This window comes from Streptomyces sp. NPDC040610, assembly GCF_055594065.1.
Map to the genome: position 1 here is coordinate 135,492 of NZ_JBVIXA010000006.1, position 113,177 is coordinate 248,668.

The window sequence follows — 113,177 nt, forward strand, 5'->3', positions numbered from 1 at the left end:
CGGGCCGGTCGCGGACGGCGCGCTGGGGAGCTCCGGCAGGTCCGACTGGAGCGTGCCGCGCCACTTCCAGCCCTCGCGCATCAGCCAGTAGACGAGCGCGATGAAGAGCAGCAGGCCGACGACCCAGCCGATGCGGGCGGCCCAGTCGGTGACCTCCGCCGACTTCTCCTCGGCGGCCAGGTGGGTCAGGTGGGTGCTGGCAAGAACGTGTGTAGCGGTCACTGGAGCTTCCCGTCGACGAGCGTGGCCCGGCCCCGCAGCCACGTGTGCGTGACGCGTCCCGGCAGCTCACGGCCCTCGTAGGGGGTGTTGCGGCTGCGGGAGGCGAATCCCGCGGGGTCCACGGGTCCACGGTATGCCGGATCGACGAGCGTGAGGTTCGCGGGCTCGCCCGCCGAGACGGGGCGGCCGTGGCCGTCGGCCTGCCCGATCCGCGCCGGGGTGTGGGACATGCGGTCGGCGACGCCCGCCCAGGTGAGCAGGCCGGTGTCGACCATCGTGTGCTGGACGACGGACAGGGCGGTCTCCAGGCCGACCATGCCCATGGCGGCCGCACCCCACTCGCAGTCCTTGTCCTCGTGCGGGTGCGGGGCGTGGTCGGTGGCGACGATGTCGATGGTGCCGTCGGCCAGGGCCTCGCGCAGCGCCATGACGTCGCGCTCGGTGCGCAGCGGCGGGTTGACCTTGTAGACCGGGTTGTAGCTGCGCACCAGCTCGTCGGTGAGGAGCAGGTGGTGCGGGGTGACCTCGGCCGTGACGTCGATGCCGCGGGACTTGGCCCAGCGCACGATCTCCACGGAGCCCGCGGTCGACAGGTGGCAGATGTGCACGCGCGAACCGACGTGCTCGGCGAGCAGGACGTCCCGGGCGATGATCGATTCTTCGGCCACCGCGGGCCAGCCGCCGAGCCCGAGCTCCGCGGAGACGACGCCCTCGTTCATCTGGGCGCCCTCGGTGAGCCGGGGCTCCTGCGCGTGCTGGGCGACGACGCCGCCGAAGGCCTTCACGTACTCCAGGGCGCGCCGCATGATCACGGCGTCGTCGACGCACTTGCCGTCGTCGGAGAAGACCGTGACACCGGCCGCCGACTCGTGCATGGCGCCCAGCTCGGCGAGCTTCTTGCCCTCCAGGCCGACGGTGACGGCGCCGATGGGCTGCACGTCGCAGTAGCCGGACTCCTTGCCGAGGCGGTAGACCTGCTCGACGACGCCCGCGGTGTCGGCGACGGGGAAGGTGTTGGCCATCGCGAACACGGAGGTGTAGCCGCCGCTTGCGGCGGCGCGGGTGCCGGTGAGGACGGTCTCGGAGTCCTCGCGGCCGGGCTCGCGCAGGTGGGTGTGCAGGTCGACCAGGCCCGGAAGGAGCACCTTGCCGTCGGCCTCGACGACCGTGGCGCCCTCGGCGCTCAAGCCGGTGCCCACCTCGGCGATGGTGTCGCCGTCGATCAGGACGTCCTGCGGCTCGCCGCCGAGCACCTGCGCGCCACGGATCAGGATCTTGCTCATGGTCTTACTTCTCCTCGTCCGAGAGAACGGTGTGCGCGGGGCGCTCGGTGGCGGGGCGGGTGTGGGTGACGGCGGGCTCGTTGCCGCCGAGGAGCAGGTACAGGACGGCCATGCGGATCGAGACGCCGTTGGCGACCTGCTCGACGACCGTGCAGCGGTCGGAGTCGGCGACCTCGGCGGTGATCTCCATGCCGCGGACCATCGGACCCGGGTGCATCACGACGGCGTGCTCGGGCATCCGCGCCATGCGCTCGCCGTCGAGGCCGTAGCGGCGGGAGTACTCCCGCTCGGTGGGGAAGAACGCGGCGTTCATGCGCTCGCGCTGCACACGCAGCATCATCACGGCGTCCGACTTGGGCAGCACCCGGTCGAGGTCGTACGACACCTCGCACGGCCAGTGCTCGACGCCCACCGGGACCAGGGTGGGCGGCGCGACGAGGGTGACGTCGGCGCCGAGGGTGTGCAGCAGGTCCACGTTCGAGCGGGCGACGCGGCTGTGCAGGATGTCCCCGACGATCGTGACGCGCTTGCCGGCCAGGTCCTGGCCGAGCCCGGCGTCCCGGCCGACCAGGCGGCGGCGCATGGTGAAGGCGTCGAGGAGGGCCTGGGTGGGGTGCTGGTGGGTGCCGTCGCCCGCGTTGATGACGGCCGCGTCGATCCAGCCGGAGTTCGCGAGCGTGTAGGGCGCTCCGGAGGCGCCGTGGCGGATGACGACCGCGTCGACGCCCATGGCCTCCAGGGTCTGGGCGGTGTCCTTCAGGGACTCGCCCTTGGAGACGCTCGACCCCTTGGCGGCGAAGTTGATGACGTCGGCGGAGAGGCGCTTCTCGGCGGCCTCGAAGGAGATCCGGGTCCGGGTCGAGTCCTCGAAGAAGAGGTTGACCACGGTGCGGCCGCGCAGCGCGGGCAGCTTCTTGATCGGCCGGTCGGCGACGCGGGCCATCTCCTCGGCGGTGTCGAGGATGAGAACGGCGTCGTCGCGGGTGAGGTCGGCGGCCGAGATGAGGTGTCGCATCATCTGGTGGGCTCCGTAAGGGAATTCAGGTGTGCGGGTGCCCGGGTGGGGGTGTCCCCCGCGGGGCACGGCGGGCATGCGGGCGCGCGTCAGCTCGCGCACGGACCGGGGGCCACGGGGGCCGGTCGTGCGGGAAGGAGCTAGCGCTCGCCGGCCGGAGCGGTCGGCTTGGCACCGAGCAGCACGGCGTCGCGGCCGTCCTCCTCGGCGAGCTGGACCTTGACCGTCTCCCGCAGCGACGTCGGGAGGTTCTTGCCTACGTAGTCGGCGCGGATGGGCAGTTCTCGGTGGCCTCGGTCGACGAGAACGGCGAGCTGCACCGCGCGCGGGCGGCCGATGTCGTTCAGGGCGTCGAGGGCGGCGCGGATGGTGCGGCCGGAGAAGAGCACGTCGTCCACGAGGACGACGAGGCGGCCGTCGATGCCGTCACCGGGGATGTCGGTGCGGGCGAGGGCGCGCGGCGGGTGCATCCGCAGGTCGTCGCGGTACATCGTGATGTCGAGGGAGCCGACCGGGATCTTGCGGCCGGTGATCTCCTCAAGCTTCGCGGCGAGCCGCTGGGCGAGGAAGACACCCCGAGTGGGAATGCCGAGCAGGACCACGTCCTCCGCGCCCTTGGCGCGCTCGACGATTTCGTGGGCGATACGGGTCAACACCCGTGCGATGTCCGGGCCTTCGAGAACGGGCCTCGCGACATCGGAGTCATGCGTGTCCATGTAAAACGGACCTCCTTCTCCGCCTCACGGGACGGACCTTAAAGGACGTCTAAATTGCGCCAACTGCGTCAGCAGCGTTTCTCACGGTACCAGCAACGGCAACGCGGGCCGTCACCACCCCCACGGAAGGGGCCCTCGGACTCATTCGGCTTGACGCAGCCAAGTAACGCTGCGTAACCTCACAGTGAGTCACCAGCAGCGCGGCGGAGCCGCACGTTGTCACAGCGTCCGGGGAGCTATATGTCCAGCGAATACGCCAAACAGCTCGGGGCCAAGCTCCGCGCCATCCGCACCCAGCAGGGCCTTTCCCTCCACGGAGTCGAGGAGAAGTCCCAGGGTCGCTGGAAGGCGGTCGTGGTCGGGTCGTACGAGCGCGGCGACCGTGCCGTGACCGTGCAGCGCCTTGCCGAGCTGGCGGACTTCTACGGCGTTCCGGTGCAGGAACTCCTCCCGGGCACCCCGCCCGGCGGTGCCGCCGAGCCCCCGCCCAAGCTGGTCCTGGACCTGGAGCGACTGGCCCACGTCCCGGCCGAGAAGGCGGGTCCCCTGCAGCGTTACGCCGCCACGATCCAGTCCCAGCGCGGTGACTACAACGGCAAGGTCCTCTCCATCCGCCAGGACGACCTGCGCACCCTCGCCGTGATCTACGACCAGTCGCCCTCGGTGCTCACCGAGCAGCTGATCAGCTGGGGCGTTCTCGACGCCGACGCGCGCCGCGCCGTGGCCCACGAAGAGGTCTGATTCTCCCAAGGGAGAGTTGAGCAGAAACGTGCCGCCGGGGTGGCCGGAACCGATTGGTTTCCGGCCACCCCGGCGGCCTTTTTGTGCGCCGCCCCGGAAGCGACAGATCCGCCGGAATCGGTCGGCGGACGGAAACCCTCGGCAGTGCGTGCCCGTGCGGAATGAAAAACGCCGTAGGGCCCGCAGCCAAACAGCTGCGGGCCCTACGGCGTCCGAGAAAAGCGGCGGCAGCCTACTCCTCCCGGCGAAGACTCAGCTTCAGCTCCTTGAGACGGCCGAGCAGCCCATTGATGAAGGCCGGCGACTCGTCCGTGGAGAATTCCTTGGCGAGCTGGACGGCCTCGTCCAGAACGACCGCGTCGGGCGTTCCGTCGACCCAGACGAGTTCGTACGCGCCAAGACGCAGGATGTTCCGGTCGACGACGGGCATCCGGTCGAGCGTCCATCCGACGGCGTACTGCGAGATCAGCTCGTCGATGCGGGAAGCGTGGTTCTCGTACCCCTCGACGAGCTCCATCGTGTACTCGCTGACCGGCGGCTGCCGGGTGTCGGAGCGCGCGTGGCGCACCCAGTCCGCGAGGACCGTCAGGACGTCTGCACCGCGCTGGTCGGCCTCGAAGAGGATCTGGAAGGCACGCTTGCGGGCCGTGTTACGGGCGGCCACGGTTAGCTGTTCACCCGGCCGAGGTAGCTGCTGTCGCGGGTGTCGACCTTGATCTTCTCGCCGGTGGTGATGAAGAGCGGCACGTTGATCTGGTGGCCGGTCTCCAGGATGGCGGGCTTGGTGCCACCGGTGGAGCGGTCGCCCTGGACGCCCGGCTCGGTCTCCTGGATGGTGAGCTCGACGGCGGCGGGCAGCTCGACGAAGAGGACCGAGCCCTCGTGCTGCGCGACGGTGGCCGTGAAGCCCTCGATCAGGAAGTTCGCGGCGTCGCCGACGGCCTTCTTGTCGATGTGCAGCTGGTCGTAGGTCTCCATGTCCATGAAGACGAAGTACTCGCCGTCCATGTAGGAGAACTGCATGTCGCGCTTGTCGATCGTGGCCGTGTCGACCTTGACGCCGGCGTTGAACGTCTTGTCGACAACCTTGCCGGAGAGCACGTTCTTGAGCTTGGTGCGCACGAAGGCCGGGCCCTTGCCGGGCTTGACGTGCTGGAACTCGACGACGGACCAGAGCTGGCCGCCTTCGAGCTTGAGCACCAGGCCGTTCTTGAGGTCGTTCGTGGAAGCCACGGTTGCGGAATCTCCTGGACTGACGTGGACGACGCCGGGGCACGCGCCGCGGTGGGTACCGCTAGAGCGCGAGCAGCTCCTTGGTCGTAATGGTGAGTAGCTCGGGTCCGCCGTCCGCTTCGCAGCGGACGACGAGCGTGTCATCGATCCGGACCCCGCCCCGGCCCGGGAGGTGGACCCCCGGTTCGACGGTGACCGGCACGCAAGCGTCCAGTTTACCCATGGCCGCGGGCGCCAACTGCGGGTCCTCGTCGATTTCGAGTCCGACGCCGTGTCCGATGCGCGGAGCGAGCCCGTCCGCGTAGCCCGCGGCATCCAGTACGTGGCGTGCCGCGCGGTCCACGTCACGGCAGGCGGCACCGGGGGTCAGGGCCTCGCGACCGGCCCGCTGAGCGGCGAAGACGAGGTCGTACAGCTCGATCTGCCAGTCCGCGGGTGAGGTGCCGATGACGAAAGTGCGGCCGATCTCGCTGCGGTAGCCGCGGTAGCAGGAGCCCAGACAGACGGAGAGGAAGTCGCCCTCCTCGACGCGCCGGTCGGTGGGCCGGTGCCCGCCGCGGCCCGAGTTCGGCCCGGTGCCGACGGAGGTCGCGAAGGCCGGTCCGTCGGCCCCGTGGTCCACGAGACGGCGCTCAAGCTCCAGCGCGAGGTGCCGCTCGGTGCGCCCCACGAGGATCGACTCGAGCAGTTCCCCCAGCGCCTGGTCGGCGATCTCGGCGGCGATCCGCAGACAGGAGATCTCCTCCTCGTCCTTCACGAGCCGCAGCTGCTCCACGCCCTGCCCGAGGTCCGTCAGGCGCACCCCCGGCGCGACGGAGGCCAGCGCGTGGTGCCGGGCCACGGTGAGGTGGTGCTCCTCCACGGCCAGCGTCTCGGCCCCCTGCGCCGCGGCCTGCCCCGCCCCCACGACGGCCGGATCGCCCCCGGGCGTCGCGAGCACATGCGCCCGCAGCCCCGCGTCGGCCAGCTCCGTCCCCGGCTCCTCCCCCGGCGGCCGCCCACACACCAAGACGTCCTCGGTCCGCCCGAGCAGCAGCACGGCTCCGCTCGGCGCCGCACCCGCGAGATAGCGCACATTGGCGGGCCGCGACACCAGCGCGGCCGCGCTCCCACCCCCCGCACAGCGCTCCCTGAGCCGCTCCCTGCGCGCGGCGTACACCTCTGACATGGGGCGAGCCTATGAGCGCGGAAGCGGTACGGCCGGTTCAGCGCGTCCGGACGGGCGGTGGCGGCTGCGCGCCGGGCGGTGGGGGCGGCGCGGCTGGCGGTGGGGGCGGCGCGGCTGGCGGTGGGGGCGGCGCGACCGGCGCGGGGCGTGCGGGACTTCCGGCGGGCGAGTGGTGGCTCCCTCTCACCCGTGCGACGCGGGCGACGTCCGGGTGCTCAGGTGTCGCAGCCGACCCCGTCGCCGTCGCGGTCGAGGTGGCGGCCGTAGCCCGGCTCGCCGCGATGCACGGGTGCCGCGCCCGCCGCTCGGGCCGCCGCGCAGTTCTCGTAGTGGACGGCCCCGCCGCCGGAACCGCCGCCGGAACCGTCGTCGCCCGAACCACCCGGCTCGTCGTCGCCCGAGCCGCTGCCGGGGGGCCGCACCGTGACGGTCGCCTTCACCGTCTTCGTCGTGCGCACCGTGACGGTGTCCGCCGGTTCGGGCGTGGCCTTCTCCGTCCTGGCCTTTGGGGTCACCGTCGTGGTCGCCGTGACCGTGGGCCGTGCGGCGGCCTCCGTGGACTTCTTGTCGCCCTCGGGCTCATTGCCGCTGGCTCCCGCTCCGATGCCGATCAGGAACGCGACGGCGAGAGCGGGGATCACGAAGCGCTTTCGCGCCCACTTGGGCGCGGTGCGGGGTGTGCCGGGTGGTGTGACGTGCGGAGTGGTCATCTCGTCCCCCGAGGACTGATACCGCTGGGCCCCGACCGTAGCGCCGGTGCGTCCGGCGCGTAGGAGCTTCGGGGGTGGGGGTGACCTACTCGTGACGTGTGAACCGTACGGCTGAGGCCACCGCTACCGTCACGCGCGCTCCGGCGCCCTCACCACTGGGGCGGGCTCGCGATCGCGCGGGCCAGGACGTCGTCCAGGAGGCGGGCCGTCGCCGGGACGTCGAGCTGGGAGTTGTCGATGATCGGCAGCCCCGAGCCGTACCACCCGGCCATGCGGCCGTGGATGCGGGCGACCTCTTCGTCCGTGAGGCGGCGGTTGCCGCTGCGCTGGGCGTTGCGCTCCAGGACGACCTCAAGACCGGGGAGCAGGACGACGGGCAGCAGACCGGGGCCGACGTGCCGCTTCCAGCCGCCGAGGCCGACCACGGGCCGGTCGGGGAAGACGGCGTCGTCGAGGATGCAGGAGATGCCGTTGGCCAGGAAGTTCCGCGCGGCGAAGCCACAGGTGCGGCGGGCCAGGCGGTACTGCGCCTCGGAGTGGTCGTTCCAGCCCGACTGGGGGTCGGCGAAGCCCGAGCGCACCCATTCGCGCACGTCGTCGAGGCTGATGTGGGACGTCGGCACGCGCCGGTGCTCGGCCCAGAACTTCGCGACGCTGGTCTTGCCCGCGCCCGCGGGGCCGATGAGGAGCACGGCGAGCGTGGTGGAGCCCGTGTCGGCCCGGGCCGTGCCGGGCGGCGGGCTCGGCATGGCGACGGGGCCGCCGGGCGGTAGCTGGATGTGGCCGGTGGTGTCACGGGCGGGCGGCGGGGCCGCGGGGGCGTGGTGCGCGGCGGGGCCGGTCTGGGCGTGCCCGGTGGCCGCGGGGTGCGGGGCGTGACCTGGGGCGTGCGGGGCGGGCGCGTGCGATGCCGGACCAGGAGCGTGCGGAGCCTGCGGGGCCGGCCCCGGGGCATGCGGAGCCTGGGGAGCCGGTCCCGGGCCGTGCGGCGCACCCGGCACATGCGGAGCCGGTGCGTGCGGTGCACCCGGTGCGTGCGAGGCGCCCGGCGCCCCGGGCACGTGCGGCGGAGGGGAGCCCGGAGCCGCACCCGGCGGCGGACCGCTCGGGTGGTGTGCGGCCGGGGACCAGCCGGTGGCCGGTCCGTGCCCCGGCTGAGGGGGCGGCGGCAGCGGAGACCCCACTGCGTGCTGCATCCGGTGCCACTCCGTCTCGTACGACTGCTGATGCGGGCGGCAGCCGGGGCCACCCTTACCGAACGGTACCGTCCCCGGCCGACGTTGTGTGAACGGCCGGGGCGGCCGAGAAGTGCCCATGGCTGATTCGGTCCGCCCCGAACAGGGCGGATCGGGCGGTCAGTCGGCGACTTCCCCGTACGCGGCGAGCAGCACCGCCGGGTCCGGGCCCTCCAGGACGGTGGGCTTGGCGAGACCGTCGAGGACGATGAAGCGCAGCAGGTCACCGCGGGACTTCTTGTCGACCTTCATGGTCTCCAGGAGCTTGGGCCACTGGTCGTAGCGGTAGCTCAGCGGCAGCCCGACGGACTCCAGGACGGTGCGGTGACGGTCGGCGGTCGCGTCGTCAAGGCGGCCCGCCAGGCGGCCGAGTTCGGCCGCGAAGTGCATGCCGATGGCGACGGCGGCGCCGTGCCGCCACTTGTAGCGCTCGTTCTTCTCGATGGCGTGCGCCAGCGTGTGACCGTAGTTGAGGATCTCGCGCAGGCCCGACTCCTTCAGGTCACCGGAGACGACCTCCGCCTTGACCTGAATAGAACGTTCGATCAACTCAGCCGTGTGAGGTCCCGCCGGCGTGCGGGCGCCCTCCGGGTCGGCCTCGATGAGGTCGAGGATGGCCGGGTCCGCGATGAAGCCCGCCTTGATGATCTCCGCGAGCCCGGAGACGTAGTCGTGCACCGGCAGCGAGTCGAGCGCCGCCAGGTCGCAGAGCACACCCGCGGGCGGGTGGAAGGAGCCCACCAGGTTCTTGCCCTCGGCGGTGTTGATGCCGGTCTTCCCGCCGACCGCCGCGTCGACCATGGCGAGCACGGTCGTCGGCACAGCGATCCACCGCACCCCGCGCAGCCAGGTCGCGGCCACGAATCCGGCCAGGTCGGTGGTGGCACCGCCGCCGACGCCCACGATCACGTCGGTGCGCGTGAAGCCGGACTGGCCGAGCGCCTTCCAGCAGTACGCGGCGACCTCGGCGGTCTTGGCCTCCTCGGCGTTGGGCACCTGCACGGCCACGGCCTCGTACCCCTGGTCGGCCAGGTCCTGGCGCAGCGCGTCGCCGGTCTCGGCGAGCGACTCGGGGTGAATGACGGCGACCCGCTTGGCGGAGTCGCCGATCAGGGCGCCGAGTTCACCGAGCAGCTGCCGCCCGACGAGCACCTCGTACGGCTCGGTGCCCGCCGTGCCGCCGACGTGGATGCGCGTCACTGCCTCGCTCATGCTTCCTTCAACTCCAGTGCGTCGAGGACCGCTTCCGCGACCTCTTCGGGGGTGCGGTCGTCCGTGGCGACGACGGCGCGGGCGACTTCTTCGTACAGATGGCGGCGCGCGTCCATCAGCTCGCGCCACTGCTTGCGCGGGTTGACCAGGAGCAGCGGGCGGGCGGCGTTGAGCCCGACCCGGCGGACCGCCTCCTCGACGTCCATCGCGAGGTAGACCACGGGCAGGCCGCGCAGCAGCGCGCGCGTGCCCTCGTCGAGGATCGCGCCGCCGCCGAGGGCGAGGACGCCCTTGTGGTCGGCGACGGCGGTCCGCACCGCCGCGCGCTCGCGCTCGCGGAAGTACGGCTCGCCCTCGTCGAGGAAGAGGTCGGCGATCTCACGGCCCTCGGTGGCCACGATGTCGGCGTCGGTGTCCCGGTAGGCCACGCCGAGCCGGTCGGCCAGGAGCGCGCCGACCGTGGACTTGCCCGAGCCCATCGGGCCCACGAGCACGACGCGCGGCCCGGTCCCCGATCCGGTCGCGTCGGCCGTCACCGGATCTGGAGGTTGTCGAGGTACGAACGGACGTTGCGGCGGGTCTCGGGCACGCTGTCGCCGCCGAACTTCTCCGCGACCGCGTCCGCGAGCACCAGCGCCACCATGGCCTCGGCGACGATCCCGGCCGCGGGGACGGCGCAGACGTCGGAGCGCTGGTGGTGCGCCTTGGCCGCCTCGCCGGTGGCCACGTCGATGGTCGCGAGGGCGCGCGGGACGGTCGCGATGGGCTTCATCGCGGCGCGCACCCGCAGCAGCTCACCGGTGGAGAGGCCGCCCTCGGTGCCGCCGGAGCGGCCGGTGGCGCGCTTGACGCCGTCGGCGGTGGCGATGATCTCGTCGTGCGCCTTCGAGCCCGGCACCCGCGCGAGGTCGAAGCCGTCGCCGACCTCGACGCCCTTGATCGCCTGGATGCCCATGAGCGCACCCGCGAGCCGCGCGTCCAGACGCCGGTCCCAGTGCACGTGCGAGCCGAGTCCCACCGGCACGTCGTACGCGAGCACCTCGACCACACCGCCCAGGGTGTCGCCGTCCTTGTGGGCCTGGTCGATCTCCGCGACCATCGCCTTCGACGCGTCGGCGTCGAGGCAGCGCACGGGGTCGGCGTCGAGCTTCTCGACGTCGGCGGGGGTCGGGTACACGCCGTAGGGAGCCTTGGCCGCGGCCAGCTCCACGACGTGGCTGACGATCTCGATCCCGGCCGTCTCCTTCAGGTAGGAGCGGGCGACCGCGCCGAGGGCCACGCGGGCCGCGGTCTCGCGGGCGGAGGCGCGCTCCAGGATCGGCCGGGCCTCGTCGAAGCCGTACTTCTGCATGCCCGCGAGGTCGGCGTGGCCGGGCCGGGGCCGGGTCAGCGGGGCGTTGCGGGCCAGCTCGGCGAGGACGCCGGGCTCGACCGGGTCGGCCGACATGACCTGCTCCCACTTGGGCCACTCGGTGTTGCCCACCATGACCGCGACGGGCGAGCCCATGGTCAGGCCGTGCCGGACGCCGCCGATGAACGTGACCTCGTCGCGCTCGAACTTCATGCGGGCGCCGCGCCCATAGCCGAGGCGCCGCCGGGCGAGGTGGTCCGCCACCATGTCCGTGGTGATCGGGACGCCGGCCGGAAGGCCCTCCAGCGTCGCCACCAGTGCGGGTCCGTGGGACTCCCCCGCGGTCAGCCAGCGCAACCTGCTCAACGGTGCTCCTCATGCTCGCGCCTGGAACTGCTTGTCGGCGCGACCGGGTGCGCGGCCCTGGCCCGCCACCCCCGATCCTCCCACGTCCGGGGGCGTGACCCGGCGCCCGGTCCATCTGACGGACGCCGGGACGGACACCGCGACCCCGCGCACCCCGTGCGGCAGCCGTCAGCGCTCCGCGAGCGCCCGCTCCCCCGCCTTGCGCATCACGTCGAGCGGCCCGGGCGTCCGCCCCGTCATCTGCTCGACCTGCAGCACCGCCTGGTGCACCAGCAGGTCGAGCCCGCTGACGACGGCGCCGCCGTACGCCGACCAGCGCGCCGCGAGCGTCGTGGGCCAGGGGTCGTACAGCACGTCGAAGAGCGTGGTGGGCCGCTCCGGCACGACGTGGGACAGCGCGTCCGTGGTGCCCGCCGGGGTGGTCGCGATGACCAGCGGCGCGTGCAGTCCGCGCTCGGCGTCCGCCCAGTCGGCGGTGCGCACCTCGATGTCGAGCCGTTCGCCCCACTGCCGCATCTCGGCGGCGCGGGCCTCGCTGCGTACGTACGCGACGACCTCGCCGGTACAGATCCGGGCGAGCGCGGCAAGCGCGGAGGAGGCGGTGGCGCCCGCGCCGAGGATCGCGGCGGACTCGACCTGCTCGATGCCGCGCTCCCGCAGGGCGGCGACCATACCGGGGATGTCGGTGTTGTCGCCGGTGAGGCGCCCGTCGTCGGTCCGCACGACCGTGTTGACGGCCTCCACGGACGCGGCGGTGTCGCTGACCGCGTCGAGCAGCGGGATCACGGCGCGCTTCAGCGGCATCGTGAGGGAGAGCCCCGCCCACTCGGGCCCGAGCTGTTCGAAGAACCCGGGCAGCGCCTCCTCGTCGACCTCGAAACGGTCGTACGACCAGTCGGTGAGGCCGAGTTCGGCGTAGGCGGCGCGGTGCAGCACCGGGGAAAGGGAATGAGCGATGGGCGAGCCGAGTACCGCGGCCCGCCGGCCGTTGACGCTCACTGTCCGTTCTGCTCCTTCAGGTATTTCTCGCGGTTCCGGTTCTGCTCCTCGTTCGTCTCCGCGAAGAGCGTCTTGTCGGCGCTGACGGAGACGAAGTAGTACCAGTTGCCCTTGGCCGGGTGCAGCGCGGACTTGATCGCGACTTCGCCGGGGTTGCCGATCGGTCCGGGCGGCAGGCCCTTGATCTTGTAGGTGTTGTACGGGTCCTTCAGCTTGCGGAGTTCGTCGACGGAACCGATGGCCAGCTTGGACTGGCCCTTCAGGTAATTCACCGTCGAGTCGAAGTCCAGCAGGCCGTAGGTCTCGGTATTGCCGGGCTTGAGGCGGTTGTAGACGACCGTCGCGACCTTCTCGAAGTCGTGCTTGTATTTGCCCTCGGCCTGGACGAGGCTCGCCACCGTGACGACCTGGAGCGGGTTCTTCAGGCCCAGTTCCGAGGCCTGTGCCTCGATGCCCATCGCGTCGTACTTCGCGGTGGCCTCGGCCACCATCTTCCGCAGGACTTCCTTGGGCTGCTGGCCCTTGGCGACGGGATAGCTGGAGGGGTAGAGGAATCCCTCCAGGGGGTCCATGACCTCGCTGCCGATGTTCGCCGACGCCCATTTGGGCAGGCCCAGGCTGCGCCATTCCTTCTGCGCGACACCCTTCGTGGTGCCCTTCTTGAGCTTCAGCCGCTCATCGATTTCCGCGTACACACGCACATTTCGCGTGCCTTCCGGGATGATGAGGTTGTTGCGGCTCTTCGGGCTGAGCATCAATTCGACGGCGGACGCGGCCGACATCTGTTTCTTCAGGGTGTAGACGCCCGCCTGGATCTTCTGTCCGTCCGGGTTCTTTCCCTGTGCGGAGACGAATGCGTCGACGCTCTTGACGACCCCTGCGGCCTTGAGTCGATTGCCGATGTCGTAGCCGCCGGATCCCTTTTCGATGGTGACGGTGACATTCGACGCGGTGCCGTCGCCGGAATAGTCCGGGGCCGTGCCGAAACGATCCTGGTAGAACTGATAGCCGAAGTAGCCGATGCCGCCGAGGCCACCGGCGAAGACCACGGTCACGACCAGGCAGGCGCAGCCACTGCGGCGTTTCTTGGGTTTCTTGCCGCCGCGGCCGCGCCGGTCCCCGCGACCGCCGCCGCGGCCGGGCTCGTCGTCGTCCTCGTCGGCGCCGTCCGCGAAGAAGGCGTGCTCGCCCTGGTCGGGCCCGGGGTCCCAGTCCGTCTCGGGGTCCGGCTCGGGTGCGGGGCGCCGACGGCCCGGCGGCTCGGGCGGCGGGTAGGCCTCCGGCGTGCCGTAGTAGTCGGGGCGCTCCTCGGCGTAGGACCCGGGCTGCCCGCCGTAGGGGTCCACCGGGTCACCGCCGTACGGGTCCTGTCGGTGCTGCCCGGTGTCCCAGCCGCCGTCGCCGGGCTGGCCGCCCCCGCCGTACTGGGCCTGGGCGGGCGCGTATCCCTGCTGGTCATAGCCCTGCTGGTCGTAGCCCTGGGAGCCGTAGGCCTGCTGCTGGCCCGAGTTCCAGTCGCCGTAGGGGGCCTGCTGCTGCGGGTGCTGGGGCTGCTGGGCCCCCTGAGGGTGCGACTGCTGCTGCGGGTACTGCCCTTGCTGTGGGTGGGGCTGGTGGTGCGACTGCTGGGGGTGCTGCTGATGGGGCTGGTGCGGCTGCTGGGGGTGGTACTGCTCCTGGCCGCCGTAGGGGGACGAGCCGTCGGCCTGCTGTCCTCCCCATCCGCCGTCCCCGTACAACGGGTCCTCGGGATGCCACGGTTCGGAGCCTGGGCCCCGGCCATACTCAGTCATCGATCCCCTACGAGCCGCGAGGCGGGGGCCGCCGGCTGGATGTCAGGGCAACCGTTCCGCCTCTTGATGCTGTGCGGCAGCTGTTCGAACGCCGCCGCATCGCGCGGAACGTTACCGTATCGCGATCAGATGACCACTTCGACGCCCTCGCCGGGGGCCCTTCCTGACGCCCGTTCGGACTCCAGCGCCTGCTGCAGGATCACCACGGCGGCCGCCTGATCGATGACAGACCTGCCCTTTTTGGACTTCACGCCGGAGGCGCGCAGGCTCTGACTGGCCGTCACTGTGGTCATCCTCTCGTCCACGAGTCTCACCGGAACGGGCGCAATCCCGGCGGCGAGCTCCTGGGCGAAGCCGCGGACCTTCACGGCGGCCGGGCCCTCGCCCCCCTTGAGGGAGCGAGGGAGGCCGACGACGACCTCGATCGGCTCGTACTCCTCGACGAGTTGCTTGAGCCTGCGGTGGGCGGCCGGGACATCACGTCCCGGCACGGTCTCCACCGGTGTGGCGAGGATCCCGTCGGGGTCGCACGAGGCGACCCCGATCCGGGCGTCCCCGACGTCGATCGCGAGCCTGCGCCCGCGACGGATGCCTTCGGTCATCGGGGCGGGCCTCAGGCCGTCTCGGTGACGAGGCGCTCGACGGCGGCGATGGCGTCGCCGATGGCGGCCACGTTCTGGCCGCCGCCCTGGGCGACGTCCGGCTTGCCGCCGCCTCCGCCACCGAGGGTCTTGGCGGCGGTGCGCACCAGGTCACCGGCCTTGAGGCCGCGCTCACGGGCGGCTTCGTTGGTGGCGATGACCGTGAGGGGCTTGCCGTTGGCCGAGGTGAACAGGGCGACGACGGCCGGGCGGTCACTGGGGATGCGGCCGCGCACGTCGAGGACCAGCTTGCGCAGGTCGTCGGCGCCGGTGCCGTCCGGGACCTGGCCGGTGACCAGGGCGAGGCCGTGGATGTCCTTGGCGCCCTGGGCGAGACCGGCGGCGGCCTGGAGGACCTTCTCCGCGCGGAACTTCTCGATCTCCTTCTCGGCGTCCTTGAGCTTGGCGAGCATGCCGGAGATCTTCTCGGGCAGCTCCTCGGGACGGCCCTTGACCAGCTCCTGGAGCTGGGCGACGACCGTGTGCTCCTTGGCCAGGAAGTTGTACGCGTCGACGCCGACGAGGGCCTCGATGCGGCGCACACCCGAGCCGATGGAGGACTCGCCGAGCAGCTTGACCAGGCCGAGCTGGGCGGTGTTGTGCACGTGGGTACCGCCGCACAGTTCCTTGGAGAAGTCGCCGATCGTCACGACGCGCACGCGCTCGCCGTACTTCTCGCCGAACTCGGCGATGGCGCCCTGCTTCTTGGCGTCGTCGATCGACATGACCTCGGCCTGGACGTCCAGCTCGCGCGAGAGCACGTCGTTGATCTTCTGCTCGACGTCCGTCATCACGGTCGTGGGCACGGCCGACGGCGAGCCGAAGTCGAAGCGGAAGCGCCCCGGCTGGTTCTCCGAGCCGGCCTGGGCGGCCGTCGGGCCGAGCGCGTCGCGCAGCGCCTGGTGCGTGAGGTGTGTGGCGGAGTGGGCGCGGGCGATGGCGCGGCGGCGGTGGGAGTCGATCGAGGCCCACACCGGGGCGCCGACGGTGATCTCGCCGACCTGCACGACGCCCTTGTGGACGTGCACGCCAGGCACCGGCTTCTGGACGTCGCGGACCTCGACGACGGCGCCGCTGTCCAGGCGGATGCGGCCGGTGTCGCCGATCTGGCCGCCGCCCTCGGCGTAGAACGGGGTGCGGTCGAGGACGATCTCGACCTCGTCGCCCTCGGTGGCGGCGGGCGAGGAGACGCCGTCGACGAGGAGGCCGACGATGACGGCCTCGTTCTCGGTGGCCGTGTAGCCCGTGAAGTCCGTGGCGCCGGCGTTGTCGGCGATCTCGCGGTAGGCGCCGAGGTCGGCGTGGCCGGTCTTCTTGGCCTGGGCGTCGGCCTTGGCGCGCTCCCGCTGCTCCTTCATCAGGCGCCGGAAGCCGTCCTCGTCCACGGTCAGGCCCTGTTCGGCGGCCATCTCCAGGGTGAGGTCGATCGGGAAGCCCCAGGTGTCGTGGAGCAGGAACGCCTTGTCGCCGGGCAGCACCGTGGAACCGGCGGCCTTGGTGTCGGTGACGGCGGTGTCGAGGATGTTCGTGCCGCCCTTGAGGGCCTTCAGGAAGGCGGCCTCTTCGGCGAGGGCGACGGTCTCGATGCGCTTGCGCTCGGTGAGCAGCTCCGGGTACTGCTCGCCCATGGTCTTGATGACCGTGTCGACCAGCTCGGCGACGACCGGTCCGGAGGCGCCGAGCAGGCGCATGTTGCGGACGGCGCGGCGCATGATGCGGCGCAGGACATAGCCACGCCCCTCGTTGCCGGGCGTGACGCCGTCGCCGATGAGCATCACGGACGTGCGCATGTGGTCGGCGACCACGCGCAGCGAGACGTCCGAGCCGTGCTCGGCGCCGTAGCGGACGCCGGTCAGCTCGGTGGCCTTGTCCATGACGACGCGCAGGGTGTCGGTCTCGTACATGTTCTGTACGCCCTGCAGGATCATGGCGAGGCGTTCCAGGCCGAGGCCCGTGTCGATGTTCTTCGACGGCAGGTCGCCGAGGATCGGGAAGTCCTCCTTGCCCGTGCCCGCGCCGCGCTCGAACTGCATGAAGACCAGGTTCCAGATCTCCACGTAGCGCTCGTCGTTGACGGCCGGGCCGCCCTCCTCGCCGAACTCGGGGCCGCGGTCGTAGTTGATCTCCGAGCACGGGCCGCAGGGGCCGGGGACGCCCATGGACCAGAAGTTGGGGCCCATGCCCAGGCGCTGGATGCGCTCGGCGGGGACGCCGATGACGTCGCGCCAGATGCGCTCGGCCTCGTCGTCCTCCTTGTAGACCGTGATCCAGAGCTTCTCCGGGTCCAGGCCGTAACCGCCCTTGTCCTGGGGCGAGGTGAGCAGCTCCCAGGCGAGCTTGATGGCGCCTTCCTTGAAGTAGTCGCCGAAGGAGAAGTTGCCGCACATCTGGAAGAACGTGCCGTGCCGGGTGGTCTTGCCGACCTCTTCGATGTCGGGCGTGCGCACGCACTTCTGCACGCTGGTGACACGGGGGGCGGGCGGCTTGGCCTCGCCGAGGAAGTAGGGCTTGAAGGGGACCATGCCCGCGGGTACGAGGAGGAGCGTCGGGTCGTCTGCGATCAGCGACGCCGACGGCACGACCTTGTGCCCACGCTCCTCGAAGAAGCTCAGCCAGCGGCGGCGGATTTCAGCCGACTCCATCAGTGGTCCTCATTCCGGTTGTACGAGTACGTCGTGTCCGTCGACTTGGCGAGGGACTTGGGGTGCTTCTTGGTGCCGGGTTCGACGAGCGCGAAGCGACGCTGCGCGGGCAGTTCGGGGTCGACCGGGGCGTTCACACCGAGGGCTTCGCCCAGCTCGGCCTCGCGCTCGGCCATGCCGTCGCGGACGTCGAGCGCGAAGTCCTTGATCCGGTGGCCCGCTTCGAGCGCCTTGTCGGCGGCCCGGGCGGCGAGGCTCTCCGGCGTCAGCTGCTTCAGCTTGCGGTTGACCTTGGTGGTGGCCCAGACGCCGGCGGCCGCGCCCGCGGTGAACCAGAACGTACGTCGGAACATCGCTGCGTCAGTCCTTCTTCCGCTTGCCCCGCCGTGCGGACGGGAGGGTGCGGCCCACGATCACCGTACGACGGGACGGCTTGGCGGGCACTTCCTTACGACTGAGGGCCCGGCGCACTCCGTAGCCGAACGCGGCCACCTTGACCAGCGGGCCGCCGAAGGTGGAGGCCACGGTCGTGGACAGCGCCGACGCGTTCGACGTGACTTCCTGGACATCCGAGGCGATGGCGTCCACGCGGTCGATCTGGGTCTGCGCGGAGCGCACGGCCGTCGAGGCGTCGGCAAGCAGCGGCACGGCCTGCTCGGTCACGTCCGCGACGAGCTTGGTGGTCGCCCTGAGCGTCTGCGCCAGCCTCGCCAGCGCCACGGCCAGGAAGGACACCAGAATCGCCCAGAAGACGGCCACCAGGATCCCGGCCACCTCGCCACCGGACACCGCTCACCGCTCCCTGAGACATCGCCCTGGTTTCCCCGTGGATCCCAAGGTCGTCGAACGTCGAAAAGTCGTCCTCCGACCCTATCGCGCCGGGGCCCCGGCTCCGTACCGCATTACCGCACGCGGTACTTGGGCGCGGCAGTCCGCGCAAGCCCGCGGCGAACTGATTGTACGGAATGCTTACGCCTGAGTACGCTCCGTACCCCATGCGACGCTCCCAGCGCCCCGACGACCGTCGGCACGACTCCGCCCGTTCCCGCGGCTGCCCGCCCGTCGCGGGGAACCTCCCGGCCGAGCTGACCGCCTTCTTCGGGCGCACCGCCGAACTGGCGGCGCTGCCCGCGGCCTTGGCCTCGGCCCGTCTGGTGACCGTGACGGGCGTCGGCGGCGTGGGCAAGTCACGGCTCGCGGCGCGGGTGGCGGCCGCGGTCGGGCCGCGGGACGGGGCCTGGCTGGTGGAGCTCGCGGGGGTGCGTGACCCGCATCTCGTGGAGCACGCCGTGGCCGGCGCCCTGGAGCTGACGGACCACACGAGCCGCTCGCCGCGGCAGGTGCTGCTCGACCGGCTCGCGGGGCGGGAACTGCTTCTCGTCGTCGACGGGTTCGAGCACCTCGTGGACGCGACGGCGTCGCTGGTGCGTGATCTGCTGCTGCGCTGCCCGGGGCTGCGGGTGCTCGCGGCGGGCCGCAGGCCGCTCGGCACGGCCGGTGAGCGGGTGCTGCCGCTCGCGCCGATGCCGGAGCCGGACGCGGCCGCGCTGTTCACCGACCGGGCGGCGGCGTGCCTGCCGGGCTTCGCGCCGGACGGGCGCGACCTCGCCGACGTGCGGGAGCTGTGCCGCCGTCTCGACGGGATCCCGCTCGCCCTGGAGCTGGCGGCGGGGCGGCTGCGGGTGCTTTCCCCGGGGCAGCTCCTGGCCCGCCTCGACGACCGGTTCCGGCTGCTCGCCGGTACGCGACGCGATGTGCCGCCGCGCCATCAGACCCTGCGGACCGCGATCGGCTGGAGCCATGAGCTGTGCACGGCGCGGGAGCGGCTCCTGTGGGCGCGGCTCTCCGTCTTCTCCGGGCCGTTCGACCTGGAGTCGGTCGAGTACGTGTGCAGCGGTGACGGGCTGCACGAGGACGACATCCTGGACGTGCTCGACGAGTTGCTCGCGCAGTCGCTGGTCTCCCGTGAGGAGAGCCCGACGGGGGTGCGCTACCGGATGCTCGACACGGTCCGGGCGTACGGCTCGGAGTGGCTGGAGGCGACCGGCGACGCGGCGCGGATGCGGCGCAGGCACCGCGACTGGTACATGGGGCTCGCCACCTGGTGCGAGCTGGACTGGTTCTCGCCCCGGCAGGCGGAGGTGGCCACGCTCGTCGAGTGCGAGCTGCCCAATCTGCGCACGGCCCTGGAGTTCTGTCTGACCGAGCCGGACGAGACGCACCTGGGGCAGTATCTGGCGGGCACGCTGTGGTTCTGCTGGGTGGGCTGCGGGCGCCTCGCGGAGGGCAGGCACTGGCTGGAGCGGGCCGTAGAGCTGGAGGGCGCGCACGAGGAGTCGCGGCTGAAGGCGCTGTGGGTGCTCGGGTACGTGGCGATCCTCCAGGGCGACACGGTGCCCGCGCTGTGCGCGCTCCAGGAGTGCAAGGACACGGCGGAGCGCACCGGCAGCGCGGTCGCGGAGGCGTACGCGGTGCACCGACTGGGCTGTCTGGCGCTGGTCACGGACGACATGCCGCGCGCGGAGCGGCTGCTGCGCACGGCGCTCGACCAGTACCGGCGGATCGGGGAGCTGAACAGCAACGTCCTGATGGGCCAGGTCGAGCTGGCGATGGCGATGGCCTTCCAGGGGGAGCTCGGGGACGCGGTGGAGCTGTGCGAGGACGCGCGCCAGGTCTGCGAGGACCACGGGGAGCGCTGGGCACTGGCGTACGCCCTGTACGTCCTGGGTTACGCGGCCTGGACGCACGGCGAGCACGGGCGGGCGTGGGACCTGGTCACGCGGTGTCTGGACCTGGACCACGCCTTCCACGACCTGCTCGGCACGGTGCTCGCCGTCGAGCTGCTCGCGCTGTTCACGGTGGCGGAGGGCGACGCGGCGGAGGCGGCGGTGCTGCAGGGTGCCGCGGCGCGGATCTGGCCGTCGGTCGGACTGCCGCTGTTCGGCTCGGAGCACTTCGGCGGGCCGCACGTCCTGTGCGAGGCGCAGGCGCGGGAGCGGCTCGGTGACGAGCGGTACGAGGCGTGTGTGCGGGCGGGCGCCGAGCTGAGCCCCGAGGTGGCGGTCTCGCGGGCGCTGCGCCGGTGCGCGGAGGTGACCGGGACGCGCCGCCCCGGCCGCGGCGAGGGGCCGGTGCCGCCGGGGGCCCCGGAAACGCGCGAACCCGCCGTCTCCCCGACCACGCGGGGCGGGGAGACGGCGGGCTGAAGCAGGTGAGGCTACGTCCGGGTCAGCGGGCGTAGTACTCGACGACGAGCTGCTCGTCGCAGATCACGGGGATCTCCTTGCGGTTCGGCTCGCGGTCCAGGCGGAAGGCCAGGGCCTTCAGGTTCACCTGGAGGTAGCGCGGGGTCTCGCCGTCGGCGGCGAAGCCACCCTCGCGCGCGACCTCGAACAGCGGCTTCTGGCGGCTGCGCTCGCGGACCATGACGACGTCGTCCGGCTTCACGCGGAAGGACGGCTTGTCGACCTTCTGGCCGTTGACCTCGATGTGGCCGTGGACGACCATCTGGCGGGCCTGGTAGATCGTGCGGGCGATGCCCGAACGCAGAACCAGGGCGTCGAGACGACGCTCCAGCTCGATCACCAGGGCCTCACCGGTCTTGCCCTGGGTCTTGGCGGCACGCTCGTAGGCGCGGACGAGCTGACGCTCGGACACGTCGTACTGCGCACGCAGACGCTGCTTCTCGAGCAGACGGACCTTGTAGTCCGAGTTCTGCTTGCGGCCGCGGCCGTGCTCGCCCGGCGGGTAGGGGCGGGCCTCGAAGTACTTGACGGCCTTCGGGGTCAGCGCGATGCCGAGCGCACGCGACTTCTTGACCTTGGGGCGGGACTGGTTCGGCATGAACCAAACACCTCTGTTTTCTGTACGGAATCGGCTTCACCAGGGTTAGGGGAGGTCGCATCCGCAGCCTGGGAAACCAGATGGGTCCGGTCGGTCGGACTCACCTGGCAGCCGTTCCCTGGTCTGGGCACTATGTGCAGCACGCGAGTGGCCCACCGACCGTGTCCCGGGATCCGGGAGGGTGGTGGGCTGCCCGCGACACCTTCGACGGTGCGCGACGCTCCTGGAACTTCCCCGCCCGGGGGCGGGGGCTCCGGCTGGATGTCCCGTTCTGGTGGTGCCGGTACGAGACCGGACACGGGACGCAGCACTTCGAGGGATTCTACAGGGCGGTCGGGACCGCTTGCGACACAGGGCCGTCAGGGGCGCTTGCGGCCCAGGTGCTTCCTGGTCCACTCGACGGCGTCGGCGTACCGGGCCTCGGCGCCGTGCCGGGTGGGGGTGTAGTACTCGCGGTCGCGCAGGGCCTCCGGGGCGTACTCCTGTGCGGCGATGCCCTCGGGCAGGTCGTGCGGATACACATAGCCCTGGGCGTGCCCCAGCTTGGCCGCGCCCTTGTAGTGGCCGTCGCGCAGGTGGGGTGGGACCGGGCCCGCGTGGCCCTTGCGGACGTCGTCGAGGGCGGCGCCTATGGCCGTGGTCGCGGCGTTCGACTTCGGGGCCAGGGCGAGGGCGATGGTGGCATGGCTGAGGGTGAGGGCCGCCTCCGGGAAGCCGATCATGGCGACGGCCTGGGCGGCGGCAACGGCGGTGGGCAGGGCCGTCGGGTCGGCGAGGCCGATGTCCTCGCTGGCCGAGATCATCAGGCGGCGCGCGATGAACCGGGGGTCCTCGCCCGCCTCGATCATGCGGGCCAGATAGTGCAGGGCCGCGTCCACGTCCGAGCCGCGGATGGACTTGATCAGGGCGCTCGCGACGTCGTAGTGCTGGTCTCCGGCGCGGTCGTACTTGACGGCCGCACGGTCGACGGACTCCTCCAGGGTCTGGAGCGTGATCTCCTGCTCGCCCTTGGAGAGGGCCGAGCCCGCGCCCGCTTCGAGGGCGGTGAGCGCGCGGCGGGCGTCGCCGCCCGCGATCCGCAGGAGGTGCTCCTCGGCGTCCTCGGGCAGGGAGACGGCGCCGCCGAGGCCGCGCTCGTCGGTGAGGGCCCGCTTCAGGAGTCCGCGCAGGTCGTCGTCCGTGAGCGGTTCGAGGGTGAGCAGCAGGGAGCGGGACAGGAGCGGGGAGATCACGGAGAAGTACGGGTTCTCCGTCGTCGCGGCGATCAGCGTCACCCAGCGGTTCTCGACGGCGGGCAGCAGGGAGTCCTGCTGGGCCTTGCTGAAGCGGTGGATCTCGTCGAGGAAGAGGACGGTCTCCTTGCCGTGGCCGCCGAGGGCGCGGCGGGCGCCGTCGATGACCGCGCGGACCTCCTTGACGCCCGCGGTGATCGCGGAGAGCTCCACGAAGCGCTTGTTCGTCGCCTTGGAGACGACGTACGCCAGGGTGGTCTTGCCGATGCCGGGCGGGCCCCAGAGGAACACCGACGATGCTCCGGCGGGGCCGCCGCTGCCTTCGACTAGTCGGCGCAGCGGCGATCCGGGCCGGAGCAGATGCTGCTGTCCGACGACTTCGTCGAGGGTACGCGGGCGCATCCGGACGGCCAGGGGACTGCTGGACGGGTCCTTCTCCTGGCGGTCTTCGGCTGCGGCGGTGAACAGGTCGGGCTCCACGTCGAAAACCCTATGCCACCCCACTGACAACCGGCCCCGGCCGCCTCAGACCCAGAGGTCGGAGCCCCAGCGCGTGAGGATCAGCATCGCGATGATCCCGATGTGCACGACCGGCAGGGCCCAGGAGAAGTCCTCGAAGAAGGTCTTCAGCCAGCCCGGCGCGGGCAGGAAGCCCTGGCGGACGTTGAAGGCCGTGACGTACCAGAACATCAGGATCGTGGCGACCCAGGCCAGGCAGCACCACAGGCACAGCGCGTTGATGCGGTACAGCGACTGGAACTGCAACCAGGTGCAGAAGCCGACGCCGAAGAGCGTGCCCGCGTTGAAGGTGAGCCAGTACCAGCGCGGGAAGCGGGCGCGGCCGAGCAGGCTCATGCCGACACCGATCACGACGGCATACGCGGCGAGGCCCAGCATCGGGTTCGGGAAGCCGAACGCCTCCGCCTGGTCGCTCTTCATGATGCTGCCGCAGGCCACGACCGGGTTGATGCTGCAGCCCGGCTGGAAGTTCGGGTCCTTCAGGAGCTCGAACTTGTCGAGCGTGATGACCCAGGAGGCGAGCAGCCCGGCGGCTCCGGTGATCACCAGGAGCAGCGCCAGCGCCCTGCTGCCGCCGACGGCCCCCGGCGCGTCCTCGTGGTCCTGGCCGGCCGCGGCGCCGTCCTTCACTGGCTGCTTCACCGAGGTGGGTTTACTCATCACGCCGTTCCGTCGCTCGTGGTGGCCTGCGGGCAGGGACATTGTGCCGTACGTAGCTGTGTGTCCACCGATCGGTGGACACAAGCAGATACGTATGGGGGTCCCGCCGTGTTCGCTCCGGCGGAAGGCTCGATGTCATGACGACGCAACGCACGAAGTCATGACCGCGGAGAGGGTGACGCCATGACGGCAGGGGCAATGAGGACGGCGCCGGGGACGGCGGCGCCGAGAACGGCGGACACGGGTCAACTCGCTGTTGACGTCAGGGGTCTGCGCAAGAGGTACGGACCCGTGGCGGCCGTGGACGGCATAGACCTGAGGGTGGCGCACGGCGAGGTGTTCGGCGTCCTCGGGCCGAACGGCGCGGGCAAGTCCACGACCGTCGAGATCCTCCAGGGCCACCGCACGCGCGACGAGGGCGAGGTGTCCGTCCTGGGCGCCGACCCCGCGACGGCGGGACGCGCCTGGCGGGCCCGCGTCGGCATCGTCTGGCAGGACGAGTCGGCGCCGGCCGAGCTCACGGTGCGCGAGACGGTGAGCCACTTCGCGCGGTACTACCCACGACCGCGCCGACCGCAGGACGTGCTGGAGCTGGTCGGCCTCCAGGGGAAGGCGGACAGCCGCATCAAGGCGCTCTCGGGCGGACAGCGCCGCCGGCTCGATGTGGCGCTCGGCATCATCGGCGACCCGCGCCTGCTGCTGCTCGACGAGCCGACGACGGGCTTCGACCCGGCCGCCCGCCGCCAGTTCTGGGACGTCATCCGGGCCCTGGCGGACGAGGGCACCACCGTCGTCCTCACCACGCACTACCTCCAGGAGGCCGAGGCTCTCGCCGACCGCCTCGCGGTGATCGCCCGGGGCCGGGTCGTGGCCGAGGGCGAGCCCGCGGCCCTGCGCCGGGAGCACGGCGGCGAGGCCGTCGTCGAGTGGACCGAGCCCGACGGCGGCCCCCGTGACCTCCGCACCACGACCCCGACCCGGACCGTCGCGGAGCTGATGAGCCGCTTCGGCGGCGAGATCCCCGGCCTGCGGATCAGCCGCCCCAGCCTGGAGGACGTGTATCTGCGCCTGATCGGACACGAAGAAGCAGCGACGGCGGCGGAGGACGAGCGATGAGCACGACGACCGAGCGGCTTCCCGGGGCCTGGTGGCTGGGGCTGCACCAGGGCGCGCTGGAGCTGAAGCAGTTCTTCCGCCAGCGCGAACAGGGCGTGTTCACGTTCGCGTTCCCGGTGGTCCTGCTCTTCCTGTTCGCGTCGATCTTCAAGGACGATGTGGAGGGCGCGGGCGTCACGGCGTCGCAGCTGTATGTCGCCGCGATGATCGGCGCGGGGATCATGTCCATCAGCTTCCAGTCGCTCGGCATCGCCATCGCCATGGAGCGGGACGAGCAGGTGCTGCGGCGCCTGCGAGGCACCCCGATGCCACCGGCCTCGTACTTCCTCGGGAAGGTCTGGCTCGTCCTGGTCACCGGCCTCCTGGAGACCGTGGTGCTGCTCGTCGTCGGCGCGACGATGTTCGACCTGGAGCTGCCGACGTCCCCGGGGAAGTGGCTCACCTTCGCCTGGATCTTCGTGCTCGGCCTGACGGGCTGCGCGCTGCTCGGCGTCGCCGTCAGCAGCATCCCGCGGTCCGGGCGCAGCGCCTCGTCCGTGGTCGTACTGCCGTTCCTGGTGCTGCAGTTCATCTCCGGTGTCTATATAGCCATCGACACGGTTCCGGACTGGATGCTCACGCTCGGCGCCCTGTTCCCGCTCAAGTGGATGTGCCAGGGCTTCCGCGGGGTGTTCCTGCCGGAGTCGGCGCAGGTTCTGGAGCAGGCGGGGAGTTGGGAGTACGGGCGCATCGCGCTGGTGCTCACGGCCTGGTGCGTCGGAGGATTGGCGCTGTGTCTGTTGACCTTTCGCTGGAAGAGCCGCCGGGACGGGTGAGCGCGGAGCCCGGTCCCCGGGGCGGTAATCAGTGGGACCGCGGCTTCCTGCTCTGGGACTGCTACTTCGCCGTCGTGTGGGTCGGCACACTGGTCCTGGCGTTCGGCGTCGAGGTGCCCGGTGGCGCCGCCCGCCCGGCGTCGGCCGCGCTGGTCGTGCTGCTCCTCGTCTGGTACGTGGTCAGTGGCCGGGCGGTGCTGCTCACGGAGGGCGCCGACCAGCGTCGGGCGGTGCGCTATCTCGCCGTGGCCACAGTCCTGTTCGTGGCGTCCGGCGTCCTCGTCACCGAGACCCGGCTGCTGACCTTCGCCCTGGTGCCGCAGTGCTTCATCGCGCTGCGGGTCCGCCGCGCGATGATCACCCTCGCCGTGATCAATGTCGTGCCGGTGGCGGGCTGGGCACTGCTGTGGCGGCCGGACGCGCAGGACGTCTTCCTGAACTCGGTGGGTGCCTTGGTGTCCCTGGTGTTCGGCGCGGCGCTCGGCACGTGGATCATCCGCATCATCGCCCAGAGCCAGGAACGCGCGGACCTCATCGCGGAGTTGGAGGCGAGCCGCGGGGAGGTGGCCCGGCTGTCCGCCGAGCGCGGCGCCCTCGCCGAGCGCGAACGCATGTCCCGCGAGATCCACGACACCCTCGCCCAGGGGTTCACCAGCCTGCTGATGCTGGTCCAGGCCGTCGACGCGGAGCTGGACCACGATGCGGCGGCGGCCCGTCGCCATCTGGAGCTGATGCAGGCCACGGCCCGGCAGAACCTCGCGGAGGCCCGGTCCCTCGTGGCCGGGCGGGCGCCGGACGACCTGCGCGGCGGCTCCCTCCCGGACGCCCTGCACCGGGTCGCCGCCCGCCACGGCGCCGCCGTCACGGTCACCGGCACCGTCCGGCCTCTGCCGCCCGGCCTGGAGGTCGTCGCCCTGCGCTCCTGCCAGGAGGCGCTGACCAACGCGGCGAAGCACGCGGGCCCCGACGCCGAGGTGCGGGTCGCCCTCGACTACCGGCCGGGCGCGCTGACGCTGGCGGTCAGCGACACGGGGTGCGGTTTCGACACCGGCGCCCACCACGAGGGGTTCGGGCTGCGCGGGCTGCGGACGCGGGCCGCCGAGGTCAGCGGCACGGCCGAGGTGGTCAGCGCTCCTGGTGGGGGCACGACGGTCACGGTCCGGCTGCCGCTTGCCGAGTCGGACGGAGCCCCGGACTCCCGAGACGCCCGCGGCCGGCCGGAGCCCCCCGACTCCCCCGACCCGTCGGGGCCCGGCGCCGTCCCCGTACCCCGGCGCTCCCCCGCGCCCCAAGAATCCCCCGAGCCCCGAGAAGCCCCCGAAAGGACCGCCCCGTGATCCGTGTCCTGCTCGCCGACGACCACCCCGTCGTCCGCGAAGGCCTGCGCGCCATGCTCAGCGCCGAGCCCGACCTGGACGTCGTCGCCGAGGCGGCCAACGGACCGCAGGCCGAGGCGCTCGCCGCGCGGCTGCGCCCCGACATCGTCCTGATGGACCTGCGGATGCCCGGCGGCGACGGCGCGGACGCGATCGTCCGGATGACGGAGGCGGGCCTGCCGTGCCGGATCATCGTCCTGACCACGTACGAGACGGACCGTGACATCCTGCGCGCCGTCGAGGCGGGCGCGGCGGGCTATCTCCTCAAGGACCTGGCCCGGGGTGAACTCGCCGACGCGGTGCGGGCGGCGGCCCGAGGAGAGACCGTCCTCGCCCCGTCCGTGGCGGCCCGCCTCGTGGACCAGTTGCGCGCCAGACCGGAGCGGCCGCGGCTGTCGGAGCGTGAGACGGCCGTCCTGCGGCTCGTCGCGGAGGGCTGCACCAACGCCGAGATCGGCCGTCGGCTGCACATCGGCGAGTCGACGGTGAAGACACATCTGCTGCGCGTGTTCGGCAAGTTGGAGGTGGCGGACAGAACGGCGGCGGTGACGAGCGCGATGCGGCACGGGCTCCTGGAAAGCTGACCCGGAGGACTCACCTGGGGGACTCACCCGGAGAACGGGCCTGGAAGGCCGACCGGGGCCCCAACCCGCGCGCCCCACGACGTGGCCGGGCCCCGAGCCCGCGCTCCCCGGACATGGCTGGGCCCCGGGCGCGTATCCGCACCCGGGGCCCACCCCACAGCATCAGACCAGCTTGCTCTTCACCACGGCCACGATCTCGTCCACCGCGACCGCCTCCTGCTCGCCGGACTCCATGTCCTTGAGCTGGACGACACCCTCGGCGAGGTCGCGCTCACCGGCGACGACGGTGAAGCGGGCGCCCGACCGGTTGGCGTTCTTCATGGCGCCCTTGAGCCCCTTGCCGCCGTACGAGAAGTCGGCGGCGATCCCGGCCCGGCGCAACTCCGTCACCTTGGCGAACAGAACCCGCCGCGCCTCGTCGCCGAGTGGCACCGCGAACACGCTGGTGGCCGCGGGCAGGTCGAGGGTGATGCCCTCCGCCTCCAGGGCCAGCACCGTGCGGTCCACGCCGAGCGCCCAGCCCACGGACGGCAGCGCGGGGCCGCCGATCATCTCGGACAGGCCGTCGTAGCGCCCGCCGCCGCCGACCGCGGACTGCGAGCCGAGGCCGTCGTGGACGAACTCGAAGGTGGTGCGCGTGTAGTAGTCGAGCCCGCGGACCAGCTTCGGGTCGTCCTCGTAGGCGACGCCCGCCGCGGTCAGGAGCTCCCGCACCTGCTCGTGGTACGCCTTGCAGGCGTCGCACAGGTAGTCGGCCAGCATCGGGGCGCCCACGAGCTGCTTCTGCACGTCGGCGCGCTTGTCGTCCAGGACGCGGAGCGGATTGATGTCGATACGTCGACGGGTCTCCTCGTCCAGGTCGAGGCCGCGCAGGAAGTCCTGGAGGGCGGTGCGGTAGACCGGGCGGCACTCCTTGTCGCCGAGGGAGTTCAGCAGGATGCGGAACTCCTTCAGGCCGAGCGAGCGGTAGGCCTGGTCGGCCAGGATGATCAGCTCGGCGTCGAGCGCCGGGTCCTCCGCGCCGATGGCCTCGGCACCGACCTGGGAGAAGTGGCGGTAGCGCCCCTTCTGCGGGCGTTCGTAGCGGTAGTACGAGCCCGAGTACCAGAGCTTGACCGGGAGGTTGCCCGCCTTGTGCAGGTTGCCCTCGAGGGCGGCGCGCAGCACGGAGGCGGTGCCTTCGGGGCGCAGCGCGAGCTTGTCGCCGCCCTTGGTCTCGAAGGCGTACATCTCCTTGGTGACGATGTCGGTCGACTCGCCGACACCGCGCGCGAACAGCTCGACGTTCTCGAAGCCGGGCGTCTCGACATAGCCGTACCCGGAGTTGCGCAGCGGCGCGGCGATGGCCTCGCGGACGGCGAGGTAGGTCGCGGAGTCCGGCGGCAGCAGGTCGTACGTGCCCTTGGGGGCCTGGAAGGTACTCACGGGTTTTCTCTCGTCACATTCCTCGTCGGGGAGCGTCGGCTCCCAGGCCGGCGGCCACCTGGCGCAGATACGGGTTGGTGGCGCGCTCACGGCCGATGGTCGTGTGCTCGTTGTGGCCGGGCAGGACCACGGTCGAGTCGTCGAGCGGCAGGCACACGCGTGCCAGCGACTCGAGTATGTCGGCGTGCGATCCGCCGGGCAGGTCGGTGCGTCCGATGGAGCCGGCGAACAGCAGGTCGCCCGAGAAGAACACCGAGGGCACCTCGGCGGACTCGGGCAGCTGGAAGGTCACCGACCCCTTCGTATGCCCCGGCGCGTGCGCGACGGAGAAGTCGAGACCGGCGAGCTTCAGCTGCTCGCCGTCGGCCAGCTCCCTGAGGTCGGAGGGCTCCCCCACGGTCAGCTCGCCGAGGAGCTGCGCGCCGAAGGACCGGCCGATGGCCTTCTCCGGGTCGCTCATCATGTACCGGTCGTCGGGGTGGATCCAGGCGGGCACGTCGTGCGCGCCGCAGACCGGGACGACCGACGCCACATGGTCGATGTGGCCATGGGTGAGGATGACGGCGACGGGCTTGAGCCGATGCTTCCGGAGCGCTTCCTCGACTCCTTCGGTGGCCTGATGCCCCGGGTCGATGATCACGCATTCCTCGCCCGCGGCGGGGGCGACCAGGTAGCAGTTGGTCCCCCAGGCCCCGGCGGGAAACCCGGCAATGAGCACGATCGTCCTTCGTTTCGTCGTCCGGCGGAGGTGGCAGCGGAGATTGCGGCAGTTCAGAGCCTACCGGCGCTGCCGATTCCACAGCTAACCCATATACGGTACGGGGCACACGCGGCCGGTCACGCCGCGCGACGACGACCCAGGCGACGTACGACAGACGCGCCGACCGAGACGTACAAGGAGTGCACCCGGTGGTCAGCCAGGAACAGCGGCGCAAGCAGCTCGCGCGGGAGAAGTTCTTGCGGCAGCAGCAGCGGCGGGAGGCCGCGCGACGTCGGCGGCGGATGCGCAACGCGGTGATCGCCGGTGCGGTCGCCTTGGTGGTGGCGGGCGGCGCGGTCTCGTACGCGGCGGGCGCCTTCGACGACGGCGGCTCGACGAAGGACGACGCGGCCCCGACGCCGACGCCCAGCAAGCCGGAGAACCCCTGCGACAAGGCCGCGCCGGGCAAGATCAAGCCGCTCTCCTTCAAGAAGGAGCCCGCGCTCACCGTCGACAAGTCGGCCTCGTACCGGATGAAGCTGGCCACGACGTGCGGCGACATAGACATCGACATGGACGCGGCGAAGGCCCCGCACACCGTGAACTCGTTCAATTTCCTGGCGGGCAAGGGGTACTTGGACCACACCGCGTGCCACCGCCTGACCGCGGGCAACGTCAACGTCCTGCAGTGCGGCGACCCGAAGGGCACCGGCGAGGGCGACCCCGGCTACACCATTCCGGACGAGAATCTCAAGGACAAGCGGCTCAAGGGCGGCGTGTACCCGGCGGGCACGGTCGCCATGGCGAACAAGTACAAGCCGGATACGAAGAAGGGCCGCGACACCGGCGGCAGCCAGTTCTTCCTCGTCTACCAGGACAGCCAGCTGCCGCCCGACTACACACCGTTCGGGACCGTCTCCGAGGCCGGCATGAAGGTCCTCAAGAAGATCGCCGGAGCCGGTGAGAGCAGCGGGCAGGGCGACGGCGCACCGAACGCGACGGTCGTCATCGACAAGGCCACCGTACGTAAATCCTGACCACCGGCGGGCGAATTTCGCTCGCGCTGGATGCGGACAGCCGCCCCGCCGGTCGCCTATGTTGGCGGTGACGAAACTGTGGACGATGCCGGGGGCCCGTGGCCTTGTGCAGGCATCATGTGGAGGAGGCGCTGTGAGCAGCGACCCGTGGGGCCGCGTCGACGAGACGGGGACCGTGTACGTGCGTACGGCCGACGGCGGCGAGCGAGTGGTCGGATCGTGGCAGGCAGGTTCTCCTGAGGAGGCCCTGGCCTATTTCGAGCGCAAGTACGACGGTCTGGTCGTCGAGATCGGACTTCTCGAGCGCCGGGTGAAGACGACCGACCTGTCGGCCAAGGACGCGACGACCGCCATCGACCACCTGCGCCAGCAGGTCGACGAGGCGCACGCCGTCGGCGACCTGGACGCGCTCGGCAAGCGGCTCGACAAGCTGGTCGAGACCGTCGAGGCGCGCCGTGAGGAGCGCAAGGCCCAGAAGGCCAAGCAGTCGGACGAGGCACGGCACTCCAAGGAGGCGCTGGTCGCGGAGGCCGAGGAGCTGGCCCAGAGCGAGCAGTGGCGTGCGGCCGGTGAGCGCCTGCGCGCCCTGGTGGACACCTGGAAGGGGCTGCCCCGCCTCGACCGCAAGTCCGACGACGAGCTGTGGCACCGCTTCTCGCACGCCCGCTCGGCGTTCTCCAAGCGCCGCAAGGCCCACTTCGCGTCCCTGGACGCGCAGCGCGAGGACGCCCGCAAGGCCAAGGAGAAGCTGGTCGCGGAGGCCGAGTCGCTGTCGGGCTCGACGGACTGGGGTCCGACGGCCGCGCGCTACCGCGAGCTGATGGCCGATTGGAAGGCCGCGGGCCGCGCCCAGCGCGAGCACGAGGACGACCTGTGGAACCGCTTCCGCGGCGCCCAGGACGTGTTCTTCGCGGCGCGCAGCGCGGTCTTCGCGGAGCGCGACGCCGAGCAGGGCGAGAACCTGAAGCTCAAGGAGGAGCTGGCGGACGAGGCCGAGAAGCTCGTCCCGGTGACGGATCTGAAGGCGGCCCGCGCGGCCTTCCGGTCCATCAACGAGCGATGGGAGGCCATCGGCCACGTCCCGCGCGACGCCCGGCCGAAGGTCGAGGGCCGGATGCACGCGGTCGAGCGGGCTCTTCAGGAGTCCGAGGAGGCCGAGTGGCGCCGGACGAACCCGGAGGCGCGTGCGCGCGCCGAGGGCCTGACCGGTCAGCTCCAGGCCGCCGTCGACAAGCTCCGGGGCCAGATCGAGGCGGCGCGCACGGCGGGCAACGCCTCCAAGGCCGACAAGCTCCAGAAGGAGCTGGACGGCCGCCAGGCGCTGCTGGACCAGGCGCTGAAGGGTCTGCACGAGTTCGGCGGCTGAGTTTTTCGCCGACTGCGTTGTCTACGTAGAGGGGCTCCCACACAGACCGTGTGGGAGCCCCTCTACGTAGTGCCGCCTCTACGGCCTGCGCGCCGACGTCACCCGGTACACGTCGTACACGCCCTCGACTCCCCTGACCGCCTTGAGCACGTGGCCCAGGTGCTTGGGGTCGCCCATCTCGAAGGTGAAGCGGGAGGTGGCGACCCGGTCGCGGGAGGTCTGCACGGCCGCGGACAGGATGTTGACGTGCTGGTCGGAGAGGATGCGCGTGACGTCCGAGAGCAGCCGGGAGCGGTCCAGGGCCTCCACCTGGATGGCCACCAGGAAGACCGACGACTGCGTGGGCGCCCACTCGACCTCGAGGATGCGCTCCGGCTCACGGGACAGCGAGTCCACGTTCACGCAGTCGCTGCGGTGAACCGATACGCCACTGCCGCGCGTGACGAAGCCGATGATCGGGTCGCCCGGCACCGGCGTGCAGCAGCGGGCCAGCTTGACCCACACGTCGTCGACGCCCTTGACGACGACTCCGGGGTCGGCGTTGGAACGGCGCTTGGAGCGGCTGCGCGAGGGCGGCGCGCTCTCGGCGATGTCCTCGTTGGCGGCCTCCTCGCCGCCGAGCGCCTGGACGAGTTTCTGCACGACGCTCTGCGCGGTGACGTGGCCCTCGCCGATCGCCGCGTACAGCGAGGAGATGTCGGGGTAGCGCATCTCGTGCGCGAGGGTGACCAGGGAGTCGCCGGTGAGGATGCGCTGGATCGGCAGGTTCTGCTTGCGCATGGCACGCGCGATGGCGTCCTTGCCCTGCTCGATGGCCTCCTCGCGGCGCTCCTTGGAGAACCAGGCGCGGATCTTGTTGCGGGCCCGCGGCGACTTGACGAAGCCGAGCCAGTCCCGGGAGGGTCCCGCGCCCGCGGCCTTGGAGGTGAAGACCTCCACCAGGTCGCCGTTGTCCAGGGTCGATTCGAGCGGCACGAGCCGTCCGTTGACCCGGGCGCCTATGGTGCGGTGGCCGACCTCGGTGTGCACCGCGTACGAGAAGTCGACCGGGGTCGCGCCTGCGGGGAGCGCGATGACGTCGCCCTTCGGCGTGAAGACGAAGACCTCGTTGCGCGACAGGTCGAAGCGCAGGGACTCCAGGAACTCGCTGGGGTCCTCGGTCTCCTTCTGCCAGTCCAGGAGCTGGCGCAGCCACGCCATGTCGTTGAGGTGGTCGTCCTTGCCGGTCTTCTTCGGCACGTCGGTGCGCACCTTGGAGGCACCGGCGACGGCCTCCTGCTTGTACTTCCAGTGCGCGGCGATGCCGTACTCGGCGCGGCGGTGCATGTCGAACGTGCGGATCTGCAGCTCGACGGGCTTGCCGTTGGGGCCGATGACCGTCGTGTGCAGCGACTGGTACATGTTGAACTTCGGCATCGCGATGTAGTCCTTGAACCGGCCGGGGACCGGGTTCCATCGCGCGTGGACGGTGCCGAGCGCCGCGTAGCAGTCGCGGACGGTGTCCACGAGGACGCGGATGCCGACCAGGTCGTAGATCTCCGCGAAGTCACGGCCGCGGACGATCATCTTCTGGTAGACGCTGTAGTAGTGCTTGGGCCGCCCGGTGACGGTGGCCTTGATGCGGGCGGCGCGCAGGTCGGCCTGGACCTCGTCGGTCACTATGGCCAGGTACTCGTCGCGCTTGGGGGCGCGCTCGGCCACCAGACGCACGATCTCGTCGTACATCTTGGGGTAGAGGATCGCGAAGGCGAGGTCCTCCAGCTCCCACTTGATGGTGTTCATGCCCAGGCGGTGCGCCAGCGGAGCGTAGATCTCCAGCGTCTCGCGGGCCTTCTTCTCCTGCTTCTCGCGCTTGAGATAGCGCATCGTGCGCATGTTGTGCAGGCGGTCGGCGAGCTTGATGACCAGGACGCGGGGGTCCTTGGCCATGGCGACGACCATCTTGCGCACGGTCTCGGCCTGCGCGGCCTCGCCGAACTTGACCTTGTCGAGCTTGGTGACGCCGTCGACGAGCAGGGCGACCTGGTCGCCGAAGTCGCGGCGCAGGGTGTCCAGACCGTACTCGGTGTCCTCGACGGTGTCGTGCAGGAGGCCCGCCATCAGGGTCGCGGGGTCCATGCCGAGCTCGGCGAGGATGGTGGTGACGGCGAGGGGGTGCGTGATGTACGGGTCGCCGCTCTTGCGCTTCTGGCCGCGGTGCCAGCGCTCGGCGACCTGGTAGGCGCGCTCGATCTGGCGGAGCGTCGCGGTCTCGATCTTCGGGTCGTTGCTCCGCACTATGCGAAGCAGCGGCTCCAGAACCGGGTTGTACGGGTTGGAGCGCTGGACGCCGAGGCGGGCCAGGCGGGCGCGCACGCGGTTGGAGGATCCGGAGCGCTCGGCCTTGCCGCCGGCGGGGGGCTTGCTCGGGGCGGGGGTGCGGCCGGAGGGCGGGCGGACCGGCGGGGCGGCGGGCACCGGCGGGGCGGGCTGGGGCTCGGCCGGCGGCTTGGGGCGGGTCTGCTCGGCCGACCGCGTCTCGGCCGGTCGCGGCGCGCCCTGCTCGCCCTGTGCGGACGTCCCGCCGGGCGCGCTCGGTGCCTTCTTCGCGGGCGCGCCTGCGGGCGCCGCGGCCCGCTCGGCGGCCTTGGCGGACTTGGCGGCGGCAAGTGGCTGGGACTCGTCTGGCAAGAGCGCTCCCTGTGCGCGATCGGGTCCCCCGGTGAGGTCCCGAAGTGCCCATGGTATCGATCCTGGGCCGACGGCTCGCCCTCGGCCGGTGAGACGGCTCTGTACTGGAGAAACACCAGAGGCGGGCGCCGGATTCCGCCGGGCCCGCCTCTGTCGCCGCTTCGTGGTGCTGGAGTGCCCCGCACCGGCCGCCGCGGCCGGGCACTCCCTTCAGGGCCTCTGTCGCCCTCTCCCGGGTCCTCAGACCGTGAGCAGGGCCTCCAGGGGCGCGCCGTCCAGAACGGGATTCAGCCGCTCGCGGCCGTTCAGGAAGCCCAGCTCCATCAGGACCGCCACCCCGGCCACCTCGGCCCCGGCACGGCGGATGAGCCGCAGCGAGGCCTCGGCGGTGCCGCCGGTGGCGAGGACGTCGTCGATGACCATGACGCGGTCGCCCGCGGCCAGGTCCTCGGCGTGCACCTCGATCTCCGCGCTGCCGTACTCCAGGTCGTAGCGCTGGCTGAGGGTCGCCCCGGGGAGCTTGCCCGCCTTGCGTACGGGGATGAAGCCGACCCCGGCCTTCAGCGCGACCGGGGCGCCCAGGATGAACCCGCGCGCCTCCAGACCCACGACCTTGGTGGCCCCGTGCCGCACGCTCAGGTCGGCGAGGGCGCCGGTCAGAGCGGTGAACGCGGCCGGGTCCGCGAGCAGCGGCGTGATGTCCTTGAACAGCACGCCGGGCTCGGGGTAGTCCGGCACGTCACGGATGCGGCTCAGGAGCAGCGCGTTGACGTCGACGAGCTCGGTCATCGGCGCTTCCCCGACGGGCGGCCGCGGCCGCGGTTGCGGGCGGGCTGCGCACGGGGACCCGAGCGCGGGCCGACCACGGCGGGGGCGGAGTCCTCGTCGGGCTCCGCGTCCTGCGGGGTCTCGTCCGCGGAGACCGGGGCCTCGGCGGACTCGCCCTTGGCCGCGGCCGCCCTGCGCTTGGCGAGCACCCGCTTCTTGAGCGCCTTCATCTGCGGCTCGGTCTCCTTGAGATCGGCGACCAGCGGGGTCGCGATGAAGATCGAGGAGTACGCGCCCGCGGCGAGGCCGACGAACAGCGACAGCGAGATGTCGTTCAGCATGCCCGCGCCGAGGAAGCCGCCGCCGATGAACAGCAGGCCGGCGACCGGCAGGAGCGCCACCACCGTGGTGTTGATGGAGCGCACCAGCGTGCTGTTGATCGAGCGGTTGGCGACCTCGCTGTAGGTGAAGCGGGTCTGCTTGGCGAGGTCCTTCGACTGTTCCTTGAGGCTGTCGAAGACCACGACCGTGTCGTACAGCGAATAACCGAGGATGGTCAGCAGACCGATCACCGTGCCCGGTGTGACCTCGAAGCCCACGAGGGCGTACACACCCACGGTGATGGTGATGTCGTGGATGAGCGCGATCAGGGCGGCGAGCGCCATGCGCCACTCGAAGGCGATCGCCAGGTAGATCACGACCAGGACCATGAAGATCGCCAGGCCTTGCCAGGCCTTGTTGGCGATCTGTTCACCCCAACTCGGGCCCACGAGGTCGGCGTTGATGTCGTCGGCCTTCATGTCGAGCTTCTGGGCGAGCTCGGCCTTGACCTGGTCGGACTTGTCGGTGTCCACACCGGCGATCTGGATGCGCAGGGTGTCGTTGCCGAGCTTCTGCACGAGCGCGTCGTGGCCGGAGGCCTCTTCCGCGACCTCTTCCGCCTTGGCGACCGACACGCTGGTCTTCGGCGTGTTGAAGACGGCGCCGCCCTCGAACTCGATGCCCATGTTCAGGCCGCGCACCGCCAGGCCGACGATGGCCGTGATGGTGATCAGGATCGAGATGCCGTACCAGATCTTGCGCTTGCCGACGAAGTCGTAGCCGACCTCGCCGCGGTAGAGCCGGGCGCCGAGATCTCCAAGTTTCGACATCTCACGCCTCCTTCGGGGTCGAGTCGACGGGGGCGGCGGTCGCGGCGGCGCGCGAGCGGCGCAGCGGCGGCTTGGCGCCGAGACGCTTCGGGTCGAGGCCGGACCACTTGCCGCCGCCCGCGAAGAACTTCTTGCGGGCCATGATCGTCATCAGTGGCTTGGTGAAGAAGAACACCACGACGACGTCGAGCAGCGTGGTCAGACCCAGCGTGAACGCGAAGCCCTGGACCTTGCCCACGGTGACCACGAAGAGCACCGCGGCGGCGAGGAAGGACACGAAGTCGGACACCAGGATGGTGCGCCGGGCCCGCGGCCAGGCACGCTCGACGGCGGGCCGCAGCGTGCGGCCCTCGCGGATCTCGTCCCTTATGCGTTCGAAGTAGACGATGAACGAGTCGGCGGTGATACCGATGGCGACGATGGCACCACAGACCGCGGGCAGGTTCAGCGCGAACTTAATCGTCGGGCCGAGCAGCGTCATGATCGTGTACGTCAGTGCCGCGGAGACACCGAGGGACGCGATGGCGATGAAGGCCAGGCCGCGGTAGTACGCCACCAGGTAGATGATGACGAGCGCGAGGCCGATGGCACCGGCGATGAGGCCGGCGCGCAGCTGCTCGCCGCCGAGGGCCGCGCTGACCGTGGTGACGCTCTGCTCCTTGAAGGTCAGCGGGAGCGCGCCGTACGACAGGATGTTGGCCAGGTCCTTGGCCTCGTCCTGGGTGAAGCTGCCGGAGATCTCGGCCTCACCGGAGGTCAGCGCCTGCCGCACGTACGGAGCGGAGACGACCTCGCCGTCCATGACGATGCCGAACTCGTTCTGCGGCGGCTGCTTGCTGGCGAGCTTGCCGGTGATGTCACCGAACTGCTTCGTGCCCTTGCCGGAGAACTTCATCGTGACCTTCCAGCCAGCGGCACCCTGGGTGTCGTAGACGGCCTTCGCGTCATCGACCTCCTTGCCGTTGACCTCAGAGGGTCCGAGGATGAACTTGTCCCAGCCCTTGCCGTCGCCGCTCTTGCCGCAGGCCACGACCGGGTCGGTGGGCTTGACGCCCTCCTTGACCTTCAGACGCGCCGTCTTGTCGGTGCAGTCGAGCTTGGCGAACTGCTCCTGGAGCTTGGCCGTGGGGTCGGCCGGCGGCGTCGGGGCCTTCTTGCCGTCGTCCTTGCCCTTGTCGCCCTGGTCGCCCTTGTCCTTGGCGTCGCCCGTGGGCGTCCCGGACGGGGTGGGCTCGTCCTTCAGGCCGTCGGTGACGGAACGGCCCTGGGTCGTCGGCGTCCCGGTCGGCGTGGTCGCCTTGTCCTGGGGCTTCTCGCTCTCCTTGGACTTGTCGCCCTTGTCGCCGCCCGTGCCCTTGTCGCCCTGGTCGCCCTTGCCGTCCTTGTCGGAGGACGACGGCTTCGGCTTCGGCTTCTCGCCCGGGCCGGTGCTGGGCTGCTGGGCGAGGACGGGCCGGAAGTAGAGCTGAGCGGTCGTGCCGACCTGCTCCCGTGCCTGCTTGGCGTTGGTGCCCTTGGGGATGTTGACGATGATGTTCCGGTCGCCCTGGGTCTGCACCTCGGCTTCGGAGACACCCAGACCGTTGACACGGTTGTTGATGATGTCAACAGCCGTGTTCAGGTTGGTCTGGTTGATCGCGTTCTTCTGGCCCGGCTCGTTCTTCGCCTCGAGCGTGATGCTCGTACCCCCGGCGAGGTCGATGCCCAGGCGGGGGGTGGTGTGCCCGGAGAGGAACATCCCTCCGGTGAGCGCCACCAGGGCGATCATGATCAGGACCAGGGTGCGGCCCGGTTTCCCCTGGGCGGCCTGCCTACGGCCCTTCTTGGGTGCTGCCACCTTCTCGTTCTCCCTGTCCAACCGTCCGGCCTGCGGGGTGCCTCCTCGTCACCTGCGCTGAGCGGAGGCCTGAGCGGAAGGGGCCCCGGGCGGGCGGCCATGAAGTTGTGTCGAGACGCGGCGCGAAATCACCTGGGGCGGGGGCCGCGATGCGCGAGCGGGCGCAGGTCCGGCCCCCGGCCGTGACTACTTCGCGCCGGACTCGCCGTCGGTCTTCTTCGGCTCTGCGTCCGCGGCCTCGGGGGCCTCGTCGACCGTGTCGGCCGTGTCCTTCTTGCCGAGGTCGATGCGCGAGTCGTCCGAAGCGTCCGCGGCCTCGTCGGTCTCGGTGAGGGAGGAGGCGTCGTCGGGCACCACGGGGGCGTCGTCGGACTTCAGGTCGTCCTCGGTGCCGTGAACGATGCGGTTGTACTCGTCGTCGTCGAGGACGGCGCCGATGGAGTTCTTCGCGTACACCGCGTGGACGCCGGGGGCGACCTCGAGGAGGACCGCGTCGTCGTGGACCTCCTTGACGGTGGCGTACATGCCTCCGATCGTGCGGATGCCGGTGCCAGGCGTCATCTCGTTGCGCATCTGGGCGGCCGCCTGCTGCTTCCGCTTGGCGGACCGGGTCATCAGGAACATGGCCCCGATGAGCACGATGAAGGGGAGGAGGGTCACGATATTCACGGGACGGAGTTTCCTTCGCACGACCGCGTTCTTGAGCGGCCTGATGGATGGGGGTGGGCGGCGCCGCCCACAAGGGCGGCATCGGCGGAGTCTAAGCGAGTCCGCACCATACGAACAACGCTCAGCATGGCACCGCAGTTCCGGATGGTGCGACTCTCCGCGCCGCCGCGCGTCAGGTCACGACCCGAACAAGTCCTGTTGTCCAGTTCCCGCTCCCTGCCGGGGCGGTACGAGACCCAGATGGGCCCATGCCGCGGGTGTCCCCACCCGGCCCCTGGGCGTCCTAGCGAGCAGCCCCTCCCGGACGAGGAAGGGCTCGGCCACCTCCTCGACGGTCTCCCGCTCCTCCCCCACCGCGACGGCGAGGGTGGACAGGCCGACGGGGCCGCCGCCGAACAGCTTCAGGAGGGCTTCGAGGACCGCGCGGTCCAGGCGGTCGAGGCCACGGGCGTCGACCTCGTACACGCTCAGGGCCGCGCCCGCGATCTCGCGGTTGATCACGCCGTCGGCCTTGACCTGGGCGTAGTCGCGCACGCGGCGCAGCAGGCGGTTGGCGATGCGGGGGGTGCCGCGGGAGCGGCCCGCGATCTCGGCGGCGCCGTCGGTGTCGATGGCCACGTCGAGCAGGTTCGCGGAGCGGTGGATCACGCGCTCCAGCTCGGCGGGTTCGTAGAACTCCATGTGGGCCGTGAAGCCGAAGCGGTCGCGCAGGGGCGGCGGAAGCAGGCCCGCGCGCGTGGTGGCGCCGACGAGTGTGAAGGGCGGCAGTTCGAGCGGGATGGCCGTGGCGCCGGGGCCCTTGCCGACGATCACGTCGACGCGGAAGTCCTCCATGGCCATGTACAGCATTTCCTCGGCGGGCCGCGACATGCGGTGGATCTCGTCGAGGAAGAGGACCTCGCCCTCCTGGAGGGAGGACAGGATCGCGGCGAGGTCGCCCGCGTGCTGGATGGCCGGGCCGCTGGTGATGCGGATCGGGGCGCCCATCTCGGCGGCGATGATCATCGAGAGGGTGGTCTTGCCGAGGCCGGGGGCGCCGGAGAGCAGCACGTGGTCGGCGGTGGCGCCGCGCGCGCGGGCGGCGCGCAGGACCAGGTCGAGCTGCTCCCTGACCTTCTCCTGGCCGATGAACTCGCCCAGGTCCTTGGGGCGCAGGGCGGCCTCGACGGCCTGGTCCTCGCCGTCGGCGGACGCACCGACCAGTCGCTCGGCCGCACCGGCAGCGTCGTCGGTCGTGTCGTCCCAGTTCATGCGGTGTGCCTCGCGATGCGGTTCGGGGGCTGGTGGGTGCGGAGGTGCGGGTGGCTGGCGGGTGCGGAGGTGCGGGTGGCTGGCAGGTGCGGTGGTGCGGGTGGCTGGCGAGTGCGGAAGTGCTGGTGCCTAGCGGGTGCGGTTCAGGGTCTGGAGCGCGGCCTTCAGGAGCTGGCCCACCTGCGGCGACTCCATGGCCTCCGCCTGCGGGGCGACGGCGGTGACGGCCTCGTCGGCCTCGCGCGTCGCGTACCCGAGGCCGATCAGGGCGGCGTGCAGTTGGTCGCGCCAGCCCTGGGTGACGGGGGCGCCGATGGCGGGGCCGCCGGTGCCGAGCGGCTCGCCGAGGCGGTCCTTCAGCTCGAGGAGCAGCTTCTGGGCGCCCTTCTTGCCGATGCCGGGCACGGCGGTGAGGGACTTCTCGTCGCCCGTGGAGACCGCGCGGCGCAGCGCGTCCGGGTTGTGCACGGCGAGCATCGCCTGCGCGAGCCGGGGGCCGACGCCGCTCGCGGTCTGGAGCAGTTCGAAGGTCTGGCGCTCGTCGTCGTCCGCGAAGCCGTACAGCGTGAGGGAGTCCTCGCGCACGACCAGGGAGGTGGCGAGCTTGGTCTGCTGGCCGACGCGGAGCGTGGAGAGGGTGTTCGGCGTGCACTGGACGGCCATGCCGATGCCCCCCACTTCGACCACGGCGGCGTCCGGGGCGAGGGCGGCGACCGGGCCGCTCACGAAGGCGATCATGGCGTACGGCCTTTCGGTGCTTGCTGGGCTTGCTGTGTCTGCTGGGCGGGGCGGGCCCGCTGGAGCTGCTGGGCGTGCTCGGCCCGCTGGAGCTGCTGGGCGTGCCGGGCGGTCGCCTGCTGGAGGCGGTTCTGGGCCACGGCCTGCTGGAGGCGGTTCTGCGCGGGGGCGCGCCAGATGTGGCAGATGGCGAGGGCGAGGGCGTCGGCCGCGTCGGCGGGCTTGGGCGGTGCGTCCAGCCGAAGCAGGCGCGTCACCATCGCGCCGACCTGGGCCTTGTCCGCGCGTCCGCTGCCGGTGACGGCGGCCTTGACCTCGCTGGGGGTGTGCAGGGCGACGGGGATGCCGCGGCGTGAGGCGCACAGCATGGCGACGGCGCTTGCCTGGGCGGTGCCCATGACCGTACGCACGTTGTGCTGGCTGAACACGCGCTCCACGGCGAGGACTTCGGGCCGGTGCTGGTCGAGCCACTCCTCGATGCCCTGCTCGATGGCGACGAGGCGGAGGCCCAGCTCGGCGTCCGCGGGGGTGCGAACGACGCCGACGCCGCGCATGGTCAACGGGCGGCCCGCGACGCCTTCGACGACACCGACGCCGCACCGGGTGAGCCCGGGGTCCACCCCAAGTACCCGCAACTCCGCCTCCCCCTCTTCGATCGCCTGTTTGTGCAGGCTATCGGGTGCCACTGACAAAGCGACGGGCCGACGGGGTGTGTCCCGTCGGCCCGTTCGCCCGTTGCCGTGGTGTGCGGCTCAGGCGTCGACCTTGGCCATGACGTCGTCGGAGACGTCGAAGTTGGCGAAGACGTTCTGCACGTCGTCGCTGTCCTCCAGGGCGTCGATGAGCTTGAAGATCTTGCGGGCGCCCTCCTCGTCCAGCTCGACCTGCATGGTCGGGACGAAGTTGGCGTCGGCCGAGTCGTAGTCGATGCCGGCCTCCTGGAGCGCGGTGCGCACCGCGACCAGGTCGGTGGCCTCGCTGAGCACCTCGAAGGACTCGCCCAGGTCGTTGACCTCTTCGGCACCGGCGTCCAGCACGGCCGTCAGGACGTCGTCCTCGGTCAGCTCGCCCTTGGGGACGATCACGACACCCTTGCGGTTGAAGAGGTACGACACGGAGCCCGGGTCGGCCATGGAGCCGCCGTTGCGGGTCATCGCGACGCGCACGTCGGAGGCCGCGCGGTTGCGGTTGTCGGTCAGACACTCGATGAGCACCGCGACGCCGTTGGGGCCGTAGCCCTCGTACATGATCGTCTCGTAGTCGGCGCCACCGGCTTCGAGACCGGCGCCGCGCTTGACCGCGGAGTCGATGTTCTTGTTCGGCACCGAGCTCTTCTTGGCCTTCTGGATGGCGTCGAAGAGGGTCGGGTTGCCGGACACGTCGGCGCCGCCCGTGCGGGCCGCGACCTCGATGTTCTTGATCATCTTCGCGAAGAGCTTGCCGCGCTTGGCGTCGATCACGGCCTTCTTGTGCTTCGTCGTAGCCCATTTAGAGTGGCCGGACATCTGCCTGTCTCCTTCGCGTAACCAACCAGTACGAACGCCAGAGATCCTACAAGGACCGCGGCGCCTGCTTCGCCCGCACCATGTCGACGAACAGAGCGTGCACCCTGTGGTCGCCCGTCAGCTCGGGGTGGAAGGACGTGGCGAGCACGTCGCCCTGGCGTACGGCGACGATGTGGCCCTCGTGCTCGGCGAGCACGTCGACGTCGGCGCCGACCGACTCCACCCACGGGGCGCGGATGAAGACGCCCTCCACAGGGTCCCCCGCGACGCCCTTGATGTCGACGGCCGCTTCGAAGGACTCGTTCTGCCGCCCGAAGGCGTTGCGGCGCACGATCATGTCGATGCCGCCGACCGTCTCCTGCCCCGAACGCGGGTCGAGGATCTTGTCGGCGAGCATGATCATGCCCGCGCAGGTGCCGTAGACCGGCATGCCGTCACGCACGCGCGCGCGGAGCGGTTCGAGCAGGCCGAAGAGCGCTGCCAGCTTGGAGATGGTGGTCGACTCGCCGCCGGGGATGACCAGGCCGTCCACCTCGGCGAGTTCTTCGGGGCGCCGCACCGGCCTGGCCACGGCGTCCGCCGTGGCCAGGGCGACAAGGTGCTCCCGTACGTCGCCCTGGAGGGCCAGGACGCCGATCACGGGGGTGTCGTTCATGGGTTACCAGCCGCGGTTGGCGTAGCGCTCGGCCTCGGGCAGGGTGTCGCAGTTGATGCCGACCATGGCCTCGCCGAGGTTGCGGGACGCGTCCGCGACGATCTTCGGGTCGTCGAAGAAGGTGGTGGCCTTCACGATGGCGGCGGCGCGCTTGGCCGGGTCGCCGGACTTGAAGATGCCGGAGCCCACGAAGACGCCCTCGGCGCCGAGCTGGCGCATCAGCGCGGCGTCGGCGGGGGTCGCGACACCACCGGCGGAGAAGAGGACCACCGGCAGCTTGCCCAGCTCGGAGACCTCCTTGACCAGCTCGTACGGGGCGCGCAGCTCCTTGGCCGCGGCGTACAGCTCGTTGTTGTCGAAGCCGCGCAGCTTGGCGATCTCGTTCTTGATCTGGCGCAGGTGGCGGACGGCCTCGACGACGTTGCCGGTGCCGGCCTCGCCCTTGGAGCGGATCATGGCCGCGCCCTCGGCGATGCGGCGCAGGGCCTCGCCGAGGTTGGTGGCGCCGCACACGAAGGGGGTCGTGAACGCGAACTTGTCGCTGTGGTTGACCTCGTCGGCCGGGGTCAGGACCTCGGACTCGTCGATGTAGTCGACGCCGAGGGACTGCAGGACCTGGGCCTCCACGAAGTGGCCGATGCGGGACTTGGCCATCACCGGGATCGACACGGCCTCGATGATGCCCTCGATCATGTCCGGGTCGGACATCCGGGCCACACCGCCGTCCTTGCGGATGTCGGCCGGGACCCGCTCCAGGGCCATGACGGCGACGGCGCCGGCGTCCTCGGCGATCTTCGCCTGCTCCGGCGTCACGACGTCCATGATCACGCCGCCCTTGAGCTGCTCGGCCATGCCGCGCTTCACGCGGGCGGTGCCGGTCGCGGGGGTGGCGGCCTGGTTGGTGCTGGGGAGCGTGCTGGACACGGGTGACCTCACTCGGGAAAGAAGGCTGTGGCTTGGGAAGCCGGGGCTTGAGGGAGCCGGGGCTTCGGGAAGCCGTGGCCCGGGCACGCGGAAGGGTGGCTTCCCGCCTCTTCCGTTCCGGCCCGGTCTGGCTTCCGTCGCGTTTCCGCTGTACCGAGGAAACGTCTCCGGACCAGGCCACAGCAAGGGCCAATGGTGAGGCTGTGGATCGTTTTCGGTGCGTTACCGGGGTGATTCGGTACGTCACGTGCTCGATCCCGGGGCGAGGTGCGGCGGGCGCGGGCGTGCTCGGGCAGCCCTGACGGGGCTGGGTCCGGCCGACCTCGACGGCGCCAGGGCGGCCTGGACGGGCCGTCTGACGCTCCCTTCGCGGCCTGCGCGTCTAGGTGGCCCCGGGCCGGTCCGCCAGAGCCTCAGGGGCCACGTCGTCCATCTCGAAGGCCATGGGGAACGGGGCGTGTCCGGCGAGCCGGAACCAGCGGACCTTGCGGTGGCGGCGCAGGGCGCGGGCGGCGCGTACGGCGTCGTTGTGGAAGCGGCGGGCCATGGGGACCCGGCGGACCGCCTGGGCCAGCTCGATCGCGGCCCCCTCGCCGCCCGGGGCCTCCCGTAGGGCCTCGACCTGGCCCACGTCCTCGAAGACCGCCCGCAGCGCCTGGCTCAGCTCGCTCTCGGCGACCTCCCGATGCTCCTCCTCCGCCTGCCGGGCCGCGTGCGCCGCCTCGTACAGGACGATGGACGCCGCCGGGTCGAGCACGCCGGAGGTGGCCACCTCCTGGGTCACCGAGGCGCGGCGCAGCAGTTGCGCGTCGAGGGCGGCGCGGGCCGCGTCGATGCGCGCGTGCAGCCGGTCGAGGCGTCCCGCGGTCCAGCTCAGGTACAGGCCGATCGCGAAGAGGGCGACGGCGATCCAGATCAACGTGGAGGTCACGGCCGCAAAGGTACCCGGCGGGGGCGCTGGGGACGGCGGGGGCTGGTCGGGCTCCGCCCCGGGTTGGCCCCGGGGTGCCCGTCCGCCGGGGGCGCCGTCGATCGGCCTTCGGCCTCGTCCTCAAGCGCCGGACGGGCTGAATTGTCCCTGTCCGCCGGTGGGGGGTTGTCGGCCTTCGGCCTCGTCCTCAAACGCCGGACGGGCTGAATTGTCCCTGTCCGCCGGTGGGGGGTTGTCGGCCTTCGGCCTCGTCCTCAAGCGCCGGACGGGCTGAAATTGCCTGCCCGGGCCCCTGCCTACAACTTGTCCTTCGCCAAGCCGAAGCGGGCTCTCAGGCCCGTGCGTTCGTCCGTCGCCACCGCTGCCGCTCCGTCCGTCACCGTCTCGTAGACGGAGAGGATGTCGGCGCCGACGGTGGACCAGTCGAAGCGGCGTACGTGCTTGGTGCCGCGTTCGCGGAGTTCTTCGCGGCGGGCGGGGTCGCGCAGGAGGCGGATCGCCGCGTTGGACAAGGAGTAGGCGTCCTCGTTGGCGAAGAGGTCGCCCGCGGCGCCCTGGTCGAGGACCTGGGCGAAGGCGTCGAGGTCGCTGGCCAGGACGGGAGCGCCCGCCGACATCGCCTCGACGAGGATGATGCCGAAGCTCTCGCCGCCGGTGTTCGGGGCGACGTACACGTCGACGCTGCGCAGCAGCCGCGCCTTGTCCTCGTCGCTGACCATGCCGAGGAACTCCACCCGGGAGCGCAGCTCGGCGGGCAGGGAGGCGACGGCCTCCTCCTCGTCGCCGCGGCCGGCCACCAGGAGGCGCGCCTCGGGCCGGGCCGCGAAGATCCGGGGCAGCGCCCGCATCAGCACCGGCAGGCCCTTGCGCGGCTCGTCGATGCGTCCGATGAAGCCGATCGTCTGGCCCTGCCACTCGGGCTTGGGCTCGGCGCGGGCGAAGAAGTCGACGTCGACGCCGTTGGGGATGACCACCGCGTCGCCGCCCAGGTGCTCCACGAGCGTGCGGCGCGCGTACTCGCTGACCGCGATGCGCGCGCTGATCTTCTCCAGGGCGGGCTGGAGGATCGGATACGCGGCGATCATGGCCCGCGAGCGCGGGTTGGAGGTGTGGAACGTGGCGACGATCGGCCCCTGCGCCGCCCAGCACGTGAGCAGCCCGAGCGACGGCGAGGTCGGCTCGTGGATGTGGATCACGTCGAAGGTGCCGTCGTGCAGCCAGCGACGTACGCGCGCGGCCGAGAGGAATCCGAAGTTCAGCCGCGCCACGGAGCCGTTGTACGGAACCGGAACGGCCCGGCCCGCCGACACCACGTACGGCGGCAGCGGGGTCTCGTCATCCGCAGGTGCGAGGACGGAGACCTCGTGTCCCAGGCGGATGAGGTGCTCCGCCAGATCGCGGATGTGGAACTGGACGCCGCCCGGCACGTCCCACGAGTAGGGGCAGACGATGCCGACCTTCACGGCGACCCCTCGGCCGCCGGGCCGTCCGGCGCCTTCGCCGGGTCCAGGTCGGCGAGCCAGAGGCGCTGGAGCATGTGCCAGTCCTCGGGGTGGTCGGCGATGCCCGTGGCGAAGGCGTCGGCGAGGGCCTGCGTCATGGCGGCCGTCTTCTCGCCGCGCGTCCCCGTCTCGGGCACGTCGACCGGCGGGTGGACACGGCCGCGCATGACCGGCGAGTCGTCGTACCAGAGCGTCACCGGGAGCAGCAACGCGCCGGTCTGCTGGGCGAGCGCGGCGGGCCCGGCCGGCATCCGCGCGCTCTCGCCGAAGAACTTCACCTCGACGCCGGACGCCGACAGATCGCGGTCCGCGACCAGGCAGACGAGGCCGCCCGCGCGCAGCCGGCGCGCCAGCGTCCCGAAGGCGGAGCCGCCGGTGTGCGGCAGGACCTCCATGCCGAGGCCGCTGCGGTAGGCGACGAAGCGGTCGTACAGGGACTCGGGCTTCTGCCGCTCCTGCACGGTGGTGAAGGGCGTCTCCAGCTTCGTGGTGACCCAGGCGCCCGCCAGGTCCCAGTTGCCCAGGTGCGGCAGCGCGAGGATCACGCCCCGGCCCGAGGCCAGGCCGTCGGTGAGGTGGTGCAGGTCGTCGGCGACGAAGCCGTTCCTGATGCGGTCCTTGCTCCAGGCCGGCAGCCGGAAGGACTCCATCCAGTACCGCATGTACGACCGCATGCCCGCCCTGGACAGCTCGGCGAGCCGCGCCGGGGACGCGTCGGGCACCACGCGCGCGTAGTTCGCCTCCAGGCGCAGCACGCCCTTGCCACGCCGCTTCCAGGCGAGGTCGGCGATGGTGCGGCCGAGGCGCACGGCGGCGGGCTCGGGAAGCTTCTTGACGGTGCTCCAGCCGAGGCCGTACAGCGCGTCCGTGAGCTTCTCCGTCGTGGGGCTCATGAAGCGGTCTCGCTCTCCTGTGGCGTTTCGCTGGCGGCCTCCTGGTCCGCCTCCTCCGCCTCACGGCGCACGGTCACCACGCGCTGCACCAGCGTCACGAGGCTGCCGACGGCGACGATCCACAGGGCGACGGGAAGCAGCACGTCGATGCCGGGAACCCCGAACTTGTGCAGTCCGGCGAAGCCCGCGGCGACCAGCGAGATCACCAGCCGCTCGGCCCGCTCGACCAGGCCGTTCACGGCGACCGGCAGCCCGATGGCCTCGCCGCGCGCCTTCGTGTACGACACGACCTGGCCGCTGGCCAGGCAGAAGATGGAGACCGCGCACAGCACGTTGTTGTCGCCGGACCCCGCGTACCAGAGCGCGAAGCCGCCGAAGATCGCGCCGTCCGCGACCCGGTCGAGCGTGGAGTCGAGGAACGCCCCCCACCGGCTGGAGCGGCCGAGCTGGCGCGCCATGTTCCCGTCGACCAGGTCCGAGAACACGAACAGCGTGATGACGACCGTGCCCCAGAAGAACTCGCCCCGGGGGTAGAAGACCAGCGCTCCCGCCACGACACCGGCCGTGCCGATGAACGTCACCGTGTCGGGGCTGACCCCGCGGCGGATGAGAAACGCGGCGAACGGTGTGAGGACACGCGTGAAGAATGCACGCGCGTACTTGTTCAGCATGGCCTTCCCGAGGGTCGGTGCCCATGGCGGCCCCGTTGGCCACCGGCTGGCCCATCGTAGTCACGCTCACGACACACCGGCTCGCCCCCTCACGATCGCGTACGACGTATGGACGCACCGTGACGCGAGTGCAAAGCTCGAAAGCACCGCGGGCGTCGCCGGAGCCGCCTCCGCACGCGGGTCCCGTGTGTCCGCGCACAGCCAGCATCCCTGAGGGGGCTGAGCCTCCTCATCCATGCGCGTAACCGGGAGGCCAAGGCATGGGCGACAAGGCGAACGCACACCCCGGAGCCGCCGGCAGGGCAGCGACGGCCGACCATCCCGCGTCCGTACGGAATGTGGTGCTGGTCGGCCACAGCGGATCGGGCAAGACGACTCTGGTGGAAGCCCTCGCGCTGACCGCGGGGGCGGTGAACCGGGCGGGCCGGGTTGAGGACGGCACCTCGGTCTCGGACTACGACGACATAGAGCACCGCCAACAGCGCTCCGTACAGCTGTCCCTCGTCCCCGTCGAATGGGGCGGCTACAAGATCAATATCCTGGACACCCCGGGATACGCCGACTTCGTCGGTGAACTCAGGGCCGGTCTGCGCGCGGCGGACGCGGCCCTTTTCGTCGTCTCGGCGGCCGAGGGCGCCGAGGGCATCACGGGCGCGACCCGCATGGTGTGGGAGGAGTGCGCCGCGGTCGGCATGCCGCGGGCCATCGTGGTCACGCACCTGGAGGCGGCGCGCGCCGACTTCACGGACATCACGCGGTGCTGCGCCGAGGCCTTCGGCGCCGACGACCCCGACGCCGTACTGCCGCTGTACCTGCCGCTCCACGGCGAGCAGGGCCCCGACGGGCACGCGCCCGTCACCGGCCTGGTCGGACTGCTCTCGCAGCGGATCTTCGACTACGCGTCGGGCGAACGCAAGGAGTCCGAACCGGGCGCCGACCAGCTGCCGGTGATCGAGGAGGCGCGCAACAAACTCATCGAGGGGATCATCGCCGAGAGCGAGGACGAGTCCCTGATGGACCGCTATCTCGGCGGCGAGGACATCGACTACGAGACCCTCGTGCAGGACCTGGAGCGAGCCGTCGCGCGCGGCATCTTCCACCCGGTCCTCGCCGCCGCCCCCGCCGCCGAGGGCGCCCGCCAGGGCCTCGGCACCGTCGAACTCCTGGAGCTGATCACCGGCGGCTTCCCGACCCCCCTGGAACACCCCGCCCCGGCCGTCACCACCCCTGCGGGAAAGCCCCGCCCGGCCCTCACCTGCGACCCCGAGGGGCCCCTGGCCGCCGAAGTGGTCAAGACCGCGTCCGACCCCTACGTCGGCCGGATCTCGCTGGTCCGCGTCTTCTCCGGGACCCTGCGGCCCGACGAGACCGTGCACGTGTCAGGTCACGGCCTCGCCGACCGCGGCCACGAGGACCACGACGTCGACGAGCGCGTGGGCGCCCTGTCCTCCCCGTTCGGCAAGCAGCAGCGCACCCTCAGCCAGGCCATCGCGGGCGATCTGGCCTGCGTGGCCAAACTCGGCCGCGCCGAGACCGGCGACACCCTCTCGGCCAAGGACGACCCGCTCCTGATGGAGCCCTGGGACATGCCCGACCCGCTGCTCCCGCTCGCCATCGAGGCGCACAGCAAGGCCGACGAGGACAAGCTCTCCCAGGGCCTGTCCCGGCTCGTCGCCGAGGACCCGACGATGCGGCTCGAACAGAACCAGGACACCCACCAGGTGGTCCTGTGGTGCCTGGGCGAGGCCCACGCGGACGTCGCTCTGGAGCGGCTGCGCCACCGTTACGGCGTGCAGGTCGACCTCGTACCGCACAAGGTGTCCCTGCGGGAGACGTTCGGGGGCAGGGCCGCCGGGCGCGGCCGCCATGTGAAGCAGTCGGGCGGCCACGGGCAGTTCGCGATCTGCGAGATCGAGGTGGAGCCCCTGCCCGGTGGCAGCGGCATCGAGTTCGTCGACAAGGTCGTCGGCGGCGCGGTGCCCCGGCAGTTCATCCCGTCCGTGGAGAAGGGCGTCCGGGCGCAGGCGGCCAAGGGGGTCGCGGCCGGCTATCCGCTCATCGACGTGCGCGTCACCCTGCTCGACGGCAAGGCGCACTCGGTGGACTCCTCCGACGCCGCGTTCCAGACGGCGGGCGCGCTCGCGCTGCGGGAGGCGGCCGCGGACGCCACCATCCACCTGCTCGAACCCGTCGCCGAGGTGCGGGTCCTCGTCGGCGACGAGCACGTGGGCTCGGTCATGAGCGACCTGTCCGGGCGGCGCGGCCGCGTCGTCGGCACCGAACAGGCACCGGGCGGCCGCACCCTGGTCCGGGCCGAGGTGCCCGAGATCGAGATCGGCCGGTACGCGGTGGACCTGCGCTCCCTCTCCCAGGGCACCGCACGCTTCAGCCGGTCCTACGCCCGGCACGAACCGATGCCCGCCCAGCTGTCCCACAAGATCCGCGAACAGGCCGAGCACGGCGTCTAGTTGACGCGTCCCGGCCCGCCGCCGCCCGTCCGGAGCCTCTCCGGCGGGCGGCATTTCGCGGCCCCCTGCCGGATGTCAGTGCGCACCGATACGCTGATGACCTGATCAAAAGCTGTACCGGCCGGGGCAACAGGTGTGCCGGGCAACGCAGTCGGGAATCTCGGGAGACAACACACTCGGGAACCGGCGCGGCCGGGAACAACCCAGTCGGGAAACAACGCAGTCGGGAAGAGTCGCGGCGCCAGGGGCGGTGCGGCGTTGGGGGCGGCAGGTGGCGGACGACGTATTCGACTTCAGGCCAGGGGCCCAGGTCCCGCTGTCGGGCGCCGCAGGGCAGACCGCGGCGACGCATGCCCTGGCGTCGGCGGCGTATCGCGACGGCGAGGTCGACGACATCCTCAAGGCCAACAGCGACTGGCACAAATCCGTGGTGAAGCCCGGACTGTGGTCGCTGTGCAAGCCCAGCCTGGGCGAGGCCTTCTCACGGACCGTGCAGGTGCGGATGCTCGGCGGCGCCCGGCCTGCGCTCATCCAGTCCTTCGGCACCGAACCGCAGGCGGTCGTCGAGCACTGCCTGGCGGCCAACCGCATCCGCAGACAGCGCGACAGCTGGCTCACGGCCGTGATGGCGATCTGCGGGCTGCTCTTCCTGCCCGGCCTGCTGGCCTGGCTCCTGGTGTTCACCGCCCGCCGGTGGATCTCCAAGCAGAAGGACAAGCGCACCCAGGCCATCGCCACGGCCCTCCTCGTCGCCCTCGGCGTCCTCGTCGTCCTGCTCCTGATCAAGCTGCCCTTCGACGGCTTCTGGGCCTGGTATCTGCGGATCTGCCCCATCGTGCCCGTGCTCGGCTGGTTCTGGGCCAAGCATGTCGCCGAGGGCACCGCCAAGGACCTGCGGGACCGCTGGGACAGCCTGCTCGCGGGCGGCGGCATCGGCGCCAAGATCCCCGAAGCGGTTCCCGGCAGCCCCGGCGAGACCGCGGCCGAGCGGCTGCGCCAGGGCCTCGCCCGGCTCTCCGCCGAGCAGCAGTCCAACTCCGTCTTCTACGCCGGGCCCAAGGGGATACTGGGCATGGGCACCCGCTGGGGCAGCTGGCAGCTCGCCGAGGAGCTGACCCCCCGCGAAGCGGGCAAGGAGATCAACCCGTTCCGCAGCTGGGACGTCATACGCGCGGTGCACGACCAGCTCCGCATGCTGGAGCGCGGCCCCCTGCACACCGGCGGCTTCCCCACGCCGTCGATAAAGCACTGGGTCGTCACCCCCATCGGGGAGAACGCGGGATCGGTCTCCCGCCCCTCGGGCACCGACGTCGACGCCTTCCAGATCAAGGGCCACGAGATACAGCGCATCTGCAACGAGCAGCAGTTCGGCAGCGGCGACCGGCACTATCTGGGCGTTCAGTTCACCCTCTGGGACGGCCAGTTGGTGATCACGATGCTGATCACGGTCACCGTGCTGCACGAGACCCTGCGCATCGAGGTCACGGGGCACGCGCTCGGACCCGTGCACTCGCTGTTCACCAGCAAGCCCTCCCCCAAGACCAAGACGGTCAGCAAGACCGTCAAGTTCTGGGAGACCAAGACGCAGCAGCTGCCGCTCGTCGACGCCCAGGAGGTGGTGCGCCTCGCCGTGCGCGCCCCCTTCACCTGGTATCCGCCGATGCTGGACTACCTGGGCGGCAAGCTCGTCCTGCCCGAGCCGTTCGGCCTCCGCCACGCCTGGGCCGACAAGCCGTGGCGGCACCGCTTCATGGCCGACGACGCGCTGCGCGCGGCCACGCCGGTGCTGCGCGTGGTGCACTCGGCGGCCATCAAGGTCCTGGAGGAGAACGGCGTGAACACCGACCGCTTCAGCGGCCGCGCCACGTTCCTCAGCGGGGCGGTGCAGGACCCCATGCCGCGCAACGCGGACGTGTACGGCACCTAGACCCGGCCACGGAAGGAGGGGGCGGCGCGATCGGGTCGCGCCGCCCCCTCCTCCGTTTCTCCGTGCGTTCGGGCGCTACGCCACGGGCCACGCCTCCGCGAGCATCTTGCGGGTGTCGGCGAGCAGTTGGGGCAGCACCTTGGTGTGGCCGACGACCGGCATGAAGTTGGTGTCGCCGCCCCAGCGCGGCACGATGTGCTGGTGCAGATGGGCGGCGATGCCCGCGCCCGCGACCGTGCCCTGGTTCATGCCGATGTTGAAGCCGTGCGCCCCGGAGGCGGTGCGCAGCGCCGTCATCGCCTGCTTGGTCAGCTCGCCGAGCTCGACGGTCTCCGGGCCGGTCAGCTCCGTGTAGTCGGCGACGTGACGGTAGGGCACCACCATCAGGTGGCCGCCGTTGTACGGATAGAGGTTGAGCACCGCGTACACATGCTCGCCGCGGGCGATGATCAGCCCGTCCTCGTCCGATTTCGCCGGGATCGAGCAGAAGGGGCAGCCGTCGTCCGCCCCTGGGCCGGTGGGCTTGTTCTCGCCCTGGATGTACGCCATCCGGTGAGGCGTCCACAGGCGCTGGAACGCGTCCTGCGTCCCCACTCCGATCTGCTGCTCCGGCTCAATCGTCATGCTGTGCAGCATATGACTTCGCCCGTTCGGGGCGTGCCGCCGGGGCGGACCCCGGGCCGCCCCCGGCCAGGCCGGGGCGACAACCGATGGCCGATGACAGCGCCCGTCCGGCGCCCGAGGGCGCGCGGTCCCGCTGGGGAGCGCGGTGGCCCCCGGGGGCGTCCCCGGGGGCCACCTGAAGCGTCCCGCGCGGTGTCAGACCTGCACGCGCTCCTCGACGACCTTCACGATCTTCGCGATGGCCTCGTCGACCGGGATGCCGTTCTCCTGCGAGCCGTCGCGGTAGCGGAAGGACACGGCGCCCTGCTCCATGTCCTCGTCGCCCGCGATGACCATGAAGGGCACCTTGGCCTTCTGCTGGTTGCGGATCTTCTTCTGCATGCGGTCGGAGGAGGCGTCCACCTCGACCCGCAGGCCCTGGGCGCGCGCCTTCTCGGCGAACTCGCGCAGGTAGGGGATGTGGGCGTCGCCGATCGGGATGCCGACCGCCTGCACCGGGGCCAGCCAGGCCGGGAACGCGCCCGCGTAGTGCTCGAGGAGCACGCCGAAGAACCGCTCGATGGAGCCGAACAGGGCGCGGTGCAGCATGACGGGCTGCTGGCGCGAGCCGTCCGCCGCGGTGTACTCAAGGCCGAACCGCTTGGGCTGGTTGAAGTCGACCTGGAGGGTCGACATCTGCCAGGAGCGGCCGATCGCGTCCTTCGCCTGGACGGAGATCTTCGGGCCGTAGTACGCGGCGCCGCCCGGGTCGGGCACCAGCGGCAGCCCCTGCTTCTCGGCGGCCAGGCGCAGCGCCTCGGTGGCCTCCGCCCAGTCCTCGTCGGAGCCGATGAACTTGTCCGACTCGGGGTCGCGCGTGGACAGCTCCAGCTCGAACTCGTTCAGGCCGTAGTCGCGCAGCAGGTCCAGGACGAAGGTGAGGAGCTTGTCCAGCTCGTCCGCCATCTGCTCCTTGGTGCAGTAGATGTGCGAGTCGTCCTGGGTGAAGCCGCGCGAGCGGGTCAGGCCGTGCACGACGCCCGACTTCTCGTAGCGGTACACGGTGCCGAACTCGAAGAGGCGCAGCGGCAGTTCACGGTAGGAGCGCCCGCGCGACTTGAAGATCAGGTTGTGCATGGGGCAGTTCATGGCCTTGAGGCGGTAGTTCTGCCCGTCGAACTCGATGGGCGGGAACATGCCCTCGGCGTAGTGCGGCAGGTGCCCCGAGGTCTCGAAGAGGTGCTCCTTCGAGATGTGCGGGGTGTTCACGAACTCGTAGCCGGTCTCCTCGTGGCGGCGCCGCGAGTAGTCCTCCATCACCTTGCGGACCACGCCGCCCTTGGGGTGGAAGACCGCGAGGCCCGGGCCGAGCTCCTCGGGGAAGGAGAACAGGTCCAGCTCCGCGCCGAGCTTGCGGTGGTCCCGCTTCTCGGCCTCGGCGAGGAACTCCAGGTGCGCCTTCAGCTCGTCCTTGGACGGCCACGCGGTGCCGTAGATGCGCTGGAGCTGGGGGTTCTTCTCGCTGCCCCGCCAGTAGGCGGCGGCGGAGCGCATCAGCTTGAACGCCGGGATGTTCCGGGTGGTGGGCAGGTGCGGACCGCGGCAGAGGTCCTTCCAGCACAGCTCGCCGGTCTTGGCGTCGATGTTGTCGTAGATGGTCAGCTCGCCGGCGCCCACCTCGGCGTCCGCGCCGTCGGCGGCGTTCGCGGCGTTGCCCTTGAGGCCGATGAGCTCCAGCTTGTACGGCTCGTCGGCGAGCTCGACGCGGGCGTCGTCGTCGTTGGTGACGCGGCGCGCGAAGCGCTGGCCGCGCTTCTGGATCTCCTGCATCTTCTTCTCGACGCGCTTGAGGTCCTCCGGGGTGAAGGGCTCGGCGACGTCGAAGTCGTAGTAGAAGCCGTCGCGGATGGGCGGGCCGATGCCGAGCTTGGCCTCCGGGAACAGCTCCTGCACGGCCTGCGCCATCACGTGCGCGGTGGAGTGCCGCAGGATGTTCAGGCCGTCCTCGGAGGAGATCTCGACGGGCTCGACGACCTCGCCGTCGGCGACCGCGTACGCCAGGTCCTTCAGCTCGCCGCCCACGCGGGCCGCGACGACGGTGCGCTCGCCGTCGAACAGGTCGGCGGCCGTGGTGCCCGTGGTCACCACGCGTTCTTCCCGCTCGGAATCGCGTTGGATGATCACACGGACGTCTGACACCGGTTTCTCCTGCCTGAAGGGGGCTGCCCTGCTGGAAGCGGGCCGCGCAGACTCTGCTCCTGCGCGCGCAACGAATCGTACCGAGCCCCCGGGGCCCATCGCGAAACGGATAAGCGCGACGCCGTACCGCCCCGGCCCCGCCGCACCCTCCGCGAAGCTCCCCGCGCGCCCCTTCGGCACCCGCCGAACACCCCCGCGGCACCAGCCGCGCGCCTCCTCAGGACCAGCCGCGCGCCCCCTCAGTCCCCGCTGCACGCCTCCTCGAAGAAGTCCACATTCTCCTGGAGCGACTTCATCAGGCGGTCCCGCTCGGCCTCGTCGACCGGCACCGGCACCACCTCGGCCGCCTCCGTGAGCCTGCGGAAACCGCCCCGGCTCTCCAGCCGCCCCTGCACCCGGATCGGCAGGCCGACCAGATGCGCCTGCCCCGCGATGCGGTAGTCCTCCTCGTCCAGCACCATCCGGACCTGCGGGACCTCCGCGCCCGCGAGCACCCGCACCCGCACCGTCCCGGCCCCGCGCGGCCCCGACCGCCGCATGCGCACCACGGCCCCGGTGAGCCGCACCGGGACCGACGGCTCGGCGCGCAGATAGCGGGCGCTGGCCTCACGCAGCACGGGCAGGTCCCCGGGCGAGAACTCGACGGGCCCTGCGGCCGCGGCGCAGCCCTCGGGCACTCCGGCGGCGGGTGACCAGGACACTTCGACCCGGGCGCCCTCGGTGCCGCGGACGAGGGCGACGACGGCCTCGACCAGTTCGTGGCTGACGCCCGCGGCGACGGCGCCGTCGAAGGCGTCCATGCCGCCGGTGGCCCGCCGGTAGTCGACGGCCTCGCGGGCGGCGTACAGCGCCTGGTGCAGCCGCACGGCTAGCGGCCGCCCGGCGGCGACCGGGACGAACGCGGTCAGTCGCCGTCCGCCGGGGGCGGGTCCGACGAGGATGTCCTCCAGGAGGGCGGTCGCGGGGCGGCGGTGCCGTGCGCCGTAGTACCCGGCGCGGGCCCGCGCGGCGAGCGCCCCGGCGAGCAGCATCTGGCGCGCGGCGGCCCGCAGGCGTTCCTCGACGGTCCAGGTCGCGGTGCCGGCGGGCCCGCTCGGCACATCGCGCCACCAGCGGATCTCGTCGCTGGGCACGGCGAGGGAGACCAGGACGTCACGGGCGGACGGCGAGGAGCTGCGGGCGAGTGCGGTCAGGGCCTCGCCGATCAGGTCCTCGCAGTCGGGGAAGGCGCGGCTCTCCGGTACGAGCAGGCTGGTGCCGCCGTTGCCGGGTCCTGGCGGCGTCCAGCGGGAGTAGCGGCCGGCGGCGCCGCCGCGGCGGTGCCAGCCGTGCCGGTCGAGCAGCGCGCCGAGCACGGCGGGGTCGACCTGGCCGGGTGCGGGCGGATCGGACCAGAGGCCGGGGGTGTGGACGGGGTGGGGCCGGGGGCCGCGTGGCGGCGCGGGCTCGTCGATCGGGCGGTGCATCAGGGTCTCCCTCCCGTCCCGACCCGCGTCATGATCTCGCAGAGCGCGCGGTCGTCGAAGATCCGCGAGGTCGGGACGCGGACGGTGGTCCTTCGCCTGCCTGTCACCGGGTGTCCGGCGAGGTTGGTCCAGTAGCAGCAGTGCCGCAGGTCGAGCCGGTCGTGCCCGGCGCGCAGCCAGTCGTCGCGGGAGCGGGGCACGATCATCACGACGAGGATCTTGTGCACCGACACGGGGGTGCGGGCGAGCTTCTCCAGGTGCGCGTTGTCCAGCGTGAAGGAGAAGGCGGGCCCGGCCGGTCGGGGCGGTATCTGGTACGTGCACTTGAGCTGCACCTTGATGGTGACTTCGTCGTCGACCGTGTGCCCGGGGGCGCTGTGGCTGACGTGCCAGTCGATGCCGTTGTCCGGAAAGGGCTGGGAGAGCGAGCATCCCGCCGCCGCGGCGACGGCGTGCAGATAGCCCACCTGAAGGGTCTCCATGCAGGCGGTGGTGGCGAGTGTGCCGCGCGGCGGTGCGATCCGCTCGGGCAGCAGCCCACCCTGTTCGGGCTGCGCGAGCGCCATGTTCAACAAGCCTTCCGAACCAGACGTTTCCCCGCTCGGGCCGGTCGATGTCCGTGCCCCGTACCTCTGTTGTCTCCGGGCCGGGTTCGGCGCAAACGGCCCGGGTATCACCAGCGTGGGCAGTTACGCAGGTCAACTGCCGGAGCTGAACGAGGAGTTGCGTCAGGATGACGTGCTGGTACGAGGGCCCATTGGCCGCATTCGACACGGAGACCACGGGTGTCGACGTCGAGACCGACCGGATCGTGTCGGCCGCCGTCGTCGTTCAGAACGGCGCGGGGGCCCGGCCCCGTGTCACCCGCTGGCTGGTGAACCCGGGCGTTCCGGTGCCCGCCGCCGCGACCGCGGTGCACGGGCTCACCCAGGAGCATCTGGAGCACAACGGCCGCTGGCCGGCTCCGGTGATGGAGGAGATAGGGCGCGAGCTGGCGGAGCAGGGCGCGGCGGGCCGGCCGCTGGTGGTGATGAACGCGCCGTTCGATCTGACGCTGTTCGACCGGGAGTTGCGCAGGCATCGCGCCTCGTCGCTCGCGCGGTATCTGGAGAGCCGCCCGCTGTGCGTGCTCGATCCGCGGGTCCTGGACCGCCATCTGGACCGCTATCGCAAGGGCCGCCGCACGCTGTCGGACCTGTGCGCGCACTACGAGGTGGAGCTGACGGGCGCGCACGACGCGGCGGCCGACGCGCAGGCCGCGCTGGATGTCGTCCGTGCGGTGGGGCGCCGTTTCTCGGCCCGGCTCGACCGGCTCTCCCCCGCCGAGCTGCACACGCTGCAGGCGGTGTGGCACGCGGCTCAGGCGCGCGGGCTGCAGGCGTGGTTCGCGCGCAGTGGTACGCCGGAGGCGGTCGATCCCGCGTGGCCGCTGCGGCCCGAACTGCCCGCCGCTGCCTGAGCGTCGGGGCGTCGCCCGCCAGGGTGCGGGCATGAAAAAACCGGTCCGTCGGGGACGGACCGGGATTCTCCGGGTGGGCGATACTGGGTTCGAACCAGTGACCTCTTCGGTGTGAACGAAGCGCTCTCCCACTGAGCTAATCGCCCGGGAACGCACTGAACAATACAGGTCCGGGCGCCGTTGGTTCAAACCGCTTCCAGGTACGCGACGAGTCCCCGCCTCCCCGACCGCATCATCAGGGCGTGGTTGACGAGGAACAGGGGCCGGCCGGGTACGGCGAGGCGCCGCATCAGGGCCTTGCGGACGTCGACCTCCTGGTCGTAGCGCGCCCTGGTGCCGCCGTCGGTGGCGGTGAGCGTCCAGCGCGCCCAGCCGTCGAGGTCGCCGGTCATGGTGACCTCCAGGACCCCTTGCCCGGGGTCGCGGCGGCTCTCCTCGGCGGTGACGACGAGGTCGTACGGGAGCAGTGAGCGCAGGCGCGCGGTGCCGGTGCGGTCGTCGAGGGGGGTCACGGCGCGCACCTGTGGCCACCAGCGCGGGTAGTCCTGGGCCCGCTCCAGGACGGCGTACACCGTCTCGGGGGCCGCGGGCAGATTCCATACGCTGCGGAAGCGGTAATGGCACCAGTCCATGGGGCCAGTCTGCGGCCGGGCCGATTTCCGCGCGACCGAACGGACGGATCGTCAACTCGCAGAAATAGGAACGAGTTATTCCGGAAGGCGCGCACGGGGTGTGAATTCCATGAAAGGCCGTCACATACGGCCGCGTATACGACCCGGCATACATCCGGGCATACGACAGTGGCCCGGAGGCTGTTTCCAGCCTCCGGCCCCCAATCCCGGGTGGGCGATACTGGGTTCGAACCAGTGACCTCTTCGGTGTGAACGAAGCGCTCTCCCACTGAGCTAATCGCCCGGGCGCAGAGAGAACATTACCCCATGTCAGAGGGTGCCCCCGACCACCCCGACCGGGGTGACGCACACCCCGACGGGGCCCGCCTCACTGATCGTTGATCTTCCAGGGCATCTGGATGCCGAACTTCCACAGATAGATCCCGCCGAGGGCCGCGACGATCACCAGCGCGATGCTCGTGAGGATGATGTTGCGGCGGCGGACGCGGGGGTCGAGGGCGCGCTGCGCGGCCTCGGTGACCTTCCGCTTCGTCCAGCGGAGCACCAGCTGCGCCCAGACGAACTCGGTCGCCCAGATCGCCATGCCGCCGAAGATCACGACCCAGCCCGGTCCCGGCAGGGGCAGCATGATGATGCCGGCGACGACCACCGCCAGACCCACGATGAAGACGCCGACCTGCCAGCTCAGGTGCAGCGTCCGGCGGGCCTTGATGAACTCAGGCGCCCGGGACCCGAAGGGCTTCTCGGCTTTGACCTGCTCGGCCACGTCGTCGACGGCGTCGGCCACCTTCGACTCGTCACTCCCCGTATTCATGCCGCCAAACCTTACCGGACAGAAACCCGTCACCGGAATGGCCGTACGAACCAATCGGACAGTCCGCCATACGAGCCACCTAAAGACACCCAAAACTCCCAGAGGGGTTTACAACGGCACCGTAGGTGGCATGTCGATTTCGCCGACGTGCGAATCCCCGAGCGCACACTGAGCGAAAGGCCCTGGCGCTTATGAACACCACGGTCAGCTGCGAGCTGCACCTGCGCCTCGTTGTGTCGAGCGAGTCCTCACTGCCTGTACCCGCAGGACTGCGGTATGACACGGCCGATCCCTATGCCGTGCACGCCACCTTCCACACCGGAGCCGAGGAGACCGTCGAATGGGTGTTTGCCCGCGACCTCCTCGCCGAGGGCCTGCACCGGCCCACCGGCACCGGCGACGTCCGCGTCTGGCCGTCCCGTAGCCACGGTCAGGGCGTCGTCTGCATCGCCCTGAGCTCCCCCGAGGGTGAGGCTCTGCTCGAGGCCCCGGCGCGGGCCCTGGAATCGTTTCTGAAGCGTACCGACGCGGCCGTGCCGCCCGGCACCGAACATCGTCACTTCGATCTCGACACGGAGCTCTCGCACATTTTGGCCGAAAGCTAGTCCGGCCACGGTCCGGGAGCGCAGGGCGCCGTCCGACTCGGGGCGACGGCGCGGGTACGACAACGACATATCGGCAGGCAGCAGGCACCGGCGCCGGTGTCGCGGATTTCCGCGGCGCCGGCGCCGTGGCGTGCGCGGCACGAGCCGCTAGCATCGGCCAGCATCGGGCGGGCGCCAGCCCGACCCCCAGGCCAGGGAGCGAATCGTGCTGATCACCCACGACACCCGGTGTGCGCTCGACGCCGTGGTCGATCTGGTGAACTCCGCGCCAGACGACGAGGGCGCCGCGAGCGCCGGGAGCGGCGCGGCCGCCGACGGACTCGCGGACGTCGCGGCTCTGAACGAGTTCGTGAAGCGCAACGCGATCAGCGACGTCGGCGTGCTCACGGAGCGGGACCTGGCGGGTGTGCGCCGCATCCGCGGCCGCTTCGCCGAGGTCTTCGCGGCCACCGCGCCGCATGTGGCGGCGAGCCTGATCAACGAGCTGATCGCGGCCGCGGGCACCACGCCGCGCCTGACCGACCACGACGGCTACGACTGGCACGTGCACTACTTCGCACCGGGCGCCTCCGTCGCCGACCACCTGGCGGCCGACTGCGGGATGGCGCTGGCCTTCTTCGTCGTCGCGGGCGAGCAGGAACGGCTGCGCCGGTGCGAGGCGCCGGACTGCCGCCGCGCCTTCATCGACCTCTCCCGCAACCGTTCGCGCCGCTACTGCGACAGCCGTACCTGTGGGAACCGTCTGCACGTGGCCGCGTACCGGGCCCGTCGCAGGGAGGCCGCGGGTCTGGAGCAGGACGGGCAGGAGCCCCAGGAGGCGTCGCGGCTAGAGCAGCAGCAGATCGTGCAGTGAGGCCATGAGCAGCAGGCCGCCGATCACCGCCAGAAAGATCATCAGCGGTGGCTGGGAGAGCGCGAAGAGGCAGCCTCGCGGTTCGTCGGCGCTCCCGCGCAGCTCGACGGCGGTTTCCCGCTCGTCGAGCGGGGCGGGATCGCTCTGTGTGGTGGTGTCCAGCATCTCGCGGTGATGATGACGCAGCGCGGCGGCCGCCGCTTACCAACACGCGCGGACCAGGGGGGAGTTCGCCGCATTCCGTGACCTTGGCGGGCCCGGCGCGGCGCACCTGCGAACGGTGTCCGTGGATACGCTCGAACGAGGTCCCGGAATGTGGAACGCGGCGCGGAGGGCGCGCCGCGAGCCGTGCCTGTTCAGTGCTCCCCCAGCGCTTCCTGGGCGCCTCAGATGCCGTGCTTCTTCAGGATGGCCTCGATGTCGCTGAAGTCCTCGCCGCCCGCGGCCTTCTTCTGCTTCTGCCTGGCGGCAGGCGCGGCCTGCGGGCGCGCGGACGGGCCCAGGGAGGGGGCGGACGCGGCGGGGGCGACGGCCTCGCGCTGGGCGGCCTTCGCGGCGGCCCTGCGCTCCTTGCGGGTGCCACCGGAGCGGCGCTCCACCGCGCGGGTCGCCAGGAACAGCAGCCAGGCCGCCCCGAGGACGCCGAAGCCCGTCCACGCGACCGGGCTGAAGGCCGTCTCGGCGGCCCACTCCACGGCCCCGGTCATGACCAGACCGATGGGGACCAGGGAGTACGCGGCCAGGCGGGCGGCGGCGAGGAATCGCTTGCGGTAGGCCGTGACGGCCGCGATGCCGAGGCCGGCCGCGGCTACGGCGGAGCAGATGGTCTCGGCAATCATCCCGGTCCTCCAGGCGTGCGGGCGCGGTGCGGTGTCGCTGGTGTCCCCTCCATCCTGCACCTGGTGGGGCGCCGGAAGCCATGGTCACCGAGGACATCAGGGAGATATCCGGGTCACGACTCCTCCCCAGGTGCCGGTGGGCGGCGCCCCGGGTCCCGGTTGGGGCCCGTCCCCACGGGCTGGGACACTGTGCGCATGAGCGACTCCTCCCCCGCGGCCCCCGCCGTCCCCCTCGTCATCGACATCTGGTGCGAACTGCAGTGCCCCGACTGCCGCACCGCCCTGGACGACGTGAGCGCCCTGCGCGCCCGCTACGGCGACCGTGCCGAGCTGCGGCTCCGCCACTTCCCCCTGGAGAAGCACAAGCACTCCTTCGCCGCCGCGCAGGCCGCCGAGGAGGCCCTGGCGCAGGGCAAGGGCTGGGAGTACGTCGAGGCGGTCCTGGCCCGGGTCGAGGACCTGGACCGCGAGGGCGAACCCCTCCTGGTCGAGGTGGCCCGCGAACTCGGTCTGGACGCGGAGGAGTTCGACACCGCGCTGGTCGACGGCCGGCACATCCTGATCGTCGACGCCGACCAGGCCGAGGGCAAGGCGATCGGGGTCACCGGCACGCCGACGTACGTCGTGGGCGGGGAGCGCCTGGACGGCGGCAAGAGCCAGGACGGCCTGCGCGAGCGCGTCGAGGAGATCGCCGACCGCCTCCTCGCCGGATAGCGGCGGCCCGGGTCGGCGCCGGCCCGCCGGACAGGCCCTAGAGCAGCGGCTTGTACACGGAGTACGCCGTCACCTCGTAGCCCAGCGACTCGTACAGGCGCAGGGCCGGGGTGTTGCCCGCGAAGACGTTCAGGCCGACGCGGCTCTTGCCCGCTTCCAGGCACTGCCGTTCGGCGAGGAGCATCAGGGCGCGGCCGTACCCCCGGCCGCGGTGCTCGCCGCGGACCTCGATGTCGTACACGAAGTTCTCACTGCCGCGCTCCGCGACCCACAGGGTGCCGACGACCTCGTCCGCGTGGATCAGGACGCTGAGCCGGGCGCCGGGGGTCGCGAGGCCGTCGGCGAGGGAACTGTTCAGGTCCGCCTCGACCTTGGCCTGCGCCTGCGCCGCCGGGACGCCCCGGTCGATCCAGTCCTGCGCGTAGGTGGCCTTGGAGTACGCGATCCACGCCGCGTACTCCTCCTCCGTCATCGCGCGTGCCGTCGTGTCCCCCGGCAGCTCGGGCGGGCTCAGGGGCAACGGCTTGGTCATCTGGCGGTTGCGCTCCACATAGCCGAGCGCCGTGGCAAGAGCGAGGGCGCCGGGGGCGCCCGCGGGCACGGAGGCCTCGATCCGGGCGCAGCCCCAGCCCCGCGCGACCTCCTCGGCGGCGAGCGCCGCCACCGTGGCGCGGCCCCGCCCGCGGTCGGGGGCGTCGATGCGCAGGTCCAGGATCTCGGCGACGTCCGCCCCGAAGGCGGCGCTCGTGGCCAGCTTTATCCGGCCGACGGGGCGGCTGTTCACGCAGACGTCGTAGTCGCGCGACTTGGCGCCCTTGGAGCTCTCGTGGAGCGGCCCGGACGGCCGCAGGGTCGTGGTCATCACGGGAGTTGTACCCACTGAGCGCCGCCGCGTCATCCGGATTTACGCCCCGCACGCCCCGAGCGCCGTCCGCGCCCGCCCGCGGCCGCTCGTCCCCTACGGGTCGAGGTCGTTCCCCGCGCGCTCCTCGAAGACCCGCATCGCCTTGGCCGTCACCGGGCCGGGCGCGCCCGGCAGTTGGCGGTCGTCGACGCGGTGCACACCCTGCACGTCGCGCAGTGTCGAGGTCAGGAAGACCTCGTCGGCGCGGTCCAGGACGTCGAGCGGCAGATCGGTCTCGTGGGCACCGGTCCACTCCACGGTCAGCGCGCGCGTGATCCCGGCGAGGCACCCGGAGGACACCGGCGGCGTGTGGATCTCGCCGTCGAGCACGACGAAGACGTTCGACCCGGTGCCCTCGCACAGCTGCCCCACCGTGTTGGCGAACAGCGCCTCCGTGGCGCCCTGTTCGGTGGCGCGGGCGAGGGCGACGACGTTCTCCGCGTACGAGGTGGTCTTCAGGCCGGTCAGGGCGCCGCGTTCGTTGCGGGTCCAGGGGACGGTGATCACGGCGGTGGAGTCGGGGCGGCGGCCGGCCTCGCCGAGGGCGACGACGAGCGTGGGGCCCTGGTCGCCGCGGTCGGAGCCGAGCGGCGAGAGCCCTCCGGTGTACGTGACGCGCAGCCGCCCGAGCGCCATCGGGTTGGCGTCCAGGACGGCGGCGCAGGCGCGCCGCACCTCGTCCAGATCCGGCTCGGGCAGGCCGAGGCCGCGGGCGGAGCGGGCCAGCCGGTCCAGGTGGCGGGTCAGCGCGAACGGCCGCCCGGCGACCGCCTTCACGGTCTCGAAGATGCCGTCGCCGACGGTGAGGCCGTGGTCGAGCACGGAGACCCGCGCGGAGTCGAGATCCTGCAGGCCGCCGTTGAGCCAAATCTTCACGAGGGGGGTCCTTCACTGGATGTGTACGTGCCCGAGGCTACCTTCAGCAGCCGTTCGGCCTTCAGTTCCGTCTCGCGCCACTCGCCCTCGGGGTCCGAGCCCCAGGTGATCCCCGCCCCCGTACCGAACCGCAGCACGCCTTCGCCCCGGTCGATCCAGAACGTCCGGATGCCGACGGCCAGCTCACCGGTGCGCCGGTCCGCGTCGACCCAGCCGATGCCGCCGCAGTAGGGGCCGCGCGGCGCCGTCTCCAGGGCGTCGATGACACGCAGGGCGCTGGATTTCGGGGCGCCGGTCACGGAGCCGGGCGGGAAGGTGGCGGCGAGCAGGGCGGGCCAGCCCGCGTCGGGTCGCAGCTCGCCGCGGACGGTGGAGACGAGGTGGACGAGGCCCGGGTGCTTCTCGACGACGCACAGGTCGGGGACGGTCACCGTGCCGGTCCCGCAGACGCGGCCCAGGTCGTTGCGGACCAGGTCGACGATCATGACGTTCTCGGCGTAGTCCTTCTCCAGGAGGTCCGCCTCGGTGCGCCCGGTGCCCTTGATGGGCCCCGACTCGACGACATCGCCCGCGCGGCGCAGGAACAGCTCGGGCGACGCCGTGGCTATCTCCACGCCGTGGCCGGGCAGGCGAATCGTTCCGGCGTACGGGGCGGGGTTCCCGCGCGCGAGCAGCGCCGTGAGGGCGTCCACGTCGGCACCCTCGGCGACCGGCGCGGACAGCACGCGGCAGAGGTTCGCCTGGTACACGTCCCCGGCCGCGATGTGCTCGCGGACGCGGCGCACGCCTTCCGTGTACGCGGCGCGGTCGAGCGACGACGTCCAGTCACCGGCGGCCGGGCCGCGCCAGGCGCCCGGGACCGGCGCCGGGACGGGTTCTTCGCGCACCCGCCCGAAGCGCGCACACACCAGACGGCCCTCGAAGTCCGCGGACACCGCCCAGAAGCCCGCGGACTCCAGGGCGGAAGGGTCGCTGGTCACGTCCCGGAGATCGGTCGCGACGAGGCCGCCGAAGCGCGCCAGAGGAGACAGGTCGTGCACGGCTGCGAGTCTATGGCCGGTGTCCCGAGCGCGCCCCGGGCCCCGGCGAGGAGGTGACCAGCGCAGCACGCTGCGCAAACGCGTTTTTGTACTGGCCCAGGAATCCGCTAGAGTTCAACACGTCGCCGGGACGCGGAAGCGGACCGGGAAAGACAAGCGGACGTAGCTCAGTTGGTAGAGCGCAACCTTGCCAAGGTTGAGGTCGCCAGTTCGAACCTGGTCGTCCGCTCGCAGGAACCGCGGGGGATCTTCCCGAACCCCCGTAACTCCTGGTGGAGTGGCCGAGAGGCGAGGCAACGGCCTGCAAAGCCGTCTACACGGGTTCAAATCCCGTCTCCACCTCCAAGGACGATTAGCTCAGCGGGAGAGCGCTTCCCTGACACGGAAGAGGTCACTGGTTCAATCCCAGTATCGTCCACTGGAATCTCTGATCATGGACTTTTGATCATGCAGAGGTTTCCCCGCGCGATTAGCTCAGCGGGAGAGCGCTTCCCTGACACGGAAGAGGTCACTGGTTCAATCCCAGTATCGCGCACGCAGTACGCCCCACCAGCTTCTGCATCTGCAGGTTGACCTGCGCGATTAGCTCAGCGGGAGAGCGCTTCCCTGACACGGAAGAGGTCACTGGTTCAATCCCAGTATCGCGCACCAGCTCCACGAAGCCCCCGGCCGTCTCCACGGCCGGGGGCTTCGTCGTGTGTCGCTCGGGTCGTGCGTGGCTCAGGAGGAGAAGAGCATGTGCCCGAAGCTCTTGTGCCGCTTGTGGCCGTGGTGACCGTGGCCGTGGTGACCGGCGTGCGGGGCGCCCCAGGCGGGCGCGGGCGCCGCCGGGTAGGCCGGGGCCGCCGGTGGGGCCTGCGGGGGCTGGTGACCGTTCCACTGGCTCTCGAGCCGCGTCAGCGCCTCGAGCTCGCCGTAGTCGAGGAAGATCCCGCGGCAACCACTGCACTGCTCGATCTGGACGCCATTGCGGTTGTACGTGTGCATCGGTGCGTGGCACTTGGGGCACTGCATGGTCGGCTCAACTCCTCGCCGGTCGTGACTGATTCGCCGGATGTCTGCCCGGCTGTGGTGCAGTGCACCCTACTTCGCGCAGGTCGGAGCCAAGTCGGGCGGTACGGCGGCCATCCGGCGGCAGGCGTCCACGAGTGTCTCCTCGACCTCGTCGAGGGCCCGCTCCCCCGCCACCGCCTTGGCGATCGCCAGCGCCGCCGTCTGCACGGTCAGCGCCCGGGCCGGCACGTCCAGGGCGGGCCAGGGGTCCCCGCCGTCGGCGGGCACGGCGGGGCCGCCCGCCGCGCGGTAGGCGTTCAGGAACGACGTCCACTCCTCGGGCAGCAGCAGCCCGCAGGCGTACCAGGCCGCGGGGCGGGCCAGGTCCCAGGCCGGGTTGCCGGTGCCCAGGTCGTCGATGTCGATGAGCAGCCACCGGCCGTCGGGCGTACGGACGAGCTGGCCGAGGTGCAGATCGCCGTGGCACAGGTGCGGCGGGCCCGGGTAGGGGGCCTCGTCGCGGGCCCAGGGCGGCAGGACCGCCCACGCCCGCTCCACCGGGGACGCGGCGGGGTGCGGGGCGGCGGCGCGCATGCGGGCCACGGCGCGGGCCGCCTTCTCGGGGCCGCGCATCGACGGGAGCCCGGCCGGGAACCGGGTGGGCGGGGTGCGGTGCAGCCGGGCCAGGAGGGCGGCCACCGCCTCCCAGGGGGCCGCGTCCGGGTCGTCGCGGTCCACCGGGGTGCCGTGCGGCCAGAGGGTGACCAGGCGGTCGTGGAGGCGGTCGGGCCGCGGGGACAGCGGGGCGAGGAGGGTGTCCGCGAGGTCGGGGTGGGCGGCCGCGGCGAGCCGGGCCGCCAGGGTGGGTTCGGGGGTGCCGGGGGCGTGCGCCTTCGCCACGACCTGGGCGTGCCGGACGACGGTGGCGTCCGGGCGGTCGGCGAGGACGCCGTGCGGGTCGCTGCAGGCGCAGTCGTCGCTGTGGCGGGCCCTGAGTCTGGCCTGGGCGGTCAGGGCGGGCAGCAGGGCGGTCACGGGTCCCCCGGGGTGTGGCTGTGCGTCTCGCGTGAGAGTACGGGACGCGGGCGGGGTGGACGGCCCGGTCCGGTGCCGTGGCTCGCCCCTGCCCGAAAAGGCGGTCGCCCGGGACCTGGAGAAGCGTCGCCCGGGACCTGGAGAAGCACGGTCGCCCGGGGCCGGAGAAGAAACGGTCGCCCGGCGCCCGGAGGAGAAGCCGGAAAAGAAACAGCCCGCGCAGCTCCCCAGCTGCGCGGGCTGTTGTGCCGTCCGCCGCACCCCCGTCCCCACGGGGTTTCATGGCCGGATGTCCCCGCCCGGACCGCTCTTCCGGGCCTGGGGCGCCGCTCAGCGCCCCAGCATCACGCCCACGGACGACGCTTGTGTGACCACTGCCTCCCAGCCGCCGAACGCGACCGTGAGCAGGGCTGCCAGGGGGAGGACCATGAGCGTGGCCACCAGCGGGTGGCGCGTTCCTGAAGGACGCACGCCCAAGCTGGAGAGCTTCCGCCCCTGGGTGCGGATCATCGTCCGCGGCGCGGTGTCAGCCATGGTTCTCTCCCTTCCTGACCTTGTTGGTTGTGCTGTGGGTCCTGCTGGTGGTGCTTGGTGGTGAAGCTGGCAGCGGCGGGTGTCTGACCTCGGGGGACGAGTGCTGCACCCGCCGCTTGACCTCAAATCTAGGTCCCACGGGCGCGCCGGGCGTCATGCCCTCGTACCGATTGGCTGGCCTCCCCGAGGATGACCGGTCGTCACACAAGTACTCCCGTGGGTGGAGACGAGGACCTAGGACTCAGGGTCTTCCCCGAGGGGGCGCCCGGGCCGCTCGGAGCTGTCCTCCCTCGGGACGGGCTGCTCCACGAGGGCCAGGACTCGGGACGCCATGAAGCGCGCTGTGCGGACAACAGAGCCTCCCCCACTGCCTAAACGGCGTGGGGGCACCCCCAGCGCGTGACTTCGCTCACTTCCACCACTGCCCTGCGGACGGCCGTCTCGACCCGGCGGCCCACCCGGCTCGCCACCACTTCGTACGTACGTGTTGTGTCGCCGGCGTCCACCACTGTCTCCACGCGGTCACCCTTCACGCGATCAATCCCCCTTCAGCGACGGCTGGTTGGGCGGCCGGGCGGCGGCGGGAGCCCGGTGCGCCGCGGTACCTGACCACTTTTCAAGTTTCCCACCAGGCACTGACAATCGGTCGGCCCGCGAGGGCGCGGCCTCTGCACGTGCCCGGCCACGGAAACGTAAGCTGTGGCTCGTCAGACGGACCGGGCAGCGGGGATGAACATGGCGATGATGCGCCTGAGGCGCGAGGACCCGCGTGTCGTCGGCTCGTTCAGGCTGCACAGGCGGCTGGGTGCCGGCGGGATGGGCGTGGTCTATCTGGGCTCCGACCGCCGCGGCCAGCGCGTCGCCCTGAAGGTCATCCGGCCTGATCTGGCGGAGGACCAGGAGTTCCGCTCCCGCTTCGCCCGGGAGGTCTCGGCCGCCCGGCGCATCCGCGGCGGCTGCACCGCCCGGCTCGTCGCCGCCGATCTGGAGGCCGACCGCCCCTGGTTCGCGACGCAGTACGTCCCCGGGCCCTCGCTGCACGACAAGGTCGCCGCCGAGGGTCCGCTGGCCGCGGCCGAGGTCGCCGTCGTCGGCTCCGCGCTGTCCGAGGGGCTCGTCGCCGTGCACGAGGCCGGTGTCGTGCACCGCGACCTCAAGCCGTCCAACATCCTGCTGTCCCCGAAGGGGCCGCGGATCATCGACTTCGGGATCGCCTGGGCGACGGGCGCCTCGACCCTGACCCACGTCGGCACGGCCGTCGGCTCGCCCGGCTTCCTCGCCCCCGAGCAGGTGCGCGGCGCCGCCGTCACGCCCGCCACCGACGTGTTCGCGCTCGGTGCCACGCTGGCGTACGCCGCGATGGCCGACTCGCCCTTCGGGCACGGCAGTTCCGAAGTGATGCTGTACCGGGTCGTGCACGAGGAGGCCCAGCTCCAGGGGGTGCCGGACGCGCTCGCTCCGCTGCTGCGGGCCTGTCTCGCCAAGGACCCGGAGGAACGTCCCAGCACGCTCCAACTGTCGCTGCGGCTCAAGGAGATCGCGGCCCGCGAGGCGCAGGGCCTCAGCGATGTGCGGCCGCCCGCGCCCCGCCAGGATCAGGACCGGCCGACGCTCACCGACGCGTACGGCGAGTACGGCGGTGTCGACACGGAGCACGGGGAGTTCGGGACCGGCTCCTCGCGCCCCGGCGCCCCGCGCACCGGAGGTCCCCGGACCGGAGGATCCCGCACGGGTGGGCCCCGCACGGGCGACCCGCGCACCGGGGGCTCACGGACGGGCGGCTCCCGCACCGGTGGGTCGCGTACCGGCGGGTCCCGTACGGGAGGGTCCCGCACCGGCGGTTCGCAGTCCGGCTCACGGCCCTCGGCGCCGCGTGACCCCTCGCGTCCGGGCGGTCGGCCCGCGCCCCGCAGCGGCACGGGGCGGAAGGGGCCGCGCGGCACGGGCACCGGCCTCCGGCCCGCCAATCCGCGGCTGCTTCGGCAGCGGCTCTTCGTGTTCGTCGTCGTGACGCTGCTGGTCGCGCTGGGGATCGCCGCGGCGCAAGGGTGCCAGGGGCCCGCGCGCGGGCTCGGCGCCGACCGTGACGGGCACGGGGTGAGCGTCGTGGTCGTACCGGAGCAGGCACAGCAGCCCGAGCGGGCGCGGCACCCGGAGCGGGTGGACCGGGCCGCGGGCGGCCCGCAGCGCTGACCCGGCCGCCCGGGCTCAAGGCACCGGGCGTACCGTCCCTTCCCCGTGGGGGCTCAGGCCCCCGGGCGTCCCGTCGCCACCGCGTAGAAGGCGACCGCAGCCGCCGCGCCCACGTTGAGCGAGTCCACGCCGTGCGCCATCGGGATGCGGACCCATTCGTCGGCGGCGACCAGGGCCTGCCTGGACAGGCCGTCGCCCTCCGCGCCGAGCATCAGCGCGACCCGGTCCATGCGGTGGGGCGCCGCCTCGTCGAGGGTCTTCGCCTTCTCGTCCGGGGTGAGGGCGAGCAGGTTGAAGCCCGCCTCCCGGACGCCTTCGAGGCCCTTGGGCCAGGAGTCGAGGCGAGCGTACGGCACGGAGAAGACCGCCCCCATGGAGACCTTCACCGAGCGGCGGTAGAGCGGGTCGGCGCAGTCCGGTGAGAGCAGGACCGCGTCCATGCCGAGGGCGGCGGCGGAGCGGAAGATCGCGCCGATGTTCGTGTGGTCGTTCACCGCCTCCATCACCACCACGCGGCGGTGCGACCGGAGGAGTTCCTCGGCCGTGGGCAGCGGCTTGCGCTGCATGGAGGCGAGGGCGCCGCGGTGCACGTGGTAGCCGGTGACCCGCTCGGCGAGGTCGGGGCTGACCGCGTACACGGGCGCCGGGACCTCGTCGATGACGTCGCGCATGACGTCGACCCACTTGGCGGAGAGCAGCATCGAGCGCATCTCGTAGCCCGCGAGCTTGGCGCGCCGGATCACCTTCTCGCCCTCGGCGATGAACAGGCCCTCGGCGGGCTCGCGCTTGCGGCGCAGCTCGACGTCGGTCAGGCCCGTGTAGTCGCGCAGGCGGGGGTCGTCGGGATCTTCGATGGTGAGGAGATCGGCCACAGGGTGATACTGCCTTGTCCGGGGTGAGGTGCCAACGGCTGGGAACCAGTTCCGTTACCGGTGGTTACGTTGGTGCGGTCGGGGTGGTCGGAGGTCCGGGACCGGACCTCGGTCAGGCGGGCGGGGCGGGGTTGAGCGCGGCCACCTCGCCGATCACGATGACCGCGGGGGGCCGCACCTCGTGGGTGTGCACCGCCTCGGCGACCGTCGCGAGGGTGGCGTCGACGCGGCGCTGGGCCGCCGTCGTGCCCTCCTGGATCAGGGCGACCGGGGTGTCCTGCGGCTTGCCGTGGGCGGTGAGGGTCTCGGCGATGCGACCGATCTTGTCGACGCCCATCAGGATCACCAGGGTGCCGCGGAGCCTCGCGAGTGCCGCCCAGTCGACGAGGGACCGCTCGTCGTCGGGGGCCACATGGCCGCTGACCACGGTGAACTCATGGGCCACGCCCCGGTGGGTCACGGGGATGCCCGCCGCGCCCGGCACCGAGATCGAGCTGGAGATGCCCGGTACGACCGTGCAGGGGATGCCGGCCTCGGCGAGCGCCTGGGCCTCCTCCATGCCGCGGCCGAAGACGAAGGGGTCGCCGCCCTTGAGGCGCACCACCGCCTTGCCCTGCTTCGCGTGCTCGATCAGGGCGTTGTTGATGGCCTCCTGCGCCATGAAGCGGCCGTACGGGATCTTCGCCGCGTCGATCACCTCGACGTGCGGCGGAAGTTCGTCGAGGAGGTCGCGCGGGCCGAGCCGGTCGGCGATGACGACGTCGGCCTCGGCGAGCAGGCGGCGGCCGCGGACCGTGATCAGGTCCGGGTCGCCGGGGCCGCCGCCGACGAGGGCCACGCCGGGGGTGCGGGTGCGGTGGTGCGGGGCGACGAGGGTGCCGTCGCGCAGGCCTTCCACCACCGCGTCGCGGATGGCGGCCGTGCGGCGCGGGTCGCGGCCCTTGGCCTCGGTGGTGAGGACGGCCACGGTGACGCCCTCGCTGTGGCCGGTGGCCGGGGTCCAGGCCGTCGCCGCGTCGGCGTCGTCGGAGCGTACGCACCAGACGCGGTGGCGGTCGGCCTCTTCGGACGCGGCGGCGTTGGCGGCGGGGTCGCTGGTGGCGATCAGGGCGTACCAGGCGTCGGCGAGGTCGCCGTCCGCGTAGGCCCTGCGCTCCCAGGTGATCTCGCCCGTGTCGGCCATCGCCTCGACCGAGGGGGTTGCCTCCGGCGATACGAGGAGGAGGTCGGCGCCCGCCGCGATCAGGGCCGGGAGGCGGCGCTGGGCCACCTGGCCGCCGCCCAGGACGACTACGCGGCGGCCGGTGAGGCGGAGGCCTACGGGGTAGGCGGGGTGTGCGGGGACCATGGGGTGCGCCTTTCCTTGGGGCGGGGGTGGGGGCTCGGGGGGTGGGGGGCCTTGCCGGGGGCTCCCCAATCCCACCCCTTCCCGAAACTGGGGGCTCCGCCCCCAGACCCCCGCTCCTCAAACGCCGGAGGGGCTATATATGTCGCCGGTGTAGCAAGGTCTTTAGCCCGTCCGGCGTTTGAGGACGAGGCGCGGAGCGCCGATCAGCGGGGGGCCGGGGGCGGCAGCCCCCGGGTTCGGGAAGGGGCGGGACTACTTCTCCGTCACGCCCGCCGAGTCGAACGTCGCCACCTCGTGCATCGCCCTCGCGGCACTCTGCACCACCGGCAGCGCGAGGAGCGCGCCGGTGCCTTCGCCGAGGCGGAGGTCCAGGTCGACCAGGGGGCGCAGGCCGAGCTTGTTGAGGGCGGCCACGTGGCCCGGTTCGGCGCTGCGGTGGCCCGCGATGCAGGCCGCGAGGACCTCGGGGGCGATGGCGCGGGCGACCAGGGCCGCCGCGCCCGCGCTGACGCCGTCGAGGATGACGGGGGTGCGCAGGGAGGCGCCGCCGAGGAGGAGGCCCACCATCGCCGCGTGTTCGAGGCCGCCGATGGCCGCGAGGACGCCGATGGGGTCGGCCGGGTCCGGTTGGTGCAGGTCGAGGGCGCGGCGGACGACCTCGACCTTGCGGGCGTGCATCTCGTCGTTGATGCCCGTGCCGCGGCCGGTGACCTCGGCGGGGTCGGTGTCGGTGTAGACCGAGATCAGGGCGGCGGACGCGGTGGTGTTCGCGATGCCCATCTCGCCGGTGAGCAGGGCCTTGTTGCCTGCCGCGACCAGGTCGCGGGCCGTCTCGATGCCCACCTCGATGGCGGCCTTGACCTCCTCGCGGGAGAGCGCGGGGCCGGTGGTCATGTCGGCCGTACCGGCGCGGATCTTGCGCGGCAGCAGGCCAGGCGTTGCGGGCAGTTCGCTGGCGACGCCCACGTCGATGACGCAGACCTCGGCGCCGACCTGGTTGGCGAAGGCGTTGCAGACGGCACCGCCGCCGAGGAAGTTGGCGACCATCTGGGCGGTCACTTCCTGGGGCCAGGACGTGACGCCCTGGGCGTGCACGCCGTGGTCGCCCGCGAAGATCGCGACGGCCGCGGGCTCGGGGATCGGCGGCGGGCACATCCGGGACAGGCCGCTGAGCTGCGCGGAGATGATCTCCAGCATGCCCAGGGCGCCCGCGGGCTTCGTCATGCGTTTCTGGCGTTCCCACGCCTCGCCGAGCGCCTTGGCGTCCAGCGGGCGGATGTTGCCGACGGTCTCGGCGAGCAGGTCGTGCGGGTCCTCGCCGGGCAGTGCGCGGCGGCCGTACGTCTCCTCGTGCACGACCCAGGACAGCGGGCGCCGCTTGGACCAGCCCGCCTGCATCAGCTCCGGCTCCTCCGGGAACTCGTCGACGTACCCGACACACAGGTACGCGACGACCTCCAGGTGCTCCGGCAGGCCGAGCGCGCGGACCATCTCGCGCTCGTCGAAGAAGCTGACCCAGCCGACGCCGAGGCCTTCGGCGCGGGCGGCGAGCCACAGGTTCTCGACGGCGAGCGCCGAGGAGTACGGGGCCATCTGCGGCTGAGTGTGCCGGCCGAGGGTGTGGCGGCCGCCGCGGGTGGGGTCGGCGGTGACGACGATGTTCACCGGGGTGTCGAGGATGGCCTCGATCTTCAGTTCCTTGAACTGCTTGGCGCGGCCCTTGGGCAGGGACTTCGCGTACGCCTCACGCTGGCGCTGGGCCAGTTCGTGCATGGTGCGCCGGGTCTCGGCGGACTTGATGACGACGAAGTCCCAGGGCTGGGAGTGGCCGACCGACGGGGCCGTGTGCGCGGCCTCCAGGACGCGGAGCAGCACCTCGTGCGGGATGGGGTCGCCACGGAAGCCGTTGCGGATGTCGCGGCGCTCGCGCATGACGCGCAGCACGGCCTCGCGTTCGGCGTCGGCGTAGCCCGGCGCGGGCGGCTCCACCGCGGTGTCGGCGGCGGGGGCCAGGGGTTCGGCGAGGTCGGGGTCGCCGTCGGTGCCGTCGGCGTCTTCCGGGCCTTCGGTGAGCAGCAGGGGCTGCGGGGAGCCTTCCTGGCCCGCCTGGTCGGCGGGGGTGGACAGGTCCTCGGGCGCGTCGGCGTCGACCAGAACGGCCTGGTCTGCCGGGGTGGCCGGAGCGGGCTGCTCGGGGTGGCTTGCGGGGTCGGTCGGTCCGGCCGGGTGAGGTGCGTGCATCGGCTCGTCGGGGTCGGTCGTCTCCGGGGCGGACGGGAAGGGGGTGCCGTCCTCCGCCGCGTCGACGGGTGCGGGTGCCGCCGTCCCGGCGGGCTCGGCGGTGGGCCGGGCTCCGTCGCGGGGTGCGGGCACGGTGGCTGCGGGCTGCTGCCCGGTCTCGTGGGGCGTGCCGGGTACGGGTTCCGCTTCCGGCTCGGCGCCCGGGGTGGTGTCGGCCTGCTCCGGGGTGATGTCCGCGGGGGCGGGCGCGTCGTGGCCGCCGGTCTCGTCCGACGGCTGCGGCGCGAAGTACTCCGGCGGTACGGAGAGGGGGCGCGGCGGGGTCGGCGCGAGGTGCGGGGTGGTCGGCACCTGGCCGTCGACCGGCACGAACTGGCCGATGGGCGCGGCCTCTTGGACCTCGACGAACGGCTGCCCGGAGCCGTCGCCGTCCGGCATCCAGGTGGCCCCGGCGATGTGGGGCCCCTGCCCGGCGTGCGCGTCCGGCCACGGCTGCGCGGCATCGGGCGCCTGCGGGGCGACGGCAGCGTGCGGGGCCGGGGCGTGCGGGGCGGCGCCGAGCTGCTCCTGCGCGGGCGAGCCGGGCGAGCCGAGGGTGCCGACGGGGGTCGGGGCGCCCGGGTGGGCTCCGGGTGCGGGGGCTTCCCCCGAGGGTGCGGCCTGCGGGAGCGGGGGCGCGGCGGACGCGGGGGCGGGTGCGATCAGGAGCTCGGGACCTTCGGGTGCGGTCGGGGACTCCGGGGCGGAGGGGGTCGCCACGGCGTCCTGAGCTGCGCTGCCGATGCCGGACGCATCCGCTCCGGTATGTGGCTCGGCCGGGGGCACGGACGGAGGTGTCGGCTCGGTCGAGGGCATCGGCTCGGCCGGGGCCACCGAGGCGGCCGGGGCGTCGACGGTGCCGTCGCCCGGGACCGGGGCGTCCGCGGGGGCGGGCGTGGGCGCGGCGGGGCCGACCGGGGCTGCGGCGACGGCTTCGGCGGCGACGGCTTCCGCTGCGGCCGGGGCAGGCGTGGTCGCGGGCGCGGGCGTCGAGACGTGCGTGGCCGCGTCCGCGGTGTGCGCGGCGGGCGACGGTACGCCCGGGGTGCCGGGTGCGGGTGTGGCGCCCGGAGCGTGCGCCGACTGCGCGGCGTGCGCCTCGGCGGCGACCTGCGCTGCCGGGGTCGCGTGCGGGGCGCCGCCCGCGTCGGGTGCACCCGATGCCTCCATCACGCCGGGGGCGTGCGGGGCGGGCGCGGGGGTCGAGGTGTCCGTGGGGCCTGCCGGGTCGACCGGGGCCCCGGCCTGCGCCGGACCGTCGGCCGTCGCGGGGTCGGCGGACGCCGTCTGGTCGGCGCTCGCTTCGGGGCCCGCGGGTGCCGCCGGACCGTCGGCCGGGGCGGAGCCATCGACCGGGGCGGGGCCGCCCGCCGCCGGGACGGAGTCGTCGGCCGGGGCAGAGCTGTCCCCCGGAACGGAGTTGTCGGCCACGACAGGGCCACCCGGCTGCGCGACGCCGTCCACGGGGACCGTGCCGTCCAGCGGAACCAAGCCGTCCCCCGGAACCGCACCGTCCACCTGGACCGCACCGCCCACCGAAGCGGCACCGCCCACGGGGACACCGCCCACCGGCACGCTGCCGTCCACGGGAACGCCGCCCACCGGAGCTCCGCCGTCCACCGGAACGGAACCACTGACCGGAGCAGCGCCACCGACCGGCACGGCCCCACTCACCGGAGCAGCACCACCAACCGGAACAGCCCCACTCACCGGAACAGAGCCACTTATCGGCCCCGACCCATCCACCGGCACCGCGCTGTCCATCGGAACCAGGCCGTCCATCGGCCCACCCCCGTCACCCGCCACCGACGCGTCGGCCGGAACCGGAGCGACGCCGTGCCCACCGGATACAGCTGTGACGTCTGTGGCACCGGAGTTCCCAGCGACGCCCGAGTGCCCCGCGACGCCAGAGGTCCCAGCGACACCGGAGTTCCCTGCGGCACCGGAGTTCCCAGCGACACCGGAGCCCTCAGCGACACCCGAGTCCCCCGTGACCACGGAGACCCCCGTGACCCCCGTGACCCCCGCGCCCACTGGGACGACCGTTTCTGCTGCCGCCCCCTGGGGGTTCTGCGGCTGCGGTGTCCACGGTGCGGCCGCCTGCGGCGGGATCTCGCCGAGCTGCGGCCCGGCCAGCGCGCCCGCGTCGTCACGCGGGATGTCGAGGTATTCGGGGCCCGCGGTCGGCGGGCCCGCGTGCCGGACGGGCATGGGGTGCGGCGTGCCGCCCGCGGGGCCACGATCGGCCAGCGAGCGCACGGGGCTCCCGGCGCCGTCGGGCACGGCGGGCGCGGCCGGGCCGCGGTGCAGCGGGCGCCGGGTGGGGCTGTGCTGCGCGGCGGGGGCGGCGCCGTGGGAGGCGTGCAGGGGGACGCCGGTGAGGTCGACGGAACCGCTGTCCCGGCCCGACGTCTCGTGCGGTCCGGGCTGGTGGGCGAAGGCCGGACGGCCGGTGCCCGCGAGGCCGTTCTGGCCGCTCTGCGCGTCGGCGGCCACGGCCTGGCCGACGGCGGCCTGGCCCGCGTACGCCTGACCGGCGGTCGCGTCGGCGTACGGCTGGGCGGCGGCCTGCTGGTCCCCGGACCCGGGCTGCGCGGGCACGCCCTGGACCGTCCCCGGCTGCCCGCCCGGCTGCGCGGTCTGTGCCTCGCTCCACGCGCCCTGGGCACCCGGCATCAGCAGCAGGTCGTCGTCCTCGGCGGGGTTCTCGGAGGGGTCGGCGAAGGTGTACGCCGCCGGGGCCTGCACGCCCGGCTGCTCCACCCTGCCTGCGCTCTCCGGCAGTCCCTCACCCGGGACCTGGCCGGTGTCGGTCATGCGTACCCCTCGCCCATCGGTTAGTCCTTCTTTGACCGCCCGTCATCAACAACGAGCGCACGTGCCGCGCGGCACGCATCGCGTACGGTCCACAGGCATTGTCGCGGTAGCACCGCCGCCGTGGCAGCTTGATCGGCCACGGTCCGCTGTGGACTGCGCCACGTCGCGCGCCCCGCGGTCCGCCGTACCACACGCACCCCCCAAAACGGGCGAGCTTTCCGGACTTTGACGGACACAGACCTACGAATCGCCGGGCGCCCAGGTGCGGTACAACGATCGGCCAGCCTACCGCGCACGGCGCCGCGAGGGGGTCGCCAGGGTCACGGGGTTCGGTCGAGAAGGAGTGCGGAGACCAGGAAGACGACGGTCCGCTTCCGCTCCGTCCAGGCGCGGGTGTCGAGTTCGACGGACTGCAGGAGCGCGCACTCCACCGCGTAGCCGTGCTCCGTCAGGTCCCGGCCGAGGAGTTCGGCGTCGTCGCGGGTCGCGGCGTGCGTGACGATGCGCTCGGGGCGGCGGTCGGCGACGGCGGACACCACGGCCACTCCCCCGCCGCCGACGCGCACGACGTCGGGCTCGGGCAGGTCCTCCAGGACGTGCGGCGCGGTGCCGTGCACGATCTGGGCGTGCACTCCGTAGCGGCGTACGACGGCGGTGGTGCGGGCGCAGGAGTCCGCGTCGCGGTCGACGGCGATGACGGCGGCGCCGAAGCGGGCCGCCTCCGCGGCGAAGGCGCCGGTGCCGCAGCCGATGTCCCAGACGAGGTCGCCCACGCGGGGGCCGAGGCGGGCGAGTTGGGCGGCGCGGATGCGGTCGCTCTCGCCCTCGCCGAGTTCCTGCTCGCCGCCGTAGCTCGCCGCGGGCAGCGCCCAGCCGCGCGGCTCCGTCCCCGGTTCGCGGCCCGCGATCCAGCCGGTGTCGTGGACGACGGGGCCGCCGGTGCCACCGGGGCCGCCGATGACGATGACGACGTTCGGGTCGCGCCAGGAGTGGTCGGCGGCCTTGTCGGAGGTGACGACGGTGACCTGCTCGCGCTCGGTGCCGAGTTCCTCGCAGATCACGAAGGTGCGGTGGACGCCTTCGAGGAGCAGGCCCAGTTCGGCGGGGCCCGCGCCGGGCGAGGTGAGCACGGCGACCTTGCTGTGGGCGCGGCAGACGTTCACGGCGCGGCGCAGGGTGCGGCGGTGGGCGACCACGATCGCGGCGTCGTCCCAGGGCATCCCGGCCCGGGCGAAGGCCTGGGCGACGGCGGAGACGGCGGGCACGACCTCGACCTCGAGGCCGAATTCGGGGGCGCGCAGGGTGCGTACGACGCCGAAGAAACCGGGGTCGCCGTCCGCGAGGACGACCGCGGTGCCGCGGTGGGCGGCGATGCGGCGGGCCGCGAGGCCGACGCTGCCCAGGCGGACGCGCTCGGCGGTGGGCGGGACCTCGGGCAGGGCGAGGTGGTGGGCCGCGCCTGCGACGAGGGTCGCGGCGCTCAGGGCGGAGCGTGCCGCGGCGGTCAGCGGCGAGCCGTCCCAGCCGATCACCGTGACCCGGTCGGCCATGGTCGTGTGTCTCCTGGAGTCTCGGGTCGTACGGTGCGGGGCCGCCGCGTGCGGCCAGGAGGGAGCGTACCTGGTGCCCTGCCGGGCAAGGGCGGCGCGGCAGTGGTCCGGGCGGAAGGATGAAGCCCGTCCGACGCTTGAGGGCGAGGCCCGCAGGGCCGTGAACGCCGGTCAGGGCGCCCCCGCCAGCGTCAGTTCCAGTCCGAGAACGACGTGAAGCCGCTCTCCGTCAGCTGGTCCGAGACGCCCTCCAGGTCCTCGGGGAGGAGGCTCCAGACGATGAGGTCGGTGCGCAGGTCGATCCAGCCGCCCAGGGGGTCGCCGCCGTTTCTGACACGTGCTATCCACGCGCCGCGCAGGACGCCCTCGCTGATGCATCCGATCTTCTGGGCCACCTGCTGGGCGGCGGTGTTGTCGGCGGCCGTACGCAGTTCGATGCGCTCGAACTTCTGGTCGTGGAAGAGCCACTGGGCGGTGGCGAGCGCGGCCTCGGAGGCATAGCCCTCGCCGCGGGCCCAGGGCGCGGTCACATAGCTCAGTTCGCTGGAGCGCACCCGCCAGTCGGTGTGGCGCAGCCGCACGGACCCGACCAGGCGCTGGGTGAGGAACTCGGTCACGGCGAGGACGATGCCGCGGCCCTCGGCGCGCTCGGCGGGGGCGACCTCGGTGATGTAGGCGCGGGCGTCGGCCTCGGTGTACGGCTGGGGCGCGGCGGTCCAGGCGGTGACGAGCTCGTCGTTCATCATCTCCGCGTACGCCGCGATGTCCGCTTCCTCGAACGGGCGCAGCACCAACCGCTCCGTGCTGATGGAGATGTCGGGGAACCCCGAGGCTGTAGTCATGCGCCGCTCCGTAAGCTTCATGGGCCTGCCGAAGTGCCCAGCATGCAGCATGGCGGCGCGCGGACGCACCACGGGGTCCGCTCCGCCGGGCGGAGCGGACCCCGTGGGTGGGGACAGGGCACGGGTGTGCGTCAGCCCGCCGTGACCGGCAGCACCGACCCCTTGTACTTGTCCTCGATGAACTTCTTGACCTCGGGCGAAGTCAGCAGCTCGGCCAGCTTCTTGACCTTCGGGTCGTCCTCGTCGCCCTTCTTGACGGCGAGCACGTTGTTGTACGGGTTGTCCTTCGCGGACTCCAGGAGGACGGCGTCCTTCTTGGGGCTCAGGCCCGCGTCGAGCGCGTAGTTGTTGTTGATGACGGCCGCGTCGACGTCCTTGAGGGAGCGCGGCAGCTGCGCGGGCTCCAGGGCCTTGATGGTGAGCTTCTTCGGGTTGGCCGCGATGTCCTCGGGGGTGGCGTTCGCGCCCGCGCCCTTCTTGAGCTCGATGACGCCCTTGGAGGCGAGCAGTTGGAGCGCCCGGCCCTCGTTGGTGGTGTCGTTGGGCACGGCGACGGTCGCGCCGGAGCGCAGCTCCGTCACGTCCTTCAGCTTCTTGCCGCCGTCGGCGTACACCCCCATGGGCGGCAGGTACACCTCGGTCACCGGCACCAGGTCCGTCTTCTTGGACTTGTTGAAGTCGTCGAGGTACGGGGTGTGCTGGTAGAGGTTGGCGTCGAGGGAGCCCTCCTGGAGCGCGGTGTTGGGGGTCACGTAGTCCGTGAACTCCTTCACCTCCAGGTCGAGGTCCGCCTTCTTCGCCAGGTTCTGCTGGATGTACGCGAGGACTTCACCGGCCGGGGTCGGGGTGGCCCCGACGACGAGCTTGTCGCCGTCGGAGCCGGAGCCCGAGCCGCAGGCGGTCAGGCCGAGGGACAGGGCCAGGGCCCCGGCCGCGGCGGCGATGACGGGCCGGTGCATGTCAGAAGGCCGCGACGATGGAGCCGTCGTACTTGTCGTCGATGAACTTCTTGACCTCGGGCGAGGTGAGGAGCTTGGCGAGCTTCTTCACGCGCGGGTCGTTCTCGTCGCCCTTCTTGACGGCGAGGAAGTTGCCGTACGGGTTGCCCTTGGCCTTCTCGGCGACGAGGGCGTCCTTGGCGGGGCTGAGGTCGGCCTCGAGCGCGTAGTTGCCGTTGATCACCGCGGCGTCGACGTCGTCGATGGAGCGCGGCAGCTGGGCCGCCTCCAGCTCCTTGAACTTGAGGTTCAGCGGGTTCGACACGACGTCCTTGGGGGTGGCCGCGAAGCCGACGCCCGCCTTGAGCTTGAGGACGCCGTTGTCGGCGAGGAGCTTGAGGGCGCGGGCCTCGTTCGTGGTGTCGTTCGGGACGGCGACCGTCGCGCCCTTCTTGAGGTCGTCGAGCTTCTTGATCTTCTTGGAGTAGACGCCCAGCGGCTCCAGGTGAACCGTCGCGCCCGGGACGGGGACGATGTCCGTCTTGTTCTTCTTGTTGAAGTCGTCCAGGTACGGCTTGTGCTGGAAGTAGTTCGCGAAGACCTCGCCCTGCTGCACGGCGGTGTTGGGCGTGACGTAGTCGGTGAACTCCTTCACCTCCAGGTCCAGGCCCGCCTTCTTCGCCAGGTTCTTCTTGACGTAGTCGAGGATCGCGCCCTGCGGCGTGGGGGTGGCGGCGACGACCAGCGGGCCGTCCTTGTCGCCCGCGGACCCCTTCTCGGAGCCGCAGGCGGTGAGGCCGAGAGTGAGGGCTCCGGCGGCGAGGACAGCAGCGGTGATCTTGGTGGTGTTACGCACGAAAAGTGCCTTTCTCCATGGGTGGTACACCCCCGCGGTGGTGGTGCGGGGTGGTGCTGGGTGAACTCAGGGGACTGAGGGGACTCAGAGGACTGAGCGGGCTGAGGGGACTGAGAGGCCTCAGGAGACCTTCACCGGCTCGCGGTCCGACTCGGCGTCCGCGGTGGCGACCGGCTCGGCGGACCGCGCCGTCGCCGCCGTGGCGGCCGCGGGCGCCTTGCCGCTCAGGAACTTCAGCCGCGGCGCGGCCCCCGAGTGGCCGCCGCGCCGGTGCAGGCTGCGCGCGGCGTAGTCGCCGACGAACTGGATGATCGAGATGACCACGGCGAGGACGCCGACGGTGATCCACATCAGCTCGGTCTCGAAGCGCTGGTAGCCGTAGCGGACCGCGAGGTCGCCGAGGCCGCCCGCGCCGACGGTGCCGGTGATCGCCGAGTAGCCGATGAGGGCGACGACGGTCGTGGTGGCGCTGGAGATCAGCGACGGAAGCGACTCGGGTACGAGGACCTTGCGGACCACGGTCCAGGTGTTGCCGCCCATCGACTGCACGGCCTCGACCAGGCCGTGGTCGACCTCGCGGACGGCCGTCTCGACCAGGCGCGCGAAGAACGGGATGGCGCTGATCGCGAGCGGCACGATCGCCGCGTCACGGCCGATGGAGGTGCCGACGATGGAGCGCGTGAAGCCCATCAGGGCGACCATGAGGATGATGAACGGCATCGAGCGGCCGATGTTGACGACCTGCCCGATCACCTTGTTCACGAATGTGTTCTGCAGCAGCCCGCCGCGGTCGGTGAGGACCAGCAGGATGCCGAGCGGCAGGCCGACGGCGACGGCGATGAGCGCCGACCAGCCGACCATGTAGAGGGTGTCCCAACAGGCCTGCTCCAGCAGGGGCTGCATCTCCGACCAGGTCACTTGGCACCTTCCTTCACCAGCGTGGCGGCGGTCGCGGGCACGTCCTGCGCCAGGAACCCGGCGGGCGCGTCGGCGACGTCGACCTGGAGGCCCTGCTCGCGCAGGAAGCCGATCGGGACGACGTTCTCCTCGAAGCGGCCCGGCAGCTCGATGCGCATCCGGCCGACCTGCTTGCCCGCGACGGTGTCCATCGCGGCGCCGAGGATCGAGATGTCGATGTTGTACGTGCGCGACAGCTGGGAGATGACCGGCTGGGTGGCGGCCTCGCCGTGGAACGTCACGTCGACGACGGTGCGGTCGGCGCCGGTGGCGTCGCCGCTGACGGGGAAGAGCGCGGCGGCGAGCTGCGAGCCCGGCGTGGCGAGGAGTTCGTTGACGGTGCCGGACTCGATGATCCGGCCCCGCTCCATCAGGGCGGCCGAGTCGCAGACCGTCTTCACGACCTCCATCTCGTGCGTGATCAGCAGGACGGTCAGGCCGAGCTGCTGGTTGAGGTCGCGCAGGAGCTGGAGGATGGAGCGGGTGGTCTCCGGGTCGAGGGCGCTGGTGGCCTCGTCGGAGAGCAGCACCTTCGGCTCGCCCGCCAGGGCGCGGGCGATACCGACACGCTGCTTCTGGCCGCCGGAGAGCTGCGCCGGGTAGGCCTTGGCCTTGTCGGCGAGGCCGACCAGGTCCAGGAGTTCGAGCGCCTTGCGGGAGCGCTCCTTGCCGGACAGGCCGAGGATTTCGAGCGGCAGCTCGATGTTCGCCTGGACCGTGCGCGAGGACAGCAGGTTGAAGTGCTGGAAGACCATGCCGATGCGGTTGCGGGCGGCGCGTAGTTCCTTGCCGGCGCGCGGGCCGCGGCCCGCGAGCGCGGTGAGGTCCTGGCCGTCCACGGTCACGGTGCCGGAGGTGGGGCGCTCCAGGAGGTTCACGCAGCGGATCAACGAGGATTTACCGGCACCGGACTGGCCGATGACGCCGTACACCTCGCCTTCGCGCACATGGAGATCGACTCCGTCGATGGCGGTTACTTCACGACCGCGTGAGCGGTAGACCTTGGTCAGGCCGGAAGTGGTGATCACTGGGTTTCCGTCACTGTCGAGTGCGCGGCGCGGTGACGCCGGGCACGGGGCATTCGTTCGGAACGCGGCACGGTTCTCGCGGTGGCGATGGAACCGGAGGACGTGTGCGCGGGGCCGGCTCGCTCCCTGTCCGTGTACGTGACTCCTAGGGGTCCGTACGTGGGGCAGTGGCGCGGCACAGCGGCTTCGCTTCGGGGCGCGAGGCTCTCAGTGGTGCGGGGGCCCTCAGAAGGCGCACATTCGACACATACAACGAGCACCGGGCGTCGTGATCGCCTCGGTCGCAAGGGTGCGGCTGCTCGTCGTGGTCATGCGGACCAGTAAAACACGCGTGCGGGCGCGCCCCGCCACCGCTGTCCGAATAGCGGACAAACTTTGGGCAACAGGCGAGACGGCCCGCCCCATCCGGCACCGCGCTCAGACGCCGGTGACGATCTCCACGCCACCCGCCGTGGCCTGCACGGACACCGCGGCGAGATCCTCGACGACGACATCGGCGGACAGCTCCGCCACCTGGTGCGTTGTGGTCAACGCCACGGTGGTCATCCCGGCGGCCCGGCCCGCGGTGAGACCCGCGGGGGCGTCCTCGAAGACCACGCAGCGCGCCGGGTCCACGCCGAGCACCCGGGCCGCGAGCAGGAAGGGCTCGGGGTCGGGCTTGCCGCGGGTGATGTCGTCGGCGGCTATCAGCGTCTTGGGGCGGATGCCGACCTCGGCGAGCCGGGCCTCGGCCAGGCGGCGGGTCGCGGAGGTGACGACGGCCCAGCGCTCGGGCGGCAGCGCGGCGAGCAGGTCGAGGGTGCCGGGCAGGGCGTGCACGCCGCCCGCGACGTCGGACACCTCCAGCTCGTCGATCCGGGCCACGGCCTCGGCGACCCGCTCGGCGGGCAGCAGGTCGGCGACGATCTCGACGGCGGGGCGGCCGTGCAGCTCGACCCTGGCGAAGTCCTCGGCGGTGATGCCGTACTCCCCCGCCCAGCGCGTCCAGCAGCGGCGGACGGACTCCATCGAGGAGATGAGGGTGCCGTCGTTGTCGAACAGGAGCGCTTCAGCCTGGATCTTCATGCGTTCGACCCTACGCGGGGGCCACCGGCGGATCCCGGGCCGCCGGGGCCGAGGGCTCCGGGCCTTTTGGCCCGTAATAGGGTCTCGGCATGCTTGTTGCCCTGACCGTCGCGACCTCCGTGGCCGCGCTCGCGCTCGCGGCCTGGTGCGGCTTCGCCGCCTACCGGGACCAGCCGACGAAGGACTGGCACTTCATCGGCATGGGTGTGGTCACCCTGCTGACGCTGGTCCAGCTGATCGTCGGTGTCGTGCAGCTGGCGCGGGGCGAGGACCCCGAGCAGGGCACGACGATCTTCGTGGCCTATCTGATCGGCTCGTTCGCGTGCGTTCCCGCGGCGGGCTTCATGTCGCTCGCCGAGCGCACCCGCTGGGGCTCGGTGACGGTCGCCGCGGGCGGCGTGGTCCTCGCCGTGCTGGAAGTGCGGCTCTACGACATCTGGGGAGGCTGAGGTGGCGGTGACGGACGACGAGCCCCGCGCGCGGCAGCAGAAGCAGCGGAAGCCGGGGCGGCAGAAGCTGATCACCGGCCCCGGCATCCTGCTGGTGTGGCTGTACGGCGTGATGGTCGTGGGCGCCGTGTCGCGCTCGGCGGTCCAGATCTCGACGGACTTCCACAAGGCCCCGCTCGCGTACACGCTGTCGGCGCTCGCCGGTGTCGTCTACGGCTTCATCACGTACTCGCTCGTACGCGGCGGGGAGACGGCCCGCAAGGCGGCGCTGGTGTGCTGCGCCGCCGAGCTGGCCGGTGTGCTCGCCGTCGGGGCCTGGACCCTCGCGGAGCCGTCCGCGTTCCCGGACGCCACGGTCTGGTCGGACTTCGGCATGGGCTATCTGTTCATTCCCGTGCTGCTGCCGGTGACCGCGGTGTTCTGGCTGCGCAAGTCCCGCGAGCACACCCGCCCCGCCGAGCCCTCCGGGGCCTAGGCGCTCGCCACGTACGCCTTGGCCTCGGCGTCCTTGGAGAGGGTCACCACCGTCAGCCGCTCGTCCACGCGCCGCGTGCTCACCGGCGCGTAGCCGTGCTTGCGGTAGAGCTGGAGGTTGCTCTCGCTTCGGTGGCCGCTGAACAGCTCGAAGCGCTTGGCGACGCCGCCCTCGGCGAGCCGGCGCTCGATGGCGTCGAGGAGGCGGCCGCCCAGGCCGTGCCGCTGCATCCGCGGGTGCACGATGAGCTTGCCGATGCGGGCCGTGGCCGCCGTGTCGACCGTGCCCCGCACGGACGCCACGACCTCGGTGCCGAGCCGCGCCACCAGGACGCTGCCCGCGGCCAGCTCGGCCTTGAGGGAGTCGAGGGTCTGCGTCAGCGGCTCGATGGAGTAGTCGCCGTACAGCTCGGCCTCGCTCTGGTAGCAGAGGTACTGCAGTTTGAGGATCTGTTCGGCGTCCGTGTCGGACGCCTCCGAGATGGTCACGCTCATGCCCATGTGTGCATGCCTCCCGCTCACCTGCTCCGCCGGTTGTCCTTCACTCCTTTCCCCATGGGTCCGGAGTCGCAACCTCCTGCGCGAGCATTCTGCGCAGGCATCCCAGGCATCGGGAACGTTCCGGCCCCAAAGATCCTTGTGACATTCCCAACTCCCCTGCGATTTCGCGGTAAGTCAGGTCCTTCGGCGACAGAAGTGCAGCCATGAGACGGGGACAGCGTCCGGGCAGTTTCCGGACGGCGGCGTACAGGGTGCGGTGCCGGTCGGCCACCAGCAGCCGCTGTTCGGGGCCGCCGCGCGGGTCGGCGGGCTCACCGGCGTAGGGCCGCTCCCTGCGGGCGGTGCTGCGGGTGCGGTGCGCCTCGTCGCGGACGGCGGCGCGCAGCCAGGCGGCGGGGTCGGCGGGCGGCCCCCCGGCGTCCAGGTGTTCGAGCAGGCGCAGCCAGACGGCCTGCTCGATGTCGCCGGGGTCGGCGGCGCAGCCGTGCGCCTCGGCCGATGCCTCGGCGGCGAGCAGCGGGCGCAGGGTGGTGACCAGGTCGTACGAGAGCGACGGCCGTGCGGACGGGGACGGGGCCGACGGGGGCGTAGGGGTCATGCCGACGGGGACGCGGCCATTCCGGTTATCGGTTTCCGGAACGGCCGCGCCTCACCCCAACCGGGGCTTCATGCGCCGTCGTTGACGAGGCCCGTCAGTCGTCGTCGAAGTCCGCGGCGGCGAGCAGTGCGGTGTCCGGGTTGTCGGAGAAGATCCCGTCGATGCCGGTGGCGAAGTACGTCTTGAACGCGCCGAAGGCGTCGCCGTACGCGTTGGGGTCCGTGCCCTTCTTGAAGTCGGCGGGCAGGAAGGTGTTCTCGTTGCGCATCGTGTACGGGTGCAGGACCAGGTCCTCGGCGTGCGCGTCGCGGACCAGGGTGGTCGGCTCCAGGAGCCTGCCGTCGGGGCCCTTGGGGATGACCAGGTCGAGCGTCGGGCCGATGCCCTTGGCGTACGTGGCGATCCACTTCAGGCCCTCGGGCTTGATGAGGTCGGCGACGGTGCGCGGGTCGCCCGCCTCCACGAAGTCCCACGGGCGGGACGAGGCCGTGGAGAGCAGGACCACGCCGGGCGCGTCCACGAGCTTGCGCAGCCGCTGGATGCTGCTCGGCTCGAAGGACTGCAGGAAGTTCGGGGAGTTCCTGCGGTGGCGGTTGTAGCGGCGCAGCAGCTTGGCGAGCGGCTCCTCGAGGCCGAGGCCCAGCTTGCGGAAGTACGTGGGGTGCTTGGTCTCGATGTGCAGCCAGACGCGCTCCCCGCGCTTGCGGCCCTCCTTCTCCGCCCAGCGAAAGACCTCTTCGAGGGTGGGGACGTCCCAGCGGCCGTCGTAGAGGGTGTTGCGCTGGCGGGTGCCGGGGATGCGCTCCTTGGCGCGCAGCGTCTTCAGCTCGGCGAGCGTGAAGTCCTCGGTGAACCAGCCGGTGAGCGAGACGCCGTCGACGGACTTGGTGGTCTTGCGGCCCGCGAACTCGGGGTGCGCGGCGACGTCCGTCGTACCGGTGATGTCGTTCTCGTGACGGCATACGAGATGGCCGTCCTTGGTGGGCACCACGTCCTGCTCGATGACGTGCGCGCCCATGTCCAGGGCGAGTTGGTACGAGCCGAGCGTGTGCTCGGGCCGGTAGCCGCTGGTGCCGCGGTGCGCAACCACGGTCGGCACCGGCAGGTCGCGGTAGCCGCCGCCCCCGTGGCCGCCGTGGCCGTGGCGTGCGTCGGCTCTCGCCACGCCGGGCGCGCCGACGACGGCCGTGCCCGCCCCGAGCACCGCGGCTCCGAGCACCGCGCGCCGCCCCGGGCTCGTCCCCGACTCCCGCCGCCCCGATTCCTGCGTCGCCATTGAGCGCTCCCTCCCTGTGTACCGCCGTGTAGCGCCTTGCACCTGACAAAGCGGCACCGATCGTAGGTGGCGTTGCGTGACGGGTGGGAGACCGGGGGCCGAACGGGTGGCTGACGCCGGGTGTCGAGTAGGGCTCGTGGGGCACCCGGCGGGGGCGACCGGCGCGTGCGCCCGGGCTCGCGGGCGCCGGAACAGTTCAGGCCGTGAGATGCGTCGCGCGTGAGAAGCACCACTCGGACAAGCCACGCAGTTCGCACAGCGCTACCGTCGTCACGGTGGGGTTCTCGCGGGGGCAACTGCAGGCAAAATCAGGTCAACTCTGCGTATCGGGCACATGAACCCGATGTGCAATCAACGGGGACCCGCGAGTATGGTCCTCACCTGCACAGACTCGTCGTCGACCCGTTGACACCGGAGGACCCGTTGTCCCGTCTAGCGCTCATCAAGGCAGTGCTCGGACCGTTCCTGCGCCTGATGTTCCGTCCACGGGTGGAAGGCGCCGAGAACATCCCCGGGACCGGTCCCGTCATTCTGGCCGGAAACCACCTGACGTTCATCGACTCGATGATCCTGCCCCTGGTGTGCGACCGGCCCGTCTTCTTCATCGGCAAGGACGAGTACGTCACCGGGAAGGGTTTCAAGGGCCGCCTGATGGCCTGGTTCTTCACCGGCGTCGGCATGATCCCGGTGGCGCGTGACGGCGGCCGGGGCGGCGTCGCCGCGCTGATGACCGGCAAGCGCGTCCTGGACGAGGGCAAGATCTTCGGCATCTACCCGGAGGGCACCCGCTCCCCCGACGGCCGCCTCTACCGCGGCCGCACCGGCATCGCGCGGCTGACCCTGATGACGGGCGCCCCGGTGGTGCCGTTCGCGATGATCGGTACGGACAAGCTGCAGCCCGGCGGCAAGGGCCTGCCCCACCCGGGCAAGGTGACCGTCCGCTTCGGCGAGGCGATGGAGTTCTCGCGGTACGACGGCATGGACCGGGACCGGTACGTTCTGCGCGCGGTGACGGACTCCGTGATGACGGAGGTCATGCTGCTGTCGGGCCAGGAGTACGTGGACATGTACGCCACCAAGGCCAAGGCAGCCTGACTGTACGAGACTTACCCGAAAGGGCCGCACCCCGCTGCAGGGGTGCGGCCCTTTCGATGTCCCGTCACAGCGGACTACGGGTGCTCCACCCCGCCCTCCAGCTTCTGGCCCTTGAGCAGGAACCACGCTGCGACCGCCGTGGCCAGCAGGACCGCCGCGCCGATGCCCGCGGCCAGGCGCAAGCCGTCCACGAAGGCGTCCTGGGCCGCCGCGATCAAGGGCTCGGCGGTGCGCGCGGGCAGGCCGGAGCCCGCCTCGACGGCGCCGCCGAGGGAGTCGTGGGCCGCAGAGGCGGCGTCGGCCGGGGTGCCGGCCGGGGCGGTGAAGTCGCGGTACACACCGGTCACGATGGAACCGAGCAGGGCGATGCCGAGGGCCGCGCCCAGTTCGTACGCCGTCTCGGAGACCGCGGACGCAGCGCCCGCCTGCTCCTTCGGCACGCTGGAGAGGATCACGTCGGCGGTCACCGTGAAGGAGAAGCCGGCGCCGACGCCGACGACCAGGAGCGCCGCGCCGAGCAGCGGATAGCCGGTCGACTGGCTCAGCACGGTCAGCGCGGCGAGCGCGAGGCCCACCGCCGCGAGTCCGCCCGCGACCACGGCGCGCACCGAGTACCGCCGTGCCACGGTGCCCGCGATCAGGCCCGCCGTCACCGCGCCCACCGCCGCGGGCAGCTCCGCGAGGCCCGCCTCGAACGGCTGCCTGCCCTGGACGAGCTGGAGGAACTGGGAGAGGAAGAAGATCAGGCCGGACAGGCCGAGGATGGTCAGCAGGTCCGCCATGACGGCCGCCGAGAAGCCGCGGTTGCGGAACAGGCGCATGTCCAGGAGCGGCGCGGGCAGCGTGAGCTGGCGGCGTACGAACCACACCAGGGACGCCACACCGATGGCGCCGGAGGCCGCGACGCCCCAGCTCAGGCCGTGAGCCGCGGCTTCCTTGATCGCGTACACGATGCCGATCATGCCGATGAGCGACAGGGCGACGCTGATCAGGTCCCAGGGGCCCGGCGCCGGGTTCTTGGACTCGGGCAGCAGCTTGATGCCGACGAGGACGAGGACCGCCATCACCGGCAGGTTGATCAGGAAGACCGAGCCCCACCAGAAGTGTTCGAGCAGGAAGCCGCCGACGACGGGGCCGACCGCCGCGCCCGCCGCCGCCATCGCGCCCCACACGCCGACGGCGATGCTGCGCTCGCGCGGGTCGTGGAAGATGTTCCGGATCAGCGCCAGCGTGGACGGCATCAGGGTCGCGCCCGCGACACCGAGCAGGGCCCGCGCCAGGATCATCAACTCCGGCGTCGTGGCGTACGAGTTGAGCACGGACACCGCGCCGAACGCGACAGCGCCCGTGAGCAGCAGCTTCTTGCGGCCGATGCGGTCGCCGAGGCTGCCCATGGACACCAGCAGGCCCGCGATCACGAACGAATAGACGTCGCCGATCCACAGCAGCTGGTTGCCGGACGGCTTCAGGTCCTCGCTGATGTACGGCGTCGCGAGACCGAGGACGGTCGCGTCCACAGCGACGAGCAGCACGGCCAGCGCGAGCACGGCGAGAGCGAGCCAGCGGCCGGGGTGCCGCTCCACCTCCGCGGGCCGTACGCGCTGTTCGGTGCTTGTCATGATTCCACTCTCCGTTGTGCGCCGCCGATCAGCAGTTCGGCGATCAGGTATGAGAAGTCCTTGGCCGCGACGCGGCCGTCGAGCACGGCCCAGGCGGCGGAGCCGATCAGGCCGTAGAGGGCCTCGGTGAGCCAGGCAGTGCTCAGGTCGATGCGGAACTCCCCGCTCTCCTGGCCGCGCCGGAACAGCTCCGCCATCCGGTCGTCGATCCGGGACCAGCCCTCGTGCCGGTCCTCGCCCTCGAACAGCTGGTTCTCGGTGACGAGGAAGGCGAGCAGACCGGCGGCGGGTTCGATCTCCTTGATCAGGCGCCGCAGCGCGTCCTGCGCGCTGTCCTCGCCGAGCCGTGCGGCTTCGAGGGCCAGCTCGCACTCCTGGAGGCCCAGCTCCTCGAGGGCGCGGATGAGCGCGTCGCGCCCGGCGAAGTGCCGGTGCAGGGTGGCACGGCTGATGCCGGAGGCCCTGGCCACCTCGTCCAGGGTCGAGGAGCCCTTGCGGGTGAGCTGTGCGGCGGCGCTGCGCAGCACCTGGTCGCGGTCGACTGACATGAGACAACCATAGACCACATGAGACAAATTTGTCTCACCAGAGGCATACGGCGCTCACGGAACGGGGTGTGGGTGACTCGCGGGGGGTTAAGAGGGCGCGGTGGCTCGGGGCTCTCGGTGACTCGGCCGTGCCTCAGTGCCAGGGCAGTGCGGCCCGCGTGCCCCAGTACGCGGCGGGCTCCTCCGCGAGGTCCGCCAGGCGTTCCAGGTGCTCCGCGTCCAGGTCGACGGCCGTCGCGTGCAGGTTCGACACGAGCTGGACGGAGGTGGCGGCGCCGGAGAGGACCACGCCCGCCCAGGGTTGGCGCAGGACCAGGGCGAGGGCGACCGCGTCGCAGCCCAGGCCGGTGGCCTCGGCGGCGGCGCGCAGGGCCGCCGGCGCCCGCGGTCCGGCCAGGCGCCCGTTGGCCATGCCCTCCTTGACCAGGACGGTCAGACCCGCGTCGTGGGCCTCGGCGAGCGCGGGTCCGGCCGAGGTCTCCAGGGCGTTGTACGTCGCCTGGACCGTCTGGAACAGCCGCTCGCCGCCCACGGTGACCTCGGCGGCGGCGCGGATCGCGGCCGCCTGCTCGGGGCCGCTCACGGAGAGGCCGACGGTGACGCCGCTCGCGGCCAGGTCCGCGAGGCGGGCGTGCAGTTCCCTGTCGGTGAGGGCGGGGCTCTCCGGGGTCACGGAGTGGATCTGGTAGAGGTCGAGCCGGTCACCGAGGAGGTCGGCGGTCTCGGCGCGCTGGCGGTCGTACGCGGCGACGCTGTGGTCCTTGACCTCGTGCGCGTCGGCGTCGGTGCGCCAGTCGGCGGTGTACGTGTAGCCCCACTTGCTGCCCACGACGACGTCCCGGACGTCGGGGCGGGCGCGCAGCCAGTCGGCCAGGAACTCCTCGGAGCGGCCGTAGGAGCGGGCCACGTCGAGGTAGCGCACGCCGAGCGCGTAGGCGGCGTCGAGGAGTTCGAAGGCGCGCTCGCGCAGGGCCTCGACGCTGCGCGCGGGCAGGTCGTCCTCGCGGCCCAGCGTGATGTAGCCGGGCCTGCCGACGGCTGCGAGGCCGAGGCCGAGGTGGGCGGTCGGCGTGGTCGCTGCGGTCAGGCGGGCGAAGGGCATCGGGGCTCCACGCTTTTCGGGGGAGGCGGCAAGGGGGCACGCCGGACGCGTACCCCCTTCAACGTATCCCTCGATGCCCGTCGGGGCCGGGGCGGGCCCTGGGGACCCCGCCGCATCGGCCTTCGGTCTCGTCCTCAAACGCCGGACGGGCTCACTTTGCTCGTCCGCGCGGTCGCCCAGGCGCTCTGTGCCGCCACGTCCGCCTTGATCTCGGCCAGCTGTGCCGCCACCGCCGACGGTGCCGTGCCGCCCCGGCCGTCGCGGGACGCCAGCGCACCCTGGACGTTCAGGACGGTGCGGACCTCGGGGGTCAGGTGCGGGCTGATCTTCGCGAACTGCTCGTCGGTCAGCTGGTCGAGTTCGATGCCCGCGGCCTCGCACTCCTTGACGCACTCGCCCGCGACCTCGTGCGCGACCCGGAACGGCACGCCCTGCTTGACCAGCCACTCGGCGATGTCCGTGGCGAGCGAGAAACCGGCCGGGGCCAGCTCCTCCATGCGCTCGCGGTGGACCGTGAGCGTCGCCATCATGCCGGTGAAGGCGGGCAGCAGGACCTCCAGCTGGTCGCAGGAGTCGAAGACGGGCTCCTTGTCCTCCTGGAGGTCGCGGTTGTACGCGAGCGGCAGCGCCTTCAGGGTCGCCATCAGGCCGGTCAGGTTGCCGATGAGGCGGCCGGACTTGCCGCGCGCCAGCTCCGCGATGTCCGGGTTCTTCTTCTGCGGCATGATCGACGAGCCGGTCGAGAACGCGTCGTGGAGGGTGACGAAGGAGAACTCCTTCGTGTTCCAGATGATGACCTCTTCGGCGATCCGGGAGAGGTTCACCCCGATCATCGCCGTGATGAAGGCGAACTCGGCCACGAAGTCCCGCGAGGCCGTGCCGTCGATGGAGTTGGCGGCCGAGCCGTGCTCGAAGCCGAGGTCCTTGGCCACGGCCTGCGGGTCGAGGCCGAGCGACGAACCCGCGAGCGCCCCGGAGCCGTACGGCGAGACGGCCGTCCGCGTGTCCCACTGGCGCAGCCGCTCGGCGTCCCGCGAGAGGGACTGGACGTGCGCGAGCACATGGTGGGCGAAGAGCACCGGCTGGGCGTGCTGGAGGTGGGTACGGCCCGGCATGGCGACGTCCGGGTGCGCCTCCGCGAGGCCGATCAGGGCCTCCTGGAGCTCGGCGACCAGGCCGCCGATGATCCGGGCGTGGTCGCGCAGGTACATCTTGAAGAGCGTCGCCACCTGGTCGTTGCGGGACCGTCCGGCGCGCAGCTTGCCGCCGAGGTCCGGGCCGAGCCGCTCCAGGAGGCCGCGCTCCAGGGCGGTGTGCACGTCCTCGTCGGCGACGGTCCCGACGAAGGAGCCGTCGGCGACGTCGGCTTGGAGCTGGTCGAGCCCGGCCAGCATGCGCGTCAGCTCGTCCGCGGTGAGCAGGCCCGCCTTGTGCAGCACGCGCGCGTGGGCGCGGGATCCGGCGATGTCGTACGGCGCGAGGCGCCAGTCGAAGTGCACCGAGGCCGACAGTTGCGCCAGCGCTTCAGCGGGGCCGTCGGCGAACCTGCCGCCCCAGAGGCGGACTTCGCCGGTGTTGCTGCTCACGGTTGCTCCTTGATGTGCGAGTGGCGGGACGGGAATCCTTCTCCCCCGCCCCGCCCCTTCCCGAAACTGGGGCTCCGCCCCAGACCCCGCTCCTCAAACTCCCCCAAGCTCTTAAGGAGCAGGGGGACCCCATGAGGGGCTGAATCCGCTAGACGAGGTCCCGCTTGGCGGCGATCTTCGACGACAGGGCGAAGATGTCGATGAAGCCCTGCGCCTTGGACTGGTCGAAGGTGTCGCCCGAGTCGTACGTCGCGAGGTTGAAGTCGTAGAGGGACTCCTCGGACTTCCGGCCCGTGACGACGGCGCGGCCGCCGTGGAGGGTCATGCGGATGTCGCCGGTGACGTGCTGGTTGGCCTCGTTGATGAAGCCGTCCAGGGCCCGCTTGAGGGGGGAGAACCACAGGCCGTCGTAGACCAGCTCGCCCCAGCGCTGCTCGACCTGCCGCTTGTACCGGGCGAGCTCCCGCTCGACCGTGACGTTCTCCAGCTCCTGGTGGGCGGTGATCAGGGCGATGGCGCCCGGGGCCTCGTACACCTCACGGGACTTGATGCCCACGAGCCGGTCCTCGACCATGTCGATCCGGCCGATGCCCTGGGCGCCCGCCCGCTCGTTGAGTTGCTGGATCGCCTGGAGGACCGTGACCGGCCTGCCGTCGATGGCGACCGGCACGCCCTCCTTGAAGGTGATGACGACCTCGTCGGCCTCGCGGGAGGTCGCGGGGTTCGACGTGTATTCGTAGACGTCCTCGATCGGGGCGTTCCAGATGTCCTCCAGGAAGCCCGTCTCGACGGCCCGTCCGAAGACGTTCTGGTCGATGGAGTACGGCGACTTCTTGGTGGTCGCGATCGGCAGGCCCTTGTCCTCGCAGAAGGCGATGGCCTTGTCCCGGGTCATCGCGTAGTCCCGGACGGGCGCGATGCACTTCAGGTCGGGGCCGAGGGCCTGGATGCCGGCCTCGAACCGCACCTGGTCGTTGCCCTTGCCGGTGCAGCCGTGGGCCACGATGCCGGCGCCGTGCTTGTTCGCGGCGGCGACGAGGTGCTTGACGATGGTGGGCCGGGACAGGGCCGAGACCAGCGGATACCGGTCCATGTACAGGGCGTTGGCCTTGATCGCCGGGAGGCAGTAGCCCTCGGCGAACTCGTCCTTGGCGTCGGCGACCTCCGCCTCCACGGCACCGCAGGCGAGCGCGCGCTTGCGGATGACGTCCAGGTCCTCGCCGCCCTGGCCGACGTCCACGGCAACGGCGATGACCTCGGCGCCCGTCTCCTCGGCGATCCAGCCGATGGCGACGGAGGTGTCCAGGCCGCCCGAGTAGGCGAGTACGACGCGCTCGGTCACGGGTTTCTCCTCACAGTGCATTCGCTCGCTCAGTGCAGTGCAGTCACTGACATGCATGAGTATGCATTGCTCTGCATGCTTCGTCAATCCAGCCCCGGAGTGAAGCGGAGGGCACCCGCTTCACAGGGCGATGCGGCACGCGAAGTAGTTAGACAGGCGAACTAAAGGAGTCCATAATCCTTGGCCATGGGAAAGACCTATGAGCGCATCGACGGCAGACTCCGCACCTTCATCGAGTCCCAGCCGATCTTCTTCACCGCCACGTCCCCGCTCGCCGAGGACGGCACGATCAACCTCTCCCCCAAGGGCGTCACCGGCTCCTTCGCCGTGCTCGACGACCTCACCCTCGCCTACCTGGACTTCGCGGGCAGCAACGCGGAGACCGTCGCCCACCTGCGGGAGAACGGCCGCATCACGCTCATGTGGTGCGCCTTCCAGGGCCCGCCCAACATCGTCCGCGTGCACGGCCGCGGCGAGCCCGTCTTCCGCGACGACCCGCGCTTCCCCGAACTCCTAGCCCGCTTCCCCGGCGTCGACACCTCACTGCACGGCCTGCGCGCGATCATCGTCGTGAGCGCCGAACTGATCCGCGACACCTGTGGCTACGCGGTGCCCTTCATGACGTACGACGAGGACCGCGATCTGCACGCCAAGCGGTTCGCGCGCGAGGACGACGCCTCGCTGGACGCGTACTTCACGAAGAAGGAGCACGTGGCGACGAGCATCGACGGGCTGCCGGGGCTGCCGCTGCCGTTGCCTCCGACACCCGCCTGAGCGGGCTCGCGCGGTGCCAGAATGGTGCTCCGGCCCGGAGGCGCGGCCGGTGGGAGGGACCACATGGCACCGGCGCGCACGGCGCTGCTGATCGGAGTCGGGCACGTGCCCGCGGCGGACGGGCTGCTGGAGCCCCTCGACGACGCGGTCGACGCCGACCTGCGGCTGATGAACTCGGCCCTCGGGGCGGCGCGTTACGACGTCACCACCCTGCACAACGCCGGGATCAGCCAGATCAGGGCACGCATACACGAGACCGCGTGCGCCGTCCCCGAGGGTGGGACGCTGCTGCTCTACTTCAGCGGGCACGGCGTCCGCGTGCGCGGCACCGACTACCTGGTGCCGTTCGACGCCGTGCCGCCGCCCGACGGCGACTGGCAGGAGCCGTACCTGGACTCCCTGCTGCCCACCGCCATCAGCCCCTGGCTGAAGTCGTCCCGGGCGGGCACGGTGCTGTGGGCCATCGACGCCTGCCGCACCGAACTGCCCGGCGACGGCGTGCCGTTCGGCAACAGCGTCGACAACGGCCCGCCCGGCGGCGGCTTCGCCGTCCTCATGGGCTGCAAGGAGGGCGAGCGCAGCGGCTACACCGGCGAGGGCAGCTTCTTCACCCGCGGCCTCGCCGAGGCCCTCGGCCCGCTGGCGCCCGCCCGCACGGTCGAGGACGTGTTCGCCAAGGCCGCCGCGCGGGCCAAGGCCGTGGCGCACCGGCAGGGGCACACGCAGAACGCGCACATCCGCTACGGCACCAACTTCGAGGAGCGGACGAAGGCCACCGAGATCTGCGAGGGGCGGCCGCTCCTGGAGGCCTGGCAGGACGCCGTGCGCACCACGCCCCTGTGGGAGCGGGTGGAGCCCCGCGACGAGGACGGCGTCCAGCGCTTCCAGGACTGCCTGAGCGCGTTCGTGGAGCGCTGCGCCCACACGCTGCACCTCGCCCAGAGCCGACTGCCGTTCGAGGACCCGTGGGCCGACGACACCTACCCGGTGCGGCTGCTGGGCGACCGGCTGCCGTCGCTGCTGCCGGACGGGGCGCAGCTGTCCGCGGTGGAGGTGGCCGCGCTCGTGGCGGCGCCGTTCCTGCGGGAGGCGGCCTGGGCGGAGCGGCTGAGCCAGGCGGCCGAGTTCGGCCCCGAGTCGCTGGAGCGCGTGCCGGGCGCGGACGCCCACCGCAGGCACTACGAACAGGTCGGCGACCAGTACGCGCGCGTGGCGCGGAAGGTCGCGGAGTGCCACGCCCGCGAGCGGCCCCAGGACGCCGTCGCGGTCACGATGTGGCTGGTGCACCGGTGGGTGGCCGACCGGTTCGAGACGGACGACGAGGCGGTGCCCGCCCCGTGCGCGGACGCCCTCGCCACCGCCCTGCTCGGCGGCGCGGCGCCCGCGCAGGACCGGGTCGCCGAGCTGTCCGGCCTGATGCGGGCGGCTGCCGCGGGCATCGGCCTCGACGAGCCGCTCGACGACTCCGGCGCCCCGCGCGACGTCGAACGGGGTCCCGCGAAGGTCCTGCTGCCGGGCGGCTACCAACCCCTGCGGACGCGCCCGCTGGCCGCGCTCCTGCGGCTCGCGGGCGTGCTGTCCCTGGACGTGCGCACCTTCCCCGAGGTCGTGGCCGAGCACCTGGCCGTGTCCGACCCGGTCCTGCCGCAGGAGATCGTCGGCCTCGTCTCGCACCCCGACCTGCTCAGCTGGCAGCCCGAGGGCAGCGCCCTGCACCTGGACGTGCCCTGCCCGCACCAGGCGGTGCACGCCGCGCTCGTCGAAGTGGCGCAGCAGGCCGACCAGTTGGCCGCGCAGGTCGCCGACCTCGCGAGCACGCTGCCCGAGGCGGAGGCCTGCCTCCTGTCCGCCGTGCCCACCCGGGTCACCGACCGCGACCTCAGGGCGAGCCAGCGCGGCGGCCAGGCCACGTACGAAGTGCCGCTGCTGCGCTTCCACCTGGCGCAGACCGAGGTGCGTGAACTGCTCATGGGCGAGCAGCTGTACGGCGGCGAGCCCCACCTGGCGCTGCGGGAGCTGTACCAGAACGCCATGGACGCCTGCCGGTACCGGCAGATGCGCTGGGACTACCTGGACAGCGCGGGCCCGCAGCCCGCGCCCTGGCGCGGCCGGATCTCGATCACCATGGGCGAGGACGCGCGCGGCCGGTACGTGGAGTGCCGCGACAACGGCGTCGGCATGAGCGCCGAGCAGCTCAAGTACACCTTCACGCGGGCCGGCAGCCGGTTCGAGCAGTCCAAGGCGTTCCGGCGCGAGCAGTCGCGCTGGCTGCGGCACGACCACAAGCTGCGTCTGTTCCCCAACAGCCGCTTCGGCATCGGCGTGTTCAGCTACTTCATGCTCGCCGACGAGATGACGATCGTGACGCGGCAGGTCAGCCCCGACGGCATTCCGGCCGCGCAGGCGCTCAGCGTGGAGATCCCGAGCAGCGGCAGCCTGTTCCGCATCCAGCGGCACGAGGGCGCGGGCGACGGCCTCCCGGAGGGCGGCACGCGCGTCCGCCTCTACCTGCGGGCGGACGGCACGGCCGACGGCCTGTCCTGTGTGGGCACGCTGCGGCCGCTGGTGCGGGTGAGCGAGTTCGAGCTCGAGGTGCGGGACCTGGCGGGGCCTCCGCACGAGTGGCGGCCGGGGGTGCTGCAGTCGGGGGCCGGCCTCGACCTCCTCGAACCGCTGGAGGCCGTGCCCGGGGTGCTGTGGTGGGTGGGCGAGAAGGGCGGTGTGCTGTGCGACGGCATCGCCACGGACGTGGCCCCCTACGGCTACGTACTGAACCTGACCGGGCTGTACGCGGGCCAGCTGAGCGTCAGCCGCAAGGAGTTGCAGGCGTACGACCGGGACTGGGAGGAGCACAACTGGCGCGCGGGCGCCGTGCCGCTGGCCCAGTGGCCGGGGCTCTCGATGGAGTGGCTCTGGGAGCTGGAGCGGCAGAACCTGCCGGTGGCGCGGGTGCTGTGGCAGGAGTGGCGGGGCAAGGGTGTCACTCCGGTGCGCGAGGTGGACGGGCGGCACCGGCTCGACTCCGAGGGCTGGTTCCACCCCGACCAGGGCATAGCGACCGGCAGGAACCACAGCTCCGACGCCGGGCACCTCGCCCCCTGGCGGGCCGCCGCGCTGCGCCTCGCGCGCAGCTTCTACACGGAGTCGTCCCCCAAGAGCCTTGTGGGTCATCCCGTGCCCGAGCCGGGAGACGCCGCGCTGCACGGCTCCAACAGGAGGTGGTGGCACGCCGTCGACCAGGCCACCGCGCTGGGCATGCCCGTGACCGAGGTGTTGCGGCGCAAGCGGCGGCTGCGCATCGCGCACCCCACCGGGGCCCCTCCGGCGGTGCGCGAGGGCGATCTCGACCGGGTGCCCGACACCCAGGACAGGAACCTGGCGCAGATCCTGGCGGGCGCCGGCCGATTCATCGCCGTGGAGGGCAACAGCAAGGTCAGTCACGGCCGCGGCAGCCTGGTCCTGGCGTCCGAGGCGTTCGCCGAACCGCTCGGTGCCGTCGTCGCCCGCCATGCGCGCTGGATGCCGCTGCACGGTGAGTCCCTGCCCCCGGTCCCCCCGCACCACCAGCACTATGTGTGCACGCAGGAGGACGTCGAGGTGCTCTTCCTGCGCTCCAACAATGTGTACGAGGACACGCTCAGGCCCGTGACCGACCCGTCGCAGGTCCTCCGGGTGCAGCTGACCACCGACAGACAACCGGCGGACATCCTGCGGGTACTGGCCGACTTCGCCTGGCTCGGCTGGACGGTGCCCGCCACGGACGTGGTCAAGGCCTGGGCGGACCTCGACCGAGAACTCCGGCTCGTCCTGGAGGAGTTCACGCCTCCGGACCCGGACGGCGGCCGGGCGCTGCGCTGGGGTGCGACCGTGGCCATGGCCGCACACTGGGAGACCGATCTCGCGGACGCGTCGGAGCGCCTGGCGCGCACGGCCGCGGCGACGGGTCTCTCGTACGAGCGGCGGTACGCGGACGGCGACGGCCGCGTCGTGCCCTGCCCCGACACGGGCGCGCTCGTGCGCAAGCTGAACCGGTTCGGCGCCGACCTGGAGGACGGCATCGGGTACGAGGCACTGGGGCGGGCCGCCAAGGGGCTGCAGCACCGGGCGGACATCGTCCAGGTCGCGGCCGACCTGCGGGCCGCCGGGGTGCACCTGCCCGACCGGGTGGACCTCGTCGCCGAGTGGCCCACGCTGCCGCTGCGCAGCCGCATCGCGCTCTCGGGCAAGGAGGCCGTCTACGCCAGGGAGGACGACCCGGCCGACGAACTGACCGGCTCCGGGCTGTACTACACCGCGGAGTGCCTCCGCGAGCCCCTGGCCGACATGTGGTCACTCGCCCGCCAGGACGCCGACCGGTTCGGTCTGACGGTGCCGCCCCTGCCCGACGAACTCGCCTCCCACCTGCCCGGTTCACGCGAAGTCACGGCCCTCGTCGAGCAGCACGCCCTCGACATCACCCGCGGCCTGGACATCGAGACGCAGTACTCGGCCGCCGTCTGGAAACGCCTGACGCCCTGTGCCCTCGCGGAATACGCCAACAGCCTGGAGATCACCCCCGCCGCCGCCTACGCCGCGCTCGCCGCCCTGCGCCCCCTCGGCGCCCTGGTGCCCGAACTCACCGAGGCCGCCCAGGAGTCCCTGCCGACCACCCCCCTCTCCGCCCGCGACCTGGTGGCCCTCAACACGGACCAGTGGCTGTCCCCGGCCGACGAGGCCTTCGTCCCCCTCGACCTGGTGAGCATCGCGGGCCGCCTGGGCGAGCCCGTCCCCCGCACGCTCGCCCGCGTCGCCCCCTTCCTCCCCCTGCTCCCCGAATCGCCGCCCCTGCCCGCCCCGCCGGACACCGTCCCCCTCTGGCAGGACCTGGCCCTCCTCTCCGTGGGCCTCGACGGCCGGCTCCCCGCGCTCACCGGCAAGGTGGGCGCCCGGCACATCGCGCGGGCCGCCGACGCCACCGGCGAGTCCGAGGCCTGGGTCACCGAGCGCCTGCGCCTGTACGCCACCCTCTTCGACCTCGATCTCGACCTGGACGACGCCTCATGACCCAGCCCCCGCCGCCCTCGCACCAGTTCGACACCGCCTACGCGGACGCGGACCTGGGCGAGGTGAGCGACACGTTCACGGTGAGCCCCTCGCCCGAGGGGCACACCCTGGTGCGGGGGCACTGCCCCCGCTGCCGCGGCCTGACGGCCACCGAGTACCGGCACGGCGTGCCCGGGACCGGCACGGGCACCGGGACCAAGGGGCCGCTTGCCGAGGACGCCGCGCTGCTCGCCCAGGAGCGCCACTTCTGCGAGTGCGGGCACCCGCATCCGCAGCTCCCGGCGAACGCCGTGTTCGTCGGGTGCGGAGCCAGCTGGCACGTACAGGCGCTGGTGACGCCCGCGCCGAGCGGCACGTCGAACGGCACCCCGTGACCGCCCAGTCCGACCGCCGCTGGGCGGAGCTGGCGCGTGAGCTGGAGTTCACGCAGCTCGACGAGTTGCGGCGGCAGGCGGAGGGCTGGCGCACGGGTCTGACCGGTCTGACGGCACTGCTCGCCGTGCTCGTCGTGCTCAAGGGCCGCGACGATCTGAACGGCCTGCCGGACACCGCCCGCCTGGTGGCGTCCGGCCTGGTCGCCGTCGCGTTCCTGCTGCTCGTCGCCGGGTCGGTGCTCGCCGTGCGGGCGGCGCACGGGCGGCTCGGCGACCGCACCCTGCTCGCCGGGCAGGCGCTGCGGCGCTGGACGGAGGAGGAGGTCCGGCGCGTCGTCAGGTCGCTGTGGTGGGCGTCGGTGTGCTGCGTGGCCGGCGTCGGGTGCGCCGCCGTGGCCGTCGGGGTCGCCTGGGTCGAGACGGAGTCCCCGAAGGACCATCTGGTGCGGGTGAGCACGACGTCCGGGGAGCGGTGCGGGGAGTTCCTGGGGGCGGGGCGGGGCGGGGTGTCGCTGCGGGCCGAGGGCGGGGACGCCGGGGACGGTGCGAAGGAGAAGCGGGTGACGCTGCCCGCCCGTACCGTCATCTCCGTGACGCCGGTGGGGAGTTGCGGCGCCGCCAAGTGACGGCGGCGCCCCCGTCTCGTACTCCCCACAACACATGTAGCGACCACATATCGAGACGAGGTTGCGTGCCCGCCGCACCGGCACGTTGCATCGCCGGGTGCAGACCGAACCGACAAGTCCCGGCCCGACGGCGGCCGGGCCCGTGAGCGCCACCGACCGCGCCGCCCGCCGCGCCGTCACCGTCTTCCCCGTGCTCGTCCTCGCCGCGGGCGCCGTCGGCCTCGCGACACCCGGCACCTTCGGGGGCTGGAAGGAGAGCGTGCCGTACCTGCTCGGCGTGGTCATGTTCTGCATGGGCCTGACGATGACGCCGCAGGACTTCCGGGGCGTCGCGCGCCGTCCCTGGGCCGTGGCGCTCGGCCTGGTCGCGCACTATGTGATCATGCCGGGCCTCGGCTGGCTGATCGCCCACGCCCTGGACCTCTCGCCCCAGTTGGCCGCGGGAGTGATCCTCGTCGGGTGCGCGCCGAGCGGCACCGCCTCCAACGTCGTCACCTACCTCGCGCGCGGCGACGTGGCCCTGTCCGTGTCCGTCGCCACCGTGTCGACCGTGCTCGCGCCCCTCGTGACGCCGCCGCTCACCCTGCTGCTCGCCGGTGAGTACCTGCCGGTGGACGCGGGCTCGATGGTGACGGACATCCTCAAGACCGTGCTCCTGCCCGTCATCGGCGGCCTCGCCGTGCGGCTGCTCTTCGGCCGGTACGTGGATCGCGTGCTGGGCGCGCTGCCGTGGCTGTCGGCCGTGACCATCGCCGTCATCGTGGCCGTGGTCGTCGCGGGCAGCGCGGCGGCCATCAAGTCGGCGGCGGCGCTCGTGCTCGTCGCGGTCGTCCTGCACAACGGGCTCGGGCTCGCGCTCGGTTACGGCGCGGGGAAGCTGGCCCGGCTCGGCCCGCCCGCGTCCCGCGCGATGGCCTTCGAGGTCGGCATGCAGAACTCCGGGCTCGCCGCGTCCCTGGCGACCGCCCACTTCAGCCCGCTGGCCGCGCTGCCCGCCGCCGTGTTCTCCGTGTGGCACAACGTGTCGGGGGCGGTCGTGGCGGCGTGGATGGCGCATCGGGCGCGGCGGGCGGAGTGACGGGGTGACGGGGTGACGGGGTGACGGGGTGACGGGGGCGTCCGCGAGGCCGGTGCCAAGTCCGGCCCCGCGCCGTCCCGTTCACCGTGGGGGTTCCGTCCGCCGTCCTCACCCGGAAATGCGACGATAAGGCCTCGCACAGGGGGAGAGGGCATGGCACAAGCACGTACCGCACTGCTCATCGGCGTCGGTGACACGCCGGACGCCGCGCACCGGTTCGACTCGCTCGACGCACCGGTCACCGCCGACCTGCGGGCCCTCGGCGCCGCGCTCAAGGCCGCCGGGTACGACGTGCGGACGGTGCCGGGTGCCACCCGCGCGCAGATCATCACGACCGTCGACGAGGTCTCGCGGGACGTCCCGGCGGACGGCACCCTTCTGATCCACTTCACCGGGCACGGCATCCGCGTCGGCGACACCGACCACCTGGTCCCTGCCGACGCGCGCGCCCCGCACGCCCCCGACACCGAGTGGACCCAGCCGTACCTGGACACGCTCGTGCCCGCCGACATCAGCCCGTACCTCACCCACTGCCGGGCGGGCACCGTGCTGTGGCTCATCGACGCCTGCCGGGGCGAGTCGGCCGACGGGGTGTTCGGCAGCAGCGTCCTGAAGGGGCAGCCCTCGGGGCGGTTCGCGCTGATGACGGCCTGCGCGGCCGGGCAGCGGTCGGGGTACTCGGCGGAGGGCAGCTTCTTCACGCTCGGGCTCGCGGAGGCCTTCCGTCCGCTGACGCGGGCGCGGACCGTGCAGGAGGTCTTCGAGACGGCGCGGCAGCACACCCTGCGCGCCGCCCGCCTGCACGGTGCCGCGGCGCAGGAGCCCAGGCTCCAGTGCGGTGCGGAGCTCGACGCCGAGGCCCGGTCGGCGGTCGTGTGCGAGGGCCGACGGCTCCTGGAGTCCTGGCGGGAGGCCGTCGCCGGCACCGCGCTGTGGGAGCGGGTCGCCGAGGAGGACGCGGGGAGCGTGCCCCGGCTCCGGGACTGCCTGGGGGACCTGGTCGAGACGTGCGCGCAGGTCGTGCATCTGGCCCAGGAGCGGATGCCCGACCCGTGGGCCGACGACGACTTCGTGGTCCGGGTCGTCCGCGACCAGCTGCCCCGCCTCGTCCCCAAGACCCAGACCCTGTCGGCGCTCGAGGCCGCCGCGCTGGTCGCCGCGCCGCTGCTGCACGAGGCCGCGTGGGCGCGGCGGCTGAGCCACGCGCGCGACATCAGGCCGTACACCGTCTGGCACCGGAAGGACGGCGACGCGTGGCGCCGCCACTACGAACAGGTCGCCGAGCACCACCCGCACATCAAGAAGAAGCTCTCCGACTGCTGGCGGAGCGCCCGCCCCGACGAGGCGCGCTGGGTCGCCCTGTGGCTCGTGCACCGCTGGATCGCGGAGCGGTTCGTGACGGACGAGCAGCCGGTGCCCGAGACCGAGTCGACGGCGCTCGCGGAGGCCCTGTGCCCCGGCCCGCGCGCCCGCGAGCTGTCCGCCGCGCTCGCCGCCCTGACCGCGGCCATCACGCTCGGCCCACCGGCGCATGACCGCGGCCCCCGCCCCGACCTGGCCTTCCCGCTGCCCGGCGGCGCCCGGCAGCCCCTGCGTGCCGACGAGTTGGCGGGCGTACTGCACCTGGCCTGCGTGCTCGCCCTGGACGTCCGCACCCTCCCCGACGTCCTCGCCGAGCACCTGGCCGTCCGCGACGCCCTGCTCCCCCAGGACGCCGTCAACGCGGTGCGCGACGCGGACTGGCACGCCGCCGACGGCGACCTCCACCTGGACGCGGCCTGCCCGCACCCCGCGCTGCACGCCGCGTTCGCGGGCGTCGTCGAGCAGGCCGACGAACTCGCGGGCGCGCTGCGGGACACCGCCCGCAGGCTGCCCGGGCCCCGGGCTGCGCTGCTCTCGGGGCTGCCCGCCCGCGTGACCGACCGCGGCCTGCGCCCGGTCGAGGACGGCGGCCGCAGGGCCTACGACGTGCCGCTGCTGCGCTTCCAGCTCGCCCAGACCGAGGTCCGCGACCTGCTCATGGGCGAGCGCATCTACGACGGCGAGCCGGAACTGGCGCTGCGCGAGCTGTACCAGAACGCGATGGACGCCTGCCGCCACCGCGCGATGCGCCACCGCTACCTGGAGAGCCGGGGCGCGCGTCCGGCGCCCTGGGAAGGCCGCATCGCCTTCGTCGAGGGCGAGGACGACCGCGGCCGCTACGTCGAGTGCCGCGACAACGGCGTCGGCATGGGCCTCGACCAGCTCAAGAACACCTTCACCAAGGCGGGCCGCCGCTTCGAGCAGTCCCGCGCCTTCCGCCAGGAACAGGCGACCTGGCACCGCCACGACCCGGCCCTGCGCCTCTACCCCAACAGCCGTTTCGGCATCGGCGTGTTCAGCTACTTCATGCTGGCCGACGAGATGACGGTGGTGACCCGCCCCGTCGGCACGGACGGCATCCCGGCACGGTCGGCGCTGCGCGTGGACATCCCGGGCAGCGCGAACCTGTTCCGCGTCCAGGAGCACGACGACGCGTGCGCACAGGACGGGGACGGGCTGCTCGAGGGCGGCACCCGGGTGCGGCTGTATCTGCGGGACTCGACGGCCGTGGCGGGGATTTCGGCGGTGGAGACGCTGGAGCGGCTTGTCATGGTGAGTGAGTTCGCGGTGGAGGTGCGGGACGCGGCGGGGCGGGGGCGGGAGTGGGTGCCGGGGGTGCTGCGCCACGAGCCGACGAGCGACGGGCGGCCACGGTGCGTCGAGGCCGTTCCGGGGGTGCTGTGGTGGGTGGACGGGCCGGGCGCGATCCTGTGCGACGGCGTCGGGACCGACAAGAAGCCCTTCGGCTACGTACTCAATCTGACGGGCCCGCAGGCGGGCACGCTCAGCCTCAACCGCAAGAAGCTCCAGTCGTACGACACGAACTGGGAGGCGGATCAGTGGGCGCGGGGCGCGGCGGCGCTCGCCGACTGGGCGGGCCTGCGCATGCCGTGGCTGTGGCGTCTGGAGCGGGACAATCTCGCGGCGGCCCGCGCGGTGTGGGAGCGGTGGCGCGGGCAGGGTGTGCGGGTGCGCGACACCAAACCCTGGGATACGTCCCTGGACCTCGACTCCACGGGCTGGTTCCACTGGGACGAGTCGGTCGACGACGGCAGGTCCCGGAGCTTCACGCGGGACTGGCCCGAGACCGTGCGCCCGTGGCGGGCCGCGGTGCTCGGGAGCGTGCCGCCGTCACGTGAGGCTCCGCCCGTCTCGACCGCCGGGCACCCCGTGCCGGAGCCCGGCTGGGCGAGCATCGCCCAAGGCGTGCCCACGGGTTGGGACACGGGAGTCCTGGCCGACCGGAAGCCGCTCGACTGGCGGGTGACCGTGGCGCTCGCGAGCGAGCTGGACATGACGGTCGGCGACGTGGTCCGCACGGCGCGCGCCCTGCGGGTCGTCCACCCGGTCCTGAAGCCGCCCCAGGTCCTGCGGGGCGCCGCCGGGGGCGGCCTGGACTGGATCCCCGACTGGCACGACCTGAAGATCGTCCACGGCCTGCTGCCCCGCCGCACACGCCGGTCCTGGGAGGCCGCGGCCCAGGACGAGAGCGACTACGAACACGCGCCGGACGACCTCGGCGGCCTCGTCCGTGCCTCGCACACGCTGAGGGAGCCGCTGGGCCGCCTGGCCGAGCGGTGCGTCCGGTTCACGCCGTTCCTCACCTCCGCGCCGCCCACCGCACCCGATCACCACGCCGACCACGTGTGCGACCCGTCGGATCTGGCGCTGCTCTACCGGAAGGGCCCGCGGGGCTGGCGCCGCGTCCAGCAGCCGTGGGACGTCGTCGCCTTCGCGGACAGGCGGGGGCTCCCGCCCGAGGAGGTGCGCCAACGGCTCGCGCGGTTCGCGTGGCTCGGCTGGTCGACTCCGGACGCGGAGTCCGTGCGGCGGTGGACCGACGTGCCCTGGGAGATCTCCGGGGTGCTGCAGGGCTACTGCGCGCCGGGCCCGGACGGCCGCCTCGCGCTCCCCTGGGCGGCCACGTTCGACCTCGCGTCGGAGTGGGAGATCTCGCTGCGCAAGGCGGAGAAGGAGCTGGCGCGCTGGGCGGACCACCTCGGCATCGCGTACACCCGGCACCATCGGGAGAAGTCGGCGGCGGGCCGGGTGGTCCCGGTTCCGGAGACCGCGGGCGTGCTCGCCTCGGCGCAGGCGGCGGGGCTCTCCCTCGAAGCCGGTCTGACGCTGCGCGACCTCGCGTTCGCCCGGCCGCACGAGGTGTCCTGGGACGACCTCGCCGTCGTGGTGGAGGACCTGCGAGAGGCCGGGGCGGACGTGCCCGCGGCGAGCGGGTTGCTGCAGGCGTGGGAGGAGCTGCCGGTGCCGAGCCAGTACGCGTTCTCCGGCAACGATCCCACATTCGTGGGCGCCGACTACCCCGTCCTGCCGACCGCCGACATCCTCTTCGCGTCGTGCGTCAACCTGAAGTCCCCCCTGTCGACCACGTGGAAGACGGCTCGCCGCGAGGCCAAGCGCGTGGGCCTGACGGTGCCCGAACTCCCGGCCGCGCTGGCCGGGTTCCGCCCAGAGCCCGAGGAGGGCGCTGCGCTGCTCGACTGGGGCGAGGAGTACGACGAGTGGTTCGAGTCCCCCCGCTGGACGGCTCTCACCCCCGAGCGCCTGGCCACGTACGCCCAAGGCCGCCGCATCGGCGCCCGGTCGGCGTACGAACGCCTCGTCCCCCTCCGCGAGCTGGGAGCCCGGATCCCCGAGCTGACCACGACCGAGATCGAGAACCTGCCCACCGCCGTACCCGACGCCCGGGACGCCGTCGCCCTCGGCGCCGACCACCGCGTCTCCGCCCCCGGCGCCCCGCTCTGTCCCCTGGACCTCCTGAGCCTCGCCGGACGCCTGGGCGAGCCGGTCGTCCGCACCTGGGAGCGCATCGTCCCGTACCTCCCCCTGGAGGCAGCGCCCCCGGCCCTCGACCCGGCGGCCGTCCCCGACGAACTCCCGCTCTGGCAGGACCTGATCGTCCTGTCCGTCCACGCGGACGGCGTGCTCCCGGCGCTCGGCGGGCGGGTCACCCAGGAGCAGATCCGGTTCGCCGCCGACGCGGTGGGCGAGAGCGCGGAGTGGGTCGAGGACCGCCTCGGGCGCTACGCGGCGCTGTTCGGCCTGGAGCTGGCAGCGGAGCCGCACGGCGTGGAGCCCCCCGAGGAAGGGACCCCCAAGGCTCCGGTCGCCGGGAACTAGTGCTCGTTGGAGGCCAGCCGCAGCAGATGGTCCGCCAGCGCCTGTCCCCCGCTCGGCTCCCTGCTGATCAGCATCACCGTGTCGTCGCCCGCGATGGTGCCGAGGATGTCGTGGAGTTCGGCCTGGTCGATGGCGGAGGCGAGGAACTGGGCGGCGCCGGGCGGGGTACGCAGGACCACGAGGTTGGCCGAGGCCTCCGCGGAGATCAGGAGTTCCACGGAGAGGCGCCGCATGCGCTGCTCCTTGGCCGACTCGCCGAGCGGCGCGCGCGGGGTGCGGAACCCGCCCTCGCTGGGCACGGCGTAGATCAGGTCGCCCTCGGTGTTGCGGATCTTGACGGCGTTCAGCTCGTCGAGGTCGCGGGAGAGGGTGGCCTGGGTGACGGTCAGACCGTCGTCGGCCAGGAGCTTGGCCAGCTGGCTCTGCGAGCGCACCGGCTGCCGGTTGAGGATGTCCACGATCCGGCGGTGGCGTGCGGTGCGGGTCTGCGGCACGGCGGGTCCCGCGTGCTCGGCCGGCCCGTTGTCCTGCGCGTGGCTCATCGTCGTCTCATTCCCCGGATCGTCCGTCCCCGTTGGCCGCGTTGGCCGCGGCAGCCTGGTCGAGGACGCCGGGCAGGGCCCTGAGGAAGGCGTCCACCTCGTCGTCGCGCACGTTCAGCGGCGGCATCAGCCGTACGACATCGGGGGCGGGCGCGTTGACCAGGAAGCCGGCGTCCTGAGCCGCCTGCTGCACCTGCGCAGCCAGCGGCTCGGTGAGCACGATACCCAGCAGCAGGCCCGCACCCCTGACATGGTCGACCAACGCGTGCCCCGCTGACTCGATTCCGTCCCGCAGCTTCTCCCCGGCACGCTTGGTGTTCTCAAGCAGGCCCTCGGCCACGACGGTGTCGACGACGGCGAGTCCGGCGGCGCAGGCGACGGGGTTGCCGCCGAACGTCGTGCCGTGGTGGCCGGGCTTCAGGAGGTCGGCCGTCGGGCCGAACGCCACGGTCGCGCCGAGCGGCAGGCCGCCGCCGAGGCCCTTGGCGAGCGTGACGACGTCCGGGTCCACGCCTTCCTGCGCGAGATGCGCGAACCAGTGGCCGGTACGGCCGATTCCGGTCTGCACCTCGTCGAGGACGAGCAGCGTCCCGGTGGCGCGGGTGATCTCGCGGGCCGCCCGCAGGTATCCGGCGGGCGGGACGACGGCGCCGTTCTCGCCCTGGATCGGCTCGATGATCACGAAGGCGGTGTCCTCGGTGACGGCGGCGCGCAGGGCGTCCACGTCGCCGTACGGGACGTGCGTGACGTCGCCGGGCAGCGGCAGGAACGGCTCCTGCTTGCCGGGCTGGCCGGTGAGGGCGAGGGCGCCCAAGGTGCGGCCGTGGAAGCCGCCGGTGGTGGCGACCATGTGCGGGCGGCCCGTGAGGCGGCCGATCTTGAACGCGCCCTCGTTGGCCTCCGCGCCCGAGTTGCAGAAGAACACCCGGCCGTCGCGGCCGAAGAGGTCCAGCAGCCGCTCGGCGAGCGCGACGGGCGGCTCGGCGACGAAGAGGTTGGAGACATGGCCGAGCGCGGCGATCTGCCGGGACACGGCCTCCACGATCGCCGGGTGGCCGTGGCCGAGCGCGTTCACGGCGATGCCGCCGACGAAGTCGGTGTACTCCTTGCCGTCGGCGTCCCACAGCGTGCTGCCCGCGCCGCTCACCAGCGGGATGCGGGGCGTGCCGTAGTTGTCCATCAGTGCGCCCTGCCAGCGCCGGGTCAGCTCCTGGTTGGCGGTCATGGCGGATCCCCCTCTTTCAGTCGCTCAGTTCGTCCGGCACGACCATCGTGCCGATTCCCTCGTCGGTGAAGATCTCCAGCAGGATCGAGTGCTGGACGCGCCCGTCGATGACGCGCGCGGTGTGCACGCCGTTGCGCACGGCGTGCAGGCAGCCCCGCATCTTTGGCACCATGCCGCTGGACAGCTCGGGGATGAGCTTCTCCAGCTCGGTGGCGGTCAGTCGGCTGATGACGTCGTCGCTGTGGGGCCAGTCCTCGTACAGGCCCTCCACGTCGGTGAGCACCATCAGCGTCTCGGCACCAAGCGCCGCAGCGAGTGCCGCAGCCGCCGTATCAGCATTGACGTTGTAGACATGCCCCTTGCCGCCTTCGTCCTGGGAGCGGGCGATCGAGGAGACGACCGGGATGCGGCCGTCCGCGAGCAGCGCCTCGATGGCGCCGGTGTCGATCTCGGTGACCTCGCCGACCTGGCCGATGTCGACCAGCTCGCCGTCGATCAGCGGCCGGTGCCTGGTCGCGGTGATGGTGTGCGCGTCCTCGCCGGTGAGGCCCACGGCGAGGGGTCCGTGCTCGTTGAGCAGCCCGACGAGCTCGCGCTGCACCTGCCCGGCGAGGACCATCCGGACGACGTCCATGGCCTCGGGCGTCGTCACCCTCAGACCCGCCTTGAACTCGCTGATCAGGCCCTGTTTGTCGAGCTGGGCACTGATCTGCGGGCCGCCGCCGTGCACCACGACCGGGCGCAGTCCTGCGTGGTGCAGGAACACGACGTCCTGGGCGAACGCGGCCTTGAGGTCCTTGTCCACCATGGCGTTGCCGCCGAATTTGATGACGACGGTCTTGCCGCGGTGACGGGTCAGCCAGGGCAGCGCCTCGATCAGGATCTGCGCCTTGGGCAGTGCGGTGTGCTTGCGGGTGTTCATGGGGCTTTCCAGGTGGGGAGGGCCTGCCGCGCGGGGGGAGTCGAGCGGGCTGCGGGGCACGCGCTACGAGGAGTACGCGCTGTTCTCGTGGACGTAGTCGGCGGTGAGGTCGTTGGCCCAGATGACGGCGGACGCGGTACCGGCGGCGAGGTCGGCGGTGATCCGCACCTCGCGGTAGCGCATGTCGACCAGGTCGCGGTCCTCGCCCACCGAGCCGTTCTTGCAGACCCAGACGTCGTTGATGGCGACGTTCAGGCGGTCCGGCTCGAAGGCGGCCGACGTGGTGCCGATGGCGGAGAGCACACGGCCCCAGTTGGGGTCCTCGCCGTGGATGGCGCACTTGAGGAGGTTGTTGCGGGCGATGGAGCGGCCCACCTCGACGGCGTCGTCCTCGTCGGCCGCGCCGATCACCTCGATGCGGATGTCCTTGCTCGCGCCCTCGGCGTCGCCGATGAGCTGGCGGGCCAGGTCGTCGCAGACGGTGCGGACGGCCTCGGCGAACTCCGCGTACTCCGGGGTCGCTCCGGAGGCGCCGGAGGCGAGCAGGAGCACGGTGTCGTTCGTGGACATGCAGCCGTCGGAGTCGACGCGGTCGAAGGTGAGGCGGGTCGCCTCGCGCAGGGCCTTGTCGAGGTCGGGGGCGGCGATGTCGGCGTCGGTGGTGAGGACGACGAGCATCGTGGCGAGGCCGGGGGCGAGCATGCCCGCGCCCTTGGCCATGCCGCCGACCGTCCAGCCCTCGCCCTCGGCGACGGCCGTCTTGTGCACGCTGTCGGTGGTCTTGATGGCGATGGCGGCCTTCTCGCCGCCGTGCGCGGACAGGGCCCCCGCCGCCGTCTCGACGCCCGGCAGGAGCTTGTCCATGGGGAGCGTCACGCCGATGAGTCCGGTGGACGCGACGGCGACCTCGCCCGCGTTCAGGCCGAGCGTGTCGGCGACCTTCTCGGCCGTGGCGTGCGTGTCCTGGAAGCCCCGCGGGCCCGTGCAGGCGTTGGCGCCGCCGGAGTTGAGGACGACCGCGGAGACCTGTCCGCCCTTGACGACCTGCTCGGACCACAGGACGGGCGCGGCCTTCACGCGGTTGGACGTGAAGACGCCCGCGGCGGCCAGGCGGGGGCCGTCGTTGACCACGAGGGCCAGGTCCGGGTTGCCGCTCTCCTTGATTCCGGCGGCGATGCCCGCCGCCCGGAATCCCTTGGCTGCCGTGACACTCACTGCGTCTCCTTGTCGGCGGAACTCGGATGCGGCCCGGCGGCCGCGGGCGCGCCGCTCACGGCGCGACTCCGATGGTGGGAAGGCCCAGCTCCTCCGGGAGGCCCAGGGCGATGTTCATGCTCTGCACCGCGCCACCGGCGGTGCCCTTGGTGAGGTTGTCGATGGCGCTGATCACGATCACGCGGCCGGACGCCGGGTCGTGGGCGGCCTGGACGTGCACGGCGTTGGAGCCGTACACCGACGCGGTGGCCGGCCACTGGCCCTCGGGGAGCAGCTGCACGAACGGTTCTTCGGCGAAGGCCTTCTCGTACGTCGCGCGGACGCTCTCCGCGGTCACGCCCGGCTTGGCCTTGGCGCTGCACGTGGCGAGGATGCCGCGCGGCATGGGGGCCAGCGTCGGGGTGAAGGAGACCGTGACACGGGTGTCCGCGGCGGCGCTCAGGTTCTGGATCATCTCCGGCGTGTGCCGGTGCGCCCCGCCCACGCCGTACGGCGACATGGAGCCCATGACCTCGGAGCCGAGCAGATGCGCCTTGGGCGCCTTGCCCGCGCCGGAGGTCCCGGACGCCGCGACGATCACCGCCTCGTCCTCGACGAGCCCGGCCGCGTACGCCGGGAAGAGCGCGAGCGAGACGGCCGTGGGGTAGCACCCCGGGACCGCGATGCGCTTGCTGCCCGCGAGGGCGGCGCGGGCGC

98 protein-coding genes, 7 tRNA genes and 2 pseudogenes (2 of these 107 cut by a window edge) are annotated in these 113,177 nt (G+C 72.1%); 29 read left to right on the forward strand and 78 right to left on the reverse strand.

The genetic code is table 11. The features are described from left to right. The 4 genes from ACZ6AA_RS21970 to pyrR form a co-directional block, all read right to left on the reverse strand. Positions 1–222, reverse strand: partial view of a PH-like domain-containing protein gene (locus ACZ6AA_RS21970; RefSeq protein ID WP_468453280.1) — the 5' portion only. Its footprint begins 408 nt before the window's first position; only the first 222 of its 630 coding nucleotides appear in the window; the start codon lies at positions 220–222; the stop codon falls past the left edge of the window. Then, positions 219–1,505 carry a dihydroorotase gene (locus tag ACZ6AA_RS21975; protein WP_468453278.1) on the reverse strand — a complete coding sequence of 429 codons (1,287 nt, stop codon included), beginning with the start codon at positions 1,503–1,505 and terminating at the stop codon, positions 219–221. Before ACZ6AA_RS21975 ends, ACZ6AA_RS21970 begins: the two co-directional genes overlap by 4 nt. A gap of 4 nt (positions 1,506–1,509) precedes the next feature. Then, positions 1,510–2,523, reverse strand: a complete 1,014-nt coding sequence (locus tag ACZ6AA_RS21980; RefSeq protein WP_468453276.1) for an aspartate carbamoyltransferase catalytic subunit — start codon at positions 2,521–2,523, stop codon at positions 1,510–1,512. Between the two features lie 137 nt (positions 2,524–2,660). Beyond that, complete coding sequence (gene pyrR, locus ACZ6AA_RS21985; RefSeq protein ID WP_468453274.1) at positions 2,661–3,236, reverse strand: bifunctional pyr operon transcriptional regulator/uracil phosphoribosyltransferase PyrR; 576 nt, start codon at positions 3,234–3,236, stop codon at positions 2,661–2,663. A 240-nt stretch (positions 3,237–3,476) separates the two neighbouring features. Between pyrR and bldD the strand changes: the two genes are divergently transcribed. Continuing rightward, a complete protein-coding gene (gene bldD, locus ACZ6AA_RS21990; protein WP_016638847.1) occupies positions 3,477–3,977 on the forward strand; it encodes a transcriptional regulator BldD in 501 nt (166 codons plus the stop codon). A gap of 232 nt (positions 3,978–4,209) precedes the next feature. Here bldD and nusB read toward each other — a convergent pair whose 3' ends face one another. The 14 genes from nusB to ACZ6AA_RS22060 form a co-directional block, all read right to left on the reverse strand. Next, positions 4,210–4,641: a transcription antitermination factor NusB gene (gene nusB, locus ACZ6AA_RS21995; protein WP_471459553.1), complete on the reverse strand. Its 432-nt coding sequence runs from the start codon at positions 4,639–4,641 to the stop codon at positions 4,210–4,212. Between the two features lie 2 nt (positions 4,642–4,643). Next, positions 4,644–5,210, reverse strand: coding sequence for an elongation factor P (gene efp, locus ACZ6AA_RS22000; protein ID WP_468453269.1), 567 nt, complete (start codon positions 5,208–5,210; stop codon positions 4,644–4,646). A 61-nt stretch (positions 5,211–5,271) separates the two neighbouring features. Next, entirely contained in the window at positions 5,272–6,378 is a 1,107-nt protein-coding gene (locus ACZ6AA_RS22005) for an aminopeptidase P family protein (protein WP_468453267.1), read from the reverse strand. 215 nt (positions 6,379–6,593) lie between these two features. Continuing rightward, the gene (locus ACZ6AA_RS22010) at positions 6,594–7,088 is read right to left on the reverse strand and encodes an excalibur calcium-binding domain-containing protein (protein WP_471459556.1); all 495 of its coding nucleotides are present in this window, start codon (positions 7,086–7,088) and stop codon (positions 6,594–6,596) included. 149 nt (positions 7,089–7,237) lie between these two features. Then, positions 7,238–8,284 (reverse strand): AAA family ATPase, encoded by a 1,047-nt coding sequence (locus tag ACZ6AA_RS22015; RefSeq protein WP_468480720.1) that lies wholly within the window; start codon positions 8,282–8,284, stop codon positions 7,238–7,240. 159 nt (positions 8,285–8,443) lie between these two features. Then, a complete protein-coding gene (aroB, locus tag ACZ6AA_RS22020) occupies positions 8,444–9,535 on the reverse strand; it encodes a 3-dehydroquinate synthase (protein ID WP_468453262.1) in 1,092 nt (363 codons plus the stop codon). Beyond that, positions 9,532–10,014 (reverse strand): shikimate kinase, encoded by a 483-nt coding sequence (locus tag ACZ6AA_RS22025; protein WP_468453509.1) that lies wholly within the window; start codon positions 10,012–10,014, stop codon positions 9,532–9,534. Before ACZ6AA_RS22025 ends, aroB begins: the two co-directional genes overlap by 4 nt. Positions 10,015–10,067: 53 nt before the next feature. Beyond that, complete coding sequence (gene aroC / locus ACZ6AA_RS22030) at positions 10,068–11,252, reverse strand: chorismate synthase (RefSeq protein ID WP_468453260.1); 1,185 nt, start codon at positions 11,250–11,252, stop codon at positions 10,068–10,070. A gap of 168 nt (positions 11,253–11,420) precedes the next feature. Continuing rightward, positions 11,421–12,251, reverse strand: a complete 831-nt coding sequence (locus ACZ6AA_RS22035) for a shikimate dehydrogenase (RefSeq protein WP_468453258.1) — start codon at positions 12,249–12,251, stop codon at positions 11,421–11,423. Further along, the gene (gene mltG, locus ACZ6AA_RS22040) at positions 12,248–14,044 is read right to left on the reverse strand and encodes an endolytic transglycosylase MltG (protein ID WP_468453256.1); all 1,797 of its coding nucleotides are present in this window, start codon (positions 14,042–14,044) and stop codon (positions 12,248–12,250) included. The genes ACZ6AA_RS22035 and mltG overlap by 4 nt, the downstream gene beginning before the upstream one ends. A gap of 125 nt (positions 14,045–14,169) precedes the next feature. Further along, entirely contained in the window at positions 14,170–14,634 is a 465-nt protein-coding gene (gene ruvX / locus ACZ6AA_RS22045) for a Holliday junction resolvase RuvX (RefSeq protein ID WP_468453507.1), read from the reverse strand. A 23-nt stretch (positions 14,635–14,657) separates the two neighbouring features. Beyond that, a complete protein-coding gene (alaS, locus tag ACZ6AA_RS22050; protein WP_468453254.1) occupies positions 14,658–17,327 on the reverse strand; it encodes an alanine--tRNA ligase in 2,670 nt (889 codons plus the stop codon). Beyond that, positions 17,327–17,680, reverse strand: a complete 354-nt coding sequence (locus ACZ6AA_RS22055; protein WP_468453252.1) for a DUF6167 family protein — start codon at positions 17,678–17,680, stop codon at positions 17,327–17,329. Before ACZ6AA_RS22055 ends, alaS begins: the two co-directional genes overlap by 1 nt. Positions 17,681–17,687: 7 nt before the next feature. Continuing rightward, positions 17,688–18,116 (reverse strand): DUF948 domain-containing protein, encoded by a 429-nt coding sequence (locus ACZ6AA_RS22060; protein WP_468453250.1) that lies wholly within the window; start codon positions 18,114–18,116, stop codon positions 17,688–17,690. Positions 18,117–18,322: 206 nt separating this feature from the next. Between ACZ6AA_RS22060 and ACZ6AA_RS22065 the strand changes: the two genes are divergently transcribed. Then, positions 18,323–20,533, forward strand: coding sequence for an ATP-binding protein (locus ACZ6AA_RS22065; protein WP_471459560.1), 2,211 nt, complete (start codon positions 18,323–18,325; stop codon positions 20,531–20,533). 22 nt (positions 20,534–20,555) lie between these two features. Here ACZ6AA_RS22065 and rpsD read toward each other — a convergent pair whose 3' ends face one another. The 3 genes from rpsD to ACZ6AA_RS22080 form a co-directional block, all read right to left on the reverse strand. Continuing rightward, complete coding sequence (gene rpsD, locus ACZ6AA_RS22070) at positions 20,556–21,170, reverse strand: 30S ribosomal protein S4 (protein ID WP_030360491.1); 615 nt, start codon at positions 21,168–21,170, stop codon at positions 20,556–20,558. A 359-nt stretch (positions 21,171–21,529) separates the two neighbouring features. Beyond that, positions 21,530–22,882 carry a replication-associated recombination protein A gene (locus ACZ6AA_RS22075; RefSeq protein ID WP_468453246.1) on the reverse strand — a complete coding sequence of 451 codons (1,353 nt, stop codon included), beginning with the start codon at positions 22,880–22,882 and terminating at the stop codon, positions 21,530–21,532. Positions 22,883–22,927: 45 nt separating this feature from the next. Then, positions 22,928–23,581: a vitamin K epoxide reductase family protein gene (locus ACZ6AA_RS22080; RefSeq protein WP_468453244.1), complete on the reverse strand. Its 654-nt coding sequence runs from the start codon at positions 23,579–23,581 to the stop codon at positions 22,928–22,930. Positions 23,582–23,779: 198 nt separating this feature from the next. On the opposite strand from ACZ6AA_RS22080, the gene ACZ6AA_RS22085 reads away from it, so the two are divergent. Genes ACZ6AA_RS22085 through ACZ6AA_RS22100 form a run of 4 tightly spaced genes read left to right on the forward strand, consistent with a single transcriptional unit; the run spans position 23,780 to position 27,472 of the window. Continuing rightward, complete coding sequence (locus ACZ6AA_RS22085) at positions 23,780–24,697, forward strand: ABC transporter ATP-binding protein (protein ID WP_468453505.1); 918 nt, start codon at positions 23,780–23,782, stop codon at positions 24,695–24,697. Beyond that, positions 24,694–25,512 (forward strand): ABC transporter permease, encoded by an 819-nt coding sequence (locus tag ACZ6AA_RS22090; RefSeq protein ID WP_468453242.1) that lies wholly within the window; start codon positions 24,694–24,696, stop codon positions 25,510–25,512. Before ACZ6AA_RS22085 ends, ACZ6AA_RS22090 begins: the two co-directional genes overlap by 4 nt. Beyond that, positions 25,470–26,849, forward strand: coding sequence for a sensor histidine kinase (locus tag ACZ6AA_RS22095; RefSeq protein WP_471459563.1), 1,380 nt, complete (start codon positions 25,470–25,472; stop codon positions 26,847–26,849). Before ACZ6AA_RS22090 ends, ACZ6AA_RS22095 begins: the two co-directional genes overlap by 43 nt. Further along, positions 26,846–27,472 carry a response regulator gene (locus ACZ6AA_RS22100; protein ID WP_468453238.1) on the forward strand — a complete coding sequence of 209 codons (627 nt, stop codon included), beginning with the start codon at positions 26,846–26,848 and terminating at the stop codon, positions 27,470–27,472. The genes ACZ6AA_RS22095 and ACZ6AA_RS22100 overlap by 4 nt, the downstream gene beginning before the upstream one ends. 162 nt (positions 27,473–27,634) lie before the next feature. Here ACZ6AA_RS22100 and hisS read toward each other — a convergent pair whose 3' ends face one another. Then, complete coding sequence (gene hisS / locus ACZ6AA_RS22105) at positions 27,635–28,897, reverse strand: histidine--tRNA ligase (RefSeq protein WP_468453236.1); 1,263 nt, start codon at positions 28,895–28,897, stop codon at positions 27,635–27,637. A 13-nt stretch (positions 28,898–28,910) separates the two neighbouring features. After that, complete coding sequence (locus ACZ6AA_RS22110; RefSeq protein WP_468453234.1) at positions 28,911–29,615, reverse strand: MBL fold metallo-hydrolase; 705 nt, start codon at positions 29,613–29,615, stop codon at positions 28,911–28,913. 191 nt (positions 29,616–29,806) lie between these two features. Between ACZ6AA_RS22110 and ACZ6AA_RS22115 the strand changes: the two genes are divergently transcribed. Together ACZ6AA_RS22115 and ACZ6AA_RS22120 are read left to right on the forward strand one after the other, a co-directional pair. Beyond that, positions 29,807–30,634 (forward strand): peptidylprolyl isomerase, encoded by an 828-nt coding sequence (locus ACZ6AA_RS22115; protein ID WP_468453232.1) that lies wholly within the window; start codon positions 29,807–29,809, stop codon positions 30,632–30,634. A gap of 133 nt (positions 30,635–30,767) precedes the next feature. Continuing rightward, entirely contained in the window at positions 30,768–32,000 is a 1,233-nt protein-coding gene (locus ACZ6AA_RS22120; RefSeq protein WP_468453230.1) for a DUF349 domain-containing protein, read from the forward strand. 78 nt (positions 32,001–32,078) lie between these two features. On the opposite strand, the gene ACZ6AA_RS22125 is transcribed toward ACZ6AA_RS22120, so the two are convergent. The 15 genes and pseudogenes from ACZ6AA_RS22125 to pgsA all read right to left on the reverse strand — a co-directional run bounded on the left by ACZ6AA_RS22125 (position 32,079) and on the right by pgsA (position 48,220). Beyond that, positions 32,079–34,670 (reverse strand): RelA/SpoT family protein, encoded by a 2,592-nt coding sequence (locus ACZ6AA_RS22125; RefSeq protein ID WP_468453228.1) that lies wholly within the window; start codon positions 34,668–34,670, stop codon positions 32,079–32,081. 240 nt (positions 34,671–34,910) lie between these two features. Then, complete coding sequence (locus tag ACZ6AA_RS22130; protein ID WP_468453226.1) at positions 34,911–35,459, reverse strand: adenine phosphoribosyltransferase; 549 nt, start codon at positions 35,457–35,459, stop codon at positions 34,911–34,913. After that, on the reverse strand, positions 35,456–36,589 hold the full coding sequence (gene secF, locus ACZ6AA_RS22135; RefSeq protein WP_468480713.1) for a protein translocase subunit SecF: 1,134 nt from the start codon (positions 36,587–36,589) through the stop codon (positions 35,456–35,458). The genes ACZ6AA_RS22130 and secF overlap by 4 nt, the downstream gene beginning before the upstream one ends. Before the next feature lies 1 nt (position 36,590). Continuing rightward, positions 36,591–38,426, reverse strand: coding sequence for a protein translocase subunit SecD (gene secD, locus ACZ6AA_RS22140; protein ID WP_471459567.1), 1,836 nt, complete (start codon positions 38,424–38,426; stop codon positions 36,591–36,593). Between the two features lie 186 nt (positions 38,427–38,612). Further along, a complete protein-coding gene (gene yajC / locus ACZ6AA_RS22145; RefSeq protein WP_468453220.1) occupies positions 38,613–39,095 on the reverse strand; it encodes a preprotein translocase subunit YajC in 483 nt (160 codons plus the stop codon). Positions 39,096–39,272: 177 nt separating this feature from the next. Continuing rightward, complete coding sequence (gene ruvB / locus ACZ6AA_RS22150) at positions 39,273–40,346, reverse strand: Holliday junction branch migration DNA helicase RuvB (protein WP_030360506.1); 1,074 nt, start codon at positions 40,344–40,346, stop codon at positions 39,273–39,275. Positions 40,347–40,475: 129 nt separating this feature from the next. Beyond that, positions 40,476–41,084 (reverse strand): Holliday junction branch migration protein RuvA, encoded by a 609-nt coding sequence (ruvA, locus tag ACZ6AA_RS22155; protein ID WP_471459570.1) that lies wholly within the window; start codon positions 41,082–41,084, stop codon positions 40,476–40,478. Next, positions 41,081–41,719, reverse strand: a complete 639-nt coding sequence (ruvC, locus tag ACZ6AA_RS22160) for a crossover junction endodeoxyribonuclease RuvC (RefSeq protein WP_468453503.1) — start codon at positions 41,717–41,719, stop codon at positions 41,081–41,083. The genes ruvA and ruvC overlap by 4 nt, the downstream gene beginning before the upstream one ends. A gap of 117 nt (positions 41,720–41,836) precedes the next feature. Continuing rightward, positions 41,837–42,589, reverse strand: a complete 753-nt coding sequence (locus ACZ6AA_RS22165) for a YebC/PmpR family DNA-binding transcriptional regulator (RefSeq protein WP_030360509.1) — start codon at positions 42,587–42,589, stop codon at positions 41,837–41,839. A gap of 46 nt (positions 42,590–42,635) precedes the next feature. Continuing rightward, positions 42,636–43,244, reverse strand: a complete 609-nt coding sequence (pdxT, locus tag ACZ6AA_RS22170; protein WP_468453215.1) for a pyridoxal 5'-phosphate synthase glutaminase subunit PdxT — start codon at positions 43,242–43,244, stop codon at positions 42,636–42,638. A 3-nt stretch (positions 43,245–43,247) separates the two neighbouring features. Next, positions 43,248–44,096 carry a pyridoxal 5'-phosphate synthase lyase subunit PdxS gene (gene pdxS, locus ACZ6AA_RS22175; protein ID WP_468453501.1) on the reverse strand — a complete coding sequence of 283 codons (849 nt, stop codon included), beginning with the start codon at positions 44,094–44,096 and terminating at the stop codon, positions 43,248–43,250. Positions 44,097–44,550: 454 nt separating this feature from the next. Continuing rightward, a complete protein-coding gene (locus tag ACZ6AA_RS22180; RefSeq protein ID WP_468480709.1) occupies positions 44,551–45,099 on the reverse strand; it encodes a LemA family protein in 549 nt (182 codons plus the stop codon). 296 nt (positions 45,100–45,395) lie between these two features. Continuing rightward, positions 45,396–46,562 carry a glycosyltransferase family 4 protein gene (locus tag ACZ6AA_RS22185; protein ID WP_468453212.1) on the reverse strand — a complete coding sequence of 389 codons (1,167 nt, stop codon included), beginning with the start codon at positions 46,560–46,562 and terminating at the stop codon, positions 45,396–45,398. Then, entirely contained in the window at positions 46,559–47,494 is a 936-nt protein-coding gene (locus ACZ6AA_RS22190; protein ID WP_468453210.1) for a phosphatidylinositol mannoside acyltransferase, read from the reverse strand. Before ACZ6AA_RS22190 ends, ACZ6AA_RS22185 begins: the two co-directional genes overlap by 4 nt. Further along, positions 47,491–48,220, reverse strand: a pseudogene (gene pgsA, locus ACZ6AA_RS22195) (phosphatidylinositol phosphate synthase). The gene ACZ6AA_RS22190 and the pseudogene pgsA overlap by 4 nt, the downstream one beginning before the upstream one ends. Before the next feature lie 205 nt (positions 48,221–48,425). On the opposite strand from pgsA, the gene ACZ6AA_RS22200 reads away from it, so the two are divergent. Both ACZ6AA_RS22200 and ACZ6AA_RS22205 read left to right on the forward strand, forming a co-directional pair. Then, positions 48,426–50,633: an elongation factor G-like protein EF-G2 gene (locus ACZ6AA_RS22200; RefSeq protein ID WP_468480708.1), complete on the forward strand. Its 2,208-nt coding sequence runs from the start codon at positions 48,426–48,428 to the stop codon at positions 50,631–50,633. Between the two features lie 271 nt (positions 50,634–50,904). Further along, positions 50,905–52,560, forward strand: coding sequence for a hypothetical protein (locus ACZ6AA_RS22205; RefSeq protein WP_468453206.1), 1,656 nt, complete (start codon positions 50,905–50,907; stop codon positions 52,558–52,560). Between the two features lie 75 nt (positions 52,561–52,635). On the opposite strand, the gene ACZ6AA_RS22210 is transcribed toward ACZ6AA_RS22205, so the two are convergent. The 4 genes from ACZ6AA_RS22210 to ACZ6AA_RS22225 all read right to left on the reverse strand — a co-directional run bounded on the left by ACZ6AA_RS22210 (position 52,636) and on the right by ACZ6AA_RS22225 (position 57,394). After that, positions 52,636–53,196 (reverse strand): HIT family protein, encoded by a 561-nt coding sequence (locus ACZ6AA_RS22210; protein WP_468453204.1) that lies wholly within the window; start codon positions 53,194–53,196, stop codon positions 52,636–52,638. 183 nt (positions 53,197–53,379) lie between these two features. After that, positions 53,380–55,362 carry a threonine--tRNA ligase gene (thrS, locus tag ACZ6AA_RS22215; protein ID WP_468453202.1) on the reverse strand — a complete coding sequence of 661 codons (1,983 nt, stop codon included), beginning with the start codon at positions 55,360–55,362 and terminating at the stop codon, positions 53,380–53,382. Positions 55,363–55,601: 239 nt separating this feature from the next. Beyond that, complete coding sequence (locus tag ACZ6AA_RS22220) at positions 55,602–56,831, reverse strand: hypothetical protein (RefSeq protein ID WP_471459811.1); 1,230 nt, start codon at positions 56,829–56,831, stop codon at positions 55,602–55,604. Continuing rightward, a complete protein-coding gene (locus ACZ6AA_RS22225) occupies positions 56,828–57,394 on the reverse strand; it encodes a DUF4365 domain-containing protein (protein ID WP_030360522.1) in 567 nt (188 codons plus the stop codon). Before ACZ6AA_RS22225 ends, ACZ6AA_RS22220 begins: the two co-directional genes overlap by 4 nt. Before the next feature lie 167 nt (positions 57,395–57,561). On the opposite strand from ACZ6AA_RS22225, the gene ACZ6AA_RS22230 reads away from it, so the two are divergent. Then, positions 57,562–58,287 (forward strand): exonuclease domain-containing protein, encoded by a 726-nt coding sequence (locus ACZ6AA_RS22230; protein WP_468453198.1) that lies wholly within the window; start codon positions 57,562–57,564, stop codon positions 58,285–58,287. Positions 58,288–58,361: 74 nt separating this feature from the next. Here ACZ6AA_RS22230 and ACZ6AA_RS22235 read toward each other — a convergent pair. The 4 genes from ACZ6AA_RS22235 to ACZ6AA_RS22250 all read right to left on the reverse strand — a co-directional run bounded on the left by ACZ6AA_RS22235 (position 58,362) and on the right by ACZ6AA_RS22250 (position 59,733). Continuing rightward, positions 58,362–58,433, reverse strand: a tRNA-Val gene (locus ACZ6AA_RS22235). Between the two features lie 39 nt (positions 58,434–58,472). Then, positions 58,473–58,919, reverse strand: coding sequence for an SRPBCC family protein (locus ACZ6AA_RS22240; RefSeq protein WP_471459575.1), 447 nt, complete (start codon positions 58,917–58,919; stop codon positions 58,473–58,475). A 211-nt stretch (positions 58,920–59,130) separates the two neighbouring features. After that, positions 59,131–59,202 (reverse strand) — tRNA-Val (locus ACZ6AA_RS22245). An 84-nt stretch (positions 59,203–59,286) separates the two neighbouring features. Further along, complete coding sequence (locus ACZ6AA_RS22250) at positions 59,287–59,733, reverse strand: TIGR02611 family protein (protein WP_468453194.1); 447 nt, start codon at positions 59,731–59,733, stop codon at positions 59,287–59,289. A 191-nt stretch (positions 59,734–59,924) separates the two neighbouring features. Between ACZ6AA_RS22250 and ACZ6AA_RS22255 the strand changes: the two genes are divergently transcribed. Both ACZ6AA_RS22255 and ACZ6AA_RS22260 read left to right on the forward strand, forming a co-directional pair. After that, entirely contained in the window at positions 59,925–60,338 is a 414-nt protein-coding gene (locus tag ACZ6AA_RS22255) for an SsgA family sporulation/cell division regulator (RefSeq protein WP_003959770.1), read from the forward strand. Between the two features lie 205 nt (positions 60,339–60,543). Next, on the forward strand, positions 60,544–61,191 hold the full coding sequence (locus ACZ6AA_RS22260) for a CGNR zinc finger domain-containing protein (protein ID WP_468480707.1): 648 nt from the start codon (positions 60,544–60,546) through the stop codon (positions 61,189–61,191). Here ACZ6AA_RS22260 and ACZ6AA_RS22265 read toward each other — a convergent pair. Both ACZ6AA_RS22265 and ACZ6AA_RS22270 read right to left on the reverse strand, forming a co-directional pair. Further along, positions 61,165–61,356, reverse strand: a complete 192-nt coding sequence (locus ACZ6AA_RS22265) for a hypothetical protein (RefSeq protein WP_468453190.1) — start codon at positions 61,354–61,356, stop codon at positions 61,165–61,167. The genes ACZ6AA_RS22260 and ACZ6AA_RS22265 overlap by 27 nt on opposite strands. Positions 61,357–61,577: 221 nt before the next feature. Beyond that, the gene (locus tag ACZ6AA_RS22270) at positions 61,578–62,030 is read right to left on the reverse strand and encodes a hypothetical protein (RefSeq protein WP_468453188.1); all 453 of its coding nucleotides are present in this window, start codon (positions 62,028–62,030) and stop codon (positions 61,578–61,580) included. Between the two features lie 195 nt (positions 62,031–62,225). On the opposite strand from ACZ6AA_RS22270, the gene ACZ6AA_RS22275 reads away from it, so the two are divergent. Continuing rightward, complete coding sequence (locus tag ACZ6AA_RS22275; RefSeq protein WP_468453186.1) at positions 62,226–62,744, forward strand: DsbA family protein; 519 nt, start codon at positions 62,226–62,228, stop codon at positions 62,742–62,744. A 37-nt stretch (positions 62,745–62,781) separates the two neighbouring features. Here ACZ6AA_RS22275 and ACZ6AA_RS22280 read toward each other — a convergent pair whose 3' ends face one another. The 3 genes from ACZ6AA_RS22280 to ACZ6AA_RS22290 form a co-directional block, all read right to left on the reverse strand. Beyond that, positions 62,782–63,606, reverse strand: a complete 825-nt coding sequence (locus tag ACZ6AA_RS22280; protein WP_468480706.1) for a GNAT family N-acetyltransferase — start codon at positions 63,604–63,606, stop codon at positions 62,782–62,784. A gap of 96 nt (positions 63,607–63,702) precedes the next feature. After that, entirely contained in the window at positions 63,703–64,524 is an 822-nt protein-coding gene (locus ACZ6AA_RS22285) for an aminotransferase class IV (protein ID WP_468453182.1), read from the reverse strand. Further along, a complete protein-coding gene (locus tag ACZ6AA_RS22290) occupies positions 64,521–65,564 on the reverse strand; it encodes a chorismate-binding protein (RefSeq protein ID WP_471459579.1) in 1,044 nt (347 codons plus the stop codon). The genes ACZ6AA_RS22285 and ACZ6AA_RS22290 overlap by 4 nt, the downstream gene beginning before the upstream one ends. 156 nt (positions 65,565–65,720) lie before the next feature. Between ACZ6AA_RS22290 and ACZ6AA_RS22295 the strand changes: the two genes are divergently transcribed. From ACZ6AA_RS22295 to ACZ6AA_RS22315, 5 genes are all read left to right on the forward strand, one after another. Then, positions 65,721–65,793, forward strand: a tRNA-Gly gene (locus tag ACZ6AA_RS22295). Between the two features lie 42 nt (positions 65,794–65,835). Next, positions 65,836–65,909 (forward strand) — tRNA-Cys (locus ACZ6AA_RS22300). Position 65,910: 1 nt separating this feature from the next. Beyond that, positions 65,911–65,982, forward strand: a tRNA-Val gene (locus ACZ6AA_RS22305). Positions 65,983–66,027: 45 nt separating this feature from the next. Further along, positions 66,028–66,099: transfer RNA gene (locus ACZ6AA_RS22310), tRNA-Val, on the forward strand. Positions 66,100–66,140: 41 nt separating this feature from the next. After that, positions 66,141–66,215 (forward strand) — tRNA-Val (locus ACZ6AA_RS22315). A 69-nt stretch (positions 66,216–66,284) separates the two neighbouring features. Here ACZ6AA_RS22315 and ACZ6AA_RS22320 read toward each other — a convergent pair. The 4 genes and pseudogenes from ACZ6AA_RS22320 to ACZ6AA_RS22335 form a co-directional block, all read right to left on the reverse strand. Then, the gene (locus ACZ6AA_RS22320; RefSeq protein WP_468453178.1) at positions 66,285–66,578 is read right to left on the reverse strand and encodes a TFIIB-type zinc ribbon-containing protein; all 294 of its coding nucleotides are present in this window, start codon (positions 66,576–66,578) and stop codon (positions 66,285–66,287) included. A 69-nt stretch (positions 66,579–66,647) separates the two neighbouring features. After that, positions 66,648–67,592 carry an aminoglycoside phosphotransferase family protein gene (locus tag ACZ6AA_RS22325; RefSeq protein WP_468453176.1) on the reverse strand — a complete coding sequence of 315 codons (945 nt, stop codon included), beginning with the start codon at positions 67,590–67,592 and terminating at the stop codon, positions 66,648–66,650. A gap of 330 nt (positions 67,593–67,922) precedes the next feature. Beyond that, positions 67,923–68,126 carry a hypothetical protein gene (locus ACZ6AA_RS22330; protein ID WP_030360535.1) on the reverse strand — a complete coding sequence of 68 codons (204 nt, stop codon included), beginning with the start codon at positions 68,124–68,126 and terminating at the stop codon, positions 67,923–67,925. Positions 68,127–68,360: 234 nt separating this feature from the next. Continuing rightward, positions 68,361–68,659, reverse strand: a pseudogene (locus ACZ6AA_RS22335) (hypothetical protein). 196 nt (positions 68,660–68,855) lie between these two features. On the opposite strand from ACZ6AA_RS22335, the gene ACZ6AA_RS22340 reads away from it, so the two are divergent. Then, positions 68,856–70,319, forward strand: a complete 1,464-nt coding sequence (locus tag ACZ6AA_RS22340; protein ID WP_468453498.1) for a serine/threonine-protein kinase — start codon at positions 68,856–68,858, stop codon at positions 70,317–70,319. A gap of 53 nt (positions 70,320–70,372) precedes the next feature. Here ACZ6AA_RS22340 and ACZ6AA_RS22345 read toward each other — a convergent pair whose 3' ends face one another. The 10 genes from ACZ6AA_RS22345 to ACZ6AA_RS22390 form a co-directional block, all read right to left on the reverse strand. Then, a complete protein-coding gene (locus ACZ6AA_RS22345; protein WP_468453174.1) occupies positions 70,373–71,191 on the reverse strand; it encodes a TrmH family RNA methyltransferase in 819 nt (272 codons plus the stop codon). A 112-nt stretch (positions 71,192–71,303) separates the two neighbouring features. Continuing rightward, complete coding sequence (cobA, locus tag ACZ6AA_RS22350) at positions 71,304–72,539, reverse strand: uroporphyrinogen-III C-methyltransferase (protein WP_471459582.1); 1,236 nt, start codon at positions 72,537–72,539, stop codon at positions 71,304–71,306. Positions 72,540–72,791: 252 nt separating this feature from the next. Further along, positions 72,792–77,636: a nicotinate-nucleotide--dimethylbenzimidazole phosphoribosyltransferase gene (gene cobT, locus ACZ6AA_RS22355; RefSeq protein WP_471459584.1), complete on the reverse strand. Its 4,845-nt coding sequence runs from the start codon at positions 77,634–77,636 to the stop codon at positions 72,792–72,794. Positions 77,637–77,956: 320 nt separating this feature from the next. Beyond that, entirely contained in the window at positions 77,957–79,186 is a 1,230-nt protein-coding gene (gene cbiE / locus ACZ6AA_RS22360) for a precorrin-6y C5,15-methyltransferase (decarboxylating) subunit CbiE (RefSeq protein ID WP_468453168.1), read from the reverse strand. 191 nt (positions 79,187–79,377) lie between these two features. Then, positions 79,378–80,028, reverse strand: coding sequence for a GNAT family N-acetyltransferase (locus tag ACZ6AA_RS22365; RefSeq protein WP_468453166.1), 651 nt, complete (start codon positions 80,026–80,028; stop codon positions 79,378–79,380). Positions 80,029–80,159: 131 nt separating this feature from the next. After that, complete coding sequence (locus tag ACZ6AA_RS22370; protein ID WP_471459586.1) at positions 80,160–80,987, reverse strand: MetQ/NlpA family ABC transporter substrate-binding protein; 828 nt, start codon at positions 80,985–80,987, stop codon at positions 80,160–80,162. 1 nt (position 80,988) lies between these two features. Next, a complete protein-coding gene (locus tag ACZ6AA_RS22375; protein ID WP_471459588.1) occupies positions 80,989–81,822 on the reverse strand; it encodes a MetQ/NlpA family ABC transporter substrate-binding protein in 834 nt (277 codons plus the stop codon). Between the two features lie 120 nt (positions 81,823–81,942). Continuing rightward, a complete protein-coding gene (locus ACZ6AA_RS22380) occupies positions 81,943–82,740 on the reverse strand; it encodes a methionine ABC transporter permease (RefSeq protein WP_468480700.1) in 798 nt (265 codons plus the stop codon). Then, positions 82,737–83,807, reverse strand: coding sequence for a methionine ABC transporter ATP-binding protein (locus ACZ6AA_RS22385; RefSeq protein WP_468453158.1), 1,071 nt, complete (start codon positions 83,805–83,807; stop codon positions 82,737–82,739). Before ACZ6AA_RS22385 ends, ACZ6AA_RS22380 begins: the two co-directional genes overlap by 4 nt. 417 nt (positions 83,808–84,224) lie before the next feature. After that, entirely contained in the window at positions 84,225–84,872 is a 648-nt protein-coding gene (locus tag ACZ6AA_RS22390; protein ID WP_468453156.1) for an HAD family hydrolase, read from the reverse strand. 89 nt (positions 84,873–84,961) lie between these two features. Here ACZ6AA_RS22390 and ACZ6AA_RS22395 point away from each other — a divergent pair, with 89 nt between their 5' ends. Together ACZ6AA_RS22395 and ACZ6AA_RS22400 are read left to right on the forward strand one after the other, a co-directional pair. Beyond that, on the forward strand, positions 84,962–85,321 hold the full coding sequence (locus tag ACZ6AA_RS22395) for a hypothetical protein (protein WP_468453154.1): 360 nt from the start codon (positions 84,962–84,964) through the stop codon (positions 85,319–85,321). Between the two features lie 7 nt (positions 85,322–85,328). Then, the gene (locus ACZ6AA_RS22400; RefSeq protein WP_468453496.1) at positions 85,329–85,796 is read left to right on the forward strand and encodes a hypothetical protein; all 468 of its coding nucleotides are present in this window, start codon (positions 85,329–85,331) and stop codon (positions 85,794–85,796) included. Here ACZ6AA_RS22400 and ACZ6AA_RS22405 read toward each other — a convergent pair. The 3 genes from ACZ6AA_RS22405 to ACZ6AA_RS22415 all read right to left on the reverse strand — a co-directional run bounded on the left by ACZ6AA_RS22405 (position 85,793) and on the right by ACZ6AA_RS22415 (position 88,170). Beyond that, entirely contained in the window at positions 85,793–86,296 is a 504-nt protein-coding gene (locus ACZ6AA_RS22405; protein WP_468453152.1) for a GNAT family N-acetyltransferase, read from the reverse strand. The two genes, ACZ6AA_RS22400 and ACZ6AA_RS22405, sit on opposite strands and share 4 nt — an antisense overlap. A 40-nt stretch (positions 86,297–86,336) precedes the next feature. After that, complete coding sequence (locus ACZ6AA_RS22410) at positions 86,337–86,894, reverse strand: RNA polymerase sigma factor (RefSeq protein WP_468453150.1); 558 nt, start codon at positions 86,892–86,894, stop codon at positions 86,337–86,339. Positions 86,895–86,988: 94 nt separating this feature from the next. Beyond that, positions 86,989–88,170, reverse strand: coding sequence for a glycerophosphodiester phosphodiesterase (locus tag ACZ6AA_RS22415; RefSeq protein ID WP_468453148.1), 1,182 nt, complete (start codon positions 88,168–88,170; stop codon positions 86,989–86,991). A gap of 423 nt (positions 88,171–88,593) precedes the next feature. On the opposite strand from ACZ6AA_RS22415, the gene ACZ6AA_RS22420 reads away from it, so the two are divergent. Next, complete coding sequence (locus ACZ6AA_RS22420) at positions 88,594–89,265, forward strand: lysophospholipid acyltransferase family protein (protein ID WP_234310970.1); 672 nt, start codon at positions 88,594–88,596, stop codon at positions 89,263–89,265. 74 nt (positions 89,266–89,339) lie between these two features. Here ACZ6AA_RS22420 and ACZ6AA_RS22425 read toward each other — a convergent pair whose 3' ends face one another. From ACZ6AA_RS22425 to ACZ6AA_RS22445, 5 genes are all read right to left on the reverse strand, one after another. Then, positions 89,340–90,884 (reverse strand): MFS transporter, encoded by a 1,545-nt coding sequence (locus ACZ6AA_RS22425; protein WP_468453146.1) that lies wholly within the window; start codon positions 90,882–90,884, stop codon positions 89,340–89,342. Next, a complete protein-coding gene (locus ACZ6AA_RS22430; protein WP_468453144.1) occupies positions 90,881–91,432 on the reverse strand; it encodes a TetR/AcrR family transcriptional regulator in 552 nt (183 codons plus the stop codon). The genes ACZ6AA_RS22425 and ACZ6AA_RS22430 overlap by 4 nt, the downstream gene beginning before the upstream one ends. A 133-nt stretch (positions 91,433–91,565) precedes the next feature. Continuing rightward, positions 91,566–92,534, reverse strand: coding sequence for an aldo/keto reductase (locus tag ACZ6AA_RS22435; protein ID WP_468480696.1), 969 nt, complete (start codon positions 92,532–92,534; stop codon positions 91,566–91,568). A gap of 134 nt (positions 92,535–92,668) precedes the next feature. Further along, positions 92,669–94,120 carry an argininosuccinate lyase gene (gene argH, locus ACZ6AA_RS22440; RefSeq protein WP_471459592.1) on the reverse strand — a complete coding sequence of 484 codons (1,452 nt, stop codon included), beginning with the start codon at positions 94,118–94,120 and terminating at the stop codon, positions 92,669–92,671. Positions 94,121–94,268: 148 nt separating this feature from the next. Continuing rightward, positions 94,269–95,462 (reverse strand): argininosuccinate synthase, encoded by a 1,194-nt coding sequence (locus tag ACZ6AA_RS22445; protein ID WP_468480694.1) that lies wholly within the window; start codon positions 95,460–95,462, stop codon positions 94,269–94,271. A 186-nt stretch (positions 95,463–95,648) separates the two neighbouring features. Here ACZ6AA_RS22445 and ACZ6AA_RS22450 point away from each other — a divergent pair, with 186 nt between their 5' ends. The 6 genes from ACZ6AA_RS22450 (at position 95,649) to ACZ6AA_RS22475 (ending at position 108,577) form a co-directional block, all read left to right on the forward strand. After that, complete coding sequence (locus ACZ6AA_RS22450; protein ID WP_468480693.1) at positions 95,649–96,236, forward strand: pyridoxamine 5'-phosphate oxidase family protein; 588 nt, start codon at positions 95,649–95,651, stop codon at positions 96,234–96,236. Positions 96,237–96,299: 63 nt separating this feature from the next. Beyond that, the gene (locus ACZ6AA_RS22455) at positions 96,300–101,279 is read left to right on the forward strand and encodes an HD domain-containing protein (protein WP_471459595.1); all 4,980 of its coding nucleotides are present in this window, start codon (positions 96,300–96,302) and stop codon (positions 101,277–101,279) included. Then, positions 101,276–101,653: a hypothetical protein gene (locus ACZ6AA_RS22460; protein ID WP_471459597.1), complete on the forward strand. Its 378-nt coding sequence runs from the start codon at positions 101,276–101,278 to the stop codon at positions 101,651–101,653. Before ACZ6AA_RS22455 ends, ACZ6AA_RS22460 begins: the two co-directional genes overlap by 4 nt. Next, complete coding sequence (locus ACZ6AA_RS22465) at positions 101,650–102,279, forward strand: hypothetical protein (RefSeq protein WP_468453131.1); 630 nt, start codon at positions 101,650–101,652, stop codon at positions 102,277–102,279. The genes ACZ6AA_RS22460 and ACZ6AA_RS22465 overlap by 4 nt, the downstream gene beginning before the upstream one ends. Positions 102,280–102,376: 97 nt before the next feature. Further along, positions 102,377–103,357, forward strand: coding sequence for a bile acid:sodium symporter family protein (locus tag ACZ6AA_RS22470; protein ID WP_468453129.1), 981 nt, complete (start codon positions 102,377–102,379; stop codon positions 103,355–103,357). Positions 103,358–103,510: 153 nt separating this feature from the next. Further along, positions 103,511–108,577 (forward strand): caspase family protein, encoded by a 5,067-nt coding sequence (locus ACZ6AA_RS22475; protein WP_471459599.1) that lies wholly within the window; start codon positions 103,511–103,513, stop codon positions 108,575–108,577. Here the strand turns inward: ACZ6AA_RS22475 and ACZ6AA_RS22480 are convergent. From ACZ6AA_RS22480 to argC, 5 genes are all read right to left on the reverse strand, one after another. After that, complete coding sequence (locus ACZ6AA_RS22480) at positions 108,574–109,119, reverse strand: arginine repressor (RefSeq protein ID WP_030356315.1); 546 nt, start codon at positions 109,117–109,119, stop codon at positions 108,574–108,576. The genes ACZ6AA_RS22475 and ACZ6AA_RS22480 overlap by 4 nt on opposite strands. A 7-nt stretch (positions 109,120–109,126) precedes the next feature. Beyond that, complete coding sequence (locus ACZ6AA_RS22485) at positions 109,127–110,344, reverse strand: acetylornithine transaminase (RefSeq protein WP_471459601.1); 1,218 nt, start codon at positions 110,342–110,344, stop codon at positions 109,127–109,129. 16 nt (positions 110,345–110,360) lie between these two features. Continuing rightward, positions 110,361–111,266 (reverse strand): acetylglutamate kinase, encoded by a 906-nt coding sequence (argB, locus tag ACZ6AA_RS22490; RefSeq protein ID WP_468453123.1) that lies wholly within the window; start codon positions 111,264–111,266, stop codon positions 110,361–110,363. Between the two features lie 63 nt (positions 111,267–111,329). Further along, positions 111,330–112,481 carry a bifunctional glutamate N-acetyltransferase/amino-acid acetyltransferase ArgJ gene (gene argJ, locus ACZ6AA_RS22495; RefSeq protein WP_468480692.1) on the reverse strand — a complete coding sequence of 384 codons (1,152 nt, stop codon included), beginning with the start codon at positions 112,479–112,481 and terminating at the stop codon, positions 111,330–111,332. Positions 112,482–112,536: 55 nt separating this feature from the next. Beyond that, on the reverse strand, positions 112,537–113,177 hold the 3' portion of the coding sequence (argC, locus tag ACZ6AA_RS22500; protein WP_468480691.1) for an N-acetyl-gamma-glutamyl-phosphate reductase. 388 nt of this gene lie beyond the right edge of the window; 641 of the gene's 1,029 nt are visible here — the last part of the coding sequence; its start codon lies off the right edge, out of view — the gene reads right to left on this strand; it ends in the stop codon at positions 112,537–112,539.

Excerpts from the sequence above, each read along its gene's own strand:
- ACZ6AA_RS22430 (WP_468453144.1), bottom strand. The coding sequence starts at position 91,432 with ATGTCAGTCGACCGCGACCAGGTGCTGCGCAGCGCCGCCGCACAGCTC.
- ACZ6AA_RS22450 (WP_468480693.1), top strand. The coding sequence starts at position 95,649 with ATGGGAAAGACCTATGAGCGCATCGACGGCAGACTCCGCACCTTCATC.
- pyrR (WP_468453274.1), bottom strand. The coding sequence starts at position 3,236 with ATGGACACGCATGACTCCGATGTCGCGAGGCCCGTTCTCGAAGGCCCG.
- ACZ6AA_RS22190 (WP_468453210.1), bottom strand. The coding sequence starts at position 47,494 with ATGAGCCCCACGACGGAGAAGCTCACGGACGCGCTGTACGGCCTCGGC.
- alaS (WP_468453254.1), bottom strand. The coding sequence starts at position 17,327 with ATGGAGTCGGCTGAAATCCGCCGCCGCTGGCTGAGCTTCTTCGAGGAG.
- ACZ6AA_RS22455 (WP_471459595.1), top strand. The coding sequence starts at position 96,300 with ATGGCACCGGCGCGCACGGCGCTGCTGATCGGAGTCGGGCACGTGCCC.
- ACZ6AA_RS22200 (WP_468480708.1), top strand. The coding sequence starts at position 48,426 with ATGGGCGACAAGGCGAACGCACACCCCGGAGCCGCCGGCAGGGCAGCG.
- ACZ6AA_RS22330 (WP_030360535.1), bottom strand. The coding sequence starts at position 68,126 with ATGGCTGACACCGCGCCGCGGACGATGATCCGCACCCAGGGGCGGAAG.
- ACZ6AA_RS22475 (WP_471459599.1), top strand. The coding sequence starts at position 103,511 with ATGGCACAAGCACGTACCGCACTGCTCATCGGCGTCGGTGACACGCCG.
- cbiE (WP_468453168.1), bottom strand. The coding sequence starts at position 79,186 with ATGGCCGACCGGGTCACGGTGATCGGCTGGGACGGCTCGCCGCTGACC.
- ACZ6AA_RS22405 (WP_468453152.1), bottom strand. The coding sequence starts at position 86,296 with ATGGGCATGAGCGTGACCATCTCGGAGGCGTCCGACACGGACGCCGAA.
- ACZ6AA_RS22010 (WP_471459556.1), bottom strand. The coding sequence starts at position 7,088 with ATGACCACTCCGCACGTCACACCACCCGGCACACCCCGCACCGCGCCC.
- ACZ6AA_RS22210 (WP_468453204.1), bottom strand. The coding sequence starts at position 53,196 with ATGCTGCACAGCATGACGATTGAGCCGGAGCAGCAGATCGGAGTGGGG.
- pdxT (WP_468453215.1), bottom strand. The coding sequence starts at position 43,244 with ATGAACGACACCCCCGTGATCGGCGTCCTGGCCCTCCAGGGCGACGTA.
- ACZ6AA_RS22365 (WP_468453166.1), bottom strand. The coding sequence starts at position 80,028 with ATGACTACAGCCTCGGGGTTCCCCGACATCTCCATCAGCACGGAGCGG.
- ACZ6AA_RS22370 (WP_471459586.1), bottom strand. The coding sequence starts at position 80,987 with ATGCACCGGCCCGTCATCGCCGCCGCGGCCGGGGCCCTGGCCCTGTCC.
- ACZ6AA_RS22015 (WP_468480720.1), bottom strand. The coding sequence starts at position 8,284 with ATGCAGCACGCAGTGGGGTCTCCGCTGCCGCCGCCCCCTCAGCCGGGG.
- ACZ6AA_RS22280 (WP_468480706.1), bottom strand. The coding sequence starts at position 63,606 with ATGACCACGACCCTGCGGCCGTCCGGGCCGCTCCACGAGAGCTCCAAG.
- ACZ6AA_RS22485 (WP_471459601.1), bottom strand. The coding sequence starts at position 110,344 with ATGACCGCCAACCAGGAGCTGACCCGGCGCTGGCAGGGCGCACTGATG.
- ACZ6AA_RS22435 (WP_468480696.1), bottom strand. The coding sequence starts at position 92,534 with ATGCCCTTCGCCCGCCTGACCGCAGCGACCACGCCGACCGCCCACCTC.
- ACZ6AA_RS21975 (WP_468453278.1), bottom strand. The coding sequence starts at position 1,505 with ATGAGCAAGATCCTGATCCGTGGCGCGCAGGTGCTCGGCGGCGAGCCG.
- ACZ6AA_RS22415 (WP_468453148.1), bottom strand. The coding sequence starts at position 88,170 with ATGGCGACGCAGGAATCGGGGCGGCGGGAGTCGGGGACGAGCCCGGGG.
- ACZ6AA_RS22240 (WP_471459575.1), bottom strand. The coding sequence starts at position 58,919 with ATGGACTGGTGCCATTACCGCTTCCGCAGCGTATGGAATCTGCCCGCG.
- cobT (WP_471459584.1), bottom strand. The coding sequence starts at position 77,636 with ATGACCGACACCGGCCAGGTCCCGGGTGAGGGACTGCCGGAGAGCGCA.
- cobA (WP_471459582.1), bottom strand. The coding sequence starts at position 72,539 with ATGGTCCCCGCACACCCCGCCTACCCCGTAGGCCTCCGCCTCACCGGC.
- ruvB (WP_030360506.1), bottom strand. The coding sequence starts at position 40,346 with ATGAACTGGGACGACACGACCGACGACGCTGCCGGTGCGGCCGAGCGA.
- ACZ6AA_RS21980 (WP_468453276.1), bottom strand. The coding sequence starts at position 2,523 with ATGATGCGACACCTCATCTCGGCCGCCGACCTCACCCGCGACGACGCC.
- bldD (WP_016638847.1), top strand. The coding sequence starts at position 3,477 with ATGTCCAGCGAATACGCCAAACAGCTCGGGGCCAAGCTCCGCGCCATC.
- ACZ6AA_RS22460 (WP_471459597.1), top strand. The coding sequence starts at position 101,276 with ATGACCCAGCCCCCGCCGCCCTCGCACCAGTTCGACACCGCCTACGCG.
- ACZ6AA_RS22255 (WP_003959770.1), top strand. The coding sequence starts at position 59,925 with ATGAACACCACGGTCAGCTGCGAGCTGCACCTGCGCCTCGTTGTGTCG.
- ACZ6AA_RS22225 (WP_030360522.1), bottom strand. The coding sequence starts at position 57,394 with ATGGCGCTCGCGCAGCCCGAACAGGGTGGGCTGCTGCCCGAGCGGATC.
- pdxS (WP_468453501.1), bottom strand. The coding sequence starts at position 44,096 with ATGGCCGAGCAGCTCAAGGGCGGCGTGATCATGGACGTCGTGACGCCG.
- ACZ6AA_RS22480 (WP_030356315.1), bottom strand. The coding sequence starts at position 109,119 with ATGAGCCACGCGCAGGACAACGGGCCGGCCGAGCACGCGGGACCCGCC.
- ACZ6AA_RS22265 (WP_468453190.1), bottom strand. The coding sequence starts at position 61,356 with ATGCTGGACACCACCACACAGAGCGATCCCGCCCCGCTCGACGAGCGG.
- ruvA (WP_471459570.1), bottom strand. The coding sequence starts at position 41,084 with ATGATCGCCTTCGTGAGCGGCCCGGTCGCCGCCCTCGCCCCGGACGCC.
- argB (WP_468453123.1), bottom strand. The coding sequence starts at position 111,266 with ATGAACACCCGCAAGCACACCGCACTGCCCAAGGCGCAGATCCTGATC.
- ACZ6AA_RS22410 (WP_468453150.1), bottom strand. The coding sequence starts at position 86,894 with ATGACCCCTACGCCCCCGTCGGCCCCGTCCCCGTCCGCACGGCCGTCG.
- secF (WP_468480713.1), bottom strand. The coding sequence starts at position 36,589 with ATGTCGAAACTTGGAGATCTCGGCGCCCGGCTCTACCGCGGCGAGGTC.
- ACZ6AA_RS22340 (WP_468453498.1), top strand. The coding sequence starts at position 68,856 with ATGAACATGGCGATGATGCGCCTGAGGCGCGAGGACCCGCGTGTCGTC.
- ACZ6AA_RS22320 (WP_468453178.1), bottom strand. The coding sequence starts at position 66,578 with ATGCAGTGCCCCAAGTGCCACGCACCGATGCACACGTACAACCGCAAT.
- ACZ6AA_RS22165 (WP_030360509.1), bottom strand. The coding sequence starts at position 42,589 with ATGTCCGGCCACTCTAAATGGGCTACGACGAAGCACAAGAAGGCCGTG.
- mltG (WP_468453256.1), bottom strand. The coding sequence starts at position 14,044 with ATGACTGAGTATGGCCGGGGCCCAGGCTCCGAACCGTGGCATCCCGAG.
- ACZ6AA_RS22065 (WP_471459560.1), top strand. The coding sequence starts at position 18,323 with ATGCGACGCTCCCAGCGCCCCGACGACCGTCGGCACGACTCCGCCCGT.
- ACZ6AA_RS22230 (WP_468453198.1), top strand. The coding sequence starts at position 57,562 with ATGACGTGCTGGTACGAGGGCCCATTGGCCGCATTCGACACGGAGACC.
- ACZ6AA_RS22085 (WP_468453505.1), top strand. The coding sequence starts at position 23,780 with ATGAGGACGGCGCCGGGGACGGCGGCGCCGAGAACGGCGGACACGGGT.
- ACZ6AA_RS22270 (WP_468453188.1), bottom strand. The coding sequence starts at position 62,030 with ATGATTGCCGAGACCATCTGCTCCGCCGTAGCCGCGGCCGGCCTCGGC.
- ACZ6AA_RS22080 (WP_468453244.1), bottom strand. The coding sequence starts at position 23,581 with ATGAGTAAACCCACCTCGGTGAAGCAGCCAGTGAAGGACGGCGCCGCG.
- ACZ6AA_RS22005 (WP_468453267.1), bottom strand. The coding sequence starts at position 6,378 with ATGTCAGAGGTGTACGCCGCGCGCAGGGAGCGGCTCAGGGAGCGCTGT.
- aroB (WP_468453262.1), bottom strand. The coding sequence starts at position 9,535 with ATGAGCGAGGCAGTGACGCGCATCCACGTCGGCGGCACGGCGGGCACC.
- ACZ6AA_RS22390 (WP_468453156.1), bottom strand. The coding sequence starts at position 84,872 with ATGAAGATCCAGGCTGAAGCGCTCCTGTTCGACAACGACGGCACCCTC.
- ACZ6AA_RS22130 (WP_468453226.1), bottom strand. The coding sequence starts at position 35,459 with ATGACCGAGCTCGTCGACGTCAACGCGCTGCTCCTGAGCCGCATCCGT.
- rpsD (WP_030360491.1), bottom strand. The coding sequence starts at position 21,170 with ATGCCGAACCAGTCCCGCCCCAAGGTCAAGAAGTCGCGTGCGCTCGGC.
- ACZ6AA_RS22250 (WP_468453194.1), bottom strand. The coding sequence starts at position 59,733 with ATGAATACGGGGAGTGACGAGTCGAAGGTGGCCGACGCCGTCGACGAC.
- ACZ6AA_RS22025 (WP_468453509.1), bottom strand. The coding sequence starts at position 10,014 with ATGGGCTCGGGCAAGTCCACGGTCGGCGCGCTCCTGGCCGACCGGCTC.
- ACZ6AA_RS22055 (WP_468453252.1), bottom strand. The coding sequence starts at position 17,680 with ATGTTCCGACGTACGTTCTGGTTCACCGCGGGCGCGGCCGCCGGCGTC.
- ACZ6AA_RS22425 (WP_468453146.1), bottom strand. The coding sequence starts at position 90,884 with ATGACAAGCACCGAACAGCGCGTACGGCCCGCGGAGGTGGAGCGGCAC.
- ACZ6AA_RS22395 (WP_468453154.1), top strand. The coding sequence starts at position 84,962 with ATGCTTGTTGCCCTGACCGTCGCGACCTCCGTGGCCGCGCTCGCGCTC.
- ACZ6AA_RS22090 (WP_468453242.1), top strand. The coding sequence starts at position 24,694 with ATGAGCACGACGACCGAGCGGCTTCCCGGGGCCTGGTGGCTGGGGCTG.
- ACZ6AA_RS22275 (WP_468453186.1), top strand. The coding sequence starts at position 62,226 with ATGAGCGACTCCTCCCCCGCGGCCCCCGCCGTCCCCCTCGTCATCGAC.